The organism is Candidatus Roseilinea sp. NK_OTU-006 (assembly GCF_012931985.1).
GTDB lineage: Bacteria > Chloroflexota > Anaerolineae > J036 > Brachytrichaceae > JAAFGM01.
Genome location: NZ_JAAFGM010000001.1, coordinates 57,672 through 173,014, shown reverse-complemented (window position 1 = coordinate 173,014; position 115,343 = coordinate 57,672). Strand labels below are relative to the sequence as shown.

The window sequence follows — 115,343 nt, the reverse complement described above, 5'->3', positions numbered from 1 at the left end:
CTGCGCGCCGGCGCGGCGTTCGCCGTCGGCGCAATCGCGATCAACGCGCTTGTGCTGGCTTACTTCGCGCTGGCCGGCGGCATCCCGGCGCTGATCGAACAACTCAACGTCTTCCGCGAGCTGTTCCCGCTGGGTCCACCGCGCACCTTCCCGGAGATTGTGCAATTTCTCTGGCGCTTCACCGACAACGGCGCCGACTTGACCGGCGACTACAAGGCAACGGTGCCGCAGTGGACCTTCTTCGGCGGCGGTTTCCCGCTGCTGTTTGCGCTGGCCATCCTGGGCGGCGCGCGGTTCATCCGACCGGTCAACGGCAACGGCCTGGCGCGTTACACCTATCTCGTCGGGCTGTTTATCGCCGGGCTGGCCGTGGTTGCCATCCAGGCCAAGTATGTGCAGTATCACTTCACTATTCTCCACGGGCCGCTGGCGATCCTGGCCGGCGCGGGTGTGGCAGCGGCGTGGCTGTGGGTGCGCGCCTCGGGCGCCGTCGCGCGTGCGCTCGGCGTGCTAGGCGGATCGGTTGGCGTCATAGCCCTTACGCTGCTCGTCATCCGCATGTTGCCCTGGGTATACGACGCCTACATCAACATCATCGTGCAAGGCAAGTCGCTGCGCGAAGTTCACCTAGAGAGTCGTGTTGCGCCGCAGCTCTACGTGGCCGATTACATCGTTGAACATACGCGGCCGGACGAGACCATCAGCTTGTTCGCCGACGCGCCATGGGTTTACATGCTCACCCAGCGACGCAACGCGACACGCTTCCCGTTTGCCGATGTCTGGGCGCCGGCGCACGGCTCGTGGACGAACGCCGAGTTCGGTCGGCAGTTCTACGAACAACTCGCTGCCAACCGACCGACCTACTTCATCCTTACCCGCGACGATTACCCTTGGTTGGGTGTGCGGCACATTGACAATTGGAAACGGCTGACCGACCTGCACGCTTACGTGGAAGCCAACTATCGTTACGAGGCGGAGAACGGGCCATTCCTGCTCTTCCGCCGGAAGGACTGAGCGCACATGCGAGTGATAGCGCTTGGACTGGCGATGCTCGCTGCGCTGGGGCTGACAGCCATCGGCTTACCGCAGGTGTGGTATCCGATGTGGTTCGACCAGGGCGCGTTCGCCGCGTGTGGCGATGTGTTGCGGCGCGGCGGTGTCTTCCTGCGCGATTGCTGGGACGTACGCGGGCCGCTCACGCCGGCGCTCTATGCTCTCGCCACGGCGCTCGAACCAACGCAGCCAGCCGTATTCGCCTTCAACCTGGCCTGGCAGGCGACCTCGGCGACCTTGCTCGGCGTGCTCGCGTGGCGTATGTTCGGCAGCCGACTCTCGGGCATGGTCGCCGGCGCGTTGCTCTGGCTGACCATGGCTACGCTGAACTACTGGTCGGTGGCACAGGCCGAGGGGTTTGCCAACCTGTGCTTCATCGCGGCGACGCTGTGCGTCTGGGAAGCAGGCCGATTCATAGACCGCCGTCAGACGCGCTGGCTCTTCGCCGGCGGCGCATTCGCCGGCGCGTTGTTCTGGTTCAAGTATCCCTTCGCGCTTTACGCCATTGTGCTCATGGTTTGGGCGCTGGCGCAGCGCAGGCATATCGGCGCCGCCGCGTTGGTCGGTGCCGGCGCAGCGCTAACGACTGCACTGGGCAGCGCCTACTTCCTGATCAACGGCGCGCTAGAAGATTTGCTGCTGCACCTGAGCTACGCCATTGCCAACTTCCACAACAAACCACTCGACGAGCGCTGGGCCTGGCTGACCGGCTTGTTCTGGGTGGAGATCACGACATTTGTGCAGATCGGCAGCACGCCCACCGCCGGGTTCAAAGACACCGTGCCACAGGTGCAATCACTTGGGCGCGGCTATCCATTCATCATGCTGCTGGTCGCGCTCGGTGCAGTCCGATCGATGTGGAGCGGCACGCGGCGCGAAGCGGGCAGGCTGGCCGTTCTGTGGCTGCTGACCACCATGCTGCTGAACCTGTGGCAAGGTCACTCCTACCGCTACCACTTCATCATCTGGTTGCCGCCGATGGCGCTGCTGGCCGGCGCGGCGTTCGCCGACCTGCGCCCAGCCCGCTTGATCGCGCGCCTGGCCGCGCCGGCGCTATTCGTTGCTGCCGTGGCCGGCCAAGTGCTTGCCATGTGGCCGTGGATGCGCGACGCCTACGACAACGTCGTCGTGCAGGGCAAGTCGCCACACACGCTGCACCTCGAAACGAAGGAGGCGGCTCAGTTGCTACTCGCCGAGTTCCTGCGCGATAACGCTGCGCCGGCGGACCGCGTCGCCGTGTTCAGCGACACGCCGGTGGTCTATTTCCTGGCGCAGCGGCAGAACGCAACGCGCTTCCCCTATCTGCGCTGGGCCGACGAATCGCGCGACGCCGATGTACGCGCGGCACTGGCTGAGGCTTACCTCAGCGATCTGACGCGCAACCCGCCGCGCTTCTTCGTGCTCAGCCGGGACGGTTTCCCCTGGGCGTCGGCGCGCTTCATCGAAACGTGGAAGGGCATGCCCGATGTCCATCGCTTCGTCGAGGATAACTACGAGTACATCGGGGAGAATGGCCCCTACATCCTCTTCCACAGGCGCACCTGACTCACCGGCTCAGGCGCACCAGCATGTCGCGCAGCATAGTTGCCGCCACCGGGTGCATCGCCAGATGCTCGCGCAGCCGGAAGGTGCAGACGATCATCCAGCCCCGTCCTACGCGTCGCTCTGCCACGAGGGCAGCGTTCTTGTGAATCCAGCCGACGAAGATGCCGGCATATACATCGCGCGGCCAGTGGAAGGGATGGACGCCGAGGATGACCTGCTCTGGTGTGAGATCGGCAAAAGCGAAACCTACTCCGTTGTCCGCGGGGATGTCACCGAACATCACATTGCGGCGGATCCAACTGAAGCTGCTGGCCCAGTCGCCGCGCAGCCCGACCTGCGCGCGTGAGACGACGCGAATATCTTTGAACCACGTTTGTTGCGCATCGTTCGTCTCGGCCAGCCACAACACGCGCCCGCCGGCGAGCAAGTAGTCGCGCCAGGCATCGGTCATCTTGCCGACGACGATCACATCGGCCTGCGCGGCATCCTCCACTACTGAGCAACCCATGTCGCGCAGCGCGTCGGCGTGCTCCGGTGCGTGGAGCTTCAACGACAGCGCATCGAGATGCGGGAAGAAATACAGCGCTTGCCGATTGCGCGCAGCAATGCGGCCGCGCGCCGTCACGAGCTGCATCTCCAGCAGCGTGTGTTTGCCACGTGACACGCTCGGCGCATCGAAGACGATCTGCCCCGCGTCGCTGACGGTGAACGGCGACGGAGACAGATGCTCGATCGCGCCGGCCACTCGCGGGAAACCGGTCAGCTTCCATTCCAGCCGGCTGCCGGTCAGGTCGCACTGCGAATAGTGCGAGACGGGCAGATGGGCGAGTACGAGAGCACTAAGGACCCGACGCGCGCGAAGGGCTTTCGCGTGCTGATGGGGCCGTTCACAGTCGAGGAGTGATGAAGTAAGGCGTAAAACGTGTTGCGTATTCTTCGCAACTGATGGGAATGCGCAACACGCAATGCGTAACAATCCGACCGAACGCATTCGGTGCAGGCTTCACCACGCGACCGCTGAAGTCGCCCGACCCAGAGGTGCGCCGCAGGAACCTGGAGGACGTTCGACAGGTCGTCGAATTCTGCGCCGCCATCGCGTGCCCATCGGTCATGATGCTGCCGGGCGTGATCCACGCCGGCGCAAGCAAAGCCGACGCCATCCAACGCTGCATCGAGGCGAGCCAAGAGCTGCTGGCTATCAGCCAGCCGGCAGGCATAGCGATTGCCATCGAACCCCACGCGATGGGACTACTCGAATCGCCAAGCGATACGCTGGCTGTCCTGGAAGGTGCGCCTGGGCTGAAGTTGGCCTTGGATTACGTGCATTTCATCACGCTCGGCTACACACAGCCAGACGTAGATCCGCTATGTGCCTTCGCCGCACACGTCCACCTGCGACAGGCGAAGCCAGGCTTCCTCCAGACCCGGCTGGAGCACGGCACGCTCAACTTCCCGGCGCTGCTCGACAGCCTGCGCCAGACCAATTACAATGGCTGCCGGGCTGTCGAATACGCGCATCAAGACTACATGCAGACCGACAACGTGGACGTGATCAGCGAGACGGTAAAGCTACGCAATCGGGTGCGAGCGCATTTGTGACGAGGCATGACACATCCTGCGAGCACCCGCCCCCTCACCGACGCACAGGCCAACTGGCTGCGCGTCAACGCTTACCTGCCACCGCTCGTTCTGCTCGGCGTGCTGTTCTCATGCGTCATCGCTTCTGCATGTCTGCTGACCACCTTCCCGAGCACCCCTTTTTTGATCGGCTTCGTCGCTGCTGCAGCCATCATCATGCTGGTCGTGGCAGCATTCACAGCGCTCTACGCCTACCACCACCACCTGGACTTGCGCGATGGCGTGGCGTATGTACGCATCGCGCGGCTGATGGGCAAGCGAAGGCGAAAAACATCGCGCAACACTCCCCGCTTTTACGTCCACTTCGAGGGACTGGACGAGATGGAGACACTGCCAGAGACATACGAACCGTTGTGCGAGGGCGCAATCTACACCGTGGTCTACAGCCCGCGCGTCCGGCGCTGCTGGGAAGCAGAGGCTAAATAAGCGCCGATGGATTGGATGCGCGCCGCCGGGCTTATCGGCGCAATCGGTTTGACCCGTACGCTCTTTGGGCCCGGGCACTTCGCCTGCACACAACCCGGTGGGGCGCGCTTCTTCGCCGTCGCCGCGCCCTTCCCCACCATCGCCGACGGCCTACGCTTCGATTAGCCCAGGGCGTTCTGGTCAGGCGATGCCGGCGCGCTTCGCTCGATCACGAACAACGATGCGTTGCCGGTGCTCTACCTCACGGCCGAATCACGCGACGCCCTAGTTTCGCTACTGGGTGAGCCTGGCGCCAGCGCGCGCTTCCTCATATACCCGCCGGAAGAACTACTCGCGGCTGCGTGGGACGCGTGGCCAACCTCGTTTGCCGTCCTGCCCTTCGATCAGCTCGACGTGCGCTGGAAGCTGCTGCGCGTGGACGGCATCAACCTGTTCGACAAGGGAGCCGATATACCGCGGCCATGATGAAGCGCAAAGGCGTGGTCTACCCGGGCGCGGCGATCCGCGACTGGCTGCGCACTGCCGACATCGCCTACATCAGCAACGAAGTGTCGTCCGGGGGAAGGCTGTCCATCGCCGCGCTTCCGCGGCGGCGTCATGTGTTCCAACCCGTAGTACATCGCGCTGCTCGAGGACATCGGGACGGACTGGGCGCCCCTCGGCGTAGACTTGCGCACAGCGTCCATCGTGGACAACCGCCAGCCTAGGCCGATGAACGCGGCGGCTCAGCGCAGCCCGGAGCGCAAGACCCGGGCGTAAGCGCGCATGCGCTCGGCCCGCAGCGCGCGTCGGTGTCCCAGCAACCACTTCGCACCCTCTAAGCCCCACTGCCAGGCGAACATGCCCAACAGCGCCGCACGCAACAGGCCGGCCGGCACCCGGCCGTGATGCTTGGCGAAATAGCGCACCTTGCTGGTGTTGAAGTAGATCATGCGCTGCGCCGAGACTTGCGCACTGCTCTGGCCTTCGTGATGCACCACCCGGGCGCGCGGCTCGTAGAACACCTGCCAACCGGCCGCCTTGATGCGCCGGCACCAGTCCAGCTCCTCGGAGTACATGAAGAAGTTGCGCTCGTCCAGGCCGCCCACCTGACGGTAGGCTTCCCAGCGCACGAGCATCGCCGCGCCGACCACCCAGTCCACTTCGCAAGCCTCGTCGTCGCGACGATCGCGAACGTAGTAGTGGTCGAGCACCGCGCGCGGCGCAATTGGCTGCAACCAAGTGCTCTCGAACAGCGCCGTCCAAAACGTCGGGAAGCGCCGACGCGAAGACTGCACGCTGCCGTCGGGATAGCGCAACTGCGGGCCGATCACGCCGGCCTGGGGGTGGGCCTCAGCGCAGGCGAGCAGCGCATCGAGCGCGCCGGGCGTCACCTCCGTATCGGGGTTGAGCAACAAAACGCATGCGGGCGTCGCGGACTGAGCGATGTGACGCAAGCCATCATTGCTGCCGCCGGTGAAGCCGCGGTTGGTGGCATTCGCTACAACGCAAACCTCGGGGAAGTCGCGTCGCAACATCTCCAGGGTTCCATCGCCGGAGGCGTTATCTACGACGGTGATGCGCTGTTCGTGCAAGGTTGCCGGGTAACGCTGCAGCGAACCCAGGCATGCGCGCAGCAGCTCGCGCACGTTCCAACTCACAATGAGAATCGCGATCAAGTTAACTTACAGGCATACATACAGCCCGCGCACAGGTCAATTGGTACGCTCGAGCGTGTAGTCCACCAAGTCGATCAGCGTGGCGCGATACGGGTTATCGGGGAAGCCTTGTAGGGCTTTCTTCGCGTTCTGGGCAATCGCGTCGGCCTCTTCCAACGAACTCGCAATAGCGTCCGAGGCGCGAATTTGCGCCACGATGCGGTCGTAGGTCTGCGGGTCACACTCCCCGCGCAGGGCACATTCCAGTCCCTCCTTCCCATGCGCCTCGATGTAGCAAATCATGGGCAGCGTGATTAGGCCGCGCCGCAGGTCGCTGCCGACCGGCTTGCCCACGCTGGCCTGCTCGCCGGTGAAGTCGAGCACGTCGTCCATCACCTGAAAGGCGATGCCGAGGTCGCGCCCGTAGTCGTGCAGCGCAGTGATCTGCGCTGCGGTGGCATCGCAGATCACGCCGGCGGCGGCCGCTGCCAGGACGAACATCGAAGCCGTCTTGCTATAGATGCGGCGATAGTAGTCGTCGCGCGTCGCGCGGAGGGCGAAGTCGGTGAACTGTTGTTGTAGCTCGCCGGCGACGATCACGCCGAGCGTGTCGGCAAAGATGCTCATCACGCGGACGCTCTCGGTGCGCGCCGCCAGGTTGGCCGCCACGGCGAAGAGGTAATCGCCGGTCAACACGGTCGCCGCCGGCGTCCACACGGCGTTCAGCGTCGCTGCGCCGCGCCGCACCAGCGAGCCGTCTATCAGGTCGTCGTGGACCAGTGTGGCCGTGTGCAGCATCTCCACGGCGCTGGCCAGATCCACCACGCGCGGGTTATCCAGCCGGCCCAGCATGCCGGCGATCAGCAGCGTGATCACCGGCCGGATACGCTTGCCGCCACTGGCGACGATGCGCTCGACGGCTTCACGCAGCTCCGCCGGTTGGAGATCGGGCAAATGTCGGAGCGTCGCCTCCACATCGGCCAGTTGCTGTTTTACAAGCTGCTGCGCGCGCTGTATGGCTCCTCCTTTCGAATCGGGGGGGCTATCGTGAGTCGTATGCGACACGGCACGTGCATTCCTTAGCGTCATCTTAAAACATCCCTGCTCAGCTCAATCGAAACAATCGGCGCCCATTATCCGTCGTAATGCGCGCGATGTCACGTATGGACCGCTGGCGCAATTCGGCGACCTTGTGCGCGACTTCGATCAGGTAGGCCGGCTCATTGCGCCGGCCGCGATGCGACTGCGGTGCGAGATAGGGCGAATCGGTCTCGACGACGATGCGTTCCAACGGAGCAGTTTTGACCACGTCGCGCAATGTATCGGCGTTGGGATAGGTGACCGGACCGCCGACACCGATGTAAAAGTCCAGCGCCAGCGCAGCGCGCAGATGCTCCATGCGCCCGGAGAATGCGTGCATGACCAGCCCCGGCAACCCGCATCCGTGCTCACGCAACAGCGCTAACGCATCATCGTAAGCATCGCGGCAATGCACGATCACCGGCAGGTTCAGCTCGCGCGCCAGCGCCAACTGCTCGATGAACGCCTGAGCCTGTCGGTCGCGCGGCGTGGTCTGCCAGTAATAATCCAACCCGATTTCGCCAACGGCGACGACTTGGGGTGCACACGCCAACGCGCGTAGCTCAGCCAACTGTGCCCCGTCGAAATCGGCCGCAGCGTTGGGATGCACGCCCACGGCAGCGACGACGTCAGCATGCCCCTGAGCCAATGCCACGGCACGCCGGCTGCTCTCCAGGTCATAGGCCGGGTTGAGGAAGTGCGCCACGCCAGCCGCGCGCGCCCGCGCGATGGCCACATCGCGATCGGGATCGAACGCGGCCACATCCAAATGACAATGGGTATCGAACAACTCAACCGGCTCGACCTGACCGACCGCCTCATGCTCCATGCGCGATCTTGATCCCGTCTTGCAACACCGGCTCGACCAGCGACGCCTCCCGCGTTTCGCAATACACGCGCATCAGCGGCTCCGTGCCGGACATGCGAATGAGCAACCAGCCGCCGTCTTCGAAGAGGAACTTATAGCCATCGGTCATGTCTTTGCCGACCACCTTCAAGCCGGCGATCGTCGCCGGCTGCGCTGCGCGCAGGCGTGCCTGGATCGCTTCGCGCTGTTGCAGGTCTATCAGCGAGTCCACACGGTCGTAGTAGTGGGGGCCCACTTTCTCGAAGAGCCAGTCAATCAACTGCGTCGGCGTCTTGCCCGTGCGCACTTGCAGGTCGAGGAAGTAAAGGTTGGCCAGGATGCCATCGCGCTCCGGGACGTTGCCGCGAAAGGCATAGCCGCCGCTCTCCTCGCCGCCGATCATCGCGTTCGTCTCGGTCATCTTGGGCGCCACATACTTGAAGCCGACGCCGGTCTCGTACACCGGCACGCCGTAGCGCTCGCCCAGCTTGTTGAGCATCGAGGTGGTGCTGAGCGTCTTGACGATCGCGCCGCGCTCGCCGCGAATCTCCAGCAAATACAGCGCCAGCAACGCATAGGCGCGCAACTGGTTGATGAAGCCGCCGCATTCGTCGCCGAAGCCGCACCGGTCGGCGTCGCCATCGGTGATGCAGCAGCAGTTCGCGCCGATTTCCTTCGTCCTGGCCAGGGCGACGTTCACGTTGGGCGGGATCGGCTCAGGGCGCGTCATCTCCGGGAAGATCGGGTTGCGCGCGCTGTGAATCTCAACGACCTCCGTCTTCGCTCCGCCGATCAATCGCGGCAACCAGCCGGCGCCGTTGCCCCACATTGGGTCCACGAGCACCTTCAGGCCGGCATGGGCGATGGCCCTGAGATCCACCAGACGTTCGAGGTTAGCGATATATTCGACCGACGGATCGAAGCGTTCGATCAGACCTTGCGACAGCGCTTTGTCGAAGTCCAGCCGTTTGACCTCAGCGTCCGAGGCAGGGATAGCTGCTTCGATCTGCGCCAGGCCATCGGGAGCGATCGCGCCGCCGGTGTGGTTGCGCACCTTGAAGCCATTGTCTTGCGGCGGATTGTGGCTGGCGGTGATGTTGATTGCGCCGATCGCCCGTTTGGCGCTCACGGCGAAAGCGATGACCGGCGTCGGTGTTGCGCCGTCGGTCAGCCACACCTTCAGGCCGTGGCCGGCGAGCACTTCGGCTGCCGCAGCGGCGAAGTTTTCTGACTGGAAGCGCCTATCGTAGCCGATGACGACCGACGGCTGCGACGATTCCCCCGCTTTGGGCGTTGTCAGGATATAACGCGCGTAACCTTCAGCGCAGCGCCGCACGTTGGCGAAGGTGTAGTCATCCGCGATGCGCCCGCGCCAGCCATCCGTCCCGAATTTAATTTGGATCATACTTACCCCTTGTTGTTGTGTAGTGATTGCAGATCGGCGTCCACCATCATGTGCACGAGCTGTTCGAAGCTGACTTGCGGCTCCCAGCCCAACACGCGACCGGCCTTGCTCGCGTCGCCGATGAGCAAATCCACCTCGGCCGGCCGATAGTATTTCGGGTCTACCACAACGTAGTCCTCCCAATTCAAGCCGAGATAGCCAAATGCCACCTCGCACAACTCGCGCACGGAGTGCGTCTCACCGGTGGCAAGCACGTAGTCATCGGGTTGATCATGCTGCAGCATCATCCACATGCCGCGCACGTAATCGCCGGCGTAGCCCCAGTCGCGTCGCGCGTCCAGGTTACCCAGGCGCAGTTCGCGTTGCAGACCCAGCTTGATGCGCGCGGCGGCGTGCGTCACTTTGTGCGTAACAAACTCCAAGCCGCGCCGGGGGCTTTCGTGATTGAACAAGATGCCGCTGCACGCGAATAGACCATAGCTCTCGCGGTAATTCACCGTGATCCAGTGTCCGTACACCTTCGCAACGCCGTATGGGCTGCGCGGGTGAAAGGGCGTCGTTTCGCGCTGCGGCACCTCCACCACTTTGCCGAACATCTCGGACGACGACGCCTGGTAGAAGCGCGCATCGGGCTTGATGTGCCGGATCGCCTCCAGCAGCCGCGTCACGCCCAGCGCCGTGAACTCGCCGGTGAGCACCGGCTGGCTGAACGAGGTGGGCACAAACGACTGCGCCGCCAGGTTATACACCTCATCCGGCTGATATTCGCGGATGATCTCCATGAGTGATGACTGGTCGAGCAGGTCACCCTGCACAATATCAATCCGCTCCTGGATGTGCTTGATGCGGTCAAAGTTAATGGTGCTGGTACGGCGCACCATGCCGACCACCCGATACCCCTGCTCGAGCAAAAACTCAGCCAGATATGAGCCGTCCTGTCCGGTAATGCCGGTGATGAGTGCTGTCTTCTTTGGCATACTTCACATCTCAAGTTTTGCGTCCCAGATCCTGCGCATCTCGACTGAGCTGCTCCCGCCAGTAATCCAGAAGTTCGGCGATGGTCTGCTCAAACGGAATGCGAGGCTCCCAACCCGTGGCTTCGCGGATGCGCGTCGGGTCGCCATAACTCACCGGCGTATCGGCGACGCGGAAGCGGGTCGGATCGCTGCGCTGCTCCACCTGCACCGTTGTCAGGCGGAGCATCGTATCCAGAAGCGACTGAATCGAGCGCGGCTTGCCGCTGCACACATTGTAAGCGCGTCCACCGTCGGCATACCGGATCAGCGCCAGATACGCCCGGACGATGTCGCGCACGTCCGTGAAATCGCGCTCGGCTTGCATATTGCCCAAATGCATGACCGGCTCGCGCCTGCCCAGCTCGATCTCGACGATCTGCCGAGCAAAATCCGACGCCACAAAGCGCACATCCTGTCCCGGCCCGAAGTGGTTGAACGGGCGAGCGATCACCACGTCGTACCCGTGGCTGATGTGATACTGAAGCGCCATCAGCTCTTGTGTCGCCTTGCTCACTGCGTAGGGGTTGGTCGGTTGCAAAGGCCGTTCTTCGCGAAAGGGCAGGTCACGCTCAGACGCGGGTCGGCCGTACACCTCGTTGCTCGACACGATGAGAAAACGGGGCGACAGTTTAGCAGCTATCGCGCCCTCGAATAAATTGAGCTGAGCGCGCACGTTCGCCTCGAATGTCTCCCAGGGTTGCTTCCAGGCCGTCGGCACGTGCGACTGCGCGGCCAGATGAATGATGATGTCGGGCCGCTCGTAGCGCAGCAAACGCATGACGGCATCGGCGTCGCGTAAATCCATCTTCCACCACAAGACGCGCGGGCTGGGACGATCGCCTTGCGTAGTGCGCGACACACCGATCAATGTCCAGTGGGTCGTTTTCAGGAGTAAGTCGGTGAGGTGCCTGCCGGCAAAGCCGGACATACCTGTGATGAGCACGCGCATGATGAAGCCAACTTGGCGACGTATCCCGATTGTCGCGCAACTCTATCATAGGCTGCGCGCCCGTCGGGCCAAGTCTGCGCTCATGGGCCGGCGAACGGTGTCGGCGTGGGTCTCGGCATCGGCACCATCGGGATGAGGGTGGTTACCCCAAACGCCAACGAGCCGATCACCGCCAGCAGCACCAACACCACGAAGCCAGCGCCTCCAACAATGCCAATCCATGAGAACAAACGCGCTTGGTCGGGCTTGGTTGCATTGCGCGCGCCGGCCAAGCCAACGCTGCCCAGCAACAGCGGCACCAGCGGCAGCGGCGGCGCGCAGATCGCAATGCCGATGCCGAAACAGGTGGCCATGGAGAATATGCCGCTGATGCAGGCCAGCAACGCGATGATGTCGTTGCCGTTGCGCTGGCGCGTGATGCGGGGCGGCGGCGCCGTTGGCAGGCGCGGCAAAACCGCCGCACGACCTAGCTGATCCAGATAGACCTGAGGCGCATAGACCACCTTGCCCTGAGACATCAGTTGGCGCGCTACGCGCTCGCTGACCCGCCGGCCGTCATCGGCATACCAGAGATGTTCAGCGCACAGCGGCACGCCGGTGACCTCGCACCGCTCGATCGCTTCGTTCAGGCAGTCCGCGCACCGGGCCGACATGGCGGATAGTCAGGGATCCGATCCTTCAAGTCAGAGGGCGGGTCGGCGGTCGTACGAGGCTCAAGATCGCGACCTGACCTCTGAGGAGAGCGGAGAGAGTGAGATTCGAACTCACGGTGACCCATACGGGCCACAACGGTTTTCGAGACCGCCCCGTTCAACCACTCCGGCATCTCTCCGTGCGCCGTTAATTCTACCGTGATTTCTGCGCGGTGGAGTTCGCTTCGGCTGGCTTTCGCAGCCCGTGGCACTAGGCGCTTCCGCGGGTTTGAATGCGTCTGCGAAAGTAGTCGCACCGACGCCGCAGCGGGCAGCGCGTGCACGCCGGATTGCGCGCGTGGCAGACCGCCCGCCCATGCCGAATCAGGTTGATGTGGAAGGCGAACTGCCCCCCGGGCGGACAGATGCGTTCCATCCACTCATGCGTCTGCTCGGCGGTCAGCTTCGGGGGGCGGAGGCCGAGCCGCCCGGTCACGCGATGCACATGCGTATCCACCGGGAAGACGGGTTTGTCGTAGCAGAACAACAGCACGATGGCCGCCGTCTTCGGCCCGACGCCCTTGATGCCGAGCAGCCACCGCCGCGCCTCATCCACCGGCATCTGGGCGAGGAAGTCTATGTCCAGCTTGCCGTGCGCTTCGGTAATGTGTCGTAGGGCCAACTGAATGCGCGGGCCTTTTTGGTTGGCCAGGCCGGCCGGGCGAATGGCCTCGACGACCGCTTCCACCGGCGCATCCCGCACGGCCGCCCAGGTCGGGAAGCGCGCACGCAGCCGGGCATAGGCCAAATCGCGGTTGCTGTCGTTGGTGTTCTGTGAGAGGATGGTCGCGACCAGTTCGCTCACCCCATCGCGCCGCGTCCACTGCGGCTCGCCGTAGGTCGCCAACAACTTCTCATGGATGATCTTCGCCCTGCGCCTCAGCGCGCGCTCATCCGCCACCAGCGATCGCTCATTCGCGTCGCGTCGTTTCCGAACCGCCCGCCCATCTTTCGCATCCGTCATCTCCAACTCCCAATCTCTAATCATCAACCATCACCCCCCTCAACTCCTCCGCATCATCACCCGAGACGACCCAGAACTCCGGCGAGGCCACACTCCCCCCTGTGCCAAGCAGCATCCCTTCAGCGCGGTAGCGGGCAGATAATCGTTCAAAGCGCTCACCGCTCACCTCGAGTTGAATCTCGGTGCGAACTGAGGACACAGGGCCATCCCCCTCCAACGCCCGAATCATCACGGCGGGCGGGCGAGTGCGGTTCGATGCGACCGGCTGCACGATCAGACACCGGCGACGCGCAAATCCGGTTGCCGTCAGCGTCGCCGGAGACCACGATTCCCACCCCGCAGCCGGATCGTCCGATTCAGCTCGCCTATGCTCATCGCCGGACGGCGCAGCCAGCAACCCCTGCGCGCTTTCTAGCAACACGCGCCACAAGCCAGGCGGCGCGCCGAGGTTAAACAGTCCCCCAAAAGCGTAGTCAATGCGGATCACGTCCAGCGCATCGAGATAGACATCGTCCGCGCCCTCGTTCGTCACAGACAACTGCGCCGTCCAGCCGGGGCCACGCTCCTGCCAAATCCATGATGCGCGCAGACCATCGCATGTCGTCACGAACGATAGCGGATCGTCGCTATAACGCTGCGAGGCGCTCACGCGCATTGTCCGCAGCATGGCCGATTCGGTCGCGCGATAGCGCACCTGAGCCGCGATCCGGTGCATCGTTGGACCGTCATCCCAGTTGATGGTGATGTGATGGTCCATCACAGCCAGCATGCCGTTTGTGTTGATCATAGGCTGTGAGCTCTGAGCTTTGAGAGTAGAGAGTCGATTCTCAACTCAAAACTCAGCGCTGGATGTTCTTGGCGCTGTCTTCCATGCCGCCGGGACGATTGCGCGCCAGCCAGACGCGGTGGTGCTCGGCGATGAGCTTGCGCCGTTCGCGCTCGATCACTTTGAGATCGGCTGCAACACGACTGCGGGCTGCGCTCAGCCGTTCCAGTCGGGCCATCCCGTAGCGCATGAGATGAATAGCATACGCGAACTCACGCCGCACCAACGCCGCGTCTTCGCGCTGCATCTTCAACGTCGGTACGATTGCTTCGAGGCGGTCGAGTTCTTTATTCACGCGCGTCAGCCAACGCCGCTCGATGGGGGCCTCCTTTAAGCGGCGCTGCAGCGCTTCCGCGCTGAGCGTGACGGCGTAGGCATACGCCGTGCCGTTGTAAGTGCGGAAGGGGATGTGCGTATACACGTTGCCGAGATCGTAGGCGAATTTGCCGGTCGCCCCGCTCGGATCGGCGAAGATGTGCAAACTTGCCGCGCGAGCAACGTCCATATCGCGGTTGGACGCGGCGCACCAGGACACGCCGGCGCCATAGGCATAGGGCAGATAGCTGACCGGCAAAGGCTGCAGATGGCCATAGTCGCCCCAATCGGTGTTGAGGAAGCCAACCGCGCCATGCCGCTTGCCGTTCTCGGCAGCATTCAACAGATTGCCGATGGCGTTGTCGGTGCGGCCACCGATGCTGTTCCACGACGACGTGCCGCCGCACACGTAGAACGGAATGCCCGACGCCGCGAACTTGGCGCCATGGTCGGCGAAGGGATGATCGTATTCGTAGCCCCACTCCATCGCAATCACATCTTTGGGTAGCTCGGCGACAAGCTCAGGATGCGCCATGATGATGTCCCCCCAGAACTGCATCGTTCGGCCATGGCGCTTGACCCGCTCGTAGATCTGAAGCAGAAAGTCCAGATAGACGCGACCGACGCCCTTAGCCTCGACCTCGGCTTTGCTGCGCCCGTTACCTAGGTCCACCGTCTCGTCGCAGCCGACGTTGAAGAACCGGCTGGTGTAGTGGGGCAGCACCTCCTCGAAGATCTCCTCAACCAACTTGATGCTGCCGGGGTCGCCCGGACATAACGTAAATGGCTCGGCAAAGTAACCCCACGGCGTCTCACAGCCGTTCGGGCATTCCGCAAGGTGGCGATAGGCGTCGTGAATCAGCCAGCGGCGCATGTGGCCAAAGCAGTTCTGGTTCGGCACTAAGTCCATGTGCCGCGCCCGGCAATAGGCATCAAGCTGCATGATCTCCTCGCCCATCATCGGCGAGGCGTTGGCCCACACGACCGGGTGACGCCGGAAGGCGAACGTGTGTTCAGTATAGAGCTGAAATTCGTTGATCTTCAACTCCGCCAGCAGATCCACCAGCTCGAACAGCGTCTTCATCGTAGGCACTTTGTCGCGGCTGATGTCGAGCATGACGCCGCGCCGCGCGAAGTCCGGCGCATCCTCGATATGCAGCAGTGGAAGCACGCCGCCATACTGGCGCAAAAGCTGAGTCAGCGTCATGACGCCGTAAAATGCCCCGGCTGTCGTCGGCGCGGCAATGGTGATGCGCTCGGATGTCACGTCCAGCGTGTAGCTTTGCCGTTCGGTACCGCGACCGGCGTCGCCCGCGTCTCGGATGGCAATCAGCAAGCCAATGGTCTCTGCGGGCGCCGCGTCGCTGGCGTGAATGTGCCAAGTCACGCGCGAATACCGGCTAAGCGCGCGCTGCGCCTCTTGCGCCTCGAAGAATCCTTGCGCGGGCGTGGACGTCTTTAACACGATGAGACGGTCGGGCTGGAGTTCAAGCACACCGCCATACGGCGTCATGGCGCGCGGCTCCGGAACAAGACAAGGCGAGAGCAGATGGGATTGCTTAGGCATGGCTCTGTTGTCGGGCAACATTGTACGATGGGGAGCGATAGGCGCGATTACAATCGCCCTGCGACCGATGGCCGATCCGACTTCACACCTTGCTTGGTGCATCGTGCAAGGCATAGGTGCCCAACCGGGCGAACTGGTCCTGCTGCTCGACCATGCCGGCTGTGACGACCCGTTGCGCGAAGTCGCGTCCGCCGTTGCGCCGGCAGGCGCGACGCCGCTAATCGAACTCGCTCCGTCCGATCACCTTGCGCGTTCGCCGGCATCCGGCCGGACCGAGTATTTCGCCGCATACGACCGCCACCGTCGCCAACGCGCGCGGCGCGGTCGTCGTGACCTTTGGCGACAATCGCCTCCGGGGCGGCCGGAATGCTTCTTCGCTGAGCGCGGAGTTCATGTCGTCGAACGCTGAGATCGAGGCCGACGGTCAGCCGACCGTCAACCTCGGATAATCCGAGTTAGAAGGATGCCCCAATCGCTGACAGTCTTTGGCGCCGTTATTTTTGACATGGACGGCTTGATGCTCGATACCGAGGCACTGGCCCGCGAAGCGTGGTTCGAGACCATGCGCCGCTGGGGGTATGAATTAACCGACGAGGTGTATTTGCGCGTGCTCGGCACGACCGGCGCGCGCACCTGCGACATCTTCCGTGAAGCATTTGGCCCCGACATCCCTATCGAGAGGATGTACGCCGACAAGCAGCGCTACTTGGACGAAGCGATTGCAGCGGGTCGCATCACCGTCAAGCCGGGGCTGAGCGAGTTACTCGATTGGCTTGACGCGCAGCGCATCCCCAAAGCCGTCGCCAGTTCAACCGCGCGCGCCCTGGTGTTGAAGAAGCTCGGCCGAGTCAACCTGGCCGGTCGTTTTGACGCAATCGTCGGCGGAGACGAAGTGGCGCGCGGCAAACCTGAGCCGGATATCTTCTTGGAGGCCGCGCATCGTCTGGGTGTGCCGCCCGGCGCATGTGTTGCGCTCGAAGACTCGGAGAACGGCGCGCGCGCGGCCTACGCCGCAGGCATGCGCGTCATCATGATTCCCGACCTGCAACAACCCGACGATGAGATTCGCGCGCTCGCCGATTGCGTCTTGCCCTCGCTGCGCGAGGCGCATCGGGTCCTGCGCGCGGCGCAGAACGCGCGAACGACTGCAGCATGAACCTCGCCCTCGTCCATGACTGGCTCAATCAGCTTGGGGGCGCAGAAGATGTGCTCAGCGCGCTGAACCGGATGTTCCCGCGCGCGCCGATCTTCACCAGCATCTATGACCGGCAGCGCATGCCGGCCGCTTGGCGCACTTGGGACATCCGCTCCACGTGGATGGATCGCCTGCCCGGCGTACATCGCCGCCACCAGCCCTACATGCCGGTGTTTGCCTGGGTGTGGGCGCATCGTCGCATCCCGGCTGAACACGATGTGATTTTGAGCAACAAAAGCGCATTTTGCATCGCCGCCCAGGGGCTGCATCCGGATGTCAGGCACATCTGTTATTGCCTTACCCCGACGCGTTTCGTCTACGATTTCCACGCCTATGCAAACAAAGAGCGCATTCCGCCCGGCGCCTCAGCCATCCTCCGCGCGCTCAACCACTACCTGCGCCGCTGGGAGACGCGCGTCGCCCAACGGGTGACTGCATTCATCGCCATCTCGCGCGAAGTGCAGCAACGCATCCGCCGGCACTACGGCCGGGAATCGGTCATCATCTACCCGCCTGTCGAGATGCCGGCCGGTCTGCCGCAAATCCAGGATCAGGGCTTTTATTTGATCGTCTCGCGGCTCTTGCCCTACAAGCGGATAGACCTGGCCATCGAGGCATTTGGGAAGCTCGGCCTTCCACTGATCATCGCGGGCGACGGACGAGACCGCCCCAGGCTGGAGCGGTTGACCGCGCGACAAGGCGGGTCTAACATTAAGCTGTTGGGGCGGATAGATGATGCGACCTTGCATCGCTTGCTGACCGCGTGTCGCGCTTTCATCTTCCCCGGCGTCGAGGATTTCGGCATTGCGCCCATCCGCGCTATGGCATACGGCAAGCCGGTGATTGCCTATGCCGGCGGCGGCGCGCTAGACTATGTCGCGGACGGCGTGACCGGGACGCTCTTCTACCCACAGACCACCGATGCGCTCGTCGAGGCGGTGCTCCGGCATTCTGGTGTAACATTCGCGCCCGTTGAAATCCGCCGCCATGCCGAGCGATTCGGCGTCGAGCGGTTCGAGCGTGAACTCAGCGAGTTTTTGAGAGGATTAGGAGTGGCGATTGAGGATTAGAGATTGGAGATTGGAGATTGGAGATTGGAGATTCTCCCGCCTTGATCTCTAATCTCTAATCTCAAGTCTCTAGCATATGGAAGCATTCTGTTTCAAATGTCGCGGCAAGCATCCATTGCTTGATCCAAAACCCATCTTCTTTGCCAACGGGGCGCCGGCAACCCAGGGCACCTGCGCCAACTGCGGCTATGACAAGGTGTTCAAGATGGGACGCACGCCGGCGCACGACGGGCTGACCCCGCCGGAACCGGTGCAGCGGGAGCGCAAGCCAAAATCCGACGGCCGGTCACAACACACACGGGAGAGGTCGAAAGCACCCGCGAACGGCGACGCCGGCGCACAGGGCACGCCCGGTCTGCCGCTGGTCATTGTCGAATCGCCCGCCAAGGCGCGCACCATCGGCAAGTTCCTGGGCCGCAAATACACCGTCCGGGCTTCGATTGGCCATATCCGCGATCTGCCCAAGAGCCGGCTGGGGGTGGATGTGGACAACGACTTCGAGCCCAGCTACATCATCCCTGCCGACAAGAAAGCGATCGTCAAGGAACTCAAGCAGTATGCCAAAGCCGCAAGTTCGATCTGGCTGGCGACCGACCCGGACCGAGAAGGCGAGGCCATCTCGTGGCATCTGACCCACGCGCTGCGGCCTGAAATCGCCAATAAGCCGGTGCACCGCGTCGAGTTCCACGAGATCACCAAGGACGCTATCGATTACGCCTTCGCCCACCCGCGCGATATTGACACGAACGCGGTGAACGCCCAACAAGCGCGCCGTATCCTCGACCGATTGGTGGGCTACAAGCTCAGCCCTTTGCTGAGCGACAAACTCAGCCGGCGCGGCCTGAGCGCCGGGCGCGTGCAGTCCGTCGCCCTGCGCCTGGTCGTCGAGCGCGAGCGCGAAATCCAGGCCTTCACGCCGGTCGAGTACTGGAGCATCGAGGCAGAACTCGCCAAGCCATTGTCTCGAGAGGCTTTCGTTGCCCGGCTGTTCAAACTGCGCGGCCAGGAACCAGACCTCAAGCATGAGGCCGACGCACAGCGCATCGTGAGTGAGCTGGAGGGCGCAGCGTATCGCGTAGTCAAGGTCGAGCGCAAGGATCGCTCGCGCCGGCCGACGGCGCCGTTCACGACCAGCACCATGCAACAGGAAGCCAGCCGCAAGCTCGGCTTCAACGCCCGACGCACGATGGCCATCGCCCAACAACTCTACGAAGGCATAGACATCGGCGAAGGCGCGGTCGGCTTGATCACGTATATGCGCACCGACTCGGTGAACGTAGCCGAGAGCGCGCAGCGCGAGGCGCGCCAGTTCATCGTTGAACGCTACGGCGGGGAGTTCGTGCCGGAAGCCCCTCCGAAATATGTTTCACGCGCCAAGAACGCGCAGGAAGCGCATGAGGCGATCCGTCCCACATCCGTCTTCCGCACGCCGGAATCGGTGAAGGACTACCTCGATCGCGACCAGCTCAGGCTGTATGAGCTGATCTGGAAGCGCTTCGTCGCTAGCCAGATGGCCCATGCTATCTTCGACGCGACGACGGTGGACATCGAGGCGCTGCCCCAGGGCGCGGGCGCGCTTCCGATTGAATCAGGGGATGCCCAGGATACGCGCGCGGCGATCCCCGGCTATTGGTTCCGCGCCAACGGCTCGGTGATCAAATTTGCCGGCTTCCTCAAGGTGTATGAGGAAGGCCACGACGAAGGCGAGAAGCTGGACGAGGAAGAGGAGGCGCGCGGCCGCAGGCTGCCGGAATTGTCCGCCGGCGAGATGCTCGACTTGGTACGCCTGATCCCAGAGCAACACTTCACGCAGCCGCCGCCACGCTACACCGAGGCCAGCCTGGTCAAGGCGCTGGAGGAATACGGCATTGGCCGGCCCAGCACCTACGCGCAGATCATGACCACGATCCAATCGCGCGACTACGTGCGCAAAGAAGGCAAGCAACTCGTGCCGACCGAGCTGGGCTTCGCGGCCAACGACCTGCTCGTCGCCAACTTCCCCCGCTACATTGACGTAGGATTCACAGCGCATGTGGAGGAGGAGTTAGACGACATTGAAACCGGCGCGCGAGAATGGCGCCCCGTGCTGCGCGAGTTCTATCACCCGTTCCAAGAAGCCGTGGCGCAGGCCGCCGAGCGCATCCCCAAGCGCGAGCGCACGGTGCAATATACGGGCGAGCGGTGTCCTGCCTGCGAAGATGGCTTACTGGTCTATCGCGAGGGCCGTTTCGGACAGTTCATCGCCTGCTCCAACTTTCCGAAGTGCAAATACACCGCGCCGATCCCCATCCCCGGCGTAAAATGCCCGAAGTGCGGCGGCCCATTGGTGGAGAAGCGCGCCCGCAAAGGCCAGCGGCGCGTCTTCTACGGCTGCGCAAACTACCCCAAGTGCGACTTCACCACATGGAACAAACCGCTGGCAATCCCAGGGCCGGAGGGATGCGAGGGGCTGGTCGTTGAAATCGGCAAGGGCAAAGCCAAATGCCTGAACAACGACCTGGTCTTTGACATTCCAGAATCATCCGCCGAATCTCCACCGGCGCTACCGATGTCCTCGCCTTGACGAATCGTCCGCCAAATGCTTTACTGATCGCATGCTTGGCGATACTGTGTTGAATCGTGACCTCGATGAATTTGCGTCTGCGCCGGAATTCAGAGGAAATACGCTGGTGCGTCCCTCGCGGACGCGCCAGTTCGTTTATACAGCCGCGTTGTTCGTTGCCGTGTTGCTCGCTATCACCGGCCTGGCCAACCTCATCGCCGTCCTCAGCCGCGCCGACCCCTCGGCCAACTCCACGGCGATGCTCGGCGCAGGTTTACTCATGCTGCTCGCAGCACTGGGGCTGATCTGGCGATTGGCCTCGCCGTTCGTGTTTGCGACAGCGGTAACCGACGACAGCCTGCATTGGCGAACGATTTTCGGCTGGCACGAAGCGCCATGGGACGAAATCGAGTTCGTGCTGGTCGAGCCGCATAGCCGCTTCGGCGGACGCGCCGTGCACATCAAAGCCGGCAATCGGCGGATGCACTATGGCTGGTTCGACTCAACCGACTGGTATACCTTCGGCCCGCTGGAGTCCCTGCCGGCCGATGAGGCCAAGTCACTCACACACACCATCGTCTCGCGCGCCCGGCTTGTGCGTCGCGCGCCCGGCGTGTGGGTGAACGATCGCCTCGATCAACCGGTCGAAGTTTCCACCGGCCAATTCAAGTGGTAGCCCAACGTCAGGGGCATCGCACCGCTTCGACCTAAGCCACCCGGATCGCGCCTGGCGCAACTCAAGGCGCCCGCGGCGACGACGGCTGAGCGGTCCATACCAGCCGCAGTGGCAGAGACGCTCGCGGGCATAGGATTTCGGCGGCCCAACGCCGCACACAACCAGCAACGCGCCGACAAGGCCGACCAGGCGCGCTGGCGTGTCCATGCCGCACAGACAATGGCGCCGGCCGATAGATTCCCCTGGCAGCGATGCTAGACTATGGCTCCACCGGCATGGCCGATGACATCACTGCACGGCGCGCCCTGGCTGCGCGATTGTTGACCCCTGGATATGCGGATGCGCTCACCGGGTATTTCGCGCTCGAGCACGACCCCCGCCGCACACGGCTCCATGTTCAGACTGACCCGCACGGCCAGCCGCTTGCCTTCGTCGCCGTGTGTCAGACCGGCCTCGATTTGTTCCGCCCGCTCGTAGTCATGCGCGGCGACGACCCGCTCGCCCTACAACAAGCCTTGCGCGACGCGCTGGCGCCTCACCGTCAGTACTTGTTCAACGTGCAGCCGTCAACTCGACCCCAGCTCGAAGCCATAGGCCAACTGCACGGCGAGAGCATCCATGCCGTTTATGCGCTGAACAGCGACGACTTCACACCGGTCATCAACATCCTCGTGCAGACGAGCAAAACGCCGGATGGGATGTTGCGCGCAGTGATTCGCGCGCGCGACGGGTCGAACGTCGCCGAGGCCGGCACCACCTGGATCTCGTCGCGATATGCGGAGGTGTTCGTGTGCGTTGCCGAAGGCGCGCGCGGGCGCGGCCTGGGCAAATCGGTAGTCAGCGCAATCAGCACGCAGGTGCTGGAGATGGGACGAACCCCGCTCTACGTCGTCCACCCGGCCAACATTGCCTCGGTGCGTCTCGCCGAGCGGCTTGGCTATCGCGACACCGGCGCGCGCGAGCTGAGTGGGGTCATGAGTCGAAGCAGATAAGCAAAGCCAACCTTAAAAAGCGGAGGCAAGGCCGGCTATCACTTCACGAACCGGCGATTACGCATTAACATAGGGATTGCACATACAAAGCCTGGGTAAATAGGTAAATATGTCCAAGCGGAAAATACTTGAAGCGCGCAGGCGCGAGCAGCAACGCAAGCAAACGATTCAGATCGCCGTCATCATCGGCGTCATTGCGGTGATTGTGATCGGCGGCGCAGTCGTCCTCAGCGCACTCTCCGGGCAGCAACAACGAACCAGCGCGCTCCCCCCTGTGAAGGCCGCGAGCAAAGCCACGCCGGCGAATGCCGAGCCGAACGGGAGAGCATGGGGGCCGCCTAACGCGCCGATCAAGATTGAAGAATATCTGGACTACCAATGTCCGGCCTGCGGCCAATATGCGCGCAACTTCGAGCCGGCAGTGATCGAAGCCTTCGCCAAGACCGGCAAAGTGCGCTACGAGGTGAATTTCCTGCCTTTCCTCGAAGACCCCGTGGGCGGGCGCGAGTCGCGCGACGCCGTGCAAGCCGCGCTCTGCGCCGCGGAGCAGAACAAGTTTTGGCAGATGCACGCGACGCTGTTCGTTAATCAGCCGATCACCGGACAGGAGAACATCGGCAATTACAGCAAGCCACGTCTGAAGGAAATGGCAGCCACCATCGAGGGCATGGACACCGCAGCGTTCAACGCGTGTTTGGACTCGAACAAGTATGAAAGCACCGTGCTGCAAATCCGACGGGATGGCGAAGCGCGCGGGGTGCAGCAAACGCCCACGTTCTTCGTGAACGGCCAGCCTTTCCCCGGCGTGCGCAGCGTGCAGGACTTCCGGCAGATCTTCGCGCAAGTCGCGCCGAACGTGAAGCTCGATGAGTAACCAGGGTCAAGGCTTCTGCCTGACCGCCGCTCACGATAGATCCCCCTACCCCAATCAGCGAACCATGAGCATCCCTTATCGCTTACCCCAAGGTCGCACCCCTCGCCCCGCGTTATGGGCCGACGTTCCTGATGAACAATGGGACGACTGGCGCTGGCAACTCAGCCACCGACTCAACACGACAGAGGACCTGGCGAAGCTCATTCGGCTCACCGAAGAAGAGCGAGCAGGGCTGAACGCGCCGAACAAGTTTCGCGTGGACATCACCCCTTACTTCGCATCGCTCATAGACCCCGACGATCCGAACTGTCCGGTGCGCCTGCAAGTCGTGCCGCGCGGGCGCGAGTTGAAGGCATTCGAGAGCATGATGGAAGATTCGCTGGCCGAGGATACACACGCGCCGGTGCCCGGCCTGGTCCACCGCTATCCCGATCGGGTCCTCATGCTGGTCACCACCCAGTGCGCTTCATATTGCCGATATTGCACACGCAGCCGCATCGTCGGCGACCCGCACGCGATGTTCAACCGGCGCCACCACGATATGCAGATCGAGTACTTGCGTCGGACGCCGGAGGTGCGCGACGTCCTGCTGAGCGGCGGCGACCCACTCACGTTGCCGCAGAAAATCCTCGAAGACTTGCTGCGCCGGCTGCGCGACATCCCCCACATCGAGATCATCCGCATTGGGTCGCGCGTGCCGGTGTTCCTACCCCAGCGCATCACCGACGAACTGGTAGAGATGCTGCGCCAGTTCCATCCGCTATGGATGAACATCCATGTCAACCATCCCAAGGAAATCACACCGGAGCTGGCCCGCGCATGCGCCAAGTTAGCCGATGCCGGCATCCCCCTCGGCAACCAAAGCGTGCTGCTCGCCGGCGTCAACGATCACCCGAATATCATTCGCAAGCTTTGCCACGAATTGGTGAAGATTCGCGTCAGGCCCTACTACCTCTACCAGTGCGACCTGGTCGCAGGCAGCGGTCACTTCCGCACCCCCATCGCAGCCGGCCTGGAGATCATGGAGGCGCTGCGTGGCCATACCAGCGGCTACGCCATCCCTACCTTTGTTGTGGATCTGCCGGGCGGCGGCGGCAAGGTGCCGGTCTTGCCCAATTACCTGATCAGCCAATCGCCCGGCCGCGCCGTCTTTCGTAACTTCGAGGGCTACATCAGCACCTACACCGAGCCGACAGATTATCAGCGCCCCCAACCGGCGCCCGAGCCGCGCGCCAGCCGCAAGCTCCCCGGCGTGGCGAGCCTGCTGGCCGGCGAGACAATAACGATCGAACCCGACGGCTGGCGAGCCCACCACCTGCCCACGGCGGAGTCCAACGGCCAATCCGGGCCTCACAACAACGGGACCGAATCCATCCCGCTCGACGCACTGCTCGATCGGCACGATGTGCAACTCACCGGCGAAGGCGATGAGCCAAGTTGGGCCAAAATCAACTGAGCAATCCCACACTCACTACGCAACCGAGGAATGGACCATGACCGCCTATGTGATCGCAGATATCGAAGTGCTCGAACCCATCGAATACGAGGAATACAAAAAGCTGGCAGGGCCAACGCCCGCCCAATTCGGTGGACGCTACATCGTGCGCGGTGCGCCCACACACGTCATCGAGGGCGAATGGTCACCCAAACGTTTCGTCATCCTGGAATTCCCCAGCTTGGAGCAGGCGAAGGCGTGGTACGAATCCGAGGCATATAGCCGCGCCAAAGCGATTCGGCACCGTGCGGCCAGGTCGAACGTGATCATGGTCGAAGGCGTCACTCCCTCCTAATCCAGGCCAAATGAAGCGAAACAACGTCATTCCGGCAATCCTGCTGGCCATCGGGACATGCATCACGCCGGCAGGAGGAGCACACGCTGCCGCACCACCGGCGGGCGAAGGAACCCTGGTCATCGAGGCACCGGCGACGGCAATCCAAGCCGACGCGCCGGCAGACAAACCATCTAGCCGGCCGCAAACCGGCCAACACGCCTACACTTTCAAAGCACAGCTCGCCAATGGCCGAGCCACCCAGCTCAACTACCTGCTCTTCGTGCCGGCATCTTACGGACGAGATCCGCAGGCGAAATGGCCGCTGTTGGTCTTCCTGCATGGCTCGCGCGAGGTGGGCCGCGACGTCAGCCGCCTGCGGCGCGCCATTCTGCCGCAAATCGTCGAGGAGAACCCGGAATTCCCCTTCATCGTCGTCTCACCGCAATCCCCGACGAGACAGCACGGCTGGTATCCCAGCCTGGACGCGATCGAGGCGCTGCTCGACCGGTTGCAGGCCGAACTGGCCATTGATCCCGATCGCATCTACCTCACCGGCCTGAGCATGGGCGGTTATGGCGCGTGGGCGCTAGCGATGGACGCCCCCGACCGTTTTGCAGCTATCGCGCCGGTAGTCGGCGGATACTTCTACAGCGCCCGGCAACTCTGCGCGCTCAAGGACAAACCGATCTGGGTGTTCGGCGCACGGCTCGACCGCAACGTGCCAGTGCGCGAGAGCGAGCGCGTGGTCAACGCGCTGAGGTCATGCGGCGGCAACCCGCGTTTCACAGTATTCGAGAACGCCGACCACGACCTGGGCTGGGAGTTGGCCTACCGGACGACGGAACTCTTCGAGTGGCTGCTACAACAACGACGCGGCCAGCCGCCGGCGCAAGCTTCCGACTGAACCCGCGCACCGCGCCTGCTAAGACGGCCACCGAACCATGATAAAATCCAAGGCCCGTGCCGGCCCGACCGATCGCACGGCGCGGGAGATGAAGCCCAATTCCAACGAGGGATCAACGTGGAAAACAGCTTTACCGTAGCCGAAGAGACAACGGCTGAGCCTTCAAAGCCCAAAGCTGCGAGCGAAAAGTCTCAGAAGAAAACAGCGCATCGAGCGCCCAGCGTCGAAACCAGTGTCGTGCGGCCCAGGCGTGTGGACGAGTTCGCGGCAACCAACACCGTGCCTGACTACAAGGATTACGAGCGACTCCGCCGCTACATCACCGCTCAAGGCAAAATCCTGCCCCGCCGTCGCAGCGGCCTCAGCGCGAAGAACCAGCGGCTGATGGCCCGCGCTATCAAGCGCGCGCGCCATCTGGCGCTGTTGCCGATGCCGGGCATATTGAACAAGTGACCAGCCCAGATGTTCGACGCGACGCGCGCTGCGAACGACTGTCATTCAGGAGGTTGGCATGGCCAGCAAAAAGAAAGGCAATCGAATCGTGATCAGGCTGAAGAGCACTGAGAGCGGCCATTTCTACCTGACCGAGAAAAATCGCAAGAACGACACGGCCCGCCTTGAGCTTCGCCGCTACGATCCATTCGTCCGCCGGCATGTGCTATACAAAGAGGAGAAATGAACTTCCGCTCTGCCGAGCAGAAGGCTCGAGCGTAACTGCGAACCAAGAGGGCACATGACGACGCACACCCGAAGCATGTTCGCTTCGGGTGTTTTGATATCGGACTGGCGCATGCCCTAATGTGGCGCATCGTTCAATTTGCTCCGCATGAGACCACGCCAACGGCGCCGAGGGTGTAGCTGGCGGCTGGTTGTCGCCCTCATCTTCGTCCCGGCCTGCGCGACGACCAACGCTTCCGCGCCGCCCGGTCATCCGTCGCCGCCGGCCGCCGCCGGCGCGCCGGCCACACCGCAGCCGGCGGCCCAACCCACAGCTACGCCGACGTCGGCTGGGCCACTCGCAGCGCTGCTCATCCTCCCAACCGAAACGCCTGCGCCCCCGCGGCAGAAGATCGTGATCGAATCGCCGGCGCGCGGCGCGACGGTGCTCAGCCCATTCAGGCTGTCCGGCAGCGTCGCCCTCACACCGATGGACAAAACACTGCGCTATCGCTTGACGGACGCCTTCGGCAACGTTGTTGGCGACGGCGAGATTGCCGTTGAGGGAGTCCCCGGCGGGGCCGGCGTCTTTAGCGCGACGGTCGCCTACGCGATGTCGCCGGCCAGCCCGCTGCGCATCGAGGTCGCCGCTGCAGACGGCGCCGCTGAGCAAACCGCGCAAATCCCGATGCTGACGGTGAACCTGCCGCAAGGCGTGCGCCTTGCGATCAACGGCATAGCCACCCAGCTGCGCGCCGACGCTGTGCCGCGCAAGCCCAACATACGCTTCCCGATAGATTGGAACGGCTGGCCGCGCCATCTCAGATTGCTCTTCGACGAAGATCAACCCGGCGCAGGGTTCGACCCCCGTCAACGTCAAATCCTGATCCTGCCTCTGGAGGACTACCACAAGTTATTCCGAGGCGCTGAGGCGGAATCGTTTGGTCAAGCGATCCGTTCATTCCAGGCTTTGCTCGCCGAGCGGCCGTCGCAGTTGAAACAAGACCCCATGCTGCTGCCGGCTTCGGACCTCAGCCAGGCGATGCGCGCGCAGGTGCGCTATCTGGAATTCGACGGCGGCAGCGGCATGCGCTTCCTCACACACCTGACCCAAGAGCTTCGCCCGCTCACCGCGTCGAGCCTCATCTACACGTTCCAGGGGCTGACGTATGATGGTCGCTACTACATCGCGGCGTACTTCCCGGTCACGACGACTGTCCTGCCGGCTACTCCGGCTGAGCTCCCCCAATCCGAGCGCGATGAGTTCAAGCGCGACTACTTCGCGTACGCAGAGGGAATTGCGCAAAAGCTGGACGCGCAGCCGGCGAGTTTTACACCTGCGCTGGCTGCGCTGGACGCCATGATCGCATCGTTGCAGATTGACGGCGACATGCTCAGCCAAGGGCTGCAGTCGGCAGATGTGCCGATCGGCCAGGCCACCGAGCTGCTCAACATCCGCTCCGGACCGGGCACGCGCTTTCGCATCATCGGCCAGCTCGCCCCCGGCGAGCAAGTCGAGCTACTCACCCGTAACACTGAGGCGAGTTGGCTGCGCATCCGCAGCGAGTCAGGGGTAGTCGGCTGGGTCAGTCGCGACTATGTGGACACAGCGTTCGACATCCGTCAATTGCCCACTCAACCATGAACCCGCGTGAGCCGATCAGAATCCTGCATTTCGCCGATCTTCACATCGGCATGGAAAACTACGGGCGCATCGATCCCGAGACCGGACTGAACCAGCGCGCGCTGGACTTCGTATCGCGCTTGAAGGAAATCGTGGACTGCGCCATCGAGCGCCAAGCCGACGTGGTGATCTTCGCAGGCGACGCCTTTAAGACGCGCGACCCTAATCCCACCTACCAGCGCGCCTTCGCCCGCCAGATCATGCGCCTCTCGCGCGCTCACGTGACCACCGTGTTGCTGGTCGGCAACCACGACACGCCGGTCATGGAGCAGCGCGCCAGCAGCCTGGACATCTTCGCGACGCTCGATGTGCCCAACGTGATCGTTGGGCGCGAGGAGAAATTGCATCGCATCGAGACCGCGCGCGGCGTGGTGCAAATCGCCACCGTGCCCTGGCCGCAGCGCAACCGTCTGCTGAAATATGAAGAGTATCGCGGCATGACCGTCGAGCAGCTCGACCAAGAGATGGAGCGCATCCTCGGCGACGAGTTACAGCGATTGGCCGGCGAAGTGGACGCCAACTTCCCGGCCATCTTGACCGGCCACTTTACGGTCAGCGGCGCGGTATTTGGCTCGGAGCGCAACGTGATGTTGGGGCGCGATACAGTCGTCAAGCTCAGCAGCTTGCACCTGGAGGCATGGGACTATGTCGCCCTGGGTCACATTCACAAACATCAAGATGTGAACCAAGGCAAGTATCCAGGTGTGGTGTATTCCGGCAGCTTGGAGCGCATAGATTTTGGCGAGGAGAGCGAACCGAAAGGCTTCTGCTGGATCGAAGCCCAACGCGGCAACACGCGATGGCGCTTCGAGCCGATGCGCAGCGTGCGACCCTTCGTCTCGATCTATGCCGATGCGACGCGAGACGGCGACCAACCCACCGATGCGGTGTTGCGCGAGATCGCGCGCCGTGAGATTAGGGATGCCGTGGTTCGTGTGCGCGTGAAATTGCTCCAGCATCAGGAGACCATGCTGCAGCTCGGCGCCATTGAAGCCGCTTTAGGAGACGCTTATTTCATCGCCGGCATCTCGCGCGACGTGCAGCGTGATGCGCGCTCGCGCATCGGCATTCAGAATCCGGAAACGCTGTCGCCCGAAGCACTACTCGAGCGCTACCTTTTGAGCAAAAACACGCCACGGGATCACATTGATGAGCTCATGCGCGCCGCGCGCGAGCTGATGGATGCCAACACCAGCCCGATCGCGTGACGGTCGGCAGCCAACCTACCTACCCCAGCAGCACGATCGCTGCGATCAGCGTGAGCGTTGTGATGATCACGCCGGGCTTGAGATACTCCATGAAGGTCAGCTTGATGCCGAACTTGAGCGCCTGCTCAGCCACGATGAGGTTGGCCACTGAGCCGATCAGCGTGAGATTGCCGGCCAAGGTGGACGCCGCAGCCAACGTCAGCCAGGCTTGCGTTGGATCGGCGAACTGCGGCACGAGCGGGCGAAACAGCAACACCGCCGGCACATTCGAGATCAGATTGCTCAACAGCGTGGTGACGAGCGCCAGCGGGGCGACGCCTGCAAATGCCAGCGGCTTCACCAGCGCGAACAACTGCGCCGAAACGCCGGTGACTTCCAGCGCGCCGGTGACGACGAACAAGCCACCGAACATCACCAACAACGGCCAATCCACCAAGGCCAGGATGCGCGCCGACTCAAAACGCCGGCTGATCAGAATGGCGCACGCAGCGACGAAGGCCGCCACGGTGACGTTGACCCCGGCCAGGAACGCCATCAGCATGAGTGCGATCACGATCAAGCTCTTGCGCAGCGTAGATGCGTAGATCGTCGCCTCCGCCTGGGCCAGGGGGATCGGCGCGCCTGCATGTCGCGGCGCAACAATTGCCGATGGAGCGGCCACATGCGCTACATCCTGCGCGCCGCGAAACTCGCGCGGATACAGCAGCCAGATGACCGCAAACACCACCGCCAAGCCAACAGCCGCCACCGGTCCCAAGCGCAACAGCCAATACAGATAGCCGATGCCCGACGACGCGCCGATCAAGATGTTCTGCGGGTTGCCGGTGATCGTGGCGACCGAACCGACGTTTGCCGCGCAAGCCAGCGCGATGAGATACGGCATCGGATTGCGCTTCAGCCGCAACACCACCCCACACACCAGCGGCGTCAGCATGACGCAAACCGGATCGTTGAGAAAGAGCATGGACAACACGCCTGCCGTGACCACGACCAGGACAAGCAGCACCGTCGGCGCATTGGCCCGCTCAATGACCACCGCGCCCACCCAGGTGAAGAAGCCCGAAAGCTCCAGCACGGCGTTGATGATCATCATGCTCAATAGCAGAATCAGCGTGCCCAAATCAATCGTGGATTCGGCCTCCGGGAGCGTAAGCACCCCGAAGACCAGCACGGTGCCGGCGCCGATCATGGCGATCGTTGCGCGATTGAGCTTCAGGCGAGGGATTTCGCCCATCGCCAAGGCGACGAACGTAGCCAGGGCGATCACAGCAGCGCCGGCCGATGGCGCAATGTGAAAGGGGGCAAATGGCATAGGCTGTGCATTTTATGCGACGCGCTCTCCGCTACAACCGGCAACGATGATCGCACCATCCCGCCCACCCTGCCGGGCAGGGCTTGGCGTCGAGCCACCGCAACCCTATGCCGCCCGAGTCAGTCGCGGCAGCAGGTTCGCCGCGGACGGGCCCAGCGACTTTCATGAACTGCAACGATGATCGAAAACGCTTCCGGGGATCGCCAACTTGAGCGAGTGAACGTGACGATTTAGCGAAGGCGCATCTGCACCCGCCTCACATCCCTTCGGCTAGGCGATCGCGATAGCGCGCTACCTGAGCTTCGATCTCGCGGGATGACCAGCCCAGTTCGTGCGCCATCATCTGCGCAACCATCGGCGCCGGCTCGATGCCGCGCGACCAGTCCTCGAAGTTCAGATGCAGCCGGCGCGACAGCACGTCGTCGAGCGTCACAGCCATCTCTCGGCGGCAAGCATAGACGACTTCGGCCATGATGTAGGGCAAGTCGGACGCGACACGCGCAGCGAGCGAAGGATCTTCAGCGCACCATTGGAGAATCACGCCGGCTTCGCTGCCGTACTGGCTCAGCCTGTTGATGACATCGGCACCCCAGCCGAAACGACCGGCGGCTTCCGATAGCGCTGCGCGGCAAGCCCGATAGCCCTCCGCGCCATCGAGCGGCATCTCCTCGGTAGGATGGGCAACCGGCTTGCCCTCGCGCCTGGCGAGAGAGTCGAGCGCATCTTGGGCCATCCGGCGGTAGGTGGTGAGCTTGCCGCCGGTGATGGTGATCATGTTGCCCGGCCCATCCACCACAACATGCGTGCGCGAGAGCTTAGCCGTGTCAGCGCCGTCGGACCCGGCCGGGCTGATGAGCGGACGATAGCCCGCCCACGCGCTGATTACGTGCGCGCGGGTGAGCTTGGTCCGTAGATAGGCGTTGGCCGTGTTGATCAGATAGTCTATGTCCGCATCGGTTGCCACCGGACGGTCTAGATCGCCCCCTGGGGTATCGGTGGTGCCGAGCGTGACGCGCGTGTTCCATGGCACGATGAACAGCAGCCGCCCGTCGGGCGTCTCCGGCAGCACGACGGCGTACTCGGTCGTCGGGAGCACCTCGCGCGGCAGCGTGAGATGCACACCTTTGGCCGGCCGGATTGCAATGCGAGATTCGCCGGCCATGGCCGCGATGCGCCCAGCAAACGCGCCCGCCGCGTTGATGATCGTCTTGGCGGGGATGACCCACGCTTCGCCGGTGAGCGCATCGCGCACGCGAGCCGCGCGGATCGCAGAGGGATTGGCCGGCGCATCAAAGTCGAAACCCAACACCTCGGCATAATTCGCCAGCAAGGCGCCGCGTTTGGCCGCAGTGCGCAGGACGGTCAGCGTCAGGCGGGTGTCATCGGTCTGACCGTCGTAATAGATGAAGCCATCTCGCAATCCCTCGGCTTTCAGCGCCGGCGCAAGTTCGAGCGTCTTCTGCGCGCCGATGTGTTTGTGGCCGGCGATGGCCAGGCGCCCCGCCATCACGTCGTAGAGGATCAGGCCGGAGCGCAGCAACCCGCTCATGCCGATGCCGCCCGGCAGGACGATGGGCGTGCCGAGTGGCCGTTTGTTCTCGGCATAGAGCGGCAGCACAAAGCCGAGCGGCCTCACCAGGTGCGGCGCGTTGCGCACCAACCGTCCGCGCTCGATCAGGGCTTCGCGCACCAGCGCAAAATCGAACTGTGGCAAATAGCGAATGCCGCCGTGCACCAGCTTGGTGCTTTTGCTACTGGTGCCGCTGGCAAAGTCAGCCTTCTCCACCAAGCCGATGCGGTAGCCGCGCGCGACGGCCTCCAGCGCCACGCCGGCACCGGTGATTCCACCGCCGATGACCAACACATCCACGCCCTCGGCCGCCATGCGGCGCAACGCTGCGCGCCGTTCAACGTGCGATAGCCTGCCCTGCGTCATGCAGACCTCTTTATTATCAATCAATCCGATGACCCCGACGGCAACGCCATCGCCCGTACGTCCTGCCAATTCAGATATCATTCCCCATCATGACCGCACCGCCTACCTGCATCGGCATCATCGGCGCCGGCAACATCAGCTCGACCTATCTCGAAGCCGACCGCAAGTTCAAGAACATCTACATCACCAAATTGGCCGATATTGACATGAACCGCGCGCAGGTGCGGGCGGAGCGGTACGCCAAACAGGCCGCCACGGTGGATGAGCTACTCGCCGATCCTGAGATCACCATCGTCGTCAACCTAACCGTGCCGGCGGCGCATGCGCCGGTTGCGCTGCAAGCGCTGGAGGCCGGCAAGCACGTTTACAACGAGAAGCCACTGGCCACAACGCGGGAGGACGCACAGCGAATGCTCGCCCTGGCCAAGTCCAAAGGGTTGCGGATTGGCGGCGCGCCAGACACCTTCCTCGGCGGTGGGTTGCAGACCTGCCGCCGGCTGTTGGACGAAGGCGCAATCGGCCAGCCGGTCATCGCCTTCGCCCGTATGCTCTCGTGCGGCATGGAGAGCTGGCACCCCAACCCGGAGTTTTTCTTCAAACCGGGCGGCGGGCCGATGTTCGACATGGGGCCGTACTACCTGACCGCGCTGGTGACGCTGCTCGGGCCGGCGCGCCGGGTGTCGGGAATGACGCGGATCACCCACCCGGAACGCACGATCGCCAGCCAACCTCTCTACGGCAAGAAGATCATCGTCGAGACGCCCACGCTCGTCAGCGGTTTGATCGAATTCGGCAACGGCACAATCGCGAACATCGTGACGACGTTCGACGTAGCCGAGGGCTACGACATCGGCCTGACCCTCTACGGCACAGCAGGCACGCTCCAATGCCCAGACCCGAACGGCTTCGGCGGGCCGGTGCGGCTAAAGCGCAAGGGTGACCAGGACTGGCGCGACGTGGGCATCCAGCACAAGTGGGTGACCAACAGCCGCGGTCTGGGAGTGGCCGACATGGCGGCGGCGATCCAAGAAGGCCGGCCGCACCGCGCCAGCGCCGAGCTGACCTATCACGTGCTCGACCTGATGCACGCCTTCCACGATAGCGCGCGCGAAGGCCGACATGTGGCGTTGGAGAGCACTTGTGACCGCCCCGCCCCGCTGCCCCCCGATTGGCCCTAACCCACCCCGCCCGCGCACATGACCGCTCGACGCATCTTTGTCGCCGACGACCCTTTCTTGCCGCTGAACGCCGACAAGCCCTGGCGCGAGCGCGGCTTGTGGCCGGCATCGTGGGTCACACACCCCGACGCTCACCCCCCGTTTGTGGCCGCCTTCCGAAAACAACTCACCCTTGAGCGCGCGGCCACCCTTCGCATTCACGTCAGCGCCGACCAGCGTTACCAGTTATATGTGGATGGCGCATGCATCGGCCAGGGGCCGGAGCGCGGCGCACCCGACCTGTGGTTCTACGAGTCGTACGAGCTGGCGCTCGATGCCGGCGCACACGTGATCGTCGCGCGCGTCTGGCATTGGGGCGCACACGCGCCGCAGGCGCAAATGAGCGTGACGCCCGGCTTCCTGCTTGCTGCCGAGGATGAATGGCAGGCGACGCTGAGCACCGGCCTGAGCGACTGGGCATGTAAACTACTCGACGGCTATGCGTTCGGCCAATTCGAGCGCATCCCCTGGAAGGGCGGCAATACCTACCTGGACGGGCGCGCCTATCCTTGGGGCGTCGAACGCGGTGAAGGCGAAGATTGGCTGCCGGCGCAAACGCTGCGCCGCGCCATGGCGCGCCGGCTCGACTGGGAGCTGCCGCCACAGCACATCCTCACGCCAGCCGCGCTGCCGCCGATGCTGGACGAGACTTGCCGCGCCGGCGTCGTTCGTCTTGTAGCGGACGTCGCAACGATCGAAACCCGCGACATCCCCATCCGCCAGGCCGACCATGACGCCGAGGCAGCGGCGGCCTGGCAAGATGTGGTGCGCGGCGAAGGCGAGGTCGTCATCCCGCCGCGCACAATCAAGCGCGTGCTCATTGATCTCCGAGATTATTACCTGGCGTACACGACGCTCACCGTTAGCGGCGGTGCCGGCGCGGTCATCCGCGTGCGCTGGGCCGAAGCGCTCAACTGCGATACCAACCTGTGGCGCGGCGACAAAGGCCAGCGCGACGAGGTCGAAGGCAAGTTCTTTCTGGGCAACGGCGATCAGTACATCAGCGACGGCGGAGCGCGGCGCGCGTTCGCCCCGTTGTGGTGGTCGGCCGGCCGCTACGTCGAAGTCGTCGTCCAGACGTTCGACGCGCCGCTCACGATTCACACGCTTGTGTTCCGCGAGTCGCGTTACCCACTGGAAATGGCGAGCGCTTTCGAGGCCAGCGACGCGCGGTTGAACGAGATCATCCCCATCCTCACGCGCGGCATCCAGTGCACGGCCAACGAGACATACTTCGACGGGCCGCATTGGGAAGAGCTGATGTATCTCGGCGACACGCGACTGGAAGTGCTGTGCACTTACGTGATGAGCGGCGACGACCGGCTGCCGCGCAAGGCGCTGCGCCTGTTCGATGTCTCGCGCCTCCCCACCGGTCTGACCCCGTCGCGCTATCCGTGCAGCCTGTTGCAGATCATTCCGCCGTTTTCGCTGTGGTGGGTGCTGATGGTGCATGACTTCGCGCTGTGGCGCGGTGATGCCGCTTTTGTGCGCAGTCTGCTGCCCGGCATACGCGCAGTGCTCGAAGGCTACGCGCGCTGGGTCGGCGACGACGGATTGCTGCGCGCGCCGGAGGGCTGGAATTTCATGGACTGGGCGCAGGAATGGCGGCCGCAGTCCGGCATCCCGCCGGACGGCGTGTCCGGTGTGAGCGGCCTGCTCAACTGGCATTACGCCTACACGCTCACACAGGCTGCGGATCTGGAGGCGATGCTCGGTGAGCGGGCGATGGCGGCACGCTGGCGCAATCAGGCCAGACGGCTTGCGGCAGCAGCCCACGCCACATTCTGGGATGAATCGCACGGGCTGATGGCAGACACGCCGGAGCGCGATCGCTTCTCGGAGCACACGCAGTGCATGGCCATCCTGAGCGGGCTGGTTGACGCGCGCAAGCGCCAGCGCATGGCGCGGGGCCTGCGGGGCCACCCCGACCTGGCGCGCTGCACCATCTACTTCAGCTTTTACCTATTCGAGGCGCTGCGCGCGCTGAACGCCGCCGACGCGATCCTCGATCGGCTGGCGCTGTGGTTCGAGCTGAAAGCGAACGGGCTGCGGACGCCGGTGGAGCAGCCGGAGCCAACGCGCAGTGACTGCCACGGCTGGGGGGCGCATCCGCTGTTCCACTACTTCGCCACCATCCTTGGGATTCGGCCCGCATCGCTCGGCTTCAGCACGGTGGTGGTGCGGCCACAGTTGGGCCGGCTGACGCGCGCATCCGGGCGACTGGTGCACCCGCGCGGGGAGATCATCGCAGACTTCCGCACGGAGCACGGTCGGCTGCGCGGCTCGCTGCAACTGCCGGAGGGCGTGCGCGGCGACTTGATCGCTAACGGCAAACGGCGCGAAATTGGGGGCGGGTTGACGGTCATTTAACGTCGGCGACAGATTTGCAGCCAAAGACGCTGTGGCAGGAGCGCGTGCCCTTAACCTGGTCTCGCCTTACAGAGAAGGCGCTTGCGTATACCGCGCCGAGGTGCGATATATAATGCCGCGCACTTCACCAGAGGGCATTCATGCTCTGTGAGTACTCCGGATCAGGCGTCTGGACGAAATGACTACGGAGAAACGCGATCCGGGTAGTCACTAAGCGCCTGCGAGACAAGCTGAGATTCGCGCGGCCTGACGGGGAGGCGTCGGGCTGCAGAAGCATCCTATGAAGACGGCGGCAACGAAGATCCTCCTTGTGCAAGGCGGCCTGGGTGACTCCGTCGGACCGGTGCTCGAACGCCATGGGTATCGCGTAATCTGGGTGCGCACGGCTAAGAATGCTTTAGAACGCGTAGCCAGCGAAAAGTTAGCGCTGGTTGTGATTGACGCACCTTCGCTCAACGCCAACGCAGAAAAACTATGCCAAGAAATCAAGCGCATCAAGAAGCTACCGGTGTTGATGATCGGCGCAGACGCGTCGGCCGCCAACGGGGCGAATCCAAGCGCCTACCAAGGCTGCGCCGACGGGTTCATCTCGCGCCCCCTGCAACTGCGTCGCTTGCTCTCACGCTTGGAGAAGCTGCTGCCCGAATGGCTGACCCTGGAGCTGCGCTGCGGCGAACTGGTGTTTCGACCCGCAGACGGCATCCTGCGCAAACGCAACGAAGAGATTTACCTCAATCCGAAGCTTTCCAAACTGCTGCAGCTTTTCATGCAACGGCAGGGCGAGGTGTTGCCGCGCAAATTGCTCATGCAACAGGTATGGGAAACCGACTACCTCGGCGACACGCGCACGCTCGATGTGCACATCCGCTGGCTGCGTGAAGCGATCGAGGACAACCCGACCGAACCCGTGTACCTCCGCACGGTGCGAGGCCAAGGCTACCGCTTCGAAAATCCCAAGGCCAAGAAATGAACATCGTCGTCACCGGGTCGATCGCCTACGACTACCTGATGACCTTCCCGGGATCATTCAGCGAACACATCTTGCCGGAGCACATGGCGCGCATCAGCCTGAGCTTCCTGGTGGATTCGATGGAGCGCCGGCGCGGTGGTTGCGGCCCGAACATCGCCTACACGCTTGCGCTGCTCGGCGAGCGCCCTCACTTGATGGGCACAGCCGGCCAGGACTTCGACGAATATCGCGTTTGGCTGGAATCGGTGGGCGTGGACACATCTCTCGTCCGCGTCATCCGCCATAAGTTCACGGCGTCGTTCTTTTGCAGCACCGACTGCAACAACAACCAGATCGCATCGTTCTACTCCGGTGCGATGGCCGATGCGCGCGAGCTCTCCTTCAAAGATCTTCCTTTTAAGCCCGACATCGTCATCATCTCGCCAAACGATCCGCAGGCGATGCTCCGGCATGCGCAAGAATGCCGCGAGCTGGGCGTTCGCCACATCTTCGACCCCGGCCAGCAGGTCGCGCGCTCGTCAGGCGAGGAATTGAAGGCCGGCATCATTGGCGCCGACGTGCTGATCTGCAACGACTATGAGTTCGAGGTCATCCGCCAAAAGACCGGGCTGACCGAAGCAGATGTGTTGTATCACGCCGAGGCGCTCATCATCACGCGCGGCGAGAAAGGCTCGACCATTCTGCTGCGCGACCATCGCGTTGACATCCCAGCCGTGCCGGAAGAGCGCGTGCTGGATCCGACCGGCGTCGGCGACGCCTTCCGCGGCGGTTTGCTCAAGGGGCTGGCGGCCGGCGCCGACTGGGAGACATGCGGCCGGCTGGGCAGCGTCGCAGCCACCTTTGCCCTAGAACACATTGGCGGCCAGGGTCATTGCTACACCTGGGAGCAATTCAAGGCGCGCTACGAAGCGCACTTCGGCCCGCTCCCCGTTGCGTTCAACGGGAGCAAAGCGCGCTAGGCGGAGTTTAGCCATGCCGCCACCACGCCGACGCATATCCATGATCCGATGACTTGCGAAGCGCCCGAGCTGATCGCCGTCATCGGGCCGACGGCGGCCGGCAAGTCGGCCTATGCGATGGCGCTCGCTCCACAAGTGAACGGCGAAATCGTCTCTGCCGATTCACGCCATGTCTATCGGCAAATGGACATTGGCACCAACAAACCGACGCCGGACGAGCAACGACGTGTTCGCCACCACTTGCTTGATTTGCGCGACCCGCATGAGCGTTTCTCGCTCGGCGAATACGTCGAGCTGGCGCGAACCGCCATCGCCGACATCCACGCGCGCGGCAAGACGCCGCTCTTGGTCGGCGGCACCGGCCAATACGTCCGCGCAATCCTGCGCGGGTGGCGCGTGCCCCCGGCGCCGCCGCACGACGATCTGCGGGAGAAATGGCTACGCTACGCTCAGGCGCACGGCGCAGACGCGCTATTCGCCGAGTTGACCGCGCGCGATCCAGATGCGGCCCGAATCATTGACCCGCGCAACATTCGACGAGTCATCCGCGCGCTCGAAGTCATCGAGGTCTCCGGCCAGCGCTGGAGCGAACTACAGAAACGCGAACCACCCGCATGGCGCACCCGGGTCATCTACGTCAACCTGCCGCGCGATGCGCTTTATGCGCGCGCCGATGCGCGCCTCGCACGCATGATTGAGCAAGGATGGCTGGCCGAAACCGAGGCGCTGCTCGACTTTCTCAGCCGGCGTGGGTTCGATGCCGATGCTGCGTTGCAGCTCCCCTCCATGTCCGCGCTCGGCTATCGAGAAATGGCGCTCGTCGCTCTGGGACGCATGACGCTCGACGAGGCCATCGCCGCAATCAAGCGCGCCACGCGCCGCTTCATCCGCGCGCAGGATGTCTGGTTTCGGAAGGAAGCAGCGCAGGGCGCATCTCCCGGCGGCGTTGCGCAAATCGCGCCTCCACCGTAGCGCAGAAGCCCACATGATGAAGTCTTAACATCCCGCCGCATAGAATCACCGGCATGACAGACATCCTGATGCGGCGGCTGCACTGGGAAGGCTGCCTTAATGCGCGCGACCTAGGCGGGCTGAGCACCGGCGACGGTCGGTTCACGCGATGGGGAGCGCTCGTGCGCATGGACAATCCCGGCCACCTCACCGACGCCGGCGTCCGCGCACTGCTGGACTACGGCGTGAACACGGTCATTGACCTGCGCTATCCCACAGAGACCACCCGTTACCCGCATTTGGCCGCAGCGCTCCATTCCGCGCGCGATCGGGTGACCCTCCGGCACATTCCGCTGCTCGACGAGGCGAGCCGCGCCGAAGAAGACATCCTGTTCGCCCGATCACGCGACGAATGGCACATCTACGTGCTCGACCGGCGCGGCGAGACGATCGCCGAGGTCATGCGCGCCATCGCCTACGCCGCCCCCGGCGCGGTGGTTCTTCACTGCACGGCGGGCAAGGATCGTACCGGCTTGATCGCGGCGCTGTTGCTCGACCTCCTATGCGTGGCGCGCGAGGACATTGCTCGGGACTACGCCGTCAGCGAGGAGTGGCTACGTCCGCGCATCGAACAATGGCTGGAGCCACTCGACGAAGCCCAACGCGCTTTTGCCCACAGCCTCATGCGCACCGCGCCAGAGTATGTGCAGTTCGCGCTGCGCTACGTGGACGAACGCTACGGCGGCACGTGCGCCTACCTGCAAAGCAGCGGTCTGTCACCTGACGACCTGAACGCCTTGCGCGAGCGGTTGACCGAGTTACCCGCCGAAAGGCTTCGGAAGCCCGAACGATCAAAACGCTAATTCATAGCCGGTCATCTGAGCGCGCAGCCCAAACGCCGCAGTGAGCAGCAATACGGCCGCGTAGAGCAGGACTGCCCCGCGGTCGTCGCGTCCGCGCGTGAACGCAAACACCGCCGGCGCGCTGATGATGACGAGTGCGCCATACAGATAGTGCACGAAGCGCACATTCACGCCCAGCCCCATGCTGATCAACACCAAGCCCACGGCCATTTGCGCCAAGCCAAGGAGAGGGCTGAGCGCAATTGCGCCAAGATAGTTGCCATCCAAGCTATCGCCGCGAAAAAACTTGATCATGCCCCATAGGCCGAGGATGGCGTTGAAGAGAATCACCGCCGTCGCCAGATTGGCGTGAATTTGTATAAGCCCCATCGCTCACGGATTATAGTGAGACGCCTTACGCGATGATGAAATGCCGCACAAGCGCAGGCGACGCCTGCGCCCCACCCTGCAGGCTGCGCGCCCAAGTGGCTCAGGAGAAGCACCGTCCGACGATGGTAAAATATAACGGAGTCAGTTTGGCTTGCGCGGTTGATCTGCGCCTTTGAGCGGATCCGCGCGTTTCACGAAAGGAGTTCAAAGACACGTGGCTCTCAGCAAAGGTGAGAAAGCAGCCATCATCGAGCAGTTCGCCATCAACCCCAACGACACCGGCTCGTCGGAGGTTCAAATCGCGCTGCTCACACGGCGGATCAATCAATTGAACGAGCATCTGAAGGTGCACAAGCACGATGAAAGCTCGCGTCACGGTCTGCTGGTCCTCGTCGGTAAGCGACGCGCGCACCTGAAGTACTTGGCCGCCAAGGATCCAGCCAGCTACCGCGACCTTTTGGTTAAGCTCGGACTGAGGAAGTAAGGTGAGTCATAGAGGCACCACCCGCGTGCCTCCACAAGAAGGTCAGGGCGAGAGGGCAGCGGGCGTAGATGTTAGAGGCCAGCTTCGGAAATTGCTAAAGGCCGGGCCGCCTGAACCCGGGATGCGCATTTCCGCGGTTGACCTCTAACCTCTAACCGCTCCCCTCCCTCCCGCATTGGTTCGACGATAGACGTTGGCGCGCGATGCGTCCAGAGCATCCCGTCCGCGCATGTCGTCCATTTCAGGAGAAAATTTCAAGATGTCTACAGAAGTAACCCGCATCGTTGAAGCGCCGATGCCGGTCAATCACGTCTACACCGCGCGAATCGGCGAGAGGGAAATCCGCATCGAGACAGGCCGCCTCGCCTGTCAGGCCGGCGGAGCGGTGACGGCGCGCATGGGCGACACCATGGTGCTCGCCACCGCCACGATGTCCAAATCGGTGCGGCAGGGAATTGATTTCTTCCCGCTCAGCGTGGAATATGAGGAGCGGCTCTACGCCGCCGGGCGCATCCCCGGCAGTTACTTCCGCCGCGAAGGCCGGCCGCCGGAGGCCGCCATCCTGATCGCCCGGCTGGTGGATCGGCCATTGCGCCCCCTGTTCCCCGACGACCTACGCAACGACGTACAGATCATCGTGACGGCGCTGTCGCACGACCAGGTCAACGACATTGACGTGCTGGCCGTAAACGCCGCCAGCGCTGCGCTGATGGTGAGCGACGTGCCGTTCGACAACCCGGTCGGCGCCGTGCGCATCGGCCTCATCAACGGCGAGCTGATCATCAACCCGACCATCCCGGAGATGCAATATAGCGACCTGGACTTGCGCGTGGCCGGCACGAAGGACGCCATCGTCATGGTGGAGTGCGGCGCGAACGAAGTTGACGAGGCGACGATGGTACGCGCGCTCAAACTGGCGCATGACGCGATCCAGGAGTTCATCGCGATGCAGCACCTCATGCGCCAAGAAGTAGGCAAGCCCAAGGCCGATTACCCCAAGTTCGGACGAGATGAAGCCTTTAACCAGCGCGTGCGCGAGGCGCTGGGCAACCGCGTTCAAGAGGCGATTGATCAAGAGCTGGAGAAGGCCGAACGCCAGGCCGTCCTCGACGCGATCGAAGGCGAGGTGCTGGCCCAGATGCAGTCCATCGGCGATGTGAATGCCGATGAGCTACACCAAGTCGTGAAAGACGTAACCAGCGAAGCCGTGCGCGCGCGCATCCTGCGCGACGGCATCCGGCCCGACGGACGCAGACCGAAGGAGATCCGGCCGATCTGGGTAGAAGTCGGCGATCACCTGAGCCCTCGCGCACACGGCGCCGGCCTGTTCACCCGCGGCGAGACGCAGATCCTCTCGATCGTCACACTGGGCAGCAAAGCCGATGCCCAACCCCTCGACGGTCTCTACCCCCAGGAAGAGAAGCGCTACATGCACCACTACAACTTCCCTCCCTTCTCGACGGGTGAGGCGAAGGTGCTGCGCGGCAGCAGCCGGCGTGAGATCGGTCACAGCGCGCTGGCCGAGCGCGCGCTGCTGCCGGTCATTCCCGACGAAAACGAGTTCCCGTACACCCTGCGCGTGGTGAGCGAGGTGTTGTCGTCGAACGGCTCAACCTCGATGGGCAGCGTATGCGGCAGCACCCTGGCGCTGATGGATGCCGGCGTGCCCATCCGGGCGCCGGTGGCCGGCATTGCCATGGGCCTGATCACCGCGCCCGGGGGCCTCTCGGAAGGATACGCCATCCTCAGCGACATCCAAGGCCTGGAAGACCACATCGGCGACATGGACTTCAAAGTCGCCGGCACCCGGAAAGGCATCACCGCGCTGCAAATGGACATCAAGATCGCCGGCCTGACGACCGAGGTGCTCGAGCAAGCGCTGGCGCAGGCGCGCGAAGGACGCCTGGCCATCCTCGAACGCATGTTGGCAGTCATCCCCGAGCCGCGCCCAACGCTGAAGCCACATGCGCCGCGTATGCTCGTCATCAACATCGACCCAGAGAAGCTAGGCACGGTCATCGGGCCCAGCGGCAAGACCGTGCGCGCGATCCAGGATCAGACCGGCGCCAAGATTGACATCGAAGACGATGGGCGAGTCTTCATCTCATCCCCCGACGGCGCCGGCGCCGAGAAAGCGCGTGAGATGATCGAGAGCATGACCGGCTCGGTCACCCTGGGCGGCATCTACACCGGCAAAGTGGTGCGCATCACGGAGTTCGGCGCGTTCGTCGAGATCATGCCAAAGACGGATGGCATGGTACATGTGTCGCAACTCAGCGATCATCCCGTGCGCAACGTGGCCGACGAAGTGAAAGTCGGTCAGGAAGTGACGGTGATGGTGATCGGCAACGATAACGGTAAGATTCGCCTCAGCCGCAGGGCCGTGCTGGAGGGCATGACGCTGGAAGAGGCGCAGGAAGCTGATCGCGCCGGTGGACGCGGCAGCCCGCGCCGCGACAGCGGCGGACGGAACAGCCAGGGCGGCGGACGGGAGCGAGAACGTGAACGTCGCCCACCCTTGCGCCGCAACGGGCCGGCTCGCCCACACGGATAGTGCGAACGCCCCCTCATCGCGATGATCCCTCACGGGCGGACGCAGTCGCTGCGCCCGCCCGAACTCACGAATTGGGTATCATTTGCGCCTTGAATGGACGCGAACCACCTGATCCGCATGCGCGAGCGCCGGCGCCGGGCGCGTCGCGACGGACCGATGCAACGCACGCTGCAGATCGCTGCGACCGCCCTCATCGCACTTCTGATGATCGCCATCGCCATCCCCGCGACGGTCGTGCTGGCGGCCAGCGCGGTCTATGCGGCATACACCCGCGACCTGCCCGACCCAACACAGATTAAAAAGGTCGAGGAGGACTTCCAGACCACGAAGCTTTATGATCGCCAGGGGCGGCTGCTCTACGAGATCATTGACCCGACCGGCGGCGACCGACAGTGGACCGAGCTAAACGCTATTTCCCCCTACCTGCTGTGCGCCACAGTCGCCATCGAGGACAAGACATTTTACGACAACCAGGGATTCGACCTGCGCGGCATCGCGCGCGCATTCGTCGCCAACCTGCAGGGCGGCGCGACACAGGGCGGATCGGGCATCACACAGCAGCTCGTCAAGTCGGTGATTCTGCCGCCGGAGGAACGCGCCGGCCCGGGACGCACTACAGCCGTCAAGATTAAAGAAGTGCTCCTGGCCACCGAAATTACCCGGCGCTATTCCAAGAACGACATCCTGGAGTGGTATCTCAACACCAACTTCTACGGCAACCTCGCCTACGGCATCGAAGCGGCCTCGCGCGTGTACTTCAACAAGCATGCGAAGGACTTGACGCTGGCTGAGGCTGCGATGCTGGCGCCCATTCCCCAGTTCCCCAAGCAAAACCCTTTCGACAACCCGAATGAAGCCAAGTTTCGACAAGCGCTGGTGCTGGACTTGATGGTGGAACGCAGCCAGATGGGCGTGCCGGGCTGCAACGTCACGCAGCAGGAGGCCGCGGAGGCCAAGCTGCAACCGCTGCGATACGCCAACCGAACGCAGCGCTTCAACATCCAGGCGCCCCACTTCTCGGTTTACGCCAAAGACAAGGCGATTGAGCTGCTCGGCGATCATCTGGGCATCGGCACGGAAGCGGCGCGCCAGCTCGTCGAACGCGGCGGTCTGACGATTTACACCACGCTCGATCTCGACGTGGACAACCAGGTGCGCGCGTTGGCGAACCGGCATGTGGCGACGCTGCAAGCGCAAGGCCGGAATGTGAACAACGCCGCTGTCGTCGTGATCCGGCACGACACGGGCGAAATCCTGTCCATGGTCGGCAGTCTGGATTACTTCAACGACGCGATAGACGGCAAGTTCAACGTCGCCACCGCTCTGCGCCAACCCGGTTCAGCCTTTAAGCCGATCACCTATCTCGAACTGCTGCGGCAAGGCGCCTCACCGGCTACGTTGTTCTGGGATGTGCGCACGGCGTTCGACGTTGGCGGCGCCGAACCCTACATTCCCGAGAACTATGACCGCAAGTTCCACGGGCCGGTGCTGATGCGCCAAGCCTTGGCGCGCTCCTACAACATCCCTGCGGTGGACGCGCTCAACCGCGCCGGCATTGGCAACGTGATTCGGCTTGCGCATCGTCTCGGCATCACCGACCTCGACCGCGGCTTAAGTTTCTATGGCCTGGCGCTCACGCTGGGCGGCGGCGAAGTCAAACTGCTGGACATGACCTACGCCTACGCGACCATCGCCAACGGCGGCTCAATGATCGGCGCGCCGCGTCCGGCTTCGCAGAAGAAGTTCGGATACCGTGACCTCGATCCCGTCGCCATCTTGCGCGTCGAGGACAGCAAAGGTCGAACGCTCTACGAATACCGCCCGTCCGTTCACCCGAACCTGTTGGGGCCAGACAGCAAGCAACTGACCTATCTGCTCACGAGCATCATGTCGGATCCGCAAGCGCGCGCCGCCGCGTTCGGCTATCCTTCAGTGCTCGACTTGTCCGGGCCTCGTCCGGCTGCCGTGAAGACCGGCACCACCAACAACTACCGCGACAACTGGACGGTGGGCTTCACCACAGATTTCACCGTCGGCGTTTGGGTGGGCAACACCGATAACAGCCCAATGAGCCGGGGCGTGACCGGCCTGACCGGCGCCGCACCCATTTGGCACGACGTGATGGAATACCTGCACGTGGGTCGAGAGATCCGCAATTTCCCGCGCCCAGACGGGCTGATCGCGCAGCCGGTCTGCCAGATCGATGGCTTGGCGCCCAACGGCGTTTGCCCAACCATCACGGAGCTGTTCATCCCCGGCACCGAACCGAAAGAGCAAAGCACGATGGTGCAGCTCTTCCCGATTAACATCGAGACCGGCAAGCTGGCTTTGCCGGGCACCCCCCCGGAGCTGGTGGAGGCGCGCCCGATGTATATCTTCCCACCGCAGGCGCAGGATTGGTATGCCTCGCTGAGCGATGAGGAGAAAGCCCAAATCCCGCAAGCGCCGACCGACTTCGACACGCGCTTCGGTGGGCTGGTCACTGCCGGTGACGTCGCAATTAGCTACCCAGCCCACAACGGCTACATCAGCGCCGTGCTGCCGCCAACGGTTGATCCAAATGCGCCGGCAGATCCCAATAATCCCCCACCCCCTCCTTCGCCCTCGGGCATCGTGCCGATCCGCGGCAACGCGCGCGGCGGCAACTGGATGTCGTACCGCGTCTCATTCGCGCCGGGCTGGTCGCCTGCGCCGGAGCAGTGGATCCAGATCGGGCCCGATCATGCAGAACAGGTGAGCGACGGCGTGCTGGAGAACTGGGACATTACCGCATTGCCAGCCGGGCCATACTCCCTCAAAGTCGCACGCTTCGAGAGCAATGGCAACGTTGTAGAAGCAGTGACGCAGGTGACGATTGATAACACGCCGCCCCAAATCACGCTCGTGCAGCCACGCCCCAACGAGTCCTTCAACAGCGAAGAGGACGAGTGGGTCACCGTTACCGCTGACGTGCAGGACGATTACTCGATTAGAAAAGTCGAGTTCTTCGTCAACGGCGAGCCATTTGCGACGCGAACCGTCGCGCCGTTTACCGCCAAATGGACCATTCGCGATGGCGGGCTTTTCGAGTTCTACACCGTTGCCTACGACGCTGCCGGCAACCGAGCCGAGAGCACGCGCGTGAGCGTGAATGTGAGCGTCCGGCGCTGACCAGCATCACCTGAAACTCTCCTATGTATCCGAAAATCCCGAACACCCCGCGCGTGTGGTACCGCTGGGCACGCCGCCCGGTTAAGGGTCTGCTTCAGCTCACACGCTACAAGGAATACGTTTTGTTCGTCACGGTCACGACGCTGCTGGGCGCCAAGCTGGGCGGCGGCACGTTCGACCTGCGTTTACTCATCGTCCTCGCCGCGAATATCTTGGTGGTGGGCTTCGCCTTCATGTACAACGACGTGGAGGACGCCCCGGACGACGCGCTGGACGCAAAGAAGGCACAACGCAACCCGATCAGTGCCGGGATGATCTCGCCGCGCATCGGCAGGGTGGCTTGCCTCGTCGTCAGCACGCTCGTGCTTGGCCTGTATGCCATGCTGGGCGGGATGACTTTCATGCTCGGCGCACTCTGTCTGACATTGGCATTTCTGTATTCCTGGCGCGTGGCGCGCTTGAAGGCGGTGCCCGTGGCCGACCTGCTCTCTCACGGCCTGTCGCTGGCCGGACTGCAGTTCCTGTGCGCTTACTTCGCTTTTGACCAGGGCAAGCCCTATAGCTGGCTGTTCTTCCTCTTCGTCACGCTGATCTCAGTCTACGGCGAGTTGAACAACGAGCTGCGCGACATCGAGGTGGACCGCAAGGCGGGCATCCGCCACACGGCTGACCTGATCGGCGTGCGCCGGACAAAGGCGCTGATGGTGGCTTCGCTGGTATGCGCTCTGGCGCTGCTGGTCGTCTTTCTGGCGATGGAGATGATTCCGCGCTGGCTGCCGATCGTGCCGCTCATCGTGGCGCCCATGTTGTTTGCCGAGCAACTGTGGCACCTGCTCCGCCGCGAAGCCGACATCATGGACAACCGCGAGGCGATGCATGATCCAGCCATGCTCGTCGGATTAGTCACCTGCGTCGTTTGGTTCGTGGCCGACAAGATGCCGTATGTGCGATTTTTCTAGCGGCCCCAGAAGCGCTACAGGCCGACCCACACCGACTTGACGTTGGTATATAGCTCCAAGGCTTCGTGCCCCATCTCGCGGCCAAAGCCGCTTTGCTTGTAACCGCCGAACGGCGAAGCCGGATCGAACTGGCTATAGCAATTCACCCAGACCGTGCCTGCGCGCAGCAACGCGGCCAGCTTGTGCGCTCTGCTCACGTCGCGCGTCCACACGCCGGCGGCCAGGCCATACGGCGTATGGTTCGCCCGCGCAGCCACCTCTTCGATCGAATCGAAGGGCGTCGCTGCAAGAACCGGCCCGAAGATTTCCTCGCGCATGAGGATCATGTCGTCATGCACATCTTCAAACAGGGTCGGGGCAAGGAAGTAGCCACCTTCGGGCGCATTCGGCGGGCGCGCCCCTCCCGCTCGCAGGCGCGCGCCCTGTTCCAGGCCGGCGGCCACATAACTTTGCACACGGTCAAACTGCTCGCGCGATACGAGCGGCCCCATCTCGATGCCAGGCGTCATCCCCGGCCCGACTTTGATCGCTGCGGCGCGCTCGGCCAGCCTCGCCATCACCTCATCATAGACCCGACGTTGCACAAACAGGCGGGAGCCGGCGTTGCAACTTTGGCCGGCGTTACTGAAAATGCCGTAAGCGGCGCCGATCACTGCTTTAGACAAATCGGCATCGTCGAAGATGATGTGCGGGCTTTTGCCGCCCAGCTCCAACGACAAACGCTTCAGGTTGCCCGCCGCGGCGCGCATGATGATTTTGCCCACCTCGGTGCTGCCGGTAAAGGCGATCTTGTCCACACCGGGATGCGCGGTGAGCGCCGCGCCAGCCGTCTCGCCAAAGCCGTTGATGAGCTGCACGACGCCATCGGGGAAGCCCGCTGCTTGCACCAGCTCGCACAGGCGCACTGCCGTCAACGGCGTCTGCTCAGCCGGCTTGAGGATGACGCAGTTGCCGGCTGCCAGCGCCGGCGCCAGCTTCCACGCAATCATGCTCAGGGGGAAGTTCCATGGGATGATCGCGCCGACTACGCCGACCGGCTCGCGCAGTGTGTAATTGAGCCGATCGGGGATAGAGACCGGTTTGACATCCCCCTCGATCTTGGTCGGCCAGCCGGCATAGTAGCGGAACATGCGCGCGCTCGCGGCCACTTCCCCCTCGCTGGCCGTGAGCGGCTTGCCGTTTTCCAGCGTGATGAGCTGGGCGAGCATCTCACGGTTGGCCTCGATCAGGTCGGCCAACCGATGCATCAGGCGCTCGCGGTCGTGCGGCGTCATGCGTCGCCAAGGGTGATGGGCGTTGTCGAAGACCGCACGCGCGGCGGCCACAGCGCGATTCACGTCCTCGGCATCGCCTTCGCACACACTGGCGAAGGTGATGCCTGTGGCCGGATCATCTTTGTCGAATGTCCGGCCCGCCGCTGCTGCAACCCACCCGCCGGCGATCAGTAAACGCTTGGGCTGATTGTGCAGGAAAGCGCGCGTGTCAGGATGAAGCCGTTCGTCGTAGGGCAATGCGCAAACCATCGCCGGCACTCTCCCGTCATCACCAACAGCGCTCAAACACCGGCTGGCTGCAAAAAGCCGGTCTCCTGGCCGACGCGCGCGAAGACTTCGAGCACAGTTTCGATCTGCGCGTCGGTATGCGTGGCCATGTAACTGGTGCGGAGCAGACTCTTAGACGGCGGCACGGCCGGTGGTAACACCGGGTTGGTATACACGCCCTGATCGTAGAGCGCTTTCCACATGAAGACGGTGTGCATTTCGTTCTTGATGAACACCGGCACGATCGGCGTCACGCTTTGGCCACAGTCGTAGCCCAGGTTGCGCAGGCCGTCACGCGCCTTGGCCGATTGCACATGCACCCGTTCCACATAGCTCGGGTCTTCCTCGATAACATCCAGACAGGCCAGCACGGTTGCGACATTCGCCGGCGGCATGGAAGCGCTGAAGATGAGCGAGCGGGCGTGATGTTGGATGTAGTCAATCACGTCGCGGTCGCCGGCCACGACGCCGCCCAGCGAGGCAAAGGATTTGCTGAACGTGCCCATGATCACATCCACTTCGTCTACACAATCGAAGTGGAAGTGAGTGCCGCGTCCCCCCTCGCCCATCACGCCCAATCCATGCGCATCATCCACGAACAGGCGCGCGCCGTAGCGCTTCGCCAGGGGGATGATTTCGGGCAACGGCGCGAGATCGCCACCCATCGAGTACACGCCGTCCACCACGATCAGCTTGGGCGCATCGCCACACTCCTCCAGCACGCGCGCCAGGTCCTCGAGGTCGTTGTGCTTGAATCGTTTGAACTGGCAGCCGGCCATCTTGATCGCATCCATCAAAGAGGCGTGGATTTCGCGGTCGCCTATGACGATGTCTTTCTTATCCATGAGCGCAGTGATCGCGCCCAGGTTAGCTTGGTAACCCGTGCCGAAGATCAGCGCCGCCTCCTTGCCCAGAAACTTTGCCAACCGGCGCTCCAGCTCCTTGTGCAGCTCGAGGGTGCCGTTGAGGAAGCGACTGCCGGTACAGGATGTGCCGTAACGCTCGATCGCCTCCATCGCCGCCCGACGCACTCTGGGGTGAGTGGTCAGACCGAGATAATTGTTCGAGCCGATCATAATCAGCCGATGATCGCCGATGCACACTTCGGTGCCTTCGGTCTCCGATAGCGGTTTAAAGTAAGGATAGATGCCTTGTTCACGCCCCATGCGAGCGGCGGCAAGCACAGGATCTTTTGAAATCTTGTCAAACAAATCAGCCATTGAAATTCAACCCTTGTGATCAGAATGTGATGTTTACGCTGACAAGCCCACCGGCGCCCGCAGCCGTATCCAGCCTATTTTGTCTCACGGGCCGACGCCGGAAAGCGGCTCCGGCTCTCGCGTCAGGTTTGACATTGACGATACGTCTGCAAAGCGCCGAACCGACGCGATTATACGTTTGCGCACAACAGCCACATGCGGTTTACGCGTATCTTTGCTCGCTGAGTAACCCATCGGCGCGCCCACAAACGCGCTGCGGCAAACAGCCCCTCCTATTTGAGGAGGGGCTGTTGTGCACGCGATCAAGAGTGTGAAGGTCACTCCTCCCCAGCGCTCACCTCAGCCTTGTGATTGGCAATAATCGCCTGGGCGATGTTGGGGGGAACGGGCGCGTAGTGATCGAACTTCATCTCGTAGTAGCCGCGACCTTGAGTGAGGCTGCGCAGATCGGTGGAGTAGCGCTGCATCTCGGCCAGCGGTGCATCGGCGGTGATCACGGTCTTGTTGCCGCGCTGGTCCATGCCGATGATTTGGGCGCGCTTGGTCTTCAGGCTGCTCATGACGTCGCCGGCGCTGGCCTCGGGCACGACGATGGTGAAGCGATAGATCGGCTCCAGCAGCACCGGGCCGGCCTGCGCGAACGCCTCACGGAATACGTGACGCGCGGCAATCTCGAACGCGATGGGCTTCGAGTCCACCGGATGCTCCTTGCCATCCAGCACGATGCACTTGACATCGCTCACCGGATAGCCAGCGACGACGCCGGATTCCATCACCTGCTTGATGCCCTTCTCGATGCTGGCCTGGAACGAGCTGCTGATCGCCCCGCCGAACACGCGCCACTCAAACTCATAGCCGGCGCCCGGCGCGCTCGGCTCGACGGCCATCTCGATCTCGGCAAACTGGCCGGCGCCGCCGGTTTGCTTCTTGTGGCGATAGCGCGACCGCCCTTGCTTCGTGATCGTCTCGCGATAACTCACTTTGGGGATCGTCGTCTCGACATCCACGCCGAACTTGCTGTGCAAGCGATGGACCGCCACATCAATGTGTGCTTGTCCCATGCCCAGCAGCAGGGTCTCCTTCGTGCTCGGGTCGCTCAGGTGACGCAGGCTGGGGTCTTCTTCACACAGGCGCGCGAGCGCGGCGCTAATCTTCGCGGCATCGCTCTTGGTCTTGGGGTGCAAGGCGACGGCAAATAGGGGATTGGGGAACTCGATGGGCGGGAGCTGAACGCAGTGCGCGCGATCACACAGCGTATCGCCTGTCTGCGCGCTGTTCAGCTTGGTCACGGTGCCGATGTCGCCCACGTGCAACAGCGGGACGGGAATCTGCTCCTTGCCGCGCTGGATGAACAACGTGGCGATGCGCTCCTCCTCGTTCGTTCGCGTATTGACCAGGCGCGTATCTCCACCGCGGACCGGCCCTTCGACCACGCGGAAGTAGCTCACCTTACCCACGAATGGATCGGCGGTGGTCTTGAAGATGTAGAGCACATGGCCGTGCTGGCCGTCATCAGGATCGGCGCCCATATCGAATGGCATTGGCGCGTAGCTCACCAGCGAATAGAGCATGGCGTGGATGCCAATGCCCAGGGCAGGCGCTGCGCAGAACACCGGGACGAACGTGCGTTTGCGAATGGCGCTGCGCAAGCCGCGAATGAACTCTTCGTCGGTCAGCGCACCGACCTCGAACCACTTTTCGATCAAGTCATCCTCGCCTTCGGCCGCTGCTTCCATGAGGCGTTCGCGCGCCTTCTCCACCCCTGCAACCATCTCGGCGGGGATGTCGGCGACTTCGCCCTTGGCACCCCTCAGATACCTGCGCGTCACCAGGTCAATCACGCCGGCGAACTGCTGCTGGCTGCCGACCGGCAACATCAGCGGCACGATGTCCTGGTGGAAAGCATCGTGCAGTTGCGCCAACACCGCATCGAAATTGGCATTCTCGCGATCCATTCGGCTGACGAGCACCGCGCGCGGGATCTGTGCGTCGTCCACCGCCTGCATGGCCAGCTCGGTGCCCACCTCCACGCCGGACACCGAATCTACGAAGATCAAGCCGAGATCCGCCACGCGCACGGCACTCTTCACCTCGCCGTAGAAATCGGCGTATCCCGGCGCGTCCAGCAAATTGATCTTGTGGTCCTTCCACTCGATCGGGATGACGCTCAGGCTGATAGACTGCTTGCGGCGCTTCTCTTCTTCGTCGTAGTCTGAGACGGTCGTGCCGTCCTCGACTTTGCCCATGCGCGTTGTGCCGCCGCTGGCAAACAACATCGCTTCTGCGAACGTCGTCTTGCCGCTCGAGCTGTGTCCTAACAAGGCGACGTTGCGCAGCCTCTCAGTTCCGTATTCCTTCATGACAAAACGAGCCTCCCGACTGCATCGGTGTATTTAGAGAATTTTAACGATAGCGCTCGGCTTCTCGCAAGCACACGCGCGCGCAGCGTTGTGCGTGAGACAGATGCGGGCCAGCCCGTCAGCGAACCCACGAGAGCGAAGCAGGCGGTTCTTCATGCAGCCCACCCAACCTTTCCAGAGCGGCCCGACCATGCGACGACAAATTCCATCGCGCGCCCAGTTATGAAATCCTCGACCTTGCAGTGACTCCCTGCGTGCTCTTGCCCGTTATTCCTGCCATCCGGTTCATGAGCAGCAGTTTGAATCTCACACAAAGACCAGTCAACCGGCCAGGCGTAGCTTAACCGGGCGCATAGTGCCTCACGCCACGTCTTTCGTTAGTCTCAACATAGACGGCGGTTCACCCGCACACATCGGACGAAGGCGCCACGAGGCCAAGGATGGATCTGACGACGACTTATCTAGGATTGAAGCTGGCGCACCCGGTCGTGCCGTCGGCCTCGCCGCTCTCGCGCAATCTGGATAGCATCCGCCGGCTGGAAGATGCGGGCGCGCCGGCGATCGTCATGCACTCGCTCTTTGAGGAGCAAATCGAGAACGAAAGCCAGGTGATGCATCACTTTCTGGAGTATGGCGGGGAGAGCTTCGCCGAAGTGTCGCGCTATTTCCCTGACTGGCGCTACTACAACATCGGTTCCGAGGAGTATCTCAAGCTCATCCAGTCGGCCAAAACCGCAACGGATATTCCAATCATCGGCAGCCTGAACGGCATATCCACGGGCGGCTGGATCGAATATGCGCGCAAGATCGAACAGGCCGGCGCAGACGCGCTTGAGCTAAACATTTATTACATTCCCACCGACCCTCACGTCACCAGTTGGCACGTCGAGGAGCGCTACCTGGACATCCTGCACGCCGTGCGCCAAACGGTGAGGATTCCGATCGCGCTAAAAATTGGCCCGTTCTTCAGCGCGCCCGCCAACATAGCGCTGCATTTCGCCAACGCCGGCGCCCACGCGCTGGTGCTATTCAATCGCTTCTACCAGCCCGACTTCGACCTCGACCGGCTGGAGGTGACGCCGCATCTGGTGCTGAGCGACAGCGACGAGCTACGCCTGCCGCTGCGCTGGGTGGCCATCCTCTACGGCCGTGTGCCGATCGAATTGGCGATCAGCACCGGCGTCCACACCCACATTGACGTGCTGAAGGGGCTGATGGCCGGCGCGCGCGTCACGATGATGACCTCGGAACTGCTCCAGCATGGCATTCAGCGCATCGGCGAGATCATCCGAGATTTGCGACAGTGGATGGAAGCGCACGAGTATGAGTCGGTAGCGCAGATGCAGGGCAGCATGAGTCAGAAATCGGTCGCGAACCCGGCAGCGTTCGAGCGCGCCAACTATATGAAGGTGCTCGACGCCTGGCGGCCCGATCCTTCCGCCGTGTTGCCAAAGTCGAGGCCGCTCGCCTCGCTGCCGTTGCGCTTTGGAAGCGAACGACCCAACGAATGATTCGAGCCTCATGACCCGCACACCGACCACACCCGGACTACTGACCGGCAACGACGCCGTAACAGCGACATCAACTGACCGGCTGGTCAGTGACAAGCGCTACAAGATCATCGAAGCGACGATGCGCCGCTACGGTTACCAAGGCCACGGGCTGATCGAGGCGCTACACAGCGCACAGGAGGCCTTCGGCTATTTGGACGATTTCACGCTCAAACACATCGCCCGCACGCTGCATTTGCCGCCCAGCAAGGTATTCGGCGTGGCGACCTTCTACAACCTCTTTACGCTCAAGCCGCAAGGCGCGCACACCTGCGTGGTATGCCTGGGAACGGCGTGCTACATCAAAGGGGCGCGCGAGGTGCTGGCGGCGATCGAAGACGAATACGACGTGAAGGCCGGCGGCACGACGCGCGACAACCAGCTCTCGCTGCTCACGGCGCGCTGCTTCGGCTCGTGCGCGTTGGCGCCGGTGATCACCTTCGACGGCGAGACGATCGGCAAGGTCGCACCCACAGCAGCCGCCCAGCAGATCGCGCAACGACTCGCCGCAGTGCAGCAAGCTCGGTGAACACGCCTTGACGAAACAGGAAGGATCGATGCGATGAACCTGGAAGAGCTTAACGCGACAGCGACGAGCGAGCGCCTAGCACGCACGAAGAAGCGCCACCACTTGTATGTGTGCGTGGGCACGGCCTGCCAAGCACTCAACAGCGAGCAGATCGCCAAGGCGCTGCAGGCCGAGTTGAAACAGCGCGGCCAGGCCGCCGATGCCGAGGTCAAGTGCGTCGGCTGTCCTGGCCTGTGCTCGCTCGGCCCGCTGGTCGAGATCGAGTCGCAGGTCAACGGCCAGGCGGCGGCCGCCGAGGCAAAGGACGATCGGCGCAGGTCAATCCTGTATCAATTCGTCAAGCCGGAGGATGCCGGCGAGATCGTCGCCCACTTGGATGGCGAGCCGGTCAAACGGCTGGAGACGCCGCTGGATCAGCCGTTCTTCACCCGCCAGACCAAGATTGTGCTAGAGCATTGCGGCAAGATAGACCCAGAGCGCATTGAGGATTACATCGCTGTCGGAGGATATCAAGCGCTATTGAAGGTGCTGACCGAGATGACGCCGCAGCAGGTGATTGACGAGATCACCCGCAGCGGTCTGCGCGGGCGCGGCGGCGCCGGCTTTCCGACCGGCCTGAAGTGGGGCACCGTGGCCAAGTCCGACCCGAACGCGTATCCGACCCATGTGCCGGAGGGCATTCAGTCGCGCAAGTTTGTGATCTGCAACGGCGACGAGGGCGATCCAGGCGCATTCATGGATCGCAGCGTGATGGAGGGCGATCCGCATCGCATCTTGGAGGGCATGGCCATCGCGGCCTACGCCGTGGGCGCGAACCAGGGCTTCATCTACGTGCGCGCCGAGTATCCACTGGCCGTGAAGCGGCTGCGCACAGCGATCCGCCAAGCGCAGCGCGCCGGCTTGCTCGGCAGCGGCATCGGCGGCACGGCATTCAGCTTCAACGTGGACATCCGCCTGGGCGCCGGCGCGTTTGTGTGCGGCGAGGAAACGGCGCTCATAGCCTCGATCGAGGGTGGGCGCGGCGTACCGCGCCCACGACCGCCCTTCCCGGCCGAGTCCGGCCTGTGGGGCTGTCCAACGCTCATCAACAACGTCGAGACGCTGGCCAACGTGCCGCCCATCATCATGAAAGGCGCGGATTGGTTCGCCGGCATCGGCACAGAGAAGAGCAAGGGCACCAAGGTCTTCGCGCTCACCGGCCAGGTGAAGAACACCGGCTTGATCGAGGTGCCGATGGGCATCTCGCTGCGCGAGATCGTGTTCGACATCGGCGGCGGCATCTCCGGCGGTCGGCAATTCAAAGCCGTGCAAACCGGCGGTCCATCGGGCGGGTGCATTCCGGCGCAATTCCTGGACATGCCGGTGGACTACGAGTCACTGGCAAAGGTCGGCTCGATCATGGGCAGCGGCGGCATGATCGTGATGGACGACTCGACCGACATGGTGGAGGTCGCGCGCTTCTTCATGGAGTTCTGCATGGATGAATCATGCGGCAAGTGCATCCCCTGCCGCGCCGGCACCGTCCAGATGCACCGCATCCTCACCCGGATTCAAGAGGGCCGGGCCACCCGGCGCGATCTCCACATCTTGGAGGAGTTGTGCGACATGGTGAAACACACCAGCCTGTGCGGCTTGGGACAGAGCGCGCCCAATCCGGTCATCAGCACGCTGCGCTACTTCCGCGAGGAATACGAGCGGAAGGTGAACGGGGAGCAGAAGCCAGAGGTCAGAATCCAGAAGCCAGAATCCAGAAGCCAGAATCCAGAAGCCAGAAGCCAGAGGCCAGCAATCAGTAGTTAGAGTTGGAGGTGGGGAGTTGGGAGTCGGGAGGTTCATCGCTCACGGCTCAACGCTCACAGCTAAATCATGCCAAGAACACTTACGATCAACGGTCAGGAAATCAGCGCCCGCAACGACCAGACCATCCTCGAGGCCGCGCGCGATGCGCACATCCACATCCCGGTGTTGTGCCACTTGGACGGACTAACCGACGTGGGCGCATGCCGGATGTGTTTGGTGGAGGTAGCCGGCTCGAACAAGCTCCTGCCCGCGTGCACTACGCGCGTGCAAGAGGGCATGGAGGTGCGCACCGACACCCAACGGCTGCGCGCCTATCGCCGGCAGATCATCGAGTTGCTGTTTGCCGAGCGCAACCACGTCTGCGCAGTGTGTGTGGCCAACGGCCACTGCGAGCTACAAAACCTGGGCATCGAGGTAGGCATGGACCACGTGCGCTACGACTACATCTTTCCCAAGCTAGGCGTGGACCTGTCGCACGAGCGCTTTGGCATGGATCACAACCGTTGCATTTTGTGCACGCGCTGCGTGCGCGCGTGCGACCAACTGGAGGGCGCGCACACGATTGACGTCATGGGCCGCGGCGCCAAGTCGCTCATCATCCGCGACATGAACGTGCCCTGGGGCGAATCCACCACATGCACCAGTTGTGGCAAGTGCGTGATGGCCTGCCCAACCGGCGCCCTGTTCAAACAAGGCTCCACCGTCGCCGAGATGGTGCATGACGCCGAAAAGCTGGCCTTCTTGAAGGCCGCGCGCGAGCGGAAGGTGTGGAATGTGTGAGTAGTAAGTGTTGCTCGCCGCTCGCGGCCGCAAGCGGCGAGAAGAACGAGAAGAAGATGGGCAAACTCAGATTCGCAACGGTATGGATGGGCGGCTGCTCCGGCTGCCACATGTCGTTCCTCGACCTGGACGAGTGGTTGTTCGACTTGGCCGAGGCGGTGGAGGTGGTGTATAGCCCGGTGGCCGATGTCAAGACCTTCCCGGAGAATGTAGATGTGACGCTGGTCGAGGGCGCGATTGCCAACCAAGACCATCTCGAACTGATTCACGCCATTCGCAAGCACAGCCGGCTGGTGGTATCGTTCGGCGACTGCGCGGTGACCGGCAACGTGACCGCCATGCGCAACCCGCTCGGCGGCGCCGAGGTCGTGCTCGACCGTGCCTATCAGGACGCGCAACTGCTGCACCCCCAAGTCCCGCACGACGACGGCATCGTGCCGCCGCTGATAGATCAGGTTTTGCCGGTGCACGCCGTCATCCCGGTGGACTTGTACATCCCCGGCTGCCCGCCGCCGGCTAAACGCATCCGTGCAGTGCTGCAAGCCCTCATCGAGGGGAAGCCGCCCGAGATGATCGGCCGCGAGATGTTGAAATTCGGTTGAACGATTCGTCGGGAGTGGAGAGTCGGCTATCTGACTTCTGACTTTCTGACTTCTGCTATCTGAGCCATGACTCAACGCATCGTGATTGACCCGGTCACTCGGATCGAGGGCCACGCCAAGATTTCGATCTACCTCGACGACGCAGGCGAGGTGAGCGACGCGCGCTTCCACGTCGTGGAGTTTCGCGGCTTCGAGAAGTTCTGCGAAGGCCGGCCGCTGGGCGAAATGGCCGGCATCACGGCGCGCGTGTGCGGCATCTGCCCCGTCAGCCACCTGTTGGCCAGCGCCAAGACCGGCGACGACATCTTCGCCGTGAGCATTCCCCCAGCGGCGGAGAAGCTGCGCCGGCTGATGAACCTGGGCCAAATCGTGCAATCGCACGCGCTGAGCTTCTTCCACCTGAGCTCACCCGACCTGCTGCTCGGTTACGACAGCGACCCGGCCCAGCGCAACGTGTTCGGCTTGATCGCGCGCTACCCCGACCTGGCGCGCGGCGGCATTCGGTTGCGCCAGTTTGGCCAAGAAGTGATCGAGTTGCTGGGCGGGCGCAAGATCCATCCGGCTTGGGCCGTGCCCGGCGGCGTGCGCGAACCGCTGACGCCGGCGAACCGCGACTATTTGCGCGGCCGGCTGCCGGAAGCCCTCGACACGGTGAAGCGCGCGCTCGCCTTCTTCAAACGCTACGCCGATGAGCACTCTGACGAAGTGGCACACTTCGGCAACTTCCCTACCCTATTCATGGGCTTGGTGAGCAAGGACGGCGGCCGGTGGGAGCATTACGATGGTTGGCTGCGCATCACCGACAGCGACGGGAACGTGTTGGTGGATGGGTTCGACCCACGCCACTACGCCCAAATCCTGGGCGAAGCGGTTGAGCCATGGTCCTACCTCAAATCGCCGTATTACAAACCGCTGGGCTATCCCGACGGCGCGTATCGCGTCGGGCCGCTGGCGCGGCTGAACATCTGCTCCGGCATGGGGACGCCACAGGCCGACGCCGAACTGGCCGAGTTCCGGCAGCGTGGCAACGCGCACGGTGTGGTCACATCGTCGTTCATGTATCACTACGCGCGCCTCGTCGAGATCCTGGCTGCACTCGAGCGCATCGCGCTGCTGCTCGACGATCCAGACCTCCTCTCGCCCCGCGTGCGAGCCAGCGGCGGCATCAACAAGCTGCACGGCGTCGGCGTCAGCGAAGCGCCGCGCGGCACGTTGTTCCACGACTACGAAGTGGACGAGCACGGCATGATCCGTCGCGTGAACTTAATCATCGCCACCGGCCAGAACAACATCGCCATGAATCGCACGGTCAAGCAGATTGCGCAGCACTGGATCCACGGCGCAGCCGCCGGCATTCCGGAGGGACTGCTGAATCGGGTCGAGGCCGGCATTCGCGCGTTCGACCCGTGCCTGAGCTGCTCCACCCATGCCATCGGCCAGATGCCGATGATCGTGACGTTGATCGGCAGCGACGGTACGGTGCTTGCCGAGGTCAAGCGTGAGTAAAGGGGTCGCCACCGACTTTCTGATCATCGGCTACGGCAACACGTTGCGGCAAGATGACGGCGCCGGCCCGCGCGTCGCCGAAATCGTGGCCTCTTGGCATCTGCCCAACGTGCGTGCCATTTCAATGCACCAGTTGACACCAGAGCTTGCCGATGCGTTGGCGAGCGCCGAAGTGGTGATCTTCGTAGACGCACGACGCGCCGACCCGCACGTCCAACCGCCTGCCGACGTAACCTTCACCGCGATCGGCGCAGCAGAAGATGGCACAAGGGCCGCCGATACACACACGAGCGACCCACGCAGGCTGCTGGCGTTGACCCAACAACTCTACGGGCGCTGCCCACAGGCTTGGTTAGTCTCAGTGCCCGGCGTGGACTTCGACTTCGGCGAGTCGCTCTCCGAACGCGCGCGCCAGGGCGTCGAAGTTGCGCTGCGCCGCATCCGGCTGCTCTTCACCAGTCGGTGAAGCAAGATCATCGCTCACTCAGCTTGAGGGTCTACACTGGGCGCTATGACCACCATCACGTCATCGGCTCAACTCACAGCGCTGCCCGGGCGCCGAAGCCCGCTCATCTTCGACGCCGCGTGGGACATCCGGCGCAAAGGCTTTTTGCAATTTCTACACGACGAATGGCGCCGACATGGCGACTTGTTTCAAATCCAGATCGGCCCGCGCAAGATGACCTTGGCCATCCATCCCGATCACGTGCATCACATCAGCATTGTTCGACGCGACATCTACGACAAGCGCGAAAGCTACGACATCGTGCGCGAGCTGCTGCTGGGGAACGGGGTGCTGACGGCCACCGGCGCCGCCTGGCGCAGACAGCGCCAACTGATGTCGCCCTTCTTTACGCCGCGCGGCGTAGAACAGTTCCTGGCGATCATCATTCGCGACGCACAACAATTCATCGCGCGCTGGCAAGGCAAGGTGGGATCCGTCGTCGAGATGCTCGACGAGATGATGTTCGTGACAGCCTCGATCATCCTGCGCAGCCTGTTCACCACTGAATCGGACGAGACGCTGCTGGAGCTGAAGAACGACGTTGAAACGATGATCCAGTTCACGGCGACCCGTCAGATCAGGCCGCTGAGGCTGCCGGTCTGGCTGAAGATCGGCGAGAACAAGCGTTACAGCCACGCGCGCCGGCGCGTGCATGCGTATATCCAAGATGTGATCGCGCAGCGTCGCGCCATGCCGGTCGAACGCTGGCCGAACGATTTGCTGAGCAAGCTGATGCTAGCGCGCGACGAGGAGACCGGCGAAGCGGCATCCGATGCGTTGCTGCGCGACGAGACGATCACCCTTTTCTTTGCTGGCCACGAAACAACCGCGCGCACGCTGACCTTTGCCTGGTATGCGTTAGCCAAGCAACCAGAAGTCGCCCGCCGACTGCGCGACGAAATTGACACGGTGCTGGGCGATCGCGAGCCGACAGTCGAGGATCTCAAGCGCATGCCTTACACCTTGCAGGTCATCAAGGAAACGATGCGGTTGTATCCGGCCGCACCGCTCTATGCGCGTGACATGACCCAGGACGACGTGATTGACGGGAAGCGCATCGCCGCCGGCTCCACCGTCATCCTTGCCCCTTTTCTCACACATCGCCATCCTCACTTCTGGGATGAGCCGGAACGATTCGATCCAGAGCGCTGGACGCCAGAGCGCGAAGCGTCGCAACACCCATACGCCTATCATCCTTTCGCGGCCGGACAACGCATCTGCCTGGGGAACAACTTCTCGCTATTCGAGTCGCATATCCTGCTAGCGATGCTGGCGCGACAATTTACGCCCGAATTGGCCAACCCGCGACACAATCCGCAGCTTGACATGGCCGGCACGCTAATCTCGCGAAATGGCATGCCGATGCGCATCGCTCGACGACGGTGAGCCTGCCACAGCGCCCCAACCAGCATCGCGGCGGCTGACCTCGCGCAGGGCTGCGCTTAGCGGGTCACCGGCAGCGCAGCCACCTCCAAAGTGACGCACAAGCCCACGTGATCCGACGGATACAGGGTTGGATCGGAGGACGCGGGCGTGTTTAACACCACCTCGCAAGAGCGCACATGGAAGTTATCGTCCACAAAGATGTAGTCAAGCGTGCCGCGCCAAGGCTCGGGCTGGCGATGAGCGATCAGATTGCCGACCAGGCTCAACCCTTTGCGCGCGGCATGAAACCGATACACCAGCGGCGTCGGACAGGTGTACTCCGGCTCTCGTCCATGCGCGACTTCATACGCCGACGAAAACGATTCTTTCATCATGCGGATCGTGCGCATCTCGGGAGTAGCGTTGAAGTCGCCGCAGACGACCACCGGATAGCTCGCCGCAGCCAACCGCAACCAATTGAGCACCCGCTGCACCTGGCGCGTGCGCTTGATGTGGTCGTAGACGTGAAACATGAAATGGCCGTTGACGATCACAATCGGCCGATCCCCTACGCGCAAGCGCACGGCTTGCGCAACGCGCGACTGCGCAACCAGGCTGAGCGTATGGCACCCCTCGACCGGCAGTCGGCTGAGCATGGCAACGGCTTCGCGCTTGGCCAACGCGCCGGTCTTGGGCGAGGTATGCACGGTGTATCCGCCGAGCTGATCCGCCAGCCACTCCGCGTTGTTGTGCGGCAGGCTCACCTCCTGTAGCGCGATCACATCGGGCTGTAGCTCGGCCAACTCACGGACGATCAACTTACGCCGATCGTGCCAACGCGACGGTTTGTTGAGCAAGTTGAAGGTGACCAGCTTAAACATCACGCTCACCTAATGAGGTCCTGGGGCTCCGCCGGCCGGTGTCACTTTTGCGGCCAAATCGCGATTGAACGGCGGGGCGCGCACGATCAGCTTGCCATCCGACACAGCGACATCCGACGCCGACAGCAGCGCGCCGGAGACTGTGTCGAACCACTGCACGCGATGCCGGCCGGCGCCCAACGCTTCCAGCTCCAACGTGACTGCATCGAGGCGGCGCGGCACGAAGCGAAAGGTGTGTTCTTTAGCCTGGCCGGTTGCAATCTGAACACCGTATTGATACGCGCCCTCGTCCATGTTGTAGGCGCGGTTGCGCAGCCAGACCAGGACGCGATCCGGCGCGCGCAATCCCAGCGCGATGGCGTCTTGCTCCGGCGTCACGACAATCGCCGTCGGCGCGTAGCGCGCCAGGTCCTCGCCGCGCAGGAAGGCCGAGAGGCCCCGGTAATGCGACCATAGGCCGGCCGGCTCCACCAGCGTATCCCACCACCAATACATGGCCGTACTGGCAAAGCCGTTGAAGGGCGCCGCCCACAGGCCATTGTGGAACTGGACGCCCTCGCGCGTCAGCGCATTTGGCTGCTCCAAGGTGAAGGTGGCGGCGAATTCGCCGATCACAACCGGCTTATGGGCCACCTCCTTCATGTGCTGGAAGAAGGCGCGCCCGCCCCCCACGGGGCTGAACCAGCGCGCATCCTCGCCGATATATTCGTGGCGTTGCACCACGTCAATCTCCGGCATGTTCCAGATGTGAGGATCGCCCGGAACAGAGTAACTCGTGGTGACCAGGTGGCGATAGGGGTCATGCGCGCGCAACTCGGCCGTCATTTCCTCGATCCAGCGTCGGAGCAGTTCGGTCTCCACCATCTCGGTGAAATCCACCTCGTTCCACCACTCCCACGCCAGCAGATGCGTGGAATAGGCCCAGCGCGCGGCGATATAACGCAACCGTCGCTTGAACAACGCGCGCGCCGCCGGATCGGTCGCAAAGTCGCGCGGCCGAGCGCACGGCCCGCCGTTCGCGGCGTTGTAAGGATTCTCGCGCCACAGCGGATACACGTTCAGGCTAAACTGACTGTAGTCCAGCAGGGTGAGCTGGATATAGATGCCGCGCGCCTCGGCCATCTCAAAAACCTGATCCAGGGAGTGGGCGCGATCCATACGCGCGGTGTAATCGCCCAGCGGCGTGTCGCGCCACTCCAGGCTGAACGACTGCGGCGCCATCCAGATGCGCGCCGTGTTTGCGCCGTTCGCCCGCAACGCATCGAACCAACGCCGGTAGTCGGCGATTGGGTCATCCTTCCACCACGCCAAGTTGAGGCCGATGGCGAAGAATGGTGTGCCGTCATCGAAGGCCAAATAGCGCGGGTTGCGCCGATCTACACGCAGGAAGCCATGGGAACCAGGCAACGGCGGGGATACCTGAAAGGCTACCGGCTCACCTGCGAAGGCGAACGGCTTGCGGAGCAACGGCTGCGCGCGCCACTCGCCTTCTGCCGTCGGCGAGAAGCGCGCCCGCCATCCTTGCTGCCGCTCATGGCTGTAAAAGTAGGCCGGCACTTCCACCACATCGCCCTGGGGCGACGTGAAGCGCACATCGATTTCAATTTGATTCGGATCAAAGGGATTATCGGCCCGGATCGGGGTAACAAGATCGAACTCGAGTTTGCGCCACTTGGGAATGCGGCGACTGGACACGCGCCGAATGCACAGCGTAGCGCAGTCAGCGTCGGTCTCGAAGGGTTCGAGGGTGAACGCCGGCGCCGGCGTCGGCGGCACCGGCGGCAGCGCGGTCGCACAACCGGCCAACCACACGGCGCACGCCAGCGCCGCAGCCCGATAATTCATGCAACCGCCATTTTAGCCAGTCGTACAGGCGCATCCGTGAAGGGATGGCCACCACCGAATCCACTGCTCCCCGAAGTGCGCGCTCACCGCATTCGCCGATAGATGAACTCCTCAGACGGATAAGCCGGCCCAGCGGCGACGTGTGATGCAGCCGCCGCATCCACCATCCAGAATAACTTGCCGCGGGTCGGCGCGATAAGCTGCGCAGGCAGCGCCTGCGGCTGGTATTCGCCCAGCAGCACGCGCCGCAGCGTCCCTGCCTTGCTCGCCCCGCTCACCATGAAGCACACCACGTCCGCAGCATTGATCAACGGTGGAGTGAACGTGATGCGCGCCGGGACGTTCGCCTGGGGCACGACCTGCGACGCGACTAGCCGCGACCGTTCCGCCAGCGCCGGCGTGTGGGGGAAGAGCGAGGCCGTATGACCGTCATCCCCCATGCCCAGCAGGATCAGGTCAAAGGTTGGCCACGAAGGATCAGCAACGCCAGCGATCCTCGACCGGATCTCGGCCTCGTATTGCTCAGCCGCGCCCGCCAAGCCAAGTTCGGTCTGCACGCGATGCACGTTCTCCGGCGGAATGGGCACATGAGCGATCAGCGCATCGTATGCCAGATTGTAGTTGCTGTCTGGGTGATCATGCGGCACCGCGCGTTCGTCGCTCCACCACAGATGCACGCGCTGCCAATCGAGCTGGTCTGCGTAGGGTGGGCCGGATAGGCGACGATATAGCGCCTTCGGCGTGCTGCCGCCGCTCAGGGCGAGATGGAAGGCGCTGCGTCGCTCAATCGCTTTGCGCCCCCAGAAGACCACCGCCTTAGCCGCTAGTTCGGCCATCGCCTCCGGCGTCGGCTCGACCTGCAGATAGTAGGTGCCATCGTCGTTCATGACGATGACGAAGGGCGCGCCGGACATCACAGAACGTGCCACTTGCGCCCGTCGGCGGCGAGGAAATCGTCAGCCTCCTTTGGCCCCCACGATCCCGAGCGATATAGCTCGATGAACGAGCCGCCGCCTGCCTCCCAGCGCTCAATCACCGGCGTGATGAGCGCCCACGACGCCTCAACCTCATCGCTGCGGGTGAACAAGGTCGAATCGCCCAGCATCGCATCGAGGATCAAGCGCTCGTAGGCCTCTGGCGCCGCAGTCTTGAATGTGCTGCCGTAGTTGAAGTCCATCACCACCGTCTGGATGTTGTCGCCGCTGCCGGGCACCTTCGCGCCAAACCGGAGCGAAATGCCCTCATGCGGTTGGATGTTCATGACCAGCAGGTTAGGCTCGATGGCGCGGGCGATGGTCTCTTTGAAAAGCAGCAGAGGCGGCATCTTGAATTGGATGACGATCTCGGTCAGGCGCTTAGCCATGCGTTTACCGCTGCGGACATAGAAGGGGACGCCGGCCCAGCGCCAGTTGTCCACAAACAGCTTCATCGCCAGATAGGTCTCGGTGGTGGAATCGGGCGCCACACCCTCTTCTTGCGTATAGCCAGGCACAAGCTGACCGTCTATCTTGCCGGGGCCGTACTGTCCGCGCACCGTGCCATCGCCGCGCGAGGTATCCACGCGCAGCGCCTTGAGCACTTTCACCTTTTCGTTGCGCACGGCGTCGGCGCTGAACTCCGCCGGCGGCTCCATCGCCGTCAACGCCAGAAGCTGTAGCAGATGATTCTGAACAATATCGCGGATGACCCCGGCCTTTTCGTAATACGAGCCGCGATTGCCGATGCCGATGCTTTCGGCTACTGTGATCTGCACGTTATCAACGTAGCGCCGATCCCAGATCGGCTCGAAGATGCCGTTGGCGAAGCGGAAGACGAAGATATTCTGAACCGTCTCTTTGCCCAGGTAGTGGTCAATGCGATAAACCTGCTCCTCGCGAAAGAAACGATGCACGTGCGCGTTTAGCTCACGCGCTGATTGCAGGTCGTGGCCGAACGGCTTCTCGATGATGATGCGCGACCAATGGCGATCGCTGCCGGCGGCGCCGGTGCACAGCACGCTACCGACGTTCTCGATAATGATGGGATACACCTCCGGCGGCGTCGCGAGGTAGAACAGACGATTCGCGCCGCTGCCGTGCGCTCGCTCAATCGCTTCCAGCCGCTTACACAGCACTTCGTAATCGGCCGCTGCACCGTAGTCGCCCTGCTGATAGTGCAGACTACGGGCGAATTTCTGCCAAATCGCCTCGTTGATCGGCTTTGAGCGGGCGAACTCCTCACAGGCGACGCGCATCTCTTCGCGGAATGATTCGTTGGTCTTCGCCTTGCGCGCGAAGCCGATCATGGCGAATTCGTCGGGCAGCAACCCATCGCACATCAGGCTGTAGAGCGCCGGGATGAGCTTGCGCTGCGTCAAGTCCCCCGAGGCGCCAAAGATAACCAGGATGCACGGTTCGGGTCTCTTGGAAAGACTCATAGTGAAGAGTCAGGAGTCAGGAGTCAGGGGTCAGGGGTCAGATTTCAGCGATCAGATATCAGAAGTCTGACTTCTGACGATCTGACTTCTGACGATCTGACCTCCGACCCGCTGATCAATTCGTTTTGATCGCATGGCCGCCGAAGCCTTTGCGCATCACAGCGGTGATCTTTGCGGCGAAGGATTCTTCCTGGCGAGAGGCGAAACGCTGGAAGAGCGAGAGTGTGATCACCGGGGCCGGCACGTCCTCGTCAATGGCCGCCTGAACCGTCCAGCGGCCCTCGCCGGAATCTTCCACATACCCCCGCACCCGCTCCAGCTTGGGGTCATCTTTGAGCGCTTCGGCCAGCAAATCGAGCAACCAGGATCGCACCACGCTGCCTTTGCGCCACACTTCGGCAACCTGGTCCAACTTGAGGTTGAACTCGCTCTTCTCCATGATCTCAAAGCCTTCGGCAAAGGCTTGCATCATGCCGTATTCGACGCCGTTGTGCACCATCTTGACGAAGTGTCCGGCACCGGCTGCGCCGCAATGCAGGTAGTGCTTGCCATCCGGCGCGAGCGATTTGAAGGCCGGCTCCAGTTGCTTGAACACCGCCTCGTCGCCGCCGATCATCAAGCAATAGCCATTCTGCAACCCCCAAATGCCACCGCTCGTACCCTGATCCATGAAGTGCACGCCTTTGGCTTTGCACTCGACGTAATGCCGCTTGGAATCTCGCCAGTTGGAATTGCCGCCGTCCACAATCGTATCGCCGGGTTCCAGCAGATCGAGCAATCGTTGAATCATCGCGTCGGTCGTCGGGCCGGCCGGGATCATGATCCAGATCGCGCGCGGCGGCGTGAGCGCCGCCACCAGCTCTTCGACCGTGTATACCCCGCGCAGGCCTTCGGCCTTCAATTCGTCCACCGGTTTGGGGCTGCGATTGCACACGATGACGTCGTGCCCATCACGATGCCATCGTCGCGCCATATTCGCACCCATCCGCCCCAATCCAAACAATCCAATCTGCATGATGTCTTTGTCTCCGTTTAGTCAAGCGTCTATGTGAAGTTGATGTCATACGAGGCGCCTGGCCGATCCGACTTCGCGTTTCTCCACCGAGGATCGTGCCGCGGCAGCGTGCGCCTCATCGGGTTTCACCTTCGTGGTTCGCTTCGTTCGGGCGCGTCGCGGCACTGCCTCGGACGCCTTAGCGGACGCAACCGACCGGCGCGAACCGCCACTCACCACCTTGATCACTTTCCCCAACGCGGCTTCCCAATCGGCGCCCAAATGCAGCCGCAAGACGCGCCGCTGGTGAGCCTTGAGCGATTCGAAGTCGCCCAGCGCCTGCGCGCGAATCAACGTGCCGAACGAGAACGGCTCTCCCGCAATCAGCACATCCTCCTTGGGATCGTAGGTCAATTGCAGCGCCACAACGTTGTTCGCCCCCCCTTTATGCAACTGCCCGGTGCTGTGCAAGAAGCGCGGCCCATAGCCCACGGTGACCGGCACGCCGGTTTTTTCGCGGATCAGGTGGCGCAGCCGCGTGAGTTGCTGGGCCACCGAGTCGGAATACGGCAAATAGGCGTGGATGGCAATATAGTCGCCAGGCTTGGCTTGGCGTAGGAATTTGTTGAGCTGCCCATTGGCAGAGCGGCTGGTCCACTCATTGCTGAATGCGCCGCTTTGCTCAAACTCGTCGAGCAGGCGTTTGGTGTTGACTTTGCTCTCGGTGACGTTCGGTTCGTCGAAGGGGTTTACACCGATCACCACGCCGGCGATCGCAGTAGCAAATTCCCAGCGGAAGAACTCGGCGCCCAGGTCATAGGCGTCGCTCAGCGTCAGGGTGAGCACCGGCAAGCCGGCCTTCACCAGGTTGGCGACGAAGCGATCGTAGGTCGCATCGCCGGACAGCCGCATATACACGAAGAAGCGATCAGGGCTGAGCGCGGCGACGCCGGATTTATCATGCGCCGTATCGCGCAGCGCCACCGGCGCGCCATCCGCGCTCAGGTCACCCACTACCGGCACAATGCCGCGCTCCTGCTTGCCCAGGCTTTCGGCAATCAGTTGCTCGACCCAGTCGCCGAACGCTTCGATCTGCGGGGAGAGGATGAACGTGACCTTGTCGCGTCCATTCAAGGCCAACCCACCCATGAGGGCGCCGAGATACAGGCCGGGATTCGTCGCGCTATCGGGCTTGCACCAATGCGCCATCTGAGCCGCGCGTGCGAGCAATTTGGCGATGTCCAACCCCTGCAAAGCCGCCGGCACCAATCCAAAATAAGAGAGCGCCGAGTAACGCCCGCCGATGTCCGCCGGATTGATGAACACCCTGCCGAACCCTTCCTCGACAGCGAGGCGCTGCAGCGACGTGCCTTCGTCGGTGATGGCGACGAAGTGCTGGCCGGCTGTTTCGCCCACCGTCTCGTCCACCTTCGCGCGGAAGTATTTGTAGAACGCGTTCACTTCCAATGTGCTGCCCGACTTGCTGGCCACGATGAACAGCGTCTTCCTGAGATCGAGCCGGCGTTCCAGGCTCAGCACCGTCGTAGGGTCGGTGGTATCCAGCACGTGCATCCGCAGGCCGGCCACGCCTTCGGCAGGGGTGAAAGTTGCGCGCATGACATCGGGCGCCAGCGAGCTGCCCCCCATGCCCAACACCACGGCATCGGTCACGCCCATGCTCCGCACATGCTCGCGGAAGGCGTGTAGTTCGTCCACGCGCGGCTTCATCGTCTCGATCACCGAGAGCCAACCCAGGCGGTTGCTGATGACCCTGATTTGCTCTGGGGCCGTCGTCCACAACGACGCCTCGCGCTGCCACAGGCGCGCGGCCGCCTTCATCTTCACCAGTTCCTCGACGTAGACCAGCGCCGACGACACGCCGGATGCTTCGCCGCGCGCTACGACGGCCGCGCGTTTGTCCTCGATGCCTTTGAGCAGCGACTCAAAGGCGTCGGCGAACAACCTCACGCCATCGTCCTGCAGTTTCTGCCACACGTGCTGCATCGAGATACCGACCGCCTCGAGTGCTTCGAGCGTGCGTCGGGCATCGGCCATCCCCTCGCGCAAGGTCGGCGCGACTACGCCGTGGTCGCGGAAGGCCTTCAGCGTCGCCGGCGGCAGTGTGTTCACCGTGTGCTCGCCGATGAGCGCCTCAACGTAGTACGTGTCCTTGTAGGCCGGGTTCTTCGTGCTGGTGCTCGCCCACAGGATGCGCTGCACACGTGCGCCGCGGTCGGCCAGCGCTTTGAACGCCGGCTCGGAGAAGATGCGCTCGAAGATCTCGTAGGCCAGCTTGGCGTTGGCGATGGCCGCTTTGCCCTTCAAGGCTTGTAGCCGTTCGCGCTGCGCCGTGTCGTGCTCCGGCAGCGCAGCGATCTTCTCATCGAGCAGCCTGTCCACCAGCGTATCCACCCGGCTGACGAAGAACGAGGCAACCGAAGCGACGTCGAGCGACTGACCCTTCATCGCGCGCTCTTGCAAGCCGGCCAAGTAGGCGCGCGCTACGGCCTCGTAGCCGTCGAGCGAGAAGATCAGCGTCACGTTGATGTTGATGCCGTCGGCGATCAGCGTCTGGATGGCCGGGATGCCCGCCGGCGTGGCCGGCACCTTGACCATCAGGTTTTTGCGCCCTACGAGCTTGAACAGGCGCCGCGCCTCGCTCACCGTGCCCTCGTAGTCGTGCGCCAGCAGCGGCGACACTTCCAGGCTGACGTAACCGTCCAGACCGTTGGTCTGCTCATAGATCGGCTCGAGCAAGTCCGCCGCCGATTGGATGTCGGCGATGGCGAGCGCCTCGTAGATCGCGTTTGCGTCGGCGCCGCGTTGCGCCAGGGCGATGATGTCGTCGTCGTAGTCGGCGCTGCCGGTGATGGCCTTCTCGAAGATGGCCGGGTTCGAGGTCAGGCCAAGGACGCCGTAATCGTCAATGAGCGACTGCATTTCACCCGAGGTGATAATGCTGCGCTGAATGTTATCGTACCAGAAGCTCTGGCCATACGTTCGCACATCGAAGTTGGGATTCCCATTATGACTGTTCATAGCTCATCAGAGAAGCTCTAAGCGCGCCAGGCGAAGCGCGCGCCCGCGCAAGTCACGCGCAAGCCTCACGCTCCATTTGCTCGACCTTCTTCAGACGCGCAACGTAGCGCTCGATGCCGTTGAAGCGCGCGCCTAAAAAGGCGCGTACCACTTCCGCCGCCAGCTCCACGCCGATGACGCGTGCGCCGAGCACAATCACGTTCATGTCGTCGTGTTCCACGCCCTGGCGCGCGGAGTAGGTGTCGTGGCACACACAGGCGCGAATCCCGCGCATCTTGTTCGCAGCGATGCACACGCCAACGCCGCTGCCGCAGATGAGCACCCCGCGTTCGGCCAGACCGCGCTGAAGCGCCTCGCCCACGGCGCGCGCAAAGTCGGGATAATCCGATCGGTCTGCATTGAATGCGCCCAGGTCCAGCACCTCGTGGCCGTCTTGTTTGAGAAGCTCGACAAGCGAGGTTTTGAGCAGAAAGCCGGCGTGATCGGCTGCTATGGCAACTCGCATCCGCCTCATTATATGCGTTGAGCCGATCTTTATCCAGGTTCGCTTTCGCTGCCTCATGCCGCCTGGCGCTTCCCATGTTGCCGGTCACATACTATAATGGCTCGCAGTTTTACCAGTTTACTTTCCGCAAATCGCCGATGGGCTACAGCACAAGCGCCCGAAGTGACGTACGCTGCGGTGAAACAGGCGCGTGCAGGTCCACATCCGCGGATTGCGGTGAAATATCAAAGTGGAGGAATCCGTGTCAGAGCGCGTCGTCGAATCCCTCTGTAGCCTGTTGCCGAAACGCATTCAGAAGCTGGGAGAGATCGCCTACAACCTGTGGTGGACTTGGCATCCCGAGGCGCAACGCGTCTTCCAGCGCATCGAGCCGGTGCTATGGGAGGAGGTGTATCACAACCCGGTCAAATTTCTGCATCGCGTGCCGCGCCAGACGCTTTCGGACGCGATCAAGGATCGGCGCCTGCTCGACGCTTACGACCGTGCCGTCGCTGAGTTCACCCTCTACATGAGCGGTTGCGACAACGACAACGACAAGCCCTGGTTCCAGCGCTACGCCAACGCCTGGCCGACGCACAAGGGCCCGGTGGCTTACTTCTCGTTCGAGTTCGGCCTGACCGAGGTGCTGCCCATGTATGCCGGCGGACTCGGCGTCTTGGCCGCTGACCACCTCAAAGAAGCCAGCGACCTAAACGTGCCGATGGTCGGGGTGGGCTTCCTATACCTGCAGGGTTACTTCCGACAGCGGATCACCGAGGACGGCTGGCAAGAAGCCGACTACGAGCATCTCGACTTTGAGCAATTACCGATCCTCCAGGTACGCGACGAGGCCGGCGCCCCCCTGGTGCTGTGCGTGGAGTTGCCAGGGCGCTGTGTGCGCTTCAACTTATGGAAGGCGCAGGTGGGTCGGGTGCCGCTCTACCTGATAGACACCGACCTGCCGGAGAACACGCCGCAAGATCGCGTGCTCACACAGCGCCTGTACAGCCCCGATCCCGATACGCGCATCAAGCAGGAAATGGTGCTGGGCATCGGCGGCGTGCGCGCGCTGCGCGCGTTGAAGATCAATCCGGCTGCCTGGCACATGAACGAGGGACACTCCGCGTTCAGCACGCTCGAACGCGCTCGCGAGATGGTCAAACAGGGCATGAGCTTCGAGCAAGCCAGGGAGGTGGTGCGCCAGAGCACCGTGTTCACCACGCACACGCCTGTGCCCGCCGGCAACGATCGCTTCCCGAAGTGGCTCATAGATCAACACCTGACCGGCCTGTGGAACGAGCTGGGGCTCACCCGCGAAGAATTCATGGCGCTCGCGGAGGATGACGGGGCTTTCGGCATGACGCCGCTGGCGCTGCGCATGTCGGCCAAGGCCAACGGCGTGAGCGAGCTGCACGGCGAGGTTTCGCGCGCGATGTGGCAGTGGATGTATCCCAACCAGCCTGTGCCGATCTCGCACATCACCAACGGCGTGCACACGGCCACCTGGCTGGCGCGACGGATGCGTCGGTTGTTTGACGAGTACCTCGGCGCCGGCTGGTATGCCCGTCTGGACGACCCGGCCACCTGGCAGCTCGTTTACGAGATCCCCGACGATGAGCTATGGGCGGTGCACAAGCACCTTAAGCGCAAGCTCGCCCAGTTCATGCGCGAGCGCGCCCGCGCCAAGTGGGTCACACACAGCCAACACCCGGTGCAGACGATCGCCAGCGGCGTGATGATAGACCCCAACGCGCTGACCATCGGCTTCGCGCGCCGGTTCGCCACCTACAAACGCGCCTCGCTCATCCTGCGCGATATTCCGCGCTTGCTGCGCATCCTCAACAACCCGGCGCGGCCTGTGCAAATCATCTATGCTGGAAAAGCGCACCCCAACGACGAGCCCGGCAAGCGACTGATCCAGGAACTATACCGGCTGATCAAGAACGCCGACACTGCAGGGCGCATGGTGTTCATCGAGGACTACGACATCAACGTGGCGCGTCATCTGGTGCAGGGCGTGGACGTGTGGATGAACACGCCGCGCCGGCCCTACGAGGCCAGCGGCACAAGCGGCATGAAAGCCGCGCTCAACGGCGCGATCAACTTCAGCGTCCTCGACGGCTGGTGGCGCGAAGCCTACGACGGCACGAACGGCTGGGCCATCGGCGAAGACCGCGCCTATGACAGCCCAGAAGAGCAAGATCGAATAGACTGCGAATCGCTGTTCAACACCCTAGAGCACGAAATCATCCCGCTCTACTACGACACGGACGAAGACGGCATTCCGCATCGCTGGCTGCAGCGCGCGAAAGCATCCATCGCCACGATTGCGCCGCGCTTCAGCACCCGTCGCATGCTGAAACAGTATGTGGAGGAGATATATGCGCCGCTCGTCCATCGCTCAGATGCGACCTCGAACGAGCACCTGGTGGGCGAGCCAATGCAAGCCTGAACGGCGGCATGCCTCATTGACGACGCAACACGCCGGGCGGCTACTTGGCTGCAAAATGGGCGTCTAACAGCGCGATGACGGCGCGCGGCTCATCCCAGTGAGCCAGCGCGCCGGCGCTCGACAGGCATTCAATGCGCCAGTTCGGCTTGTCGCAAAACTCGCCCGCCCGCTCGTAGCCGGCAAAGGGGTCCTGGCCGAAGATCGCCAAACACGGCTGCGGCAGTGCACGATATACCTCCAGGATGTTCGGGGTAAAGAGCTGAAAGGCGATGAAGTAATACGGCGCATTTTCGGCGAGCGGCTGGTGGCTGGTGGCGTAGGCGTAATCCACCAGCGCGCGATTGAGCCGAGTGCGACGGCTGGATTGGAGGAAGAAACGCAGACCTGGGCGCGAAGTGAGCACGTCGTAGATCGGCCGGCGCCAGATCGGCACACGTAGCGCGCCGAGGAGCAGATCGCTGGAACGCAGCGACTGGCTGCGCCAACTGAAGCCAGTCGGGGAGAGGAAGGCCAACGAGCGAAATCGCAACGGGCGCGCCTGCGCTGCCAGGGCGAGAAACTCGCTCCCCAGCGACAACGCCACCGCATCTACACTCGCGCCATTCAGCTCTTGCTCGATGAGATCGAGGATAGCATCGCGAAACAGCGCCGGCCTATAGACGCGGTCGCTTCGATCCGAGAAGCCGTAGCCCGGAAAGTCGAGGGCGATCACCCGCCGCGACTGCGCATAATGATCGTAAAGCGGCTTCATCTCAAACGATGAAGCCGCGGCATTGATCGAGTGAAGCAAGACCAGCGGCGGCACGCCTCTGCGGATCGGTCCGGCGACATAGTATGCTAACTGCCCGGCGCGTCGTCCACGAAAGCGAACTAACTCACCATCGAGTGCTGCCGTCAGCGGCACATTGTGATTGACATAGTTGCGCGACCAGGCAATCCATGCCAGGAAGAATCCCAGGAAGGCACCTGTGGCGGCGGCCAATGTGACGGGCAGCAGGGCCGGCCGACCCGGTGATCTGCACTCAGGCGTAGGTGTGATGGTCTGTCTAGGCGTCTGCGGCATAGAGCAATTCCCTTTGTATTCGTCGCGCGCAGGCCGCGCATTCATATCAGCCCAGCACGGCAGATAAGAATCGGCGCAGGCTGCCGCTGCAGCATTGCGCATCTGTCTGATGATAGCGCAAGCGCGGCAAAGGATGTCCAAGCCGCCGATCCTCCCTTGAATGCGCACCGAACACAAAGTGCCCAAAGCGTTAGCGACCCAGAGCCAGCCCGCATCAGGCCGCTGCGCGCGCCTAAACGACGCGCACCCGGTCGCGGAGGAACGCTGCGCGGCGATTGACATCGTGCGCCGCATCTCGCGCCGCGCGGAGGATGAACAGAGGGCCGTAATCCTGTATGGCCAGCGAAGCCGCCACGGCGCCGGCAATTGCTGCGCGCACGGGGTCGCCATGCGTGATGAAGTCGGCCATGAAGCCGCCGCAAAATGCGTCACCGGCGCCGGTCACATCCACGACGCGCACCGGCAGGGCCGGCACATGCCAAAATCGCCCACTGTTGCGCTCGTGCACCAGCGCGCCATCCGTCCCGAGTTTGAGCACCACCACACGCGGCCCGCGATCGGCGAACCACTTGGCGCATGGTCGGGCATTCACGCGCGTCGGTTCTTCATGAAACAGGCTCGCCGCTTCCTGGACGCTGGGCAGGAAGATGTCCACTTGCGCCAGCATCTCTTCCACATACGGCATCAGCTTCGGTTGCATCGCGCGCTCGCCCGGGTCGGCGCTGACGACGCTCACGCCATGGCGTCGCGCCACCTCGGGCAGATAGCGCTGCGCGCGAATGCCGCTGGGGGCGATGTGCAGGCCAAGCACCGACTCCCCACTTTCGACTCCTGACATTCGGGATTCCAAAGAGGAAGTGGGGAGTCGGAAGTCGAAGGTCCGATGGCGCGTCGCGAAGTACTGCTCGAGGTCTTCTGGGGTGAAGGCGAGTGGTTCGTAGCGATGCGGATCGTCCTGCCCCGGCGTGGAATGCACGTAGTCGTCCAGCGCAGCCGGCAACGCCAATCCCCAGCGGGCAAAGTGCTTTGCGGGTTCAGTATCTACGCGCGTATTCTCGTCGAGATAGGCATAGAACGTGCGATGATCTTGCGAGCCAGGCAGCCGGCGGATGCCGCGCACGTCAAAGCCATGGTCGCGCAAGTCATCCAACCAACCGGCAGGGTAATTCTCGCCTACACGGGCAAGGATGGCGACGTGCTCCAGCCACACCCGCGCGCCGGCAGCGGCATAGAGTGCGTTGCCGCCCATCTCCATCAGCCGCGCTTCACCCCGGGCCGTGATGATGTAATCGGTGCGCAGCCCCCCACAACACAGCAGCGCGCGCGAATTCGGAATCGAATGGCGAAGGGCAAGCGCGCCGGCCATCTTGCGATTCTTGTGCCGCGACGCCCAATCTCGGCAGGTGCGCCCGGGCGCCCGGCTCACTTCGCCAAAGCGACTAATTCGCGCACCTTCTCAACATCCCACTCAACCGGCATTCCATTGCGAGGAGGCAGGCCACGGCGAATGAACGCGGCGTGCACGATGAAATGGTCGGCGCGGTTGACGAAAAACTTCATCGCTTGCGGTGAAACGCCGCCGCCTAGGATGAGCGGCACAGGCAGCTTGAGAGGTCTCACCTCGTCAAACATGCGAATGGACTGTTCGGGCGTCCGGCCGGTCAGAATCAGGCCGTCGGCGCGACCAAACTCGACGGCTTGACGGCACATCTCCGGCAGCGGAATGGGGGCCAGCGGCTCGCCCAGCCGGTCGTACACATCGGCCAGAATCTTAATATGCTGAGCGTTGAGATGATGGCGCGTCTTGATCGCTTCGTAGGCCACGCCCTGCACGATCCCCTCGGCCTTCAGCATCGCGCCGACGTAAACTTTGATACGCACAAACTGCGCGCCGATGGCATGTGCGATCTCGATGGATTCTTTGCCGCTGTTCTGCATTAAACACACGCCCAACGCCACATCGGGGAAGGCGCGACGGAGTTCCTGACCGATCGTCGTCATGTGCGACACGGTGTGTTCGGCCACGTACGGACCGACCGGCGTGTCGTTGACGTCCTGGAAATAGAACGCGCGCACTCCGCCTTCATAGGCAATCTGCGCGTGGATCAGCGCATGGTCAATGATCTTGTGCAAGGGCTGAAAGTCGGGGCGAAAGGATTCCCGGGATGGCAACAGATGGATCGCAGCGATGATGCGAGGGAGCTTTACAGAGTCGGTTGTCATAGGCCTGTGCAATTACCGATACCAGCTTGGGTATGAGGCCGAATTGTAGCGGAAGATAACGAAGCCCGACGCGTTCATGACTGGATTCTGTACGTTCAGCCACCTACGGCAAATAGACGAGCGGGTTTTGCGGCGCGCCGCCGTAGCGAATCTCGAAGTGCAGGTGTGGGCCGGTCGAATTGCCGGTGCTGCCCATCGCGCCGATGATCTGCCCGCGCGAGACTGCCTGGCCGGGGTCCACATACCACTGGCTTAGATGCGCGTAGAGTGTGGAGAAGCCGTTGCCGTGGTCTATCTGCACCATGTAACCATAGCCGACGTTGCTCCAGCCGGCGTAGGTCACATATCCGCCGTCGGATGCGTAGATCGGTATGCCGATGGCGTTGGCGATATCAATCCCGCGGTGGTAATAGCGGAAGCCCTGAGAGATGTAGCCGCGCGTGGGCCAGGCGAACGCACCTCCAGCCGTAAAGCGAGGCGCAGGTCCAGCATAGGCGGAATCGCTGGCCGGCGCGCGCCTGGCATCAACCTGGACGACGCGCGGGACAAATGGCTTGACGCCGCCGGGCACGACGATCCGCATGCCGGGCAGCAGATTCGCGCCATTGGCCAAACCGTTTAACGGCGAATTCAGGATATCATCCACTTTGGCCTTGAATCGCTCCGCAATGCTTGAGAGGGTATCGTTGGCCTCGACGGTGTACAAAATGCCGTCCACCGGCAAGATGTTGAGCACCTGGCCAACCCGCAACATATCCGGGTTTTCCTCGATCTCGCGGTTCGACCACACAATCGTAGTAGGCAATAGGCCAAAGCGCTGAGCGATGGTCTCGACGTTGTCACCCGGCTTGACCGTGTAGGTGATGATGCCGGTCCGCGACTCGGCCGGCTTAGCTGCTACGAACACCAGGTTACGCACAATGAGCGACGAATCCTGATTCGCCGCGCCGACGGCCGGGAGTGGGCTGAACAGTCCACCCGGTGCAGCAAGGATGCTGCCCCCGGTGAGGATGGTTGGCGAACGCCCCCTGCCCTGAGCCGCGCCGGACGGCGTGGGCACGGCGATCGCCGCTGCGCCGCTCCTGCCGGCGGCTCCTGCACCTAGGCCAGCCAGTATCACAGCCAAGACCAGCACGCAGACGATCGCGCTATGCGCCGTGAAACGCCCAACAACGATGAGGACACGCCAGCGCGCATCCTCCGAGCGCAACAGCGCCCGCGAGTTCGACACCGTCCTGGTCGCGCGCTGGTGCGCCAGCCGCACTAAGCGCTGCGTCCGCGCGATGAACCGCCGGCGCCCTATCACTTCGTTATTCCGTTCCAAGTCCATATCACGATGCACGAATCACCCGCTGCAACGCCGGCGCCGAGGACTCGGCGCATGCGCTGCCCGGAGGGTGACACGAAAGGCTCCCATTCTACCGTCATGGCAACAGAGACCACGGGTTGACTGCGCGGCCGCCGTAGCGAATCTCGTAGTGCAGATGCGGGCCGGTCGAGCGGCCAACCGATCCGATCGCCGCGATGACGGCGCCGCGTTGCACCTGCTGGCCGCACTGCACATAAAGCCGGCTGGCGTGGGCGTAGAGGGTTTGATAGCCATTGCCATGATCGAGCACGACGTACTGGCCATAGCCCACCGGCCGGCCGGCTGCGTTCAACGAGTAGCCGGCGTAGATCACCGTGCCAGCATCCGAAGCATAGATCGGTTCACCCAGGCGACCGGCGATGTCCAGGCCCGGGTGTACGTTGCTGAAGTTATAGCCCGATAGATAGCGTCGGTTGGCCGGCCACACGAACGTCCCTGTGCCCAACGGCGGGATGGCGACTTCGCCGCACACGCCCACGCGATAGACGCGCACGCCGGCCGTCGTACGCCTCACCTCGACCGGTTTCGGCACTTGCCAAATCACCGTCTCGCGCTCGCCCCCCGGCACATAGATGATCTGGCCGATGCGCAGTGGCTGGTTGATGTCGCGCAGGCCGTTGATCGGCTCGTTCACAATACGCTCCGGCGGCACGCGAAAGCGACGCGCTAAACCGTCAATCGTGTCGCCTTCCTCGACGTCCACGATCAACCCGTTCTCCGGTGGGATGATGAGCTGCTGGCCGATGCTGAGCAAGTCCGGGTTGTCCTTCAGCGTCTTGTAGTTCGACCACAAAATGGTCTCCGGCGTCAGGCCAAACTTGAGCGCGATGCCGAAGAGGGTATCGCCCGCCACCACGGAATAGGTGTTGAGTTGGCGGGGCCGTTTGCTCGCCGACCCGGCTAACGCGCTCGAATCGCCGCCGGGCAGCACGAAGTCGCGCTGGATCAGGTCAGGATTGGCCTCCGGCAGTCCGCCGATGACGGCCGGTTCTATGGTCGCGCGAATGCTCCGGTTGATTTCTCGCACGCCGGGCAAGGAGAAAGGGGAACGGGAACCCTCCGGCTCCGCATTGGCGGGGACGATCAACCGCGCGCTGGCCAACAGACCGGCTCCCACCAGGATGGTGAGGACGAAGAAATGAGCCAGATAACGCGACAAGCTAAGGGCAGCATGCTGAGGCCTACGAGGTTGCAACTTCGGCAGCGCGCGAAGATCCTGGGATGGCAGTTCATAACGACTGCGCCGTTTCATCCATCGGCATTATAGCGATGGGCGCACAAATAACGGTCACAGTTTACGCAGCGGACGGGAGCTACGCCTTCGCCTGCCCGACAGCGCTTTCGGATACGCGCTGAGTGCGACTTAAACCCGCAGCGCATACGACGGCCTAAAGTCGTCGGGGCGGCCAGGATCGATTCGCGGGGTCGCTGCGGGTGTGAGCCGCCAGGCCCAATCAGGGGTAAAGATAGGGTTGCGCAGGCTGCGGTGTGGGCTCCACACGCTCGGCGATGATGATCGGGATGCGCTCGCCGGCAAATTCACCCATCGTAAACTTGCCGATCACACGCACCCAGCTATCCACGGGCAGCATCTCAGCCTTGGGGGTTCGCACCAGCAATCCCAGCGCCGTCGCATCGGCCACGCAACAACTGACGGCGAAGCGCGAAACCCAGAACTCGTCTTGCTTGGCGCGTGGATCCTTGTAGACGAAGCCGATCACATCCGCTTCTTTGCCTTCAAAGGCGCTCAGATCGGCAGCGCGCGAGAATTCGCGCAACCAGTCAAGGATGTTCTTCGGACCGGTTGCGGCGCGTTGCGCCTGTGTGACGGTCCCGACGCGGTCGGGTGCGGTCAGACCAATGCCTCGGTTTTGGATCGCGCTTGCGCCGAGCGGACGCGCCGGCGTGAAGAAGCCGAGCAAAGCCGGCAAGACGAGCAACCCCAACGCCAGCCACGATGCGCGATGGGTACTGAGCCGGCGCCGGTTGCGCGCTTGCAGCGGAATCACATCAAACGTGATCGATTCACCCAGCGGCCGCTCGGAGCGGCGATGCAGGCTGGCCTTGTAGACCATCGTCATCGCCAACGCAACGTAGAGGATGACGGCCACGAGCGACAACCACGCGAAGCGCTGGTTGATGTAGAAAGCGAGCGTGCCATCGCTGATCTTGGTGTAGAACATCAGCCCAGATGCGGCCAGCACGATCGCCCTGAGCAGATACTCGATCCTCGGATTCATCGTCACTCGGCGCTGTGTTCGGAGATGAACGCAGCGATCGTCTCGAACATCTCCGGCGCATCGGGCTCCAGCGGCAGCGCGTGCCCGCTCTTGTCGCGCCATACCACACGCTTGTCCTTCGAGCCGACGCGCGACGCAATGACCTCGGCGCTATCCGGCGCGATGACTTGGTCTTTGCGCCCCTGAATAAAGAGCGCCGGCGTGGTCACGCGCGGCAATTCGCGCATCACCAGCCGGTTGAGTTCGAGCAGCTCATGAATCGCGCCAACGGGAATACGCACGCTCTGGACGATCTGCTTTTGCACGCGCGGATCATCGAGGTTCAGTTCGTCGCTGTTCAGCCCCAAACGCTGGTGAAGACTGGCCCGGAAGTTCGGATCGTTGAAATTCGCACCCTTCAGCGGGTAGTAATAGGGCACGAAGTAGCGCGCGAAGCGGACGAACCGAGTGCGCGGGTCGTTCAGCATCATCGGCGCAGCCATGACGATGATGCCGCGCAGGGGCGAGGGGTGGCCGTTACAGGTTGTGCGGTAGCACTCGCTAGCTGCGAGGTGCAATGCGATGAGTCCACCCATCGAAAGGCCAGCGATGAAGATATGCGGACAACGATCTGCGAGCGCGTTCAACGCATCGCGCGCGCAGGCCACCCAACTCCGCCAGGTTGCGCCTTTGAGTTCATGCGGCATACCCCCATGCTTCGGCAACAACGGCCCTTCAACCGTATAGCCCCGTTCGGCCAAGTACTCACCCAGCGGGCGCATCTCCGCCGGCGAGCCGGTGAATCCGTGCAGACACAAGACGCCAACATCGGCATGTTGACCGCCCACAAACGAGAAGGCGCGCTGGGACTGGCGTACGTCGTCAGGAATTTTCAAATCCATAAGGCTTCACCCCCGCCCATCTAACAAGGCGGAAATATACATCCTGCGATGGCCAGGAGATGAGGGCGCTCTCAGATTACAATCGCGCGCGTTTGCGCCTCCTACCCATGCGTCGCCGTTGGCTAGCCGGCCTGTTGCCGCTCATCCTGATCGTCGCCATTGGGGCGGCGCTGCGCTTCTATCGCGTCGGCGCACTGCCGCCCGGCCTGTATCGTGACGAGGGCTATTACGGCTTAGACGCGCTGCGCGTGCTGAAGGGCGACTTCTCGCTTTACTTCGCTGCCAACAACGGGCGCGAAGGCCTGTTCATGTATGTGCTGGCCGCTGGCATCGCGCACTTCGGGCGCACGCCCGAAGCGCTGCGCGCCGCCTCGGCGTGCGTCGGGACGCTCACCATCGTTGCGATCTACTTCGCCGCGCGCAACATGTTCTCGCCGCGCATCGGCGCGCTGAGCGCTGCAATCCTCGCCTTGACCTTCTGGCATCTGACCATCAGCCGAGTGGCTTTCCGCGCCGTGACCCTACCGCTGGTGTTGTGCGCGATGATGGCGTTTATCTTCGCAGGCCTGCGCACAAACGTCCCACGCCTGCGCATCCTGTACGCGACGCTGGCCGGCGCAACCTTCGGGCTGGCCTTCTACACTTACACCTCGGCGCAGCTCGTACTGCCTCTGGTCGCGCTGTATGGCCTCAGCTTGTGGGTGAGCTTCAGGCGCAAGTTGTCCACACATCATGACGAGGCCACCCGACGGCGCCGACTTGCATCGGCGATCGCCTTCATCGCTGCCGGATTGGTCGTCGTCGCACCGTTGCTGCTCTGGCTCACCCGTCACACCGACCTGTACTTCGGCCGCGCCGGCCAGGTATCCATCCTCAATCCCGACATCAACGGCGGCGATCTCGTCGGCGCGCTCATCGCCAACATCGGCAAAACCGCCGGGATGTTCACCTTTCAAGGCGATCGCATCTGGCGACACAACCTCTCGCTGCGGCCGGTGTTCGAGGGTTGGCTGGCGCCCGCCTTTGTGCTCGGCCTGGCGGTGTGCGGCTGGCGCTGGCGGCAAAGCCGGCAGTCGCGCTTCGGCGCGGATATTTCAGACTCGGCGACCCGCATCGCGCCGCAATTCGTCCTGCTGTGGCTGGCGGTGATGCTCATCCCGACCATCCTGGCCGAAGACGCCCCGCACTTCCTGCGCGCCATCGGCGCTCTGCCGGCGGCGTGCATCATCGCTGCCATCGGGATGGAAGCCGCGCTGGCGTGGCTATCCCGGCGCGGCATATTGGCCGGCCTCACTGCATTCCTCAGGCGCTCGATGAGCCCGCCCGCGTTCGTCGCGACCTTGCTGCTCGCCGTGAGCGCCATTGACACCGTGAACGACTATTTCAACGACTACATCCACCGCGAACTCACGCGCTATTGGCTGGAGGATCACAACGTACAGCTCGCGCGGCTCATCAACGCCCACGCCACAGGCGATCCCCGCGCCCTGCCGCCTACGAACATCTGGCTTGAAGATCGCCTGGCCAACGATAATCCATCGCTGGAATTCCTCGCCGGAGGCCGCTGGAGGACTGTATCGGCTGACGGCAGCGGCGAGTGGCTTGCCGAACGCAACCCGCAGTTGCCCGTGTTGCTTTTTGTGGATCCCAACCACAACTGGAGCACGCTGCGGACGACTCTGCCGGCGCCGGCGACGCTCCGCGTGATCGAGGGGCCGCTGGCGCAAGGCGACCGGGACCCGTCGCCACGTCGCGCATTCATCGGCGTGCGCGCCGACCCCGCGCCGGCCGGCGCGGCCCAGAGAAACGAGGCGACTGTGCGTTTTGAGGAGGGCATCACGCTGGAGTCGGCAGCAATTCGAGGCGGGGCACAGCCCACCAACTTGTATACGGTGACGTTGACCTGGCGCACATCAACCCTCATCCGTGAAGACTACGCGATCTTTGTGCACTGGCTACGCGATGGCCGGCTGCAGCCGCTGACGCAAGCCGATAGCAGCCCGGCGCAGGGCTATTTGCCTATGCCGGTTTGGCGCATCGGCGATCGCATCGTGGACGAACACGCGCTCAGCGTGCCTGGCGGCGCGCAGCCGGGCGACACAGTCCGCATCGGCATCTACCGCCGCGCAGACAATCGCCGACTCGCCGTGCTCGACGCGCAAGGCAAACCGACAGCAGATTCGGTTATCATTCCCGCTCCGCAATAAACGCATATGAGCATCCGAAATGCTGCAGCGCGCGCATCCGTCGCGCTGGCGATTTGTTTCCTCGGCGCCGCATCGGCCCATGGCCAAACCGACCAACTCGTGCTTGCCGAGGGATTTGAGGGAGACTTTCAAAGCGACCCGAGCTGCAAGCAGGGCGTATGCAACGTGCCAGTCGGCTGGGGTGTGTGGTTCATTCCGCGCAGCGAAAACGATCCGCCCGGCGTAAACTTCCAACCGCAGGCCGATCGCGCGACGACGCGCAGGCGCGGCGGCGCGGCGGCGCAACGCCTGTGGGTAAACAACGCGACCTTCACTGGCGGCATCTATCGCGTCGTCAACGGCGTACAGGTGGGCGCGCGGCTGCGCTTCACCATCTGGGGCCAGGTCTGGTCTACCAACGATGAAAGCCCAATCTCGGCGCGCCCATCGCGGGAGATTCGCGTGAAGGTGGGCGTGGATCCACTAGGTGGCGACAACGGCCGGCCCAGCCCTCTCAACGGCCAGGTGATCTGGTCGCCCGAGCAAGAAGCTAAGGATGAATTCGTCCCGTTCACCGTCGAAGTCGAGGCGCGGTCGCCCACCCTCATCCTCTACACCTACACGACGATGCGCGACAACGTGCGACACAACGAAGTGTTCTGGGACGATGCCGTGCTCGAATCCATCGCCCCGCCGCCAACGGCGACGCCCGACGCGGCTTCCGCAACGGCCGCGCCTACTGCTGCCGCGCCCGATGCCACGGCAACGCCTGCGGCTACCGCCCAGCCCGCTGCGCCGGTCGCCAACCCACCCATCACCTATACCGTCAAAGCCGGCGACACGCTGCTTGGCATTGCGCTCGACCAAAATGTGCCGCTGGCCGAATTGCTGAAGAACAACCCCGGCGTCAGCCCCGAGGCGCTGCAGATCGGCCAAGTGCTCATCATCAAGCCGGGGACGCCGGCCGAAGTGGCGGCCGGCGCGACGGCGTCACCGCCCGAGATGGCTGCTGGCCAAGCGCCCGGCGAGGCGAGCACATCGTCGCCAGCGGCATCGGCGACCCCGACGGTGGGTCAAGCCTGCGTCCAGGCATTCTTCGACGACGACGGCAACGGCAAGCGCGACGACCTCGAAGACCTGGTGCCCAACATTCAGTTCGTCCTCACCGTCGGCGGCAACGTCATCGGCACCTACACCACCAACGGCGTGGACGAGCCGTATTGCTTCGAGAACTTGCCCAACCAGGCCTACACAGTCGCCGGCACGCCGCTGGACATCTACGTGCCGACGACGCCGCTCAACGATACGCTGCGGGTCAATGGCGCGCGCTCCTATTTCTCACTCGGCCTACGCCGCATCAGCGACGGCTTCGAGGACGTCAGCCCCACCCCGACGCCGCGGCCGCCGCTGGTCGCTCTGAACAGCAACCTCACCGTAGGCTTGCTTTCGCTAGGCGGCGGGGCACTGCTACTGATCGGCGCAGTCGGCTTCATCGCCTCAACCATCCTGAGGCGCCGCCGGCTGTAAACGATCACGGATGCCACGCTTGCTTCCGCTCACCGCACTGGCGCTGATCTGCGCCCTGGCGTCGGCGAACCTGTGGCTCGGCCCGGGCATCATCAACACCCGTGCAGGCGGCGATAGCCCCTTCCTGCTCATCCGCACCTACGAGCTGGCGGAGAACCTGCGCGCCGGGGTGTTCCCGGCGCGTTGGATGAGCCACTCCGCCTTCGGCCTGGGTTATCCCTTCTTCAACTTCTATGCCGCCCTGCCCTACTACCTCGCCGCCGGATTGAACGTGCTCGGCATGGACCTGCTCTCGGCGATCAAACTGACGCAGACCCTGGGCATGTTCGCCGCCGCTGGCGCGATCGCGCTGCTCGCCAATGACCTGCAACATGGGAGCAAGCAGCAAAAGTCGGCGGCTCTCATTCAGATGCAAGGCGTAGCCTACAACGCACGTCATAGGCAAAGCCTCACGATTGCCCCCTGGAGCGCGATGCTGACCGGCGCCGCCTACACCCTGGCCCCCTTTCACCTGGCCAACGTCTACGTGCGCGGCGATTCACTCTCTGAGTTCTGGGCGTTCGTGTGGTATCCGCTGATCTTGTGGAGCGCCGGTCGGTTGATCCATCACACCTGTCACCATGCTGTCGGCGGCGCGGCGCTGCCGGCCTTCATCGGCCTCTCCCTGGCGTCGGCGGCGCTTATCGTCACACACAACGTATCGGCGTTGATCTTCGCGCCCTTCGCCGTTCTCTACGCTCTGGCGATGGCGACGCACTGCGCACGAGGGACGCCGAACGCCATGGGCACATTCCTGAGAAGCGCGGCATGGTTGACCGGCGCCGCCGTGTTCGCGCTGGCGATGAGCGCCTGGTTCTGGCTACCCGCGCTTGGAGAGGCAGCGAGCGTGCAACTGGGCGACCAAACGACGGGCTACTTCTACTTTGCCAACCACTTCCGCGCCGAGAACCTGGTTCAACCGTCGCTCGCCTTCGATTACGCCGTGGGAGAGAACCTGAATGTGTTCGCAATGGGTGCGATGCAGACCATCCAGATCGCCGCTGGTGGCGTCGTCTGGTGGTGGCATCACCGGCGCGCCGGCCAGCCACACTTCGCGCTCGCGCTCACCGGCGCGCTCTTTGCGCTCGCCACGTTCATGATCACACCTCTCTCGGCCTTCATCTGGGAGCGCGCCCCCCTGCTGCCGTTGGCACAATTTCCCTGGCGGTTCCTATCGGTGCAGGCCACCTTCGGGGCATTGCTCATCGGCGGCTGCAGTTTGCCGGCGATCGGACGTCGGACAACCGTCATCGCGTCGGTGTTGGCCGCCGCTGCCCTCACGTGGGCATCCCTCGCACACCTGCCCGGGGCGCGCCTGAACGTGCGCGCCGAGGACGTGACTCCCAACACGATTCAGCTCTACGAGTGGTACACCGGCAACATCGGCACAACCATCCGCCATGAGTATCTGCCGGCGACGGCGCGCCCCACCCCGCGCACCGGCCCGGGCATATTAGGCCTGCCGCGCGCAGCGCGGATCGCCCAGGACGACGCCGCGCCGGATGCCGTGTCCTCGACGCCGGTGTTCACTTCGCCGGCGCAACAAGTCTGGCAGATCACAGCGCACCGAGCGCTGACGATCGCCTTGCCTATCCTGCATTGGCCTGGCTGGCGCGTTTGGCTGGATGGTGCGCCGGCGAACGCCTGGCCACACCCGGGTTCGGGCTGGCTGACCCTCGCCGTGCCGACCGGTGTGCATCGCGTCGAACTGCGCTGGGCAGGCACGGCGCTGACGCGCGCCGGTGAGTGGGCGTCGCTGGGCGCGGTGAGCGTCCTCGTCGTTCTGCTTGGCGCCATCCTCGCGCGCGCTTCGCCCGTCACCCGACGCGCAGTGATGCTTATAGGGCTGGCGCTCGTGAGCAGCCTGATCGCGATTGCGACGATCGCGCGGTCAGCCCCTGCGCCGGCCGAGCCACCGCCGATGCAAACGCTCGACTTCGACCACCGCCCGTTTCCTCACCGTGACCCGGTGCGATTCGTCGGCGGCGGCGAAACCTACGAATTAGTCGCCGCATCCATCGAACCGCAGACGCTGCGCACCGGCGACCCTTTTACCCTGACACTGCGCTGGCGCGACGACCGCGCGCCAGCGCAGATCACGGTCACGCAGGAGTTGCCGATGGGCGGCGAATTCGCCCAGCTCTTTCGGCATGCGCGCTCGCAGACACCCGGCGACCCGCGCATCAGCCGACATATCGTCCTGACCGACGCGCTGCCCGGCCCGCTGTTGCTCAAGCTCTCAGCAGCCGACTCCACCTATGCCCCCCTCACACCGCTGACCACGGAAGGGACGCCGCTCCAAACCATGATTGCCGGCAAACCGGCGCCGTCCATCACGTTGCTCGGGCCGCGCATCGCGCATGCAGCGCGCCCTGGCCCCGCGCCCTCGCGGCTCCGCGTGAATTTCGACAACGGCATCGCACTGCGCGATGTGGATTGGTTCTTCGCCTCGGCGCAAGAGGTATGCTTCAGGCCGGTATGGCAGTGGGCGCGATCGAACGTCAACCGGGCCGACGCGCTACAGGTCTCGTTGCGCGCCTTCGGCAGCGACGGCCGCTTGCTGGCCCAGGCCGACCATCAGCCGCAGGCCGGCCTCGCGCCGACGTGGTCGTGGCCCGATGACGCGCTCATCTACGACGGCCAGTGTGTGGCCGCCAACCATGTGCTGCACCCCCACGAGCCGTATCTCCTACAGATCGTGTGGTACCGACTGGCCGATTTGCAAACCATCGGCGAAGCCACGTTGCACGGCGTTGGCGGCTCCCGACTGGAAGATTTAAACATCCCGCATCCCTGAGGACGAATGATCCGGTTGCTGCTTATCTGGTGCGTCCTGCTGGCCGCGTGCGCGCCGCCACCGGTGGTGAAGATTGCGCTAGTCGCGCCATTCGAAGGTCGTTTGCGCCAGGTGGGCTACGAGGCTTTCCCGGCGATGCGGCTAGCCATCCGCAAGCGCATCGCAGCGGGCAGCGCCGTTAGCGCGCGCGTCGCGTTCATCGCCTACAACGACGACGGCGACCCGGCTCATGCGGCGCGCGTCGCCCACAATGTGGCGCTCGATCCAGAGGTGGTGGGGGTGATCGGCCATCTCGTCCCTTCGACGACGCTGGCGGCGCTGTCGGTCTACACCCAGGCCAGCTTGCCGGTGCTCGCGCCGTCCGTGCCGGCAGACATGCTGCCGCGCGACCCGCTCGTTTTTCGGATGGGGCCGGCTGCGCCGAGCCGCAATCGCAAGATGAGCAATGCGCCATGCGCAGCACTCGATCCATCATGGGCAGCCACCGGCTGGCCATTTGGCGAATGCGTCGTTGATGCACCGCCAGTGTCCGAGTTGCTCGGCGCGCAGCAGGCGCTCGCAGCATTCACCGAGCTGTCGCTGGGGCCGCCGCCAGGGCCACGTTCCATCGTCGCCTACGATGCGACAAACGTGCTGCTCGACGCCATCGCGTTGGACGCACAAGTGCGTGGCATGCCGACGCGCGCCGGCGTAGCCGACGCCCTGCGGCGCATCCGCCACAACGGTTTGCTCGGCCAGATCACCTTCGATCGCGACAACACCTGGGCCGATGCGCCGACGTGGGCGTATGGGCGGTAGCTTGGGCAGGGATGGCCACCCGCCTGGGCAGGCGCAGGCAATGCCTGCGTCTGCCCTTGAGCCTCGCCCGGGTAGAGAAATACGCTTCATAGCGCGTCGGCACCCTGCGCGATTTGTAAAATTGGCAGCCGTGTAGCGCCGAAGGCGCTTTTATCATGTGTGACGCAGGCAAAACCTCCGCCTCACCAGCGAGTCTTTCGCAGGAGGCTGTGGGCAATTGCAACGATCAGGCCACCTGAGCAGCCCGGTCGTCTATGGCAAAAGGACATGACAACGCAGGTAGTGTTGCCTAAACTCGGCAATTCGGTTGAGAGTTCGATCATCGTCGCGTGGCTGAAACAGCCCGGCGACCGCGTGGAAGCCGGCGAACCGATCTGCACCGTTGAGACAGACAAGAGCACGTTGGACGTGCCGAGCACGGCCAGCGGCGTGCTGCTGCAACATTTGGTGAACGTGGGCGACGATGTGCCGGTGCAAACGCCGATCGCGCTCATTGGCGAAGCAGCGACGCCCACACCGGAAGCCCGCGCCGACGCGCCGCCGGCAACTCCAGCAATCTCCCCTCGCGCGCTGAAGCTGGCGCAGGAACACAACATAGACCCTTCGCAGATCGTCGGCAGTGGTCCCGGCGGGCGCATCATCGAGCGTGACGTGCGCGCACAACTCGAAGGACAGCGCGAGGCCCGGCGCATGACGCCTGTGGCGCGCGCGATGGTCGCGCGCGGCGGCTATGTCGCGCCTGAGCAAGGCAGCGGCCCGGGGGGGCGCATCACCAAGCACGACCTGATCCCCATCGGCGATCCAGCCCCGTCGCGTGAACCCGATGCGTCCTCCAGCGATTACGAAGTCATCCCCCTATCCGGCATACGCCGCGCCATTGCGGAGCGGATGCGCGCCTCGCTGCAATCCACCGCCCAGTTGACGCTGCACACCAGCGCCGACGCGCGGGCGCTCCTGGCCTATCGCCAGAAATTGAAGGCCAGCGATGAATCGCTTGGCCTGCGCAACGTCACCATCAACGACCTGGTGATGTTCGCCGTGGCACGCACCCTGCGCCGATTCCCAGCGCTCAACGCCACGTTCGAGGGCAGCGAGCTGCGCCAGCACGCCCGCGTGCACCTCGGCTTCGCGGTGGACACACCGCGCGGGCTGTTAGCGCCGGTAATCCGCGACGCACACGCGCTGAGCCTGAGGCAACTCGCCGAAGCCGCAAAGGCGCTTGTCGCCGACGCCGCCGCCGGCAAGCTGAGCCCCGACGTCCTCGCCGGCGGCACATTTACGGTCACCAACCTCGGCAGCCTGGGCGTGGAGAGCTTCACGCCCATTCTGAACCCACCGCAGGTCGCCATCCTCGGCGTGGGCAGCGTCAACTTGAAGCCGATTCTGCCCGAAGGCGCGCGCGATGTCGTTTTTGCGCCACACCTCGGCCTATCCTTGACGGTTGACCACCAATTCGTGGACGGCGCGCCGGCAGCCAGGTTCCTGCAAGCGCTCGCCCACAACATAGAACACTTTGAATTGTTGCTGGCCACCTAAATATGCCTAAGTCCATCTTGATTGATCCGGCGGAGGCGCGCGCGTCAGGCGTGCTGACCGCGCCGCCGATTCCGCTCAACGCCTACGTCGCCGATCCGGCAGCCGAAGCGGCGCAGTATGGCTCGGCCAACCTGGTGCGCATCTATCGCGACATGGTCATCATCCGCGAGTTCGAGACCATGTTGGATAAGATCAAAAAAGAAGGGAACTACGCCGGCATACGCTACGACCATCGCGGTCCGGCGCATCTGTCCATCGGCCAGGAAGCGGCCGCCGTCGGCCAGTGCTATCACCTCACCGCCGACGATTTCATCTTCGGCTCGCACCGCAGCCATGGCGAGATCATCGCCAAGTGCCTGAGCGCCATCGCCAAGATGAGCCAGGCGGACGTGCAGCGCGTGATGGAGGGCTACCTCGACGGCGCGCCCCTGCGTATCGCCGAACGAATCGCCGGCGCCGATTTTGCCGAGCTGGCGATCACCTACGTGCTATACGGCACGCTGGCCGAGATCTTCGGACGAGCGACCGGCTTCAACCGAGGGATGGGCGGCAGCATGCACGCATTCTTCCCACCCTTCGGCGTGATGCCGAACAACGCCATCGTCGGCGGCTCGGCCGATATTGCGCTCGGCGCAGCGCTCTACAAGCGCGTGAACCGCAAGCCGGGCATCGTCATCGCTAACATCGGCGACGCCAGCATAGGCTGTGGGCCGGTGTGGGAAGCGATGAACTTCGCCGCGATGGATCAATTCCATACGCTGTGGGATAAAGCGATCGGCGGCCATCCCCCCATCCTGTTCAGCTTTATCAACAACTTCTACGGCATGGGCGGACAGCCGAAGGGCGAAACAATGGGCTTCGACGTGCTGGCGCGGGTCGGGCTGGGCGTGAACCCACAGGCCATGCACGCCGAGCGCGTGGACGGCTACAACCCGCTGGCCGTCGCCGACGCCATTGCGCGCAAACGCAGCGTGCTCGAGGCCGGCCAGGGGCCGGTGCTGCTCGACGTGGTGACCTACCGCTACTCCGGACACTCCCCGTCCGACGCGTCCTCATACCGCGACGCCGAGGAGGTCAAACGCTGGCAGCAACACGATGCGCTGCTCGGCTTCCGCCGCTATCTGCTGACCAACGGCCATGCCGACGAAAGCGCGCTCGATGCGCTCGTCGAAGCGGCGCAACAGCGCACACGGCGCGTGCTCGAAGCCGCCATCTCGCTCGACCTTTCCCCGCGCTTAACGGTGCGCGGTGACGAGATCGGCGCGCTGATGTTCTCCAACGCGCCCCGCACTGCACGAAACGCCGCCGGCCGCCCCGAGGTGCTCCTGCCTCGCGAGCAGAGCCGGCTCAAGCAACTGGCCGAGAAGCATCGCTTCGCCTTCGATCCCGATGGCAAGCCTTACCCCAAGCTGAAGACGCTGACCTACGCCGAGGCGCTCACCGAGGCCATGCTGCACCACTTCTACGAAGACCCCACGTTGATCGCCTTCGGCGAGGAGAACCGCGACTGGGGAGGCGCATTCGGCGTATATCGCGGGTTGACCGAGGCGCTGCCCTACCATCGCTTGTTCAACACACCGATCAGCGAAGCGGCCATCGTAGGCGCCGGCGTGGGCTATGCGCTGTGCGGCGGGCGCGCCGTGGTCGAGCTCATGTACGCCGACTTCATGGGCCGCGCCGGCGACGAGATCTTCAACCAGATGGCCAAGTGGCAGGCTATGAGCGGCGGCGTGTTGCAGATGCCCCTGGTGCTGCGCGTGTCCGTAGGCAACAAATACGGCGCACAACACTCCCAGGACTGGAGCGCGCTGGTCGCCCACATCCCTGGGCTGCAGGTGTTCTTCCCGGCCACACCCTACGACGCGAAAGGGATGCTGAACCTGGCACTGCACGGCAGCAATCCCGTCGTGTTCTTCGAGTCGCAGCGCTTATATCCGGAGCCGGAAAAACTGACGCCCGGCGGCGTGCCGGTCGAGTACTACGAGGTGCCGCTGGGCCAGCCAGCAGTACGTCGCGCAGGCAATGACGTCACGATCATCACCATCGGCGCCACGCTCTATGTCGCGCTTGAAGCCGCACGCGAACTGGAGCGCTACGGCATCAGCGCCGAAGTGATTGACCTGCGCTTCCTCAACCCGCTCGACTACACGCCGCTCGTCGTCTCGGTGCGCAAGACCGGCCGCGCCATCGTCGCCTCCGACGCCTGTGAACGCGGCTCGTTCGCCCACACGGTTGCCTCGAACCTATCGCAGCTCGCCTTCGACGCGCTCGACGGCCCGATTGCAGTGTTAGGCGCGCGCAACTGGATTGTGCCGCCGGCGGAGATGGAGGACATCTTCTTCCCACAGCCAGCCTGGATCGTGGACGTGTTACACGAACGCATCCTGCCCATCCCTGGCTACACGCCTCGGACTGTGCAATCCAGCGACGAAATCATACGTCGCAATCGCTTAGGGGTGTAAAAGCGATATACTCACCAATTAACCGAGCGTAGCCCGTCCGCTGCCGATCTTGCGTTCGCGATGAATGTATTTGATGTAGATTCCCGGCTGGCGTTCACCAGCGGTGTGATTGCGACTGTCGTCGTCGCGTTCGGCGCGGTCGCATGCGTCATCGCCGCCCTGCTGATTCCCCTATCTGGATTCACCTTCCTGTTCGCCTTGAGCGCGATGGCGTTGTTGGCGCTTGCGATCTGGCTCGGCTACCAGACTTATCAATTGACCCACATCAACTATACACTCAACCGCAACGCTTTCATAATCCACTGGGGAGCGCTGCGCGAGATTGTGCCGATGAGCGACGTGAAGAAAGTAATCCCGGCCGATGAAATAACCGATGATTTGCGCCTGTCGCGCCTCCCATTGCCGGGATGGTGGTTCGGCACCGGCAGCCATCCAGTGCTAGGCAAGATTCGCTTCTACGCGACGGAACCACCCGATCGGCAGATTATTGTCATCACTTCGAAATGCAGCTATGCCATTGCGCCTTATGACGAAGAAGCCTTCCTCGATGCGTTCCGAATGCGGTTGGACATGCGCCCCACACAGCACGTGACGTACGACAGATTGCTGCCCGGCTTCGCAACCTGGCGCATCTGGCGCGACAGAACTGCGCTCGTCTTGTTATTTTTGGCAATTGGGCTAAACTTGGCCTTGTTCGGCATGAGTGCGACGCGCTTTCCAGCAGCGCCGACGCAAATTGCGCTGCACTTCGACGCCAGGGGCTCGGTGGATCGTCTTGGCGAAAAGTCGCAACTGTTCGTGCCCCCGATCTTGGGGCTGTTTACGCTTGTCATCAGCCTGATCGCTGGGCTGGTGTTGTATCGGAAAGGTGAAACGTTGGCTGCGCTTATGCTGTGGGGCGGCAGCGCTGCAATGCAGCTCTTGTTCTTCGTCGCGGCGCTCACCCTGGGGTTTAGCTTGCCATCATGATTCTCGTCACAGGATCAACAGGCTGCATCGGTCGAGCCGTCGTCGAACGCCTGGTCTCCTCGGGGCATCAGGTCAAGTGTTTGTTTCACTGGGGTAACGAACACCCCTGCCCCCGTCGCGTGGTCATCACCGGCGGCGACGTGCGCAACGAAAACTCGATCTATGAGGCGATCACCGACGGCGGCGCATGCGACACCGTGGTGCATCTGGCGTACTTGCGCCGCGAGACTCCGGAGGATACGTTCGAGGATGTCAATATCACCGGCACCCACAACGTGATCGCGGCGATGAAGCGGGCGAACATCAAGCGCCTGATCGTCGTCGGCTGCCTGGGCGCCGAGCCGCGCTCGCCCTATCCGCTGCAGCGCAGCCTGGGCAAAGCGGAGGAGATCGTGCGCGCGAGCGGGTTGAACTTCACGGTGCTCAAGTCGGCCGTGGTGTATGGCGAGGGCGACTGGCTCACATCGTGGCTGGCCGGCGTGGCAACCGACTTCCCATTTGTCATGCCGCTGCCCCACAGCGGCATGACGAAGATGCAACCGATTTGGGTGGGCGACGTCGCTGCTTGTGTCGAGCGCTGCCTCAACACGCGCTCCACCTTCCGACAGGTAGTGCCGATCGGCGGTCCGCAAGCCCTCACGTTGGCCGACATCGCGCAGCTCACCATGAAGGCAGCACAACGCCCGCGTCGCATCGTGCGCGTGCCGAGCGCGTTCACCCGACACTTGGCTGCCTTTCTCGCGCGCTGTCGCCATGCGTTGACCGAGATGGAGATTGACGCGCTATCGTACAATCGCACCACCGAGATCGGCGGCGTGCACCGCGTGTTCGGTTTCGCGCCGGCCAAGATGCCGACCAAACTCGACTATCTCGATCCTCATCGCCCTCCTCCTCCCCTGCCGGTGCGCTTCAGATACCGCAGCTAGCACGGGTCAGCATCCCCACTGTTCGATCCCCGTCTCGCGTTTTAGGCCGAACCCATGCCGCGTGACAATCACACGAACGAATTCGCCGTCATCGGCCTGGGCCGGTTTGGCGCCAGCTTAGCGCGCACGCTGGTCAACCGCGGCGCGGCCGTGCTGGGCATAGATCGCTCGCCGGAGCTGGTACAGCAAATCGCCGACGAAATCACTCAAGCCGCTGTGCTCGACGCGACCAACGAGGCAGCGCTGCGCGAGGTGGACATCACCGCATTCCAAACCGTAATCGTCGCCATCGGCTCGAACTTCGAAGCGAACCTGTTGACGACGGTAGCCCTGCGCGAGATGGGCATCCCCAACATCATCTGCAAGGCGCTGAACCTTCGGCAGCGCGATATCCTGCTCAAAGTCGGCGCGAATCGCGTGGTGTTGCCGGAATACGAGGCCGGCCATCGCCTGGCGCTTGAACTGACCATCCCTGGGATGCTCGGGCAGATCGAACTGGGCCCCGGCTACGTCATCAGCGAGATCAAAGCGCCGGAGCGCGTGATCGGCATACCACTCGGTCGTTCGGGGCTGCGCCGGTTGAACGTGAACGTGCTGGCCGTGAAGCGCGGCGACCGGCTGATCGTCTCTCCAGCGCAGGAATTCGTGCCACAACCCGAAGACGTGCTGGTCGTCATCGGCCAGCCCGCGGACATCGAGCGCTGCACCGCAGGCGCATGAGCTTCGCCAACCGTGTCCGGCACCGGCGCGACGGCATACGCATGCCGCCGCCGGCCAGGCTCGTCATCGGCCTGGCGCTGCTGACGTTAACCGGCTCGCTGCTGCTGATGCTGCCCGGCATCAGTGCAGCGCGCCCACTTCAGATCAACGAAGCCGTGTTCACGGCTGTATCGGCGCTCACAGTCACCGGACTGACAGTAATCGCGCCGAGCCGCGACTTGACCGTGTTCGGGCAAATCGTGCTGCTGGTGCTGATTCAGGTGGGCGGTGTAGGCTTTATGGTGCTGGTCGTGTTAGTGTACCGGCTGATCGGTCGGCAAATGTCGCTGGGGGATCGGTTAGCGTTGCGCGACTCGCTGGGCCTGCTGAGCTTGACCGAGATCGTCGTCCTCACCCGCCGCGTGCTCCAGTTCGTCTTGTTGACCGAGCTCATCGGCGCGGCATTGCTCTGGCTTCATTGGCGCGCCGTCCTGCCGCTGAGCGAGTGGGACGTAGCGCGGTATGCCCTCTTTCATGCCGTCTCGGCGTTCTGCAACGCCGGTTTCGACTTGTTCACCGGCCTGCCGCAATTCCCTCACGGCCTGCCGAACGATGGCATCACACTGACCATCTTCGCCGTTCTGATCGTCATTGGCGGGCTGGGCATCCCCGTGGTGGCCGATCTGATTCGCTGGCCGCGTTCGCGCACACTGTCGTTGCACACGCGGCTCACGCTGTTCATCGTGCTCTGGCTGAACGTGACCGGTGCGCTCGCGATGTTCGCCGCCGAAACATGGACGGCCGGCACACTGCGTGATACGCCCATCGGTCAACGCCTCGGCCTATCGCTGTTCCAAGTCATCTCGGCGCGCACGGCCGGTTTCACCGGCATCTCGGACCTCGCAGCGCTTTCGCCCGGCGCACACCTCACCTTAATCGGTTTGATGTTCGTCGGCTCGGCGCCGGCGTCGATGGGTGGCGGCATCACCACCGGCACAGTCCTGGCCATGCTGATCTCGACGTGGGGCTATGTGCGCGGCTTCCCGGAAGCGCGCGCGCTCGGTCGGACCATTGGACAAGAGACCATTCGGCGCGCCGGCGCCGTGCTGACCATCTCGCTCGTCGTCGTCATCACCGCAACCTATCTGATCGTCGTGGCCCACTCCGATATGACCTTTCTGGAGGCGTTGTTCGAGGTCGTCTCGGCTTTCGCCACCTGCGGGCTGTCGTTAGGGATCACCGGCCACCTGACCCTGCCCGGCCAAGTCGTCATCATGCTGGTGATGTTCTGGGGACGGCTGGGCGCGCTCACCGTCGTCGCCGCGCTGGCCGTGCCGCGCCGCCAGACGCGGGTGGCTTACCCGGACGCCCAAATCCTTATCGGCTGAGCGCAACTGAGATACCCGCATTCGAGGCGATGCGGGCATATCCCCAAGCGGGCTACTTCGCGGCGACCGAATACGCGCGTCCGGAAGCCAGCGGATAGGCGCGTAGCACTTCATCGGCCACGCGCATTGCACCCATCGTCACACCGGCCGTGCTCTGGCCGGGGAAAATCGAGTCGCCCACCAGCCAGGCATTACGCAGTCCGGTGCGTGGCCCGCGCGCGGCGAACAAGCTGGTGAACGGGAAGCCGCCCACCCCGCCGCGATGCCGGCGGGTGTAGAACTTGAACGTCACCGGCGTGCCGTGCAATTGCAGACGGATGCGCCGGCGCAGGCCGGGCACAGCGCGCTCCGCGAGATCGAGCATGCGCTCCGCATACTGCGCGACGCGCTCATCGTAGGCCGCCTTCGCGCCGGGTGTTTCACGCAAGCGCCACCATTCGGCGGTGCGGGTATGCGTGCTGATCGTCAGCGCGCGGTGGCCCGCCGGCGCGCGCCGCAGGTCGCCCCGCTCCGAAAACGACATGAAGATCGAGTTGCCTTCCCCCAACGGCCGTTCGTATGAGCCGATCACCTGATAATGCGCAGCAGCTTGCGTATCCGAACTCGCCTCGTCTTCGATGCCGAGGTAGAGGGTGAAGGCGCCCCATTGTTCGGCGCGCGTGCGCGCCTCGCATTGCAAGGACGGCGGCGCAGCATCTCCCAGCAAGCGCGCCAGATCCCACGGCGTGAGGTTAGCGATGCACACATCGCACTCAAAACGCGCGCCCTTGTTTGTGTGCGCAGCGACGACGCGGTCGTCGCGAACCTCCAGGCGCGTGACCTCTTGCCGGAACAGCACCTGCCCGCCCCAGCGACGAACCGCCTCGACAAGCTGATCGCTGATGCCGCCGATGCCGCCTTCGGGATGCGTCACGCCCTTGCGCGGCAAATCAGAGGCAGCGGCGCCGAACAGCGCGCTGGCATGGTCGCTCGTGGTCTGCGCGCTGATGAGCAACTGGGCGTCGAGGAAGGTCAGCGCGGCGCGGTCGCTGAGGCCGGCGCGTCGCGCCCAGCTACCTATCGTCTCGAACAGATGCGGCAAAGTGATCAACGTCGGTGGGCGCAGCGCGCCGGCGGTGCGCAGCAAGTCGCCCAGGTCGGATGGCGGCCAGGCCGGTTTGCGCGAAGCGAAGTCCCACACGGCATCGCTCACGCGCTCGACCGCGCGGAAGAAGCGCACGATGCGATCGCGCTCCGGCCGATCCGCAAAAGCGCGCGCGACTTCGGCGCGCCACTGTTCACGGTCGCCGAACTGCGTCACGCTGCGGTCGGGCAACAGCACATGCCAAGCCGGATCAACCGGCTGCACACGCCACGCGATGCCGAGCAGCTTGCCGACGACATCGTGTGGGCCGCCGGGGTGGAAGCCGCCGGCCAACGTCGCGCCGACATCGAAACGATACTTCTGATGATAGAACGTGCCGGCGCAGCCGCCGGGATAAACGTGCGCTTCGAGCACCGTCACCTCATGTCCGGCTTTGGCCAGCAGCGCAGCCGCCGTCGCGCCACCCACACCTGCACCGATCACCACAACCTTCGCCATCCCGCACCTCACCAGTAACATCCATCGGCGTCCGCCGATGCCTTCGCAATAAGCCATCTCTAGGCTATCGCGTCCAGGTGTGTGATCGCTGAGAAAGCGGTCAGACCATCAGCGCGAACGGTCGCTCGATCAACTGCTTGAGGCGCTGCAGGAAGCGGGCGGCTGGCGCGCCGTCCACCACGCGATGGTCAAAGGACAGGCTGAGCGTCATCACCGGCCGGGCGACGATGGCATCGTCGGTCACGACGGCTTTCCGGGTGATCCGTCCTACGCCCAGGATGGCTGCTTGAGGCAAGTTGATAATCGGCGTGAAGCCGTCCACCTCGAACATGCCGAGGTTGGTGATGGTGAACGTGCCGTCGCGCAGCTCATCGGGCGACACCCGGCCCTCCAGCGTCCGCGCGATCAGTTGATTCAGCTCGCGGTGAATTTGTGCCAACGGCTTTGCGCCGACATCGCGCAGCACAGGCACCAGCAGGCCGCGCGACGTGTCCACAGCCAGGCCGATGTGGATGCCGGAATGCCGCGCAACGCCCGGCTGTCCGGGATTGTCAGGCAGTGAATCCACCCAGCTCGCGTTCATGTACGGATGCTCCCGCAAGGCGCGGGCGCAAATGGCGACGAGCAAAGTGTTGTAGCTGATCTTCTCACCCAACTCGGCGCCGATCTGCTCGCGGGCGACGACGAAGTGCGCGGCATCGGCCTCGGTGAACAAGGTGACGTGCGGCGCGATCTGTGCGTTAGCTGCCAGGCGCTGCGCCGTGATGCGCCGCGCCGGCGACAGCGGCTGGTAATCGGCCGATGGCGATTGGGACGGCGCTGCCGGCGATCCATCCCCTTCCCCTTGCTCCGCGCCCGCGAACCGCTGTCCTTGCGCCGCGCGCTCGACGTCCTCGCGGGTGATGCGACCATCGGGGCCACTGCCAGACACGCGCGAGAGATCCACGCCGAGCTCGGCGGCCATGCGCTGCGCGACCGGCGTAGCGCGCGGCGTTTTGGGCGGTCGGCTCTGGGCCAACGACAGGACATCGCGCTCACGCACTGCGCCGTCTGGGCCGCTGCCGGCGACCTGCGCTAAATCCACACCCAACTCACCGGCGCGCAACCGTGCGCGCGGCGAAATTGGCCGGCGCTGCCGGTCAAGCGACGATGAGGACTCGCCATCATGCTTCACGCCGGCCAACCGATCGTCAGGAGTCGAGGTCAAAGCATCGGCAAGGGTGCGTGGTGCTTCAATCTGCGCGACGGGCGTCAAACACGGCACGGTTTGGCCCTCCGACACGAGGATTCTGACCAGCACCCCCGACTCCGGCGCTTCGTAATCAAGCGTGGATTTCTCGGTCTCGAACGTGAACAGCAGCTCACCTTTGTGCACGCAGTCGCCTTCGCGCTTGTGCCATTGCACGATGACGCCTTCGGTCATCGTCAGGCCGACCTTCGGCATTACGATATCCATACGCTATCGGGATCAAACCGGGGCAGGGCAGTCGCGCCGAAGCGCTTCGACGCGATGACGGGAATTTAATCCTCGTCGAAGCCTACAACGCTGTTGTCGCCGACGTTAAAGCGGCGCGGGCGACCGTGCAATACGGCATCGCGGCCGATCAGGGAATTGGCCAGCACATGATCCACCACCTCGGCGCCGGCTTCGACGATGCTCTCGCGCACCACGCTGCTCGCGATGTAGCATCCCTCGCCGATCGTCACGTGGGGCCCGATCACGCTGTTGATAATCTTTGCGGTGGGATGGATGTTGACCGGCGGCACAATGACGCACGCGCCGTTGCGCCACGCTTCGCTGTTGTCGTGGCCGTGCTGAAGCAGGTAGCGATTGGTCTCCAGAACCGTCTGCGATGTGCCGCAATCCAGCCAGACGCTCACGGCATGCGCGCGCAGCTTCGCCCCGCCCTCGATCATGATGTTGAAGGCGTCGGCAAGGAAGTACTCGTTCTTGGTCTTGATGCCGCGCCGTATGAGTTCCTCACAGGCCGCCATCAAGCGCTCCGCATCTTTCACGTAGTACATGCCGATCACCGCCAGCCGGTTCTCCATTGTGGCCGGTTTCTCGACGAAGCGCCGGATGTAGCCATCCGCGCCGACCTGCACCACGCCAAAGCGCCGCGGGTCTTCGACCTCTTTGACGTAGATCACGCCATCGCACGGTTCATCGGCCAACCGAGACAGGTCGGCATCAGCCAGCGTATCCACGAACACGATGAGTGTCGGCCCGCTCACCCGACCGCGTGCAAGCAAGATAGCCGGCGCTTGGCCGTTCAGCTCCTCCTGCTCCACATACTCGCCCCGCAGCGACGGGTAAGCTGTCTTCACGTAGTGCTCGATCTGTTCGCCCAGGTAGCCGACTACGAACACAACCTTGCCCACTTGGGATTCGTTGATTAACTTGTCCAGAATATGGCCGAGCACCGGCTTGCCGGCCACGCTGACCAGCGGCTTAGGTTTGGAGTACGTGTGCGGCCTCAGCCGCGTGCCGAATCCAGCGAGGGGGATGATGACATTCATCGTTCGTTTTGAGTCAGCGGTTAGAAGTCAGCACATACGGCCGGCTACGAAGACCGAGGCTGGCCGTGCCATTTCGGCTTCTGAAGGTGAAAGTCCGTCGTCTGTTGGAATACATGCGCCACTTCGAGCACGCGCTGTTCGCCGAACGCCGGGCCGATCAGTTGCAAGCCGACGGGCAAGCCATCGCGGTCAAAGCCACATGGGATGCTGATGCCACAAATGCCGGCGAGGCTGACGGGCAGGGTAAATACGTCGGCCAGATACATCTGGATGGGATCGTCTATCTTGGCGCCCAGCGGGAAAGCAGTCGTCGGTGATACCGGCGCAGCGATGATGTCCACGTGGCTAAAGGCCTGCTCGAAGTCGCGCTTGATCAGCGTACGCACCTTCTGGGCGCGGATGTAGTAAGCATCATAGTAGCCGGCGCTCAGGGCGTATGTGCCCAGCATGATGCGCCGCTTGACCTCTGCGCCAAAACCTGCGCCGCGTGTCTCCATATAAGTGGCGATCAGGTCGCGTCCCTGGACGCGCAAGCCGTATTTCACGCCATCAAAACGCGCAAGGTTGGCCGAAGCCTCGGCGGGCGCAATGATGTAATAGACCGGCAACCCCAGATGCGTGCGCGGCAGGTTGACCTCGCGCACCGACGCCCCCAGCGCCTGGAGATGAGCAATCGCCTCGCGCACGCGCTGCGCCACATCGGGCTGCATCCCATCGCCGAAATACTCGGCCGGCACGCCGACGCGCAGGCCGCGCAGCGAATCGCGCGACTGATCCAGCGACGCCACGTCAATCGGCTCAACTTCCACCGAAGTGGAGTCAAGCGGATCGCGCCCTTCCATGGCGCGGAGCATGATGGCCGCGTCACGCGCATCTTTGGTCAGCGCGCCTACCGTATCCAGCGAAGACGCAAACGCGATCAGGCCGTAGCGAGACACGCGCCCGTAGGAGTTCTTCAGGCCGGTCACGCCGCACAGCGCCGCCGGCTGGCGGATGCTGCCGCCCGTATCGGTGCCCAAAGCCGCGCAGCACAAGTCGGCTGCAACCGCTGCCGCCGACCCGCCCGACGAGCCGCCCGGCACGCGCGTTTCGTCCCATGGATTGCGCGTCGGACCAAAAGCCGAATTCTCCGTGGACGAGCCCATGGCGAACTCGTCGCAATTCAGCTTGCCGAGGAAGACCGCGCCCATCGCGCGCAGCCGGGCGACGGCCGTGGCATCCCAACTCGGCGTGTAGTTTGCGAGGATCTTTGAGCCGGCAGTGGTGCGCATGTCGCGCGTGGAGAGCACATCCTTGATCGCGATCGGCACACCTAACAGCGGCGTATCTTCGCCGCGCGCCATGCGCGCGTCGGCGTCGCCCGCCATCGCCAGCGCCGTCTCGTCCGCCACCGTCAAGTACGCGTTCAATCGCGGGTTGAGCGCGTGGATGCGCTCGAGAAACGCGCGCGTCAGCTCCACTGCCGAGACCTCGCGCCGTCGCAAGCGCTCACGGGCAGCATACACAGTAAGCATGGGAAGCAGCTTGCAGCGCAGACGCCGGGAATCGGTCGCGCAGCATGTCTAACCGAATGCCTGGCGTAGCCGGACCATCATTCGTCGTCGAAGGTGGCCGGCACCACGAAGCTCGCGCCGTCGGTGTCGGGCGCGTTGCGCAACGCATCCGCGCGCGGCAAGCCGGCGACCACCTCATCACCCTCGCGCATCACGCTGTGCACAGCCAACACTGTCGCCGTGGGCGGGATGCCCTCGACGTCTAGCTCAGCCAATTGTGCGGCGTAGTCCAAGATGGCAGAGAGTTGGCGCGCGTAGCGAGCCTGCTCGTCTTCGCGGAGCGCCAGCCGCGCAAGTCGGGCAATGCGCTCGACCTCAGCAACGGTGAGCATCAGGACGCGTCAACTTCGCCCTCGATAGCCGCGACGGGGCGCGGGGCGGCAATGCGCGGCGGCTCGAAGGTCGGCGGTTCGAGATCGCCCGCCATGTTGGTGTTGCCACGCAGGTAGGCGCCCTCGTGCAGCAGCATGCTGTTCACGTTCAGGTCACCCCACACCTTGCCGGTCTCGGTGATCTCGACCTTGTTGGCAGTGATGTTGCCTTTGACCTGGCCGGAAACGATGACGTTGTAGGCCTGGATCTCGGCAATCACGCGCGCCGATTCTGCGACGACTAGATTGCCGGTCGCCTGCAAGTTGCCCTCAAAGATACCCTCGATGCGGATGCCGCCGTCGCTCTGCAACGTGCCACTCATCCGGCAGTTCGGGCCGATGACGGTTTCGATCTTCGACGTCGTGTTCGCCACAATGGGGATAGTCTGAGCAGTCGCGTTCACCTGACTGCTCTGATAAGACGGTTGTGGTTGTTGCGGCTGTTGTGTTGCACTCTTATCCTTTCCAAACATAATGTTTCGCTGATCCTCCTCGCATCTGACAAATGAAACGATGCGTTGACGCAGGTATCCAGGTGTGTATGCGTCACTTGAGAAAGCTTTCCCACCACAAATGGGAAGGCTTGCGCATCATGGGCGGCACGACGATGACCTCACCATCTTTGCTCCAACGTGCTCGAACGCGCGCCCACTCCTCGGCGAACGCTTCGCTGCGGGCGTAACCGAGTGCGGCGCGCAAGCCGGCAAGTTTGGTCTCCGCGGCGTTCACTTCCTGTGTCATGCGCTCTACTTCGGCCCGCATGCGCGCTTCGGCCTGCAGGCGCGATGCGATGTTGAACGCCAACGGCAACGCCAGCAGCAGCGCACCGATCGAAAACCAGACCAGCAGGTGATTCACAGCGGGGGGCAAAGAGATCCGATCAAACCCGTGAGGCGCGTGCGATTGAGCCATGTCTGCCGATCCAGAGTTGAAGATGCCGAAGCCGGGACTTGAACCCGGATGAGGGAACCCTCACTACGCCCTGAACGTAGCGCGTCTGCCAATTCCGCCACTTCGGCTCAACACTTTGAATTATACACACATCCGCACGAGTCCGGCCAGGCGTCGCGATTGCAGTACGATTGCGCCGGTATGGAACTCCCACCCACCGAGTCGCGCAAGGCGCGCTGCCAGACCTTTCCCTCCGCCGGCGAACACGCCGCATTGTGGTACTTCCCCCAACTGACCGGCGGCACGCTGCGCGTGCTGCGCAACGCGTTGTGCATCTACGCCGCGCGCATCGCACCCGGCTTCGGCATCAAGCGCGCGCTGCTCCGGCTGACCGGCGCACAGATCGCCCCGCACGCTGCCATCGGCCTAGGCGTGACGCTGGACATCTTCTTCCCACAGGACATCACCATCGAAGACGACGCGACGGTGGGCTACAACACCACGATCCTGGCCCATGAGTTCATGCGCTACGAATGGCGGCGCGGGCCGGTGCGCATCTGCCGGGGCGCGACGATCGGCGCCAATTGCACCGTGTTGCCCGGCGTGATCGTCGGGGAGGGCGCGACGGTAAGCGCGATGAGCCTGGTCAATCGCGACGTGCCGCCCGGCGCCTTCGTCGGCGGCGTGCCGATTCGCCTGTTGCGCAAAAGCTGAACTCGTCGGATCGGCATTTTGGCATCTCCCCCGCAGGGCGATTAAACTCTACGTCAGAAACTTCAACAACGGAGGCTCATCATGCAACGCGTCGGCTTCATGCTCAAGGTCAAGCCGGATATGATCGAGGAATACAAGCGCCGCCACAACGCGGTTTGGCCGGAGATGCTGGACGCCCTACGCGAGACCGGCTGGCACAACTATTCGATCTTCATGCGCGACGACGGCACCCTGTTCTTCTACGTCGAGACGCCCGACTTTCAAGCTGCGCTGGACGGCATGGCGCGCAGGGAAGTGAACACGCGCTGGCAGGAATACATGAAGGACTTCTTCGAGGACACGGGCGGCAAGCACGCCGATCAGAGCTTCGTCATGTTGGAAGAGGTATTTCATCTGGACTGATGGCCGATGACCCAGTCCGCGATAGAGAAACGATGTCACACTACCAATATCTCGCCGACCAACTCGCATCCAAAGGCATTGACGTCGAGGCCGTAAAGGCGCGACTGAAGGCGCAGCGGATCGAGCTGCCCTCCTGGGGCTTCGCCAACACCGGCACGCGCTTCAAAACGTACGCTTGGCCCGGTGCGGCGCGCAACATCTACGAGAAGCTGGCCGACGCCGGTTTCGTCCACAGGCTGACCGGCGTGTGCCCCACCGTCGCCATTCACATCCCCTGGGACAAGGTGGACGACTGGGAGGCGCTGGCCGCATACGCTCAGGCACAAGGAATCTCCATCGGCGCGGTCAACACCAACACCTTCCAAGCCGACCGCTACAAATGGGGCAGCCTCACCCATGCCGATCCGGCCATTCGGCGCATCGCGCTCGAACATCACCTGGAATGCATCGAGATCGCCAAGCGCGTCGGCGGCTATGCGCTTAGCCTGTGGTATGGCGACGGCACCAACTACGCTGGTCAGGAATCGTTCGTCGAGCGCCGGCACCGCATGATCGCTTTCTTCAGGGAAGTGTATGCCGCTTTGCCCGGCAACATGCGGATGCTGATCGAATACAAACTCTATGAGCCGGCTTTCTATCACACCGACCTAGCCGACTGGGGACAGGCTTATGCGATATGTGCAAAGCTCGGCCCTCGGGCCCAGGTGCTTGTGGACCTGGGGCATCACGCGCACGGGGTGAACATCGAGCACATCGTCGCCACCCTGCTCGACGAGGGCAAGCTGGGCGGCTTTCATTTCAACAATCGCAAATACGGCGATGACGATCTGATCGTCGGCACGATCAACCCGCTGGAGTTGTTCCTGATCTTCAACGAGCTGGTCGCCGCCGGCGAAGCAGCCAAAGACGTGGCCTACATGATTGACCAGAGCCACGTGATCGAGCCGAAGATCGAGGCCATGGTGCATTCGGTGATCAACATCCAGATCGCCTACGCCAAAGCCTTGATCGTGGATCGCGCCACTTTGCGCGAGCGGCAAGCGGCGCACGACGTGCTGGGCGCACATCGCGTGCTGATGGACGCCTTCGAGACCGATGTGCGGCCGCTGCTGGCACAGGTGCGCACGGAAATGGGACTGCCCCCCGACCCGATCGCTGCGCTGCGCCAGAGCGGCTACGAGTCGAAGATCGCGGCCGAGCGCGGCACCAGCGCTGCTGCCGGCGGATACCCCGAAGGCGATTGAGCGCCTTTTCGCGCTTCATCGGCATAGACTACTCCGGCGCGCGCACGCCCGACACCGGCCTGCCCGGCCTGCGCGTGTACTTGGCCGAGGGCGACGCACCACCCGTCGAAGTACGCCCACCATCCGGCCGGCGCCGGCACTGGACGCGGCGCGGCATCGCCGAGTGGCTGGCCGAACGGCTGCGCCATGGACCGCCGGCGCTGGTTGGGATTGACCACGGCTTCTCTTTCCCGTTGCGGTACTTTCAGAAATACAAGCTGCCGCCGGACTGGGCGGCCTTCCTCGACGACTTTCACCGCCACTGGCCGACCGACGAGGACGACACCACCGTGGACTGGGTACGCGCAGGGGCGCGCGGCAACGGCGCGGCGCGCACGGGCGACCGGCGCTGGCGACGGCTGTGCGAAACCCGCGCCGGCTCAGCGAAATCGGTCTTCCACTTCGACGTGCAGGGCAGCGTCGCCAAGTCCACCCACGCCGGCCTGCCATGGCTGCGCTACCTGCGCCACCAGCTCGGCGCGCGCGTCCACTTCTGGCCGTTCGACGGCTGGGACGCGCCGCCCGGCCGCTCGCTCATCGTCGAGGTGTACCCCAGCCTGTGGCGCGCCGATTGGCCGAGCGACGGCCGCACGGCCGACCAACATGACGCCCACGTCGTGGCGATGTGGCTGCAGCAGGCTTCGCGCAACGGCACGCTCGACTTTCACCTGCATCCGGCGCTCACGCCGGAGGAGCGCGCCATCGCCGAGATCGAAGGATGGATCCTGGGGGTCGCGTGAGTCGAACCCGCCTACGCGCATTGCTCGTGGCACTTACCCATCCGCCTAGCACGGCGGCCAACGCCACTTCGCAAGCGCGATACACTCGCTGTTGGGAGCGGTGAGCCGGGAGAGGATGGAAGACGGAAGGCGCAAGCGTGCAACCCGTCACGCAAAAGAAACTCAACACGCAGTATGCCCAAGAACCTGTGGAACGACCATGACGCAGCAGGGTTGAGCCCGCTCGACCTGCTGGCCTACCGCTCGCGGTTACTGGCCGCCGACCGCAGCGTAGTCAACGTCTTCGGCGGCAACACCTCAGTCAAGTCTGTCGAGCGCGATCACTTGGGGCGCGAAGTCAATGTGCTTTGGGTGAAGGGGAGCGGCGCCGACATGGCCACCTGCACCGGCAAGGACTTCGCCGGCCTGAAGCTGGACGAGGTCTTACCGCTGATGGCGCGCGAGGCGATGAGCGACGAGGAGATGGTCGCCTATCTCACCCGGTGCCAGTTCGAGCCGAACCGCCCACGCCAGTCCATTGAGACGCTGCTGCATGCCTTTACGCCGCACCCCCACGTAGACCACACCCACCCTGACGCGATCATCGCGCTGGCCTGCGCCGAACGCGGCGAGGCCGCTGCGCGCGAGGTATTCGGCGCGCACATGATCTGGGTGCCGTATATGCGCCCCGGCTTTGCGCTGAGCAAGCACATCGCGCAGGCCGTGCGCGAGCAGCCGGAGGCGACCTGCGTCATCATGGGCAAGCACGGCCTGATCACCTGGGGCGAGGACGCCAAGCACAGCTATGCCAACACCATCGCGCACATCCAGCGCGCCGAGGATGCCCTGCGCGAGGCCGAGAAGCGCGTGTTTGGGCTGGCGCAGGTGAACAGGGCGCTGGAGCAGCTCACGGCGAGCGCCGGCAAGCACACCCGCGCGGCGATCGCCGCGGCGGTGATGCCAACGCTGCGCGGCGCGGTGACGGCGCAGCGCAAGGCCATCGTCACCTTCGATGATAGCGAGGAGGTACTGCGCTTCCTGACCTGCAAAGACGCCAAGGAACTCTCCCAGGTCGGCGCGGCCTGCCCTGACCACTTGGTGCATACCAAGCGCGTGCCGCTGTTCGTCGAATGGGACGGCAAGGACGTCGAGCAGCTCAAGACGGCGCTGAAGGAAGGCGTGGCGCGGTATATCGCGGAATACACGGACTACTTCAACCGCTTCAACCGAGACCCCGGCGTGAAGATGGCCGATCCGGCGCCGCGCGTGATCCTGGTGCCCGGCTTGGGCATGTTCAACACCGGCCGCGATGCTGCGCAGGCCGACGTCTCGCGCCAGCTTTACCACCGCGCCATCGCCGTCATGGCGCTGTGCACACGGGTAGATCGCTTCACCTCGTTGGACGAGAAGGAAACGTTCGACATCGAGTATTGGCCACTGGAGCTGTATAAGCTCACGCTGCGCCCGCCGGATCGCGAACTGGCCGGCCGCGTCGCGTTCATCACCGGCGCGGCCAGCGGCATCGGTCGCGCCACGGCCAAGCGGCTAGCGCAGGAAGGCGCGCACGTCGTGATCGCCGACATCAACCTGGCCGGCGCGCAGGAGGTCGCCGATGAGATCGTCCAAGCGCATGGGCTGAAGCGCGCCATCGCGGTCGCCTGCAACGTCACCAACGAAGAGGAGGTAATCGCCGCCTTCGCAAGTGCCTGCCGCGAATATGGCGGCGTGGACATCGTGGTGAACAACGCCGGCATCGCCACCAGCGCGCCGATCGAGGAGACCACACTGGCCGACTGGAACCGCAACATGGACATCCTGGCCACGGGTTACTTCCTGGTGGCGCGTGAGGCCTTCCGCGTGATGAAGCAACAAGGCCGCGGCGGCTCGATCATCTTCATCTGCAGCAAGAACAGCGTATACGCGGGCAAGAATGCCGCTGCGTACAGCGCGGCTAAAGCCGCCGAGCTCCACCTGGCGCGCTGCCTCGCCGAAGAGGGAGGCGCCGGCGGCATCCGCGTGAACAGTGTGTTGCCCGACGCCGTCCTCCAGGGCAGCGGCATCTGGAGCAGCCGGTGGCGCGAGGAACGCGCCAAGAACTACGGCATCAAGCCTGAAGAGCTGGAGGCCTATTACGCTGCGCGCACGACGCTGAAAGTCAACGTCTTCCCGGAAGACATCGCCGAAGCCGTGTTGTTCTTCGCTTCCGACCGCTCGCTCAAGACCACCGGCGCGATGCTGACCGTGGACGGCGGCGTGGCCGCGGCATACGGGAGATAAATGACGACGAACTACCGCCATGAAATCGTCGGCGTGTTCGGCGATCCGGTGGATGAGAATCCCGCCATCCTGATGTTCGAGGCCGCCTTCAAAGCCAAGGGGCTGCGGTGGCGTTACCAGAACTTCCACGTACGCGCGGAAGACCTGGGGGCAGCCATGGCCGGCATACGCGCGATGCGCTTCCGCGGCATCAACCTGACCCTCCCACACAAGATCGCGGGGCTGCGCTACCTCGACCGGATCACGCCGGAGGCTGCGCTCATCGGGGCGGTGAACACCATCGTGCGCGACGGCGATGCGCTGATCGGCGCGAACACCGATGGCAAGGGCTTCCTCATGGCGCTCAAGCTCAACGCCAACCTCGACCCCACCGGCAAGCGCGTGGTGGTGCTGGGCGCGGGCGGCGCAGCGCGCGCCATTGCAGTGGAGCTGGCGCTGGCCGGCGTGCGCCGCGTCACCATCGCCAATCGCACCGCGCAGCGCGGCGAGGCGCTCGCCCAACTCATCAACGATAAGACGTCTGCTCAAGCCGAGTTTGCGTGGTGGCGGGGTGATTACACGTTACCGGAAGACACCGACATCGTCGTCAACGCCACCGGCATCGGCTTGTTTCCGCACATGGATGACAAGCCCGGCGTGAACATGGACTCGATCAAACCCGGAATGCTGGTGTGCGACGTTGTGCCCCATCCGCCTCGCACGCGCTTCTTGATCGAGGCCACAGCCAAAGGGGCGAAGACGCTCGATGGGCTGGGCATGCTGGTGTATCAAGGCGCGATCGCGTTCACCATCTGGACCGGCCAGGACGCGCCGGTGGACGTGATGCGCCAAGCGCTGGCCGAAGTCTTCGCGTGAGTCCATCGAGTTAACCCAGTCGGTCAAGTCGGTCGAGTCCATCAGGTCGGACCGAATGACTGGATGACTCGATGCGACGCGAGGACTTGATAACCCACTCAACCAAAATATGGACACACTACGTGCAGTCCTCGTCGGCTGCGGCAAAATGAGCCGGGGGTGGCTGAGGACCATTACCACGATCGAAGGGCTGGCCGTCGCCGGCCTGGTGGATGTCGTCGAAGATGCCGCGCGGGCACGCAAAGATGAATTCGGGTTAGTGCATGCGCACACCGGCGACGACCTAGAAGCGATGCTCGCTCACGTCGAGCCGGACATCGTGTTCGACGTGAGCGTGCCTGAGGCGCATGCCCAGACAACGTTGACCGCGCTGCGACACGGTTGTCACGTGTTGGGTGAAAAGCCCATGGCGACCTCGATGGACGATGCGCGGCGGATGGTCGAAGCCGCGCATCGCGCCGGCAAGCTCTACGCTGTCATGCAGAACCGGCGCTACACTGCGCCCATCCGCCGCATGCGCGAGTTCCTGCGCAGCGGCGCGATCGGACCGCTCACCACGGTGAACTGCGACTTCTACATCGGCGCGCACTTCGGCGGCTTTCGCGATCACATGCCCCATGTCCTTCTGTTGGACATGGCCATCCACACCTTCGATCAGGCGCGCTTCCTAACCGGCTTGGATGCGGTGCGCGTCGCTTTCTGCAAAGAGTGGAACCCGCGCGGTTCATGGTACGACCGCGACGCCTCTGCCATTGCAGTTTTTGAGATGGGCGAGGGTGTGGTCTTCACCTATCGCGGCAGTTGGTGCGCCGAAGGGATGAACACGAGCTGGGAGGGCGATTGGCGCTTCGTCGGCGCGAACGGCAGCGCGACGTGGGATGGCGGCAACGGTTTCCGCGCCCAGACGCCGGCGGAGCGCAGCGGCCTGATCTATAAACAGCGCGATCTGGCACTACCCGAACCGGACATCGCCGGTTTGAGCGAGGGGCACGCCAGCGTGATCCGGCAGTTCGTGCATTGCGTGCGCGACGGCGGCGCGCCGGAAACTATCTGTACCGACAACATCAAAAGCTTGGCCATGGTATTCGGGGCCATCGAAGCAGCAACCATCGGACGGCAGATCATCATACAGATTTAACGCAACCTGTGCACAATGGCGGGGCGTGACAAGTGGGCAATTGATCAACTCGGCACACTACAGCGCCGATCACGCTACACCGCTTATAGTCAGCCGCCGAAGCGTGCGCTGGGTGGTTTTGCCGCGCTTGACAAGCGATTTGCACAAATCGCAAAGCGTGTGTAAAACATGGCGAGAACCGCGACGCTCAAAGCGGCGGTGGGCCATAAAACAGTTCATTTCTGGAGGGAACAGCTCATGAAATTCGCAAAGCGTATCTCGTTATTGATCCCTGCGCTGGCAATCGCGCTTTCCGCATGCGGCGCACCTGCTGCTGAAGTGGACAGGAACAGCGACTTCTTCCTGGCCCTTCCTCGCATAGAAGTCGCACTTGACGACAACGGCACACCTTCGATTGCAGGCTTAAGCCCCGAACTCCTCAACACACTCACCTTTGGGCAACTCGACCTGAATCAATTCGCCATCGGCAAGGACTGGGTGGACTATCTGAAGAGCACTGGCGTCCAGCACATCGAATTGGCCTTTCATGGCAAGGGCGCATTCATCTACGCTAACGGCAAACAACTGCCGTCCATTAGGCTGAGCGAAGAATCGGTGTCGAACATCGGTGACGTGGCCGAGAGTATGACGTCCATCTTCGCCCCGGGATTCGAAGGCTACGCCGCGTTGGCGAAGCGCTTCCTGCCTTTGGCCCGCAGCCTGGGTCTGGGCTTGGTGATCCGCGTGCCGAGCACCGGCGCGCCGGAGATCCCGCTGCGCGATCCGAAGGCACCCGCGCTGGCCGCGCCTGCGACGCCGGGCGAAGATTCGGTGCTGATTCGCGTCGTGATTGATTACGATCAAAACGGCGTGCCGTCGGTCGCCGGCGTCTCCGCCACGGAGCTCGAGCAGATGTTCGGCCTCAACCTGACCACGGTCAAACTCGATCCGAACTTCGTCCGCGCGTTGATCGATCGCGGCGTCCAGCACATCTCGATGCGCAGCGAAGGTGATGGCTTGGCGCTAGCCTTCAACGACAAGCCGCTCCCCAACTTGGTGTGCGATGAAAACTGCTTAAAGAACACGTCTGAGGTGATCGTCGCCCTCAACACGTATCCGGAGTTCAGCCAGATCAACACGCTGGTTGAGAAGTTCGGCCCGACGCTGGCGAGCGTGAATGCCGAAATCGCGCTGCGCTTCCCGCCCGCGCCCGGCGCGCAGAGGATTCCGCTGCCCTTTGCATCGGGGAATTAGTCGCATTCGAGGGCGAAAGGGGTTACACCTATGAACGTACCGCGAAGATACGGCGGGCTAAGAGTCTTGGGGACGATCCTCATCGTTGCGGGCATCGTCGTGCTCGTCTTGGGGCTGGTCAGCGGCCTGGTCTTGCTGACGGGTAACTTCTGGCCCGGCTACAACCAAGGCTTCAACATGGTCGGCTGGGGACCGGTTCTTGTGGGCCTGGCAAACGGCATTCCGCTGCTCGCATTCGGCGCCGTGCTGCGCTTACTCACCGATGTCGAGTACAACTCACGGGCCACCCTGCAAGTGGCCGAGCAGAGCCGCAAGTCGGCCGAGGCGGCGGTGAAGAACAGCGAGATGCTGATGAAGAACACCGAGACGCTGATGCGCAACACCGAGGCAGCCGTTCGCAACACGGAGACAGCGCTGAAAAGCGTTGGGAGCGCGCTGGCTCCTGCAGCCGCCGCAGTATCTGGAGCGATGGAATCATCAGCCGGTGCCGCGACGAAGGAAGCAGGAGCTAACGCCTAGGCAATGGCAGCAAGGACGTGACAGAGCGCAGCCGCAAAACGTCACCTTGTTGTTGCCCAAAAGCCAGGCGACGGCCCACTCATTAGCCTGTCGCACCGAAAAGCGGGCGTCCCGATGAGGAACGCCCGCTTTTTGTTTCTCGACATTGGCGAACGCATCGCGGTCAACGCGTAGGCTTTTCGCGCTCACCTCAAAGCGCAGCTTATCATCCACACCCACACCGCTACAACCTAGACATGCTTCAACGGCTTCGTCTTTAACGAAGGCCGGGCACGCCGGAGTTGCCGGGCGAAGGCATGCGTTTCTTCCGACTGATCGCCGCGCGCCATAAAGGCTGCATCCAGACGATCGAGGTGCTGAACGAGACCAACCTCGACCGCGAGTGGGTGGTGTTGTCCGGTGAACTGCGCGCGGCGGACTACGTCGCGTTCCTGCGCAAGGTGCCCCCGGTGCTGTGCAGCATAGATCGCCGGCTGAATCATGGCCGCGCCCTTGCCGGCCGGCGCAAACATCATCTCGAAGACTACGGGCGCGCCGGTGGGCTGAACTGGGTAGATTGCATCGGCGTGCACTTGAACGGCTACAACATGCCGCCGGACAAGCGCTGGAATGAAGGCTACGACGACCCGACGGCGCGCTTTCGCGGGCCGTTCGACAACCCGCATCACTCCTGGTCGTTCATCAGCACCATTGAGGGTTACCGTCAGCGCACCAACAAGCCCATGTGCGTGACCGAGCCTGGAACTCGCTGGCCATCCGCATGTCCACGATCTGGTTGGCAAGCTCGGGGCCGATCACGCGCGCGCCCATGGTGATGATCTGCGCATTGTTGCTCTTGTGCGCGCGCTCGGCGGAATAGGTATCGCGCGCCTGCGCGGCGCACACGCCCGGCGCCTTATTTGCCGTAATTGCCATGCCGATGCCCGTGCCGCAGATCAGGATGCCGCGCTCATATTTTCGCGCTGCAATATCCCGGGCCAACATTACCGCACCGCTCAATCGGGATAATCCACTGGATCGGGCGTACTGGGGCCGTAATCCACTACCTCAACGCCCTGCGCTTCGAGATGCTTCTTGATGATCTCTTTCAACGGATAACCAGCATCGCCCGCGCCGATGGCCACTTTGGCTCTCGCACGTTCGCTCATTGTCACTCCTCCCGATACGGGCGGGTCAAATCACCCGCTCATTGCCGCCATCAATGGGGATTTGCGCGCCGGTAGTTTTGGCAAAAACAGGGCCGCACAGCTCAGCGACCAGTTCCGCAACGTCGCGGCTGGTCACCTCCGCTCCCAGCACGTTGTTGCGCTTGTACTGCTCGACGGTCATCCCATAGCTCTGTGCGCGCACGGACAGCACCTCATCCGTCCAGATGCCGGTGTCGAACACTGCGTTCGGGTGGACGACGTTCACGCGGATGCCGTCGCTGCCCCACTCCAGCGCAGCCACGCGCGCTAGCTGCGTCAGCGCAGCTTTCGATGCCGAGTAAGCGGCTGCGCCCGGCCCCGGCGCCGGCACGTTCTTCGAGCCGACCACCACCACACGCCCACCACGTGGCGCCAGTTTTAGCAGCGGATGCGCTTCGCGCATCAGCATCGCGTTGGCATCAAGGTTGATGCGCAACGCGCGCGACCAGGTCTGCGCCTCCAGCGCGGCGATACGCTGGCTGGCCGGGAAGATGCCGGCGTTGAGCACTAACATATCCAGCCCGCCATAGCGCCGCGCTGTACGTTCCAGCGCATCGCGCAACGCCGCTTCGTCGCTCACGTCGGCGTGGATTCCCAAAAACTCCGGTTGTGGAAAGAGGCTTTCGATGGCCGGAGCGATGTCGAGGCCAACCACGGCTGCGCCGCGCTTCAGCAATGCCTGGGCGCATGCCCTGCCGATGCCGGAAGCCGCGCCGGTCACCAACGCCACTTCGCCGGTGAACATCTGCGGCGCCGGCATGCGTTTAAGCTTGGCCTGCTCCAGATCCCAATACTCCACGCGAAACAGTTCCGCCTCCGGCAGCGCACACCATCCACCCAGCGACTCTGCGCGCAGGATGACGTCAATCGTTTGCGCATAGATCTCAGCGGCGACAGTCGCGTCTTTCACACTGCGACCGGCGGTCGCCATCCCCAACTCCGGGTCGAGGATCACACGCGGCGCCGGGTCAAGCATGGCGAGCGGCTGCGACAATGCCGCGCTGTGACGGGCAAAATAGGCCTCATATTCGGCGCGATACGTCGCCACGTCGCGACCGATTAACGGCAGGCGCTTGGTGCGAATGACGTGATCGGGCGTGACCGGGCCGCGCCGTGCAATGGACGCTACGTCGGAGCGCCGAGCAAAGCCCAGGGATTTGTCATCGTCATGCGTGGTCAGGATCATCGGCGCACCGGCTGCCTCAGACACAGCACGGCGTAATTCAGCCAACACCACACGCGTGGGCCGGTCGCTCCGCTGCGCCGGTGGGAAGGTCACGCGCCACTGGCCATGCTGCGCGATGTATTCCTCCGCCTGCGTCACCAGATCAATCATTCGCGTGTAAGCCTGTCGCGCCGTATCGCCAAAGGTGACCAGCCCATGATGCATCAGCACAATGCCGATGAGGTCATCTTTATGAGCGCACGCATCAAACCGCTCGGCGCACAGCTTGGCCAGTGTGAAGCCCGGCATGACGTAGGGCACAATCAGCACGACG

Annotated in this window: 97 protein-coding genes, 2 tRNA genes and 1 pseudogene (2 of these 100 cut by a window edge); 58 read left to right on the top strand and 42 right to left on the bottom strand. The window is 63.4% G+C overall.

Features of this window, described 5'->3' with window-relative positions; genetic code table 11:
- Together GXH28_RS00770 and GXH28_RS00765 are read left to right on the top strand one after the other, a co-directional pair.
- Positions 1 to 1,014: the 3' portion of a glycosyltransferase family 39 protein gene (locus GXH28_RS00770; protein ID WP_169237091.1), read on the top strand. It extends 639 nt beyond the left edge of the window; the window shows 1,014 of its 1,653 coding nt (coding positions 640-1,653); its start codon lies beyond the left edge, outside the window; its stop codon occupies positions 1,012 to 1,014.
- Positions 1,015 to 1,020: 6 nt separating this feature from the next.
- Positions 1,021 to 2,598, top strand: a complete 1,578-nt coding sequence (locus GXH28_RS00765; protein ID WP_169237090.1) for a glycosyltransferase family 39 protein — start codon at positions 1,021 to 1,023, stop codon at positions 2,596 to 2,598.
- Between the two features lies 1 nt (position 2,599).
- Here GXH28_RS00765 and GXH28_RS00760 read toward each other — a convergent pair whose 3' ends face one another.
- Positions 2,600 to 3,343 carry a hypothetical protein gene (locus GXH28_RS00760; RefSeq protein WP_169237089.1) on the bottom strand — a complete coding sequence of 248 codons (744 nt, stop codon included), beginning with the start codon at positions 3,341 to 3,343 and terminating at the stop codon, positions 2,600 to 2,602.
- A 206-nt stretch (positions 3,344 to 3,549) separates the two neighbouring features.
- Here GXH28_RS00760 and GXH28_RS00755 point away from each other — a divergent pair, with 206 nt between their 5' ends.
- From GXH28_RS00755 to GXH28_RS00740, 4 genes are all read left to right on the top strand, one after another.
- The gene (locus tag GXH28_RS00755) at positions 3,550 to 4,197 is read left to right on the top strand and encodes a sugar phosphate isomerase/epimerase family protein (protein WP_169237088.1); all 648 of its coding nucleotides are present in this window, start codon (positions 3,550 to 3,552) and stop codon (positions 4,195 to 4,197) included.
- A 6-nt stretch (positions 4,198 to 4,203) separates the two neighbouring features.
- Positions 4,204 to 4,662, top strand: coding sequence for a hypothetical protein (locus GXH28_RS00750; protein WP_169237087.1), 459 nt, complete (start codon positions 4,204 to 4,206; stop codon positions 4,660 to 4,662).
- 6 nt (positions 4,663 to 4,668) lie between these two features.
- Complete coding sequence (locus GXH28_RS00745) at positions 4,669 to 4,827, top strand: hypothetical protein (RefSeq protein WP_169237086.1); 159 nt, start codon at positions 4,669 to 4,671, stop codon at positions 4,825 to 4,827.
- Positions 4,828 to 4,893: 66 nt separating this feature from the next.
- Entirely contained in the window at positions 4,894 to 5,127 is a 234-nt protein-coding gene (locus tag GXH28_RS00740; RefSeq protein WP_169237085.1) for a hypothetical protein, read from the top strand.
- Positions 5,128 to 5,387: 260 nt separating this feature from the next.
- Here the strand turns inward: GXH28_RS00740 and GXH28_RS00735 are convergent, their stop codons facing one another.
- The 11 genes from GXH28_RS00735 to GXH28_RS00685 form a co-directional block, all read right to left on the bottom strand.
- Positions 5,388 to 6,320 carry a glycosyltransferase family 2 protein gene (locus GXH28_RS00735; protein WP_169237084.1) on the bottom strand — a complete coding sequence of 311 codons (933 nt, stop codon included), beginning with the start codon at positions 6,318 to 6,320 and terminating at the stop codon, positions 5,388 to 5,390.
- Positions 6,321 to 6,356: 36 nt separating this feature from the next.
- Positions 6,357 to 7,364, bottom strand: coding sequence for a polyprenyl synthetase family protein (locus GXH28_RS00730; protein WP_169237083.1), 1,008 nt, complete (start codon positions 7,362 to 7,364; stop codon positions 6,357 to 6,359).
- A gap of 40 nt (positions 7,365 to 7,404) precedes the next feature.
- Entirely contained in the window at positions 7,405 to 8,208 is an 804-nt protein-coding gene (locus tag GXH28_RS00725; RefSeq protein WP_169237082.1) for a TatD family hydrolase, read from the bottom strand.
- A complete protein-coding gene (locus tag GXH28_RS00720) occupies positions 8,198 to 9,631 on the bottom strand; it encodes a phosphoglucomutase/phosphomannomutase family protein (protein ID WP_169237081.1) in 1,434 nt (477 codons plus the stop codon). Before GXH28_RS00720 ends, GXH28_RS00725 begins: the two co-directional genes overlap by 11 nt.
- Before the next feature lie 2 nt (positions 9,632 to 9,633).
- A complete protein-coding gene (gmd, locus tag GXH28_RS00715) occupies positions 9,634 to 10,608 on the bottom strand; it encodes a GDP-mannose 4,6-dehydratase (RefSeq protein WP_169237080.1) in 975 nt (324 codons plus the stop codon).
- 10 nt (positions 10,609 to 10,618) lie between these two features.
- The gene (locus tag GXH28_RS00710) at positions 10,619 to 11,596 is read right to left on the bottom strand and encodes a GDP-mannose 4,6-dehydratase (RefSeq protein WP_169237079.1); all 978 of its coding nucleotides are present in this window, start codon (positions 11,594 to 11,596) and stop codon (positions 10,619 to 10,621) included.
- A gap of 80 nt (positions 11,597 to 11,676) precedes the next feature.
- Complete coding sequence (locus GXH28_RS00705) at positions 11,677 to 12,249, bottom strand: hypothetical protein (protein WP_169237078.1); 573 nt, start codon at positions 12,247 to 12,249, stop codon at positions 11,677 to 11,679.
- A 90-nt stretch (positions 12,250 to 12,339) separates the two neighbouring features.
- Positions 12,340 to 12,428: transfer RNA gene (locus GXH28_RS00700), tRNA-Ser, on the bottom strand.
- 71 nt (positions 12,429 to 12,499) lie between these two features.
- Positions 12,500 to 13,276 carry an endonuclease III domain-containing protein gene (locus GXH28_RS00695; protein WP_240550094.1) on the bottom strand — a complete coding sequence of 259 codons (777 nt, stop codon included), beginning with the start codon at positions 13,274 to 13,276 and terminating at the stop codon, positions 12,500 to 12,502.
- Positions 13,269 to 14,039: a hypothetical protein gene (locus tag GXH28_RS00690; RefSeq protein ID WP_169237077.1), complete on the bottom strand. Its 771-nt coding sequence runs from the start codon at positions 14,037 to 14,039 to the stop codon at positions 13,269 to 13,271. The genes GXH28_RS00695 and GXH28_RS00690 overlap by 8 nt, the downstream gene beginning before the upstream one ends.
- 52 nt (positions 14,040 to 14,091) lie before the next feature.
- Positions 14,092 to 15,960, bottom strand: coding sequence for a beta-N-acetylhexosaminidase (locus GXH28_RS00685; protein WP_169237076.1), 1,869 nt, complete (start codon positions 15,958 to 15,960; stop codon positions 14,092 to 14,094).
- 67 nt (positions 15,961 to 16,027) lie between these two features.
- Here GXH28_RS00685 and GXH28_RS00680 point away from each other — a divergent pair, with 67 nt between their 5' ends.
- The 14 genes from GXH28_RS00680 (at position 16,028) to GXH28_RS00615 (ending at position 29,534) form a co-directional block, all read left to right on the top strand.
- A complete protein-coding gene (locus GXH28_RS00680) occupies positions 16,028 to 16,369 on the top strand; it encodes a hypothetical protein (protein ID WP_206156657.1) in 342 nt (113 codons plus the stop codon).
- Positions 16,370 to 16,423: 54 nt separating this feature from the next.
- Positions 16,424 to 17,116 carry an HAD family hydrolase gene (locus tag GXH28_RS00675; RefSeq protein ID WP_169237074.1) on the top strand — a complete coding sequence of 231 codons (693 nt, stop codon included), beginning with the start codon at positions 16,424 to 16,426 and terminating at the stop codon, positions 17,114 to 17,116.
- Positions 17,113 to 18,225 carry a glycosyltransferase gene (locus GXH28_RS00670; RefSeq protein ID WP_169237073.1) on the top strand — a complete coding sequence of 371 codons (1,113 nt, stop codon included), beginning with the start codon at positions 17,113 to 17,115 and terminating at the stop codon, positions 18,223 to 18,225. Before GXH28_RS00675 ends, GXH28_RS00670 begins: the two co-directional genes overlap by 4 nt.
- Before the next feature lie 76 nt (positions 18,226 to 18,301).
- Positions 18,302 to 20,788: a type I DNA topoisomerase gene (gene topA / locus GXH28_RS00665; RefSeq protein WP_169237072.1), complete on the top strand. Its 2,487-nt coding sequence runs from the start codon at positions 18,302 to 18,304 to the stop codon at positions 20,786 to 20,788.
- A gap of 31 nt (positions 20,789 to 20,819) precedes the next feature.
- Positions 20,820 to 21,443: a hypothetical protein gene (locus GXH28_RS00660; protein ID WP_169237071.1), complete on the top strand. Its 624-nt coding sequence runs from the start codon at positions 20,820 to 20,822 to the stop codon at positions 21,441 to 21,443.
- Between the two features lie 251 nt (positions 21,444 to 21,694).
- Positions 21,695 to 22,435: a GNAT family N-acetyltransferase gene (locus tag GXH28_RS00655; RefSeq protein ID WP_169237070.1), complete on the top strand. Its 741-nt coding sequence runs from the start codon at positions 21,695 to 21,697 to the stop codon at positions 22,433 to 22,435.
- A gap of 109 nt (positions 22,436 to 22,544) precedes the next feature.
- Positions 22,545 to 23,309 (top strand): DsbA family protein, encoded by a 765-nt coding sequence (locus GXH28_RS00650; protein ID WP_169237069.1) that lies wholly within the window; start codon positions 22,545 to 22,547, stop codon positions 23,307 to 23,309.
- A 64-nt stretch (positions 23,310 to 23,373) separates the two neighbouring features.
- Positions 23,374 to 24,765 carry a lysine 2,3-aminomutase gene (gene ablA / locus GXH28_RS00645; RefSeq protein WP_169237068.1) on the top strand — a complete coding sequence of 464 codons (1,392 nt, stop codon included), beginning with the start codon at positions 23,374 to 23,376 and terminating at the stop codon, positions 24,763 to 24,765.
- Between the two features lie 37 nt (positions 24,766 to 24,802).
- Positions 24,803 to 25,099 carry a DUF1330 domain-containing protein gene (locus tag GXH28_RS00640; protein ID WP_169237067.1) on the top strand — a complete coding sequence of 99 codons (297 nt, stop codon included), beginning with the start codon at positions 24,803 to 24,805 and terminating at the stop codon, positions 25,097 to 25,099.
- A gap of 10 nt (positions 25,100 to 25,109) precedes the next feature.
- A complete protein-coding gene (locus GXH28_RS00635) occupies positions 25,110 to 25,985 on the top strand; it encodes a carboxylesterase family protein (RefSeq protein WP_169237066.1) in 876 nt (291 codons plus the stop codon).
- Positions 25,986 to 26,222: 237 nt separating this feature from the next.
- A complete protein-coding gene (gene rpsR, locus GXH28_RS16115; RefSeq protein WP_169237065.1) occupies positions 26,223 to 26,438 on the top strand; it encodes a 30S ribosomal protein S18 in 216 nt (71 codons plus the stop codon).
- Positions 26,439 to 26,496: 58 nt separating this feature from the next.
- A complete protein-coding gene (gene rpmG, locus GXH28_RS00625; protein ID WP_169237064.1) occupies positions 26,497 to 26,664 on the top strand; it encodes a 50S ribosomal protein L33 in 168 nt (55 codons plus the stop codon).
- Between the two features lie 147 nt (positions 26,665 to 26,811).
- Positions 26,812 to 28,287, top strand: coding sequence for an SH3 domain-containing protein (locus tag GXH28_RS00620; protein WP_169237063.1), 1,476 nt, complete (start codon positions 26,812 to 26,814; stop codon positions 28,285 to 28,287).
- Positions 28,284 to 29,534 (top strand): metallophosphoesterase family protein, encoded by a 1,251-nt coding sequence (locus GXH28_RS00615; protein WP_169237062.1) that lies wholly within the window; start codon positions 28,284 to 28,286, stop codon positions 29,532 to 29,534. Before GXH28_RS00620 ends, GXH28_RS00615 begins: the two co-directional genes overlap by 4 nt.
- Positions 29,535 to 29,553: 19 nt before the next feature.
- On the opposite strand, the gene GXH28_RS00610 is transcribed toward GXH28_RS00615, so the two are convergent.
- Complete coding sequence (locus GXH28_RS00610) at positions 29,554 to 30,846, bottom strand: anion transporter (protein ID WP_169237061.1); 1,293 nt, start codon at positions 30,844 to 30,846, stop codon at positions 29,554 to 29,556.
- A gap of 256 nt (positions 30,847 to 31,102) precedes the next feature.
- A complete protein-coding gene (locus tag GXH28_RS00605; protein ID WP_169237060.1) occupies positions 31,103 to 32,851 on the bottom strand; it encodes a glycerol-3-phosphate dehydrogenase/oxidase in 1,749 nt (582 codons plus the stop codon).
- 20 nt (positions 32,852 to 32,871) lie between these two features.
- Between GXH28_RS00605 and GXH28_RS00600 the strand changes: the two genes are divergently transcribed.
- From GXH28_RS00600 to GXH28_RS00575, 6 genes are all read left to right on the top strand, one after another.
- Complete coding sequence (locus GXH28_RS00600; protein ID WP_169237059.1) at positions 32,872 to 33,960, top strand: Gfo/Idh/MocA family protein; 1,089 nt, start codon at positions 32,872 to 32,874, stop codon at positions 33,958 to 33,960.
- 18 nt (positions 33,961 to 33,978) lie between these two features.
- Positions 33,979 to 36,369 (top strand): alpha-L-rhamnosidase-related protein, encoded by a 2,391-nt coding sequence (locus tag GXH28_RS00595; protein WP_169237058.1) that lies wholly within the window; start codon positions 33,979 to 33,981, stop codon positions 36,367 to 36,369.
- A gap of 280 nt (positions 36,370 to 36,649) precedes the next feature.
- The gene (locus tag GXH28_RS00590; protein WP_169237057.1) at positions 36,650 to 37,339 is read left to right on the top strand and encodes a response regulator transcription factor; all 690 of its coding nucleotides are present in this window, start codon (positions 36,650 to 36,652) and stop codon (positions 37,337 to 37,339) included.
- Positions 37,336 to 38,298 carry a carbohydrate kinase family protein gene (locus GXH28_RS00585; RefSeq protein WP_169237056.1) on the top strand — a complete coding sequence of 321 codons (963 nt, stop codon included), beginning with the start codon at positions 37,336 to 37,338 and terminating at the stop codon, positions 38,296 to 38,298. The genes GXH28_RS00590 and GXH28_RS00585 overlap by 4 nt, the downstream gene beginning before the upstream one ends.
- A gap of 48 nt (positions 38,299 to 38,346) precedes the next feature.
- A complete protein-coding gene (miaA, locus tag GXH28_RS00580) occupies positions 38,347 to 39,270 on the top strand; it encodes a tRNA (adenosine(37)-N6)-dimethylallyltransferase MiaA (protein WP_169237055.1) in 924 nt (307 codons plus the stop codon).
- 53 nt (positions 39,271 to 39,323) lie between these two features.
- Positions 39,324 to 40,112, top strand: a complete 789-nt coding sequence (locus GXH28_RS00575) for a tyrosine-protein phosphatase (protein WP_169237054.1) — start codon at positions 39,324 to 39,326, stop codon at positions 40,110 to 40,112.
- Here the strand turns inward: GXH28_RS00575 and GXH28_RS00570 are convergent.
- Positions 40,101 to 40,481, bottom strand: a complete 381-nt coding sequence (locus GXH28_RS00570) for a hypothetical protein (RefSeq protein WP_169237053.1) — start codon at positions 40,479 to 40,481, stop codon at positions 40,101 to 40,103. The two genes, GXH28_RS00575 and GXH28_RS00570, sit on opposite strands and share 12 nt — an antisense overlap.
- 214 nt (positions 40,482 to 40,695) lie before the next feature.
- Here GXH28_RS00570 and rpsO point away from each other — a divergent pair, with 214 nt between their 5' ends.
- The 4 genes from rpsO (at position 40,696) to GXH28_RS00550 (ending at position 47,628) form a co-directional block, all read left to right on the top strand.
- Positions 40,696 to 40,965 (top strand): 30S ribosomal protein S15, encoded by a 270-nt coding sequence (gene rpsO / locus GXH28_RS00565; RefSeq protein WP_169237052.1) that lies wholly within the window; start codon positions 40,696 to 40,698, stop codon positions 40,963 to 40,965.
- A gap of 259 nt (positions 40,966 to 41,224) precedes the next feature.
- On the top strand, positions 41,225 to 43,519 hold the full coding sequence (locus GXH28_RS00560) for a polyribonucleotide nucleotidyltransferase (RefSeq protein WP_240550093.1): 2,295 nt from the start codon (positions 41,225 to 41,227) through the stop codon (positions 43,517 to 43,519).
- A 93-nt stretch (positions 43,520 to 43,612) separates the two neighbouring features.
- Positions 43,613 to 46,669, top strand: coding sequence for a penicillin-binding protein (locus GXH28_RS00555; RefSeq protein ID WP_169237051.1), 3,057 nt, complete (start codon positions 43,613 to 43,615; stop codon positions 46,667 to 46,669).
- A 23-nt stretch (positions 46,670 to 46,692) separates the two neighbouring features.
- Positions 46,693 to 47,628 carry a UbiA prenyltransferase family protein gene (locus tag GXH28_RS00550; RefSeq protein ID WP_169237050.1) on the top strand — a complete coding sequence of 312 codons (936 nt, stop codon included), beginning with the start codon at positions 46,693 to 46,695 and terminating at the stop codon, positions 47,626 to 47,628.
- A gap of 14 nt (positions 47,629 to 47,642) precedes the next feature.
- Here GXH28_RS00550 and GXH28_RS00545 read toward each other — a convergent pair whose 3' ends face one another.
- The 3 genes from GXH28_RS00545 to fusA all read right to left on the bottom strand — a co-directional run bounded on the left by GXH28_RS00545 (position 47,643) and on the right by fusA (position 52,749).
- Complete coding sequence (locus GXH28_RS00545) at positions 47,643 to 49,151, bottom strand: aldehyde dehydrogenase family protein (RefSeq protein ID WP_169237049.1); 1,509 nt, start codon at positions 49,149 to 49,151, stop codon at positions 47,643 to 47,645.
- 32 nt (positions 49,152 to 49,183) lie between these two features.
- The gene (locus tag GXH28_RS00540; protein ID WP_169237048.1) at positions 49,184 to 50,389 is read right to left on the bottom strand and encodes an aminotransferase class I/II-fold pyridoxal phosphate-dependent enzyme; all 1,206 of its coding nucleotides are present in this window, start codon (positions 50,387 to 50,389) and stop codon (positions 49,184 to 49,186) included.
- 317 nt (positions 50,390 to 50,706) lie between these two features.
- Positions 50,707 to 52,749, bottom strand: a complete 2,043-nt coding sequence (gene fusA / locus GXH28_RS00535; RefSeq protein ID WP_169237047.1) for an elongation factor G — start codon at positions 52,747 to 52,749, stop codon at positions 50,707 to 50,709.
- Positions 52,750 to 53,189: 440 nt separating this feature from the next.
- Between fusA and GXH28_RS00530 the strand changes: the two genes are divergently transcribed.
- The 8 genes from GXH28_RS00530 to GXH28_RS00495 all read left to right on the top strand — a co-directional run bounded on the left by GXH28_RS00530 (position 53,190) and on the right by GXH28_RS00495 (position 61,407).
- Positions 53,190 to 54,260 (top strand): dihydroorotate dehydrogenase-like protein, encoded by a 1,071-nt coding sequence (locus GXH28_RS00530; RefSeq protein WP_169237046.1) that lies wholly within the window; start codon positions 53,190 to 53,192, stop codon positions 54,258 to 54,260.
- Positions 54,261 to 54,270: 10 nt separating this feature from the next.
- The gene (gene hoxE / locus GXH28_RS00525; RefSeq protein ID WP_169237045.1) at positions 54,271 to 54,828 is read left to right on the top strand and encodes a bidirectional hydrogenase complex protein HoxE; all 558 of its coding nucleotides are present in this window, start codon (positions 54,271 to 54,273) and stop codon (positions 54,826 to 54,828) included.
- 33 nt (positions 54,829 to 54,861) lie between these two features.
- Positions 54,862 to 56,628, top strand: a complete 1,767-nt coding sequence (gene nuoF / locus GXH28_RS00520) for an NADH-quinone oxidoreductase subunit NuoF (protein ID WP_169237044.1) — start codon at positions 54,862 to 54,864, stop codon at positions 56,626 to 56,628.
- 63 nt (positions 56,629 to 56,691) lie between these two features.
- Positions 56,692 to 57,408: a bidirectional hydrogenase complex protein HoxU gene (gene hoxU, locus GXH28_RS00515; RefSeq protein WP_169237220.1), complete on the top strand. Its 717-nt coding sequence runs from the start codon at positions 56,692 to 56,694 to the stop codon at positions 57,406 to 57,408.
- Positions 57,409 to 57,464: 56 nt separating this feature from the next.
- Positions 57,465 to 58,010 (top strand): oxidoreductase, encoded by a 546-nt coding sequence (locus GXH28_RS00510; protein WP_169237043.1) that lies wholly within the window; start codon positions 57,465 to 57,467, stop codon positions 58,008 to 58,010.
- A gap of 66 nt (positions 58,011 to 58,076) precedes the next feature.
- On the top strand, positions 58,077 to 59,516 hold the full coding sequence (locus tag GXH28_RS00505; RefSeq protein ID WP_169237042.1) for a Ni/Fe hydrogenase subunit alpha: 1,440 nt from the start codon (positions 58,077 to 58,079) through the stop codon (positions 59,514 to 59,516).
- The gene (locus tag GXH28_RS00500) at positions 59,509 to 59,982 is read left to right on the top strand and encodes a hydrogenase maturation protease (RefSeq protein WP_169237041.1); all 474 of its coding nucleotides are present in this window, start codon (positions 59,509 to 59,511) and stop codon (positions 59,980 to 59,982) included. The genes GXH28_RS00505 and GXH28_RS00500 overlap by 8 nt, the downstream gene beginning before the upstream one ends.
- Before the next feature lie 45 nt (positions 59,983 to 60,027).
- A complete protein-coding gene (locus tag GXH28_RS00495) occupies positions 60,028 to 61,407 on the top strand; it encodes a cytochrome P450 (RefSeq protein WP_169237040.1) in 1,380 nt (459 codons plus the stop codon).
- A 56-nt stretch (positions 61,408 to 61,463) separates the two neighbouring features.
- On the opposite strand, the gene GXH28_RS00490 is transcribed toward GXH28_RS00495, so the two are convergent.
- The 7 genes from GXH28_RS00490 to rpiB all read right to left on the bottom strand — a co-directional run bounded on the left by GXH28_RS00490 (position 61,464) and on the right by rpiB (position 71,066).
- Positions 61,464 to 62,267: an endonuclease/exonuclease/phosphatase family protein gene (locus GXH28_RS00490; RefSeq protein WP_169237039.1), complete on the bottom strand. Its 804-nt coding sequence runs from the start codon at positions 62,265 to 62,267 to the stop codon at positions 61,464 to 61,466.
- A 9-nt stretch (positions 62,268 to 62,276) separates the two neighbouring features.
- Positions 62,277 to 64,112 carry a DUF5060 domain-containing protein gene (locus GXH28_RS00485; RefSeq protein ID WP_169237038.1) on the bottom strand — a complete coding sequence of 612 codons (1,836 nt, stop codon included), beginning with the start codon at positions 64,110 to 64,112 and terminating at the stop codon, positions 62,277 to 62,279.
- Between the two features lie 83 nt (positions 64,113 to 64,195).
- Positions 64,196 to 65,041 (bottom strand): 6-phosphogluconolactonase, encoded by an 846-nt coding sequence (gene pgl / locus GXH28_RS00480; RefSeq protein ID WP_169237037.1) that lies wholly within the window; start codon positions 65,039 to 65,041, stop codon positions 64,196 to 64,198.
- Positions 65,026 to 66,528, bottom strand: coding sequence for a glucose-6-phosphate dehydrogenase (zwf, locus tag GXH28_RS00475; protein ID WP_169237036.1), 1,503 nt, complete (start codon positions 66,526 to 66,528; stop codon positions 65,026 to 65,028). The genes pgl and zwf overlap by 16 nt, the downstream gene beginning before the upstream one ends.
- A gap of 115 nt (positions 66,529 to 66,643) precedes the next feature.
- On the bottom strand, positions 66,644 to 67,543 hold the full coding sequence (gnd, locus tag GXH28_RS00470; RefSeq protein WP_169237035.1) for a phosphogluconate dehydrogenase (NAD(+)-dependent, decarboxylating): 900 nt from the start codon (positions 67,541 to 67,543) through the stop codon (positions 66,644 to 66,646).
- 45 nt (positions 67,544 to 67,588) lie between these two features.
- On the bottom strand, positions 67,589 to 70,561 hold the full coding sequence (locus tag GXH28_RS00465; protein ID WP_169237034.1) for a bifunctional transaldolase/phosoglucose isomerase: 2,973 nt from the start codon (positions 70,559 to 70,561) through the stop codon (positions 67,589 to 67,591).
- Between the two features lie 52 nt (positions 70,562 to 70,613).
- The gene (rpiB, locus tag GXH28_RS00460) at positions 70,614 to 71,066 is read right to left on the bottom strand and encodes a ribose 5-phosphate isomerase B (RefSeq protein WP_169237033.1); all 453 of its coding nucleotides are present in this window, start codon (positions 71,064 to 71,066) and stop codon (positions 70,614 to 70,616) included.
- 277 nt (positions 71,067 to 71,343) lie between these two features.
- Here rpiB and glgP point away from each other — a divergent pair, with 277 nt between their 5' ends.
- On the top strand, positions 71,344 to 73,497 hold the full coding sequence (gene glgP / locus GXH28_RS00455) for an alpha-glucan family phosphorylase (protein WP_240550092.1): 2,154 nt from the start codon (positions 71,344 to 71,346) through the stop codon (positions 73,495 to 73,497).
- A 40-nt stretch (positions 73,498 to 73,537) separates the two neighbouring features.
- Here the strand turns inward: glgP and GXH28_RS00450 are convergent, their stop codons facing one another.
- The 7 genes from GXH28_RS00450 to GXH28_RS00420 all read right to left on the bottom strand — a co-directional run bounded on the left by GXH28_RS00450 (position 73,538) and on the right by GXH28_RS00420 (position 81,273).
- Positions 73,538 to 74,662, bottom strand: a complete 1,125-nt coding sequence (locus tag GXH28_RS00450; RefSeq protein ID WP_206156649.1) for an alpha/beta fold hydrolase — start codon at positions 74,660 to 74,662, stop codon at positions 73,538 to 73,540.
- A gap of 130 nt (positions 74,663 to 74,792) precedes the next feature.
- Positions 74,793 to 75,926 carry a carbohydrate kinase family protein gene (locus GXH28_RS00445; protein ID WP_169237030.1) on the bottom strand — a complete coding sequence of 378 codons (1,134 nt, stop codon included), beginning with the start codon at positions 75,924 to 75,926 and terminating at the stop codon, positions 74,793 to 74,795.
- Between the two features lie 56 nt (positions 75,927 to 75,982).
- Positions 75,983 to 76,783 (bottom strand): BtpA/SgcQ family protein, encoded by an 801-nt coding sequence (locus GXH28_RS00440; RefSeq protein ID WP_169237029.1) that lies wholly within the window; start codon positions 76,781 to 76,783, stop codon positions 75,983 to 75,985.
- Positions 76,784 to 76,886: 103 nt separating this feature from the next.
- On the bottom strand, positions 76,887 to 78,113 hold the full coding sequence (locus GXH28_RS16720; RefSeq protein WP_169237028.1) for a M23 family metallopeptidase: 1,227 nt from the start codon (positions 78,111 to 78,113) through the stop codon (positions 76,887 to 76,889).
- 94 nt (positions 78,114 to 78,207) lie between these two features.
- Positions 78,208 to 79,311, bottom strand: coding sequence for a peptidoglycan DD-metalloendopeptidase family protein (locus tag GXH28_RS00430; protein WP_169237027.1), 1,104 nt, complete (start codon positions 79,309 to 79,311; stop codon positions 78,208 to 78,210).
- Positions 79,312 to 79,606: 295 nt separating this feature from the next.
- The gene (locus tag GXH28_RS00425; protein WP_169237026.1) at positions 79,607 to 80,392 is read right to left on the bottom strand and encodes a TIGR03943 family putative permease subunit; all 786 of its coding nucleotides are present in this window, start codon (positions 80,390 to 80,392) and stop codon (positions 79,607 to 79,609) included.
- 2 nt (positions 80,393 to 80,394) lie between these two features.
- The gene (locus GXH28_RS00420; protein WP_169237025.1) at positions 80,395 to 81,273 is read right to left on the bottom strand and encodes an alpha/beta hydrolase; all 879 of its coding nucleotides are present in this window, start codon (positions 81,271 to 81,273) and stop codon (positions 80,395 to 80,397) included.
- Positions 81,274 to 81,365: 92 nt separating this feature from the next.
- On the opposite strand from GXH28_RS00420, the gene GXH28_RS00415 reads away from it, so the two are divergent.
- The 10 genes from GXH28_RS00415 (at position 81,366) to GXH28_RS00370 (ending at position 96,600) form a co-directional block, all read left to right on the top strand.
- Positions 81,366 to 83,480 (top strand): ArnT family glycosyltransferase, encoded by a 2,115-nt coding sequence (locus GXH28_RS00415; RefSeq protein WP_169237024.1) that lies wholly within the window; start codon positions 81,366 to 81,368, stop codon positions 83,478 to 83,480.
- A 6-nt stretch (positions 83,481 to 83,486) separates the two neighbouring features.
- Positions 83,487 to 84,986, top strand: coding sequence for an SdrD B-like domain and LysM peptidoglycan-binding domain-containing protein (locus GXH28_RS00410; RefSeq protein WP_169237023.1), 1,500 nt, complete (start codon positions 83,487 to 83,489; stop codon positions 84,984 to 84,986).
- Positions 84,987 to 84,996: 10 nt separating this feature from the next.
- On the top strand, positions 84,997 to 87,822 hold the full coding sequence (locus GXH28_RS00405) for a hypothetical protein (protein WP_169237022.1): 2,826 nt from the start codon (positions 84,997 to 84,999) through the stop codon (positions 87,820 to 87,822).
- Positions 87,823 to 87,837: 15 nt separating this feature from the next.
- Positions 87,838 to 88,620 carry an ABC transporter substrate-binding protein gene (locus GXH28_RS00400; protein ID WP_169237021.1) on the top strand — a complete coding sequence of 261 codons (783 nt, stop codon included), beginning with the start codon at positions 87,838 to 87,840 and terminating at the stop codon, positions 88,618 to 88,620.
- A gap of 267 nt (positions 88,621 to 88,887) precedes the next feature.
- On the top strand, positions 88,888 to 90,156 hold the full coding sequence (locus tag GXH28_RS00395) for a dihydrolipoamide acetyltransferase family protein (protein ID WP_169237020.1): 1,269 nt from the start codon (positions 88,888 to 88,890) through the stop codon (positions 90,154 to 90,156).
- A 2-nt stretch (positions 90,157 to 90,158) separates the two neighbouring features.
- Positions 90,159 to 92,618, top strand: a complete 2,460-nt coding sequence (locus tag GXH28_RS00390) for an alpha-ketoacid dehydrogenase subunit alpha/beta (RefSeq protein WP_169237019.1) — start codon at positions 90,159 to 90,161, stop codon at positions 92,616 to 92,618.
- A 60-nt stretch (positions 92,619 to 92,678) separates the two neighbouring features.
- On the top strand, positions 92,679 to 93,587 hold the full coding sequence (locus tag GXH28_RS00385; RefSeq protein WP_169237018.1) for a PH domain-containing protein: 909 nt from the start codon (positions 92,679 to 92,681) through the stop codon (positions 93,585 to 93,587).
- Entirely contained in the window at positions 93,584 to 94,513 is a 930-nt protein-coding gene (locus GXH28_RS00380; protein ID WP_169237017.1) for an NAD-dependent epimerase/dehydratase family protein, read from the top strand. Before GXH28_RS00385 ends, GXH28_RS00380 begins: the two co-directional genes overlap by 4 nt.
- A 54-nt stretch (positions 94,514 to 94,567) precedes the next feature.
- On the top strand, positions 94,568 to 95,233 hold the full coding sequence (locus GXH28_RS00375) for a potassium channel family protein (RefSeq protein ID WP_169237016.1): 666 nt from the start codon (positions 94,568 to 94,570) through the stop codon (positions 95,231 to 95,233).
- Positions 95,230 to 96,600 carry a TrkH family potassium uptake protein gene (locus GXH28_RS00370; RefSeq protein WP_169237015.1) on the top strand — a complete coding sequence of 457 codons (1,371 nt, stop codon included), beginning with the start codon at positions 95,230 to 95,232 and terminating at the stop codon, positions 96,598 to 96,600. The genes GXH28_RS00375 and GXH28_RS00370 overlap by 4 nt, the downstream gene beginning before the upstream one ends.
- A 52-nt stretch (positions 96,601 to 96,652) precedes the next feature.
- On the opposite strand, the gene GXH28_RS00365 is transcribed toward GXH28_RS00370, so the two are convergent.
- From GXH28_RS00365 to GXH28_RS00330, 8 genes are all read right to left on the bottom strand, one after another.
- Positions 96,653 to 98,182 (bottom strand): phytoene desaturase family protein, encoded by a 1,530-nt coding sequence (locus tag GXH28_RS00365; RefSeq protein ID WP_169237014.1) that lies wholly within the window; start codon positions 98,180 to 98,182, stop codon positions 96,653 to 96,655.
- 100 nt (positions 98,183 to 98,282) lie between these two features.
- Entirely contained in the window at positions 98,283 to 99,638 is a 1,356-nt protein-coding gene (locus GXH28_RS00360) for a dihydrolipoamide acetyltransferase family protein (protein WP_169237013.1), read from the bottom strand.
- A gap of 65 nt (positions 99,639 to 99,703) precedes the next feature.
- Positions 99,704 to 100,702 (bottom strand): sugar phosphate nucleotidyltransferase, encoded by a 999-nt coding sequence (locus GXH28_RS00355; RefSeq protein WP_169237012.1) that lies wholly within the window; start codon positions 100,700 to 100,702, stop codon positions 99,704 to 99,706.
- Between the two features lie 44 nt (positions 100,703 to 100,746).
- Entirely contained in the window at positions 100,747 to 102,216 is a 1,470-nt protein-coding gene (gatA, locus tag GXH28_RS00350; protein WP_169237011.1) for an Asp-tRNA(Asn)/Glu-tRNA(Gln) amidotransferase subunit GatA, read from the bottom strand.
- Between the two features lie 77 nt (positions 102,217 to 102,293).
- On the bottom strand, positions 102,294 to 102,587 hold the full coding sequence (gene gatC, locus GXH28_RS00345) for an Asp-tRNA(Asn)/Glu-tRNA(Gln) amidotransferase subunit GatC (RefSeq protein WP_169237010.1): 294 nt from the start codon (positions 102,585 to 102,587) through the stop codon (positions 102,294 to 102,296).
- On the bottom strand, positions 102,587 to 103,030 hold the full coding sequence (locus GXH28_RS00340) for a polymer-forming cytoskeletal protein (protein ID WP_169237009.1): 444 nt from the start codon (positions 103,028 to 103,030) through the stop codon (positions 102,587 to 102,589). Before GXH28_RS00340 ends, gatC begins: the two co-directional genes overlap by 1 nt.
- 142 nt (positions 103,031 to 103,172) lie before the next feature.
- Positions 103,173 to 103,496, bottom strand: a complete 324-nt coding sequence (locus tag GXH28_RS00335; RefSeq protein WP_169237008.1) for a hypothetical protein — start codon at positions 103,494 to 103,496, stop codon at positions 103,173 to 103,175.
- A 65-nt stretch (positions 103,497 to 103,561) separates the two neighbouring features.
- Positions 103,562 to 103,645: transfer RNA gene (locus tag GXH28_RS00330), tRNA-Leu, on the bottom strand.
- A 73-nt stretch (positions 103,646 to 103,718) separates the two neighbouring features.
- On the opposite strand from GXH28_RS00330, the gene GXH28_RS00325 reads away from it, so the two are divergent.
- The 9 genes from GXH28_RS00325 to GXH28_RS00285 all read left to right on the top strand — a co-directional run bounded on the left by GXH28_RS00325 (position 103,719) and on the right by GXH28_RS00285 (position 112,657).
- Entirely contained in the window at positions 103,719 to 104,231 is a 513-nt protein-coding gene (locus GXH28_RS00325; protein WP_169237007.1) for an acyltransferase, read from the top strand.
- 81 nt (positions 104,232 to 104,312) lie between these two features.
- Positions 104,313 to 104,633, top strand: coding sequence for an L-rhamnose mutarotase (locus GXH28_RS00320; RefSeq protein ID WP_169237006.1), 321 nt, complete (start codon positions 104,313 to 104,315; stop codon positions 104,631 to 104,633).
- A 32-nt stretch (positions 104,634 to 104,665) separates the two neighbouring features.
- Positions 104,666 to 105,877 carry an L-rhamnose isomerase gene (gene rhaI, locus GXH28_RS00315; protein ID WP_169237005.1) on the top strand — a complete coding sequence of 404 codons (1,212 nt, stop codon included), beginning with the start codon at positions 104,666 to 104,668 and terminating at the stop codon, positions 105,875 to 105,877.
- Positions 105,874 to 106,656, top strand: a complete 783-nt coding sequence (locus tag GXH28_RS00310; protein ID WP_169237004.1) for a hypothetical protein — start codon at positions 105,874 to 105,876, stop codon at positions 106,654 to 106,656. Before rhaI ends, GXH28_RS00310 begins: the two co-directional genes overlap by 4 nt.
- 174 nt (positions 106,657 to 106,830) lie before the next feature.
- Positions 106,831 to 108,912: a bifunctional aldolase/short-chain dehydrogenase gene (locus GXH28_RS00305; RefSeq protein WP_169237003.1), complete on the top strand. Its 2,082-nt coding sequence runs from the start codon at positions 106,831 to 106,833 to the stop codon at positions 108,910 to 108,912.
- A complete protein-coding gene (gene aroE, locus GXH28_RS00300; protein WP_169237002.1) occupies positions 108,913 to 109,767 on the top strand; it encodes a shikimate dehydrogenase in 855 nt (284 codons plus the stop codon). It begins immediately after the preceding gene.
- Positions 109,768 to 109,876: 109 nt separating this feature from the next.
- Positions 109,877 to 110,905, top strand: a complete 1,029-nt coding sequence (locus GXH28_RS00295) for a Gfo/Idh/MocA family protein (protein ID WP_169237001.1) — start codon at positions 109,877 to 109,879, stop codon at positions 110,903 to 110,905.
- Between the two features lie 237 nt (positions 110,906 to 111,142).
- Positions 111,143 to 112,138, top strand: a complete 996-nt coding sequence (locus GXH28_RS00290; protein ID WP_169237000.1) for a hypothetical protein — start codon at positions 111,143 to 111,145, stop codon at positions 112,136 to 112,138.
- A 66-nt stretch (positions 112,139 to 112,204) separates the two neighbouring features.
- Positions 112,205 to 112,657, top strand: a complete 453-nt coding sequence (locus GXH28_RS00285) for a hypothetical protein (protein ID WP_169236999.1) — start codon at positions 112,205 to 112,207, stop codon at positions 112,655 to 112,657.
- A 681-nt stretch (positions 112,658 to 113,338) separates the two neighbouring features.
- Here the strand turns inward: GXH28_RS00285 and GXH28_RS16100 are convergent.
- Together GXH28_RS16100 and GXH28_RS00265 are read right to left on the bottom strand one after the other, a co-directional pair.
- A pseudogene (locus GXH28_RS16100) lies at positions 113,339 to 113,805 on the bottom strand (RpiB/LacA/LacB family sugar-phosphate isomerase).
- Positions 113,806 to 113,830: 25 nt separating this feature from the next.
- Positions 113,831 to 115,343, bottom strand: the 3' portion of a protein-coding gene (locus tag GXH28_RS00265) for a bifunctional aldolase/short-chain dehydrogenase (protein WP_169236996.1). It continues 464 nt past the right edge of the window; 1,513 of the gene's 1,977 nt are visible here — the last part of the coding sequence; its start codon lies beyond the right edge, outside the window; the stop codon is at positions 113,831 to 113,833.

Coding starts and splice junctions, on each gene's coding strand:
- GXH28_RS00745 (WP_169237086.1), top strand. CDS start 4,669: ATGGATTGGATGCGCGCCGCCGGGCTTATCGGCGCAATCGGTTTGACC.
- GXH28_RS00420 (WP_169237025.1), bottom strand. CDS start 81,273: ATGGATTTGAAAATTCCTGACGACGTACGCCAGTCCCAGCGCGCCTTC.
- GXH28_RS00640 (WP_169237067.1), top strand. CDS start 24,803: ATGACCGCCTATGTGATCGCAGATATCGAAGTGCTCGAACCCATCGAA.
- GXH28_RS00505 (WP_169237042.1), top strand. CDS start 58,077: ATGACTCAACGCATCGTGATTGACCCGGTCACTCGGATCGAGGGCCAC.
- GXH28_RS00355 (WP_169237012.1), bottom strand. CDS start 100,702: ATGAATGTCATCATCCCCCTCGCTGGATTCGGCACGCGGCTGAGGCCG.
- GXH28_RS00445 (WP_169237030.1), bottom strand. CDS start 75,926: ATGGCCGGCGCGCTTGCCCTTCGCCATTCGATTCCGAATTCGCGCGCG.
- GXH28_RS00710 (WP_169237079.1), bottom strand. CDS start 11,596: ATGCGCGTGCTCATCACAGGTATGTCCGGCTTTGCCGGCAGGCACCTC.
- GXH28_RS00495 (WP_169237040.1), top strand. CDS start 60,028: ATGACCACCATCACGTCATCGGCTCAACTCACAGCGCTGCCCGGGCGC.
- GXH28_RS00650 (WP_169237069.1), top strand. CDS start 22,545: ATGTCCAAGCGGAAAATACTTGAAGCGCGCAGGCGCGAGCAGCAACGC.
- GXH28_RS00690 (WP_169237077.1), bottom strand. CDS start 14,039: ATGATCAACACAAACGGCATGCTGGCTGTGATGGACCATCACATCACC.
- GXH28_RS00670 (WP_169237073.1), top strand. CDS start 17,113: ATGAACCTCGCCCTCGTCCATGACTGGCTCAATCAGCTTGGGGGCGCA.
- rpiB (WP_169237033.1), bottom strand. CDS start 71,066: ATGCGAGTTGCCATAGCAGCCGATCACGCCGGCTTTCTGCTCAAAACC.
- GXH28_RS00725 (WP_169237082.1), bottom strand. CDS start 8,208: ATGGAGCATGAGGCGGTCGGTCAGGTCGAGCCGGTTGAGTTGTTCGAT.
- GXH28_RS00755 (WP_169237088.1), top strand. CDS start 3,550: ATGCGCAACACGCAATGCGTAACAATCCGACCGAACGCATTCGGTGCA.
- fusA (WP_169237047.1), bottom strand. CDS start 52,749: ATGAAGGAATACGGAACTGAGAGGCTGCGCAACGTCGCCTTGTTAGGA.
- nuoF (WP_169237044.1), top strand. CDS start 54,862: ATGAACCTGGAAGAGCTTAACGCGACAGCGACGAGCGAGCGCCTAGCA.
- GXH28_RS00595 (WP_169237058.1), top strand. CDS start 33,979: ATGACCGCTCGACGCATCTTTGTCGCCGACGACCCTTTCTTGCCGCTG.
- GXH28_RS00575 (WP_169237054.1), top strand. CDS start 39,324: ATGACAGACATCCTGATGCGGCGGCTGCACTGGGAAGGCTGCCTTAAT.
- GXH28_RS00695 (WP_240550094.1), bottom strand. CDS start 13,276: ATGATTAGAGATTGGGAGTTGGAGATGACGGATGCGAAAGATGGGCGG.
- GXH28_RS00720 (WP_169237081.1), bottom strand. CDS start 9,631: ATGATCCAAATTAAATTCGGGACGGATGGCTGGCGCGGGCGCATCGCG.
- GXH28_RS00685 (WP_169237076.1), bottom strand. CDS start 15,960: ATGCCTAAGCAATCCCATCTGCTCTCGCCTTGTCTTGTTCCGGAGCCG.
- GXH28_RS00320 (WP_169237006.1), top strand. CDS start 104,313: ATGCAACGCGTCGGCTTCATGCTCAAGGTCAAGCCGGATATGATCGAG.
- GXH28_RS00490 (WP_169237039.1), bottom strand. CDS start 62,267: ATGTTTAAGCTGGTCACCTTCAACTTGCTCAACAAACCGTCGCGTTGG.
- GXH28_RS00425 (WP_169237026.1), bottom strand. CDS start 80,392: ATGAATCCGAGGATCGAGTATCTGCTCAGGGCGATCGTGCTGGCCGCA.
- GXH28_RS00635 (WP_169237066.1), top strand. CDS start 25,110: ATGAAGCGAAACAACGTCATTCCGGCAATCCTGCTGGCCATCGGGACA.
- GXH28_RS16720 (WP_169237028.1), bottom strand. CDS start 78,113: ATGGACTTGGAACGGAATAACGAAGTGATAGGGCGCCGGCGGTTCATC.
- GXH28_RS00450 (WP_206156649.1), bottom strand. CDS start 74,662: ATGCGCAATGCTGCAGCGGCAGCCTGCGCCGATTCTTATCTGCCGTGC.
- rpmG (WP_169237064.1), top strand. CDS start 26,497: ATGGCCAGCAAAAAGAAAGGCAATCGAATCGTGATCAGGCTGAAGAGC.
- aroE (WP_169237002.1), top strand. CDS start 108,913: ATGACGACGAACTACCGCCATGAAATCGTCGGCGTGTTCGGCGATCCG.
- GXH28_RS00610 (WP_169237061.1), bottom strand. CDS start 30,846: ATGCCATTTGCCCCCTTTCACATTGCGCCATCGGCCGGCGCTGCTGTG.
- GXH28_RS00465 (WP_169237034.1), bottom strand. CDS start 70,561: ATGAACAGTCATAATGGGAATCCCAACTTCGATGTGCGAACGTATGGC.
- miaA (WP_169237055.1), top strand. CDS start 38,347: ATGACTTGCGAAGCGCCCGAGCTGATCGCCGTCATCGGGCCGACGGCG.
- GXH28_RS00680 (WP_206156657.1), top strand. CDS start 16,028: ATGGCCGATCCGACTTCACACCTTGCTTGGTGCATCGTGCAAGGCATA.
- GXH28_RS00485 (WP_169237038.1), bottom strand. CDS start 64,112: ATGAATTATCGGGCTGCGGCGCTGGCGTGCGCCGTGTGGTTGGCCGGT.
- GXH28_RS00765 (WP_169237090.1), top strand. CDS start 1,021: ATGCGAGTGATAGCGCTTGGACTGGCGATGCTCGCTGCGCTGGGGCTG.
- GXH28_RS00585 (WP_169237056.1), top strand. CDS start 37,336: ATGAACATCGTCGTCACCGGGTCGATCGCCTACGACTACCTGATGACC.
- zwf (WP_169237036.1), bottom strand. CDS start 66,528: ATGAGTCTTTCCAAGAGACCCGAACCGTGCATCCTGGTTATCTTTGGC.
- GXH28_RS00380 (WP_169237017.1), top strand. CDS start 93,584: ATGATTCTCGTCACAGGATCAACAGGCTGCATCGGTCGAGCCGTCGTC.
- GXH28_RS00510 (WP_169237043.1), top strand. CDS start 57,465: ATGGGCAAACTCAGATTCGCAACGGTATGGATGGGCGGCTGCTCCGGC.
- GXH28_RS00570 (WP_169237053.1), bottom strand. CDS start 40,481: ATGGGGCTTATACAAATTCACGCCAATCTGGCGACGGCGGTGATTCTC.
- gnd (WP_169237035.1), bottom strand. CDS start 67,543: ATGCAGATTGGATTGTTTGGATTGGGGCGGATGGGTGCGAATATGGCG.
- GXH28_RS00660 (WP_169237071.1), top strand. CDS start 20,820: ATGCTTGGCGATACTGTGTTGAATCGTGACCTCGATGAATTTGCGTCT.
- ablA (WP_169237068.1), top strand. CDS start 23,374: ATGAGCATCCCTTATCGCTTACCCCAAGGTCGCACCCCTCGCCCCGCG.
- GXH28_RS00440 (WP_169237029.1), bottom strand. CDS start 76,783: ATGACAACCGACTCTGTAAAGCTCCCTCGCATCATCGCTGCGATCCAT.
- GXH28_RS00675 (WP_169237074.1), top strand. CDS start 16,424: ATGCCCCAATCGCTGACAGTCTTTGGCGCCGTTATTTTTGACATGGAC.
- GXH28_RS00655 (WP_169237070.1), top strand. CDS start 21,695: ATGCTAGACTATGGCTCCACCGGCATGGCCGATGACATCACTGCACGG.
- GXH28_RS00615 (WP_169237062.1), top strand. CDS start 28,284: ATGAACCCGCGTGAGCCGATCAGAATCCTGCATTTCGCCGATCTTCAC.
- topA (WP_169237072.1), top strand. CDS start 18,302: ATGGAAGCATTCTGTTTCAAATGTCGCGGCAAGCATCCATTGCTTGAT.
- gatC (WP_169237010.1), bottom strand. CDS start 102,587: ATGCTCACCGTTGCTGAGGTCGAGCGCATTGCCCGACTTGCGCGGCTG.
- GXH28_RS00600 (WP_169237059.1), top strand. CDS start 32,872: ATGACCGCACCGCCTACCTGCATCGGCATCATCGGCGCCGGCAACATC.
- rhaI (WP_169237005.1), top strand. CDS start 104,666: ATGTCACACTACCAATATCTCGCCGACCAACTCGCATCCAAAGGCATT.
- GXH28_RS00295 (WP_169237001.1), top strand. CDS start 109,877: ATGGACACACTACGTGCAGTCCTCGTCGGCTGCGGCAAAATGAGCCGG.
- GXH28_RS00550 (WP_169237050.1), top strand. CDS start 46,693: ATGTATCCGAAAATCCCGAACACCCCGCGCGTGTGGTACCGCTGGGCA.
- GXH28_RS00290 (WP_169237000.1), top strand. CDS start 111,143: ATGAAATTCGCAAAGCGTATCTCGTTATTGATCCCTGCGCTGGCAATC.
- GXH28_RS00560 (WP_240550093.1), top strand. CDS start 41,225: ATGTCTACAGAAGTAACCCGCATCGTTGAAGCGCCGATGCCGGTCAAT.
- GXH28_RS00545 (WP_169237049.1), bottom strand. CDS start 49,151: ATGGTTTGCGCATTGCCCTACGACGAACGGCTTCATCCTGACACGCGC.
- gmd (WP_169237080.1), bottom strand. CDS start 10,608: ATGCCAAAGAAGACAGCACTCATCACCGGCATTACCGGACAGGACGGC.
- GXH28_RS00395 (WP_169237020.1), top strand. CDS start 88,888: ATGACAACGCAGGTAGTGTTGCCTAAACTCGGCAATTCGGTTGAGAGT.
- GXH28_RS00540 (WP_169237048.1), bottom strand. CDS start 50,389: ATGGCTGATTTGTTTGACAAGATTTCAAAAGATCCTGTGCTTGCCGCC.
- GXH28_RS00360 (WP_169237013.1), bottom strand. CDS start 99,638: ATGGATATCGTAATGCCGAAGGTCGGCCTGACGATGACCGAAGGCGTC.
- hoxE (WP_169237045.1), top strand. CDS start 54,271: ATGACCCGCACACCGACCACACCCGGACTACTGACCGGCAACGACGCC.
- GXH28_RS00750 (WP_169237087.1), top strand. CDS start 4,204: ATGACACATCCTGCGAGCACCCGCCCCCTCACCGACGCACAGGCCAAC.
- GXH28_RS00365 (WP_169237014.1), bottom strand. CDS start 98,182: ATGGCGAAGGTTGTGGTGATCGGTGCAGGTGTGGGTGGCGCGACGGCG.
- gatA (WP_169237011.1), bottom strand. CDS start 102,216: ATGCTTACTGTGTATGCTGCCCGTGAGCGCTTGCGACGGCGCGAGGTC.
- GXH28_RS00590 (WP_169237057.1), top strand. CDS start 36,650: ATGAAGACGGCGGCAACGAAGATCCTCCTTGTGCAAGGCGGCCTGGGT.
- GXH28_RS00405 (WP_169237022.1), top strand. CDS start 84,997: ATGCCACGCTTGCTTCCGCTCACCGCACTGGCGCTGATCTGCGCCCTG.
- GXH28_RS00530 (WP_169237046.1), top strand. CDS start 53,190: ATGGATCTGACGACGACTTATCTAGGATTGAAGCTGGCGCACCCGGTC.
- GXH28_RS00390 (WP_169237019.1), top strand. CDS start 90,159: ATGCCTAAGTCCATCTTGATTGATCCGGCGGAGGCGCGCGCGTCAGGC.
- GXH28_RS00410 (WP_169237023.1), top strand. CDS start 83,487: ATGAGCATCCGAAATGCTGCAGCGCGCGCATCCGTCGCGCTGGCGATT.
- GXH28_RS00705 (WP_169237078.1), bottom strand. CDS start 12,249: ATGTCGGCCCGGTGCGCGGACTGCCTGAACGAAGCGATCGAGCGGTGC.
- GXH28_RS00305 (WP_169237003.1), top strand. CDS start 106,831: ATGCCCAAGAACCTGTGGAACGACCATGACGCAGCAGGGTTGAGCCCG.
- GXH28_RS00555 (WP_169237051.1), top strand. CDS start 43,613: ATGGACGCGAACCACCTGATCCGCATGCGCGAGCGCCGGCGCCGGGCG.
- GXH28_RS00325 (WP_169237007.1), top strand. CDS start 103,719: ATGGAACTCCCACCCACCGAGTCGCGCAAGGCGCGCTGCCAGACCTTT.
- GXH28_RS00620 (WP_169237063.1), top strand. CDS start 26,812: ATGAGACCACGCCAACGGCGCCGAGGGTGTAGCTGGCGGCTGGTTGTC.
- GXH28_RS00385 (WP_169237018.1), top strand. CDS start 92,679: ATGAATGTATTTGATGTAGATTCCCGGCTGGCGTTCACCAGCGGTGTG.
- GXH28_RS00370 (WP_169237015.1), top strand. CDS start 95,230: ATGAGCTTCGCCAACCGTGTCCGGCACCGGCGCGACGGCATACGCATG.
- GXH28_RS00375 (WP_169237016.1), top strand. CDS start 94,568: ATGCCGCGTGACAATCACACGAACGAATTCGCCGTCATCGGCCTGGGC.